We start from the raw sequence: 115,343 nt of genomic DNA, 5'->3' as shown, positions 1-115,343 counted from the left end.
CGCAGTAAAGTGCCGTTTTTCATGTAGTTGTAGGCATCACTGAAGGCCTGCTTCACTACAAAACCGCGCGGATTAATATCGAGCGGCGCAGTCAGGTTTTTCAGTGCCGGGAACAGGTCGTCGTTAACAAACTCCATCAACGCATCGCCGGTGATCCCTTCATTATTGGCCGCCCAGGTGCGCCACAGATAACGCTGCGGGATCGGCAGACGGTAATCATCCTGCTCGAGTTCCAGCTCTTCTTCCTGTGTATCGAAAATCTTCAGGAACAGCAGCCATGAAAGCTGGCCAAGACGTTGAGCATCACCATCGACACCCGCGTCTTTACGCATGATGTCCTGCAGGGATTTAATGACGGAGCTAATAGACATAGTGGTTTCCATACTTCAAAAAATGATGCCACCGGAAGCCTTAGCTCCCGGTGGCAGAAAAGTGTCGTGCAATCAGGCGGAGCGTGGCGATGGCTGGTAGATTTCGTTTTCCAGTTCGTTCACGGCGTTCTCATAGGATTTTTTATCGCCAAAGCTGTTTTTGATGATTTCTAACGGGCGGCCAAGGGTATCGAAAGGTTTCAGTTTTAGCACCTGAATATCTTCAATTTCGTGCACACCCTGATCGGCATATTTGTCCAGCAGCGTATTCAAAACGTTCTGTGCGGGGGCGGAATATTTGGTGAAGTAATTACGCTTACGCACGTTGTCCGCGCGTTCACGACGCGTCAGCGGCGGCTGACCGTAAACGACGTGACAGAGCAGATCAAACGGGTCGAGATCTTTACCCACTTCTTCCGCCAGCACTTCCCACAAAATACCCAGTTCCTTCAGTTCATCAATGATCACCTGTTTGCGGGTGGCAGACTGCCACTTACGGGTAAAATCATCAAGCGATGCGTAGTCTTTGTCTTTCAGCAACGTTTTGCGGGTGTAATCCTGGAAGGATTCAGTGACCAGTTTGCCATCCGCATCGTAATACTGAACGCGTTTTGCCAGCACTTTCACCGGCACGCCATTCACGTAGAATTTACGGATTGGACGCTCTTCATCTTCTTCAAAAGGCGCGAAATCCGGATCGGGCGTAACGTTATATTCTCCCGGTGTTTCATGAACCGCTAAGGTATCAGGATCCGGTATTTCATCCGTAGATTCATCTTCCAGCATTTCATCAAACTCAGAATCCGGATCGGAGATGTCCTCCGGCGTGGTGCGGATAACTTTTTCCGGCACGCCATCAAAACGTTCATCGGCAAACAGTTCGGTGGCTTTTTTAAAGTCGAGAATGGTGAACCACAGTTTGCCGAATTTCTCGTTGATACGCGTACCGCGCCCGATGATCTGTTTAAACTTGGTGATCGACTGAATATTTTGGTCCAGTACCACCAGCTTGCAGGTCTGGGCATCGACTCCAGTACTCATTAGCTCGGAGGTGGTGGCGATAACCGGATACGGCTTTTTCGGATTGATGAAGTTATCCAGTTGTGCCTTGCCGATGGCATCATCACCCGTAATTTTCATTACATACTTTTCGTTTTCCAACACCCGCTCAGCGTTGAGGATCACCAGCGCGTGGCGCATCCTGTCCGCGTGGTCGATGTCGTTACAAAAAACGATAGTTTTATCCATCGGGTTAGTGCGTTTTAAGTAGTCGGTGATAGTTTGCGCCACCAGCATTGTGCGTTCTTCAATGACCAGGTTACGGTCAAAATCCTTGATGTTATAAATACGATCCTCAATGGCTTGACCATATTTATCCAGTTGACCTTTAATGGGCCGCCAGCCCTGTACGTCCACATTGATATCCACACGGACCACTTTGTAGGGCGCCAGAAAACCATCTTCGATCCCTTCTTTTAGAGAATAGGTATAAACCGGTTCGCCGAAATAATCGGTGTTGGAGACTTCATCTGTTTCTTTCGGGGTTGCCGTCAGGCCGATCTGCGTGGCGCTGCTGAAGTAATCAAGAATTTCGCGCCATGCGCTGTCTTCCGACGCGCTGCCCCGGTGGCATTCGTCAATCACGATCAGGTCGAAGAAGTCGGGCGCCACTTGTTTATAGGCCTTTTGGTATTCCTCCGGTCCGGTAATGGCCTGATAAAGTGCGAGCTGAATTTCGAAAGCGGGGTCAATGGTTCGTCCGGTGACTTTTGCCATCGCACTGCCGAAAGGCTGGAAGTCGTTATTCTTGGACTGATCAACGAGGATGTTTCGGTCTGCGAGAAACAAAATGCGCTTCTTATTTTTGGCTTTCCATAAGCGCCAGATGATTTGAAACGCAGTGTAAGTTTTACCGGTACCGGTCGCCATCACCAGCAGTACCCGCTTTTGTCCGGCTGAAACGGCGGCAATCGTTTTGTTAATTGCCTGAAGCTGATAATAGCGTGGCGATTTTCCCGTGCTGTCATCGTAATAATCCTGACTGACGACGGGTAATTGCTCAGTAGTGAAACCTTTCCACACGCAATACTTTTGCCACAGCTGCTCTGGCGTCGGGAAATCCTTCAGTGAGATTTCAGATTCAATGTGGGCTGCGTTCGTTTTGTCATGAAAGATATATCCATCACCGTTTGAGGCAAAAACAAACGGAACATCAAGCAGACGGGCGTAATCAAGCCCTTGTTGCATACCTTTACCGATCTCATGTTTGTTGGCTTTAGCTTCGATGACTGCCAGCGGTAATCCGGGTTTGAGATAAAGCACAATATCTGCTGATTTCACTGAAAGGCGCGCCGCCAGTTTGCCGCGCACGACGACTTTACCATCGCGGAGTTTAACTTCCTGACGGATTTGCGTCATGACATCCCAGCCCGCCTCTTTCACAGAAGGGAGGATGAATTTGGTAATGATATCAGTTTCAGTCAGGTTGCTTTTATTCACGCCAGCCATAGCAAAGCACTCAACAGAGAAGGGGGGAAGCAGGGATTTTTGCATACATTGATGCGTTAAGTCATGACCTAAAACGGTATTTTGAATCCCGGTACTTACGGGTACTTAGTTAGGGCGAGCTAAGAGCTCAGTAAGGGACTTTTATTGACCTGATCGTGATGTTGCTTTGATTCTGGCTTTTGACGCTTGTACTGCCCGCATATCGCGTTATTATTTTGTGCATTCCCTCTCAGATTTCAGCTTTTGCGATTAAGACTATTGTTATTCCACGCCTTCGTATCGCATCGGCTTAAGTAAAACACAGCATAAAAACGAAACAGTGCAAAACGGTTGACCAATTTGGGTTAAATGTCCTCGCGTTTTTGCCGATAAGTCATCAATAACTTTGGGTAAGGGCTTTACATGGAACGGCTAAATTCATTATTGGTCATGTTGACGTCAGTGCAACCTGCCTACGTACCGGTCACGGTTTTTTGCTTTGTCATGGTGGCATTGTTCTTTTTCTTCGTGTTCTACCTTATTCCTGCTTTCAACATTGTCCGCCAGCTGAAAAGTAAGGCAAAAGTGATCGCCAGATGGACGGAGGAATCACCCGCTAACAAATTGAAAAATCTGGGTGAATTACTTGTTTATAAAACCATGAAACATTCATGGAGCGAATTTAAGGAATCCCTCCATTCCCAAAAAAGAGAAATCGACGGAGAATATAAACTTCAGGAAGTCCGTGCTACGGCGCCTGCAGCCGCTTATTTTACCGATCAGCAACAAGTCGACATTCCTCTTAATACCGAATTCTTTAAACATCTTCCGGGTATTTTGACCGGTATCGGGATTATCGGAACCTTCTACGGTTTGATGATTGGCCTTAATCATTTTGATCCCAGCAGTCCGGAACAGGTGAGTGAAAGCGTTAATGCATTATTGAAAGATGTGCTGTACGCATTCCTGGGATCTGCATTCGCGATATTCGCTTCCATCGTCGTCACCTGGTTTGAAAAATTTTCTATCGCAAAATGCTATAAACATCTGGAAAGATTCAATTCTGCGATTGATAGCCTGTTTGAAAGTGGAGTCGGTGAAGAATATTTAGCCGAGCTGGTTAAATCGAGCAATGAAAGCGCCACTCAGGCACGTCAGCTAAAAGACGGTCTGGTGACAGACCTGCGTACTATGCTCCATGAATTGGTCGAAAAACAATCGAGCGAAAATGAAAAACTGGCGCAAACCCTTTCTTCGACTTATCGCGAGACGGGGCAGCAATTTGCTGAACAAGTCAGTGGCGCCATTGAAACCAGTCTTAAATCCCCCCTCGATAAAATTGCCGGTGCAGTACAAACGGCCAGTGGCGATCAAAGTGGCCAGGTTCACACCATGCTTGAGGATGTGCTGACCGCTTTTATGTCAAAGCTAGATACGACCTTTGGCAAGCAGTTTGAAAATATGCACGACATGATGGGGAAATCCGTCGGTGCTATTGAGTCAATGCAGTCTGGATTCTCAACGCTATTACAAGACATGCGCAGTGCCAGCGAAGAAACCAAGCAAGGCAGCGCAGATTTGATGGCGGATTTGCTCAGAGAGATGAAAGCTGGGCAACTGTCGATGCAGTCCGGAATGAGCGATATGCTTGCCAGCTTGCAATCTTCTGTCGCAAAAATCGGTGCTGAAGGTGAGGGTGCCGGTGAACGCATGGCCCGGCAGTTTGAAAGAATGTTTGCTGACAGCGAAGCGCGTGAAAAAGCGATGGCTGATCAGATGAAGGAATTTATCGCATCTATTCAACAGACCTCCCAGCAAGGCCAGAATGAAACTATGCAAAAAATGGCCTCTTCAGTGGAGGCGTTAGGGGAGCAATTAGGCTCTCTGTTTACACAACTTGAGCAGGGCCAGCAGCAACTCAGCAGTCATCAGCAGGAGACACAAACTTCCCTGCATCAGGAGACTCAGCAAATTGTTTCTGGTTTTGAAGAACAGGTCAAAACCTTGCTGGGTGCACTGAACGATCAGCAGGAAGCAACAGAAAACACGCTGCGCAAACTGGCTGAGCAAACCACAACCCATCTTCAGGATATGAATACCGGTGCAGACAAAATGCGCGTTGCCGCTGAACGCTTTGAAATTGCTGGCGATAAGGTCAAAGAAGCTAACCACCTGACCGCTGAAGTGCTTGATAAAGCGCAAGGGGCAGGGAATGAGCTGGGACTGGCAAGCCGTGAACTCAGTACAGTGGTTGCCGACTATCGAAATAACCGTGATGCAGTGGCGAAATCTATCACCTTGCTGGAAGGCATTGTGGCGAACGCTCAGGCTGAACTGGCAACACGCACTCAGTTCCTGAAAGACCTGAAGCAGCATAGCGAAGGGCTTGAGAAGTACAACAAGGAAGCTAAAGAGTTTCTGGAAAAAGGGGGGCAGGTGCTTGCGAACGGTTTTAATCAGTTCTCTGACAGTATGCGAACCAATCTCGATAAAACATTGGGTGCTTTGGATTCTAATCTCGATACCGCTGTTAAACGCCTGGGCAGCGGGATTGAAGAGCTAAGCGAAAGCATTGAAAGTCTCGAAGAAGTTCTGTCGAAAACGCCAGCATGAGGAGCGCCTGAATCATGTTTGGTCAATCATTTCGTGTAAAAAATCGTCGGTCTGATGAAGCGGAGAAACCCTTCTGGATTTCCTATGCTGACCTGATGACGGCGATGATGGTGCTTTTTTTGGTGGTTATGGTTGCCTCGCTGAGCTCTGTCACTCAGCGAATTCAGCGTGTCGAACAGGGAGAGAAATTGCGCGGGCAGGATATTACCCGCCTGTGCGAGCGTCTGGAGTTACACGCTAAAAATCTGAATAAAACCATCGTAGTAGACTGCCGCGATAACCGCATCAGTTTTGGCGAAGCAGGTCGTTTTGATCATAACCGATTCTTCCTTAATGCAGACGGGCAGAAGGCCTTGCAGGATGTTGTTCCCCTGGTGCTTGACGCGGCGAACAGTGACGAGGGCAAGAAGTGGTTTAAACAAATCGTTATAGAAGGTTTCACTGATACTGACGGTTCATATTTGTATAACCTTCATCTTTCATTACAGCGTTCTGAATGGGTGATGTGCAGCCTGTTAGACAGCCGAAGCCGGCTTCAGCAGCAGATCACACCGGTGGAACAAGAACAGATCCGTAAGCTATTTTTAGCCGGTGGCGTCTCATTTAACAATGCGAAAGAAAGTAAAGAAGCCAGCCGCCGTGTCGAGCTTCGGATGCAGTTTTTTGGCCTGAAAGATGAACATGAAAAACCTGCTGTTGATGTTGAGGGCGTCGCTGTGCCTAATGCAGAGAAATGCCAACTGGAGATGCCAATATGACGTCCATCCTCAGCCTGTTATCCGCAGGTATTTCATCGACATTGCAGCGTCATAGTGGTATCGATGCGCCGCAGTTCACTGAGTTTCCTAAGCTGAAAGCGGCAGAACAGCTTTTAGCCAGAACTATGGAAAAAAGTGAGAAGACGCTGGTGCCTCCTCTCGAAAAAAGACTGCAGGCTATTCGGGCGCTACGCCAACTCAAGGTGCTAAGTTTGCATGACTGGCGACTGATTTTTGCTGGCTTATCGGATAAAGATCCTGATGCCACCTATCCTGTGTTGCTTGACGATGATTCGTTATATAGCCGTGTAGAACAAGAAATACAAAAACGTATCGATAAAAGAACGCTGAAGCGTCGTGAGTGGAAGTTTTTATGCAGCAGTTATTTTGGATATCACGAAAAGAAACCCGAGGAAAATAACAACTGGTGTTCTTTACGGGAGCATTTGCGTATTGGTTATGGACTTCTGAAAAGTAAAGTCATTCGCGAGAAAAGCTGGATGCGGGTAATAGATCAGTATCGCGATTTATTTACATCTTCAGCGGGCGAACTGCTGGCAGAAAAAATGAGTTCAGGGGAGATTGTTGATTTCTCCGCACTTGAGACGATTGCTCAGATCCCTGATAACAGTTGGCTCTGGTACCGTGCCTTTGTGGTGCTTTTAAGGCATGTGAAGGATCTTGAAGAAGATGAGTTTAAACGGCGTATCCCTCATCTTTTGAGACTGGCGCAGGAACGTGATCGTTACCGGGATATCATTATCCGGGCCTGCCTGACCCAATATTATCGTTCCTCGTTTAGAGAGGTTTCTCACCCTCAGTTAAAACAGATGGCTCTCGATAACTGGGGGAGTCCGCAATTACGCAGTAAAGAAAACGTATGGCTGACACATTTAAAAGACCCGGATTCTTGTGAAAAAATTTGCGGCATGGTGCGAAGCTGGCTGGCAAAAGAAGATTTGACGCACTTTTTCCAGTTACTTAAAGGAAATGGGGATGTTGATCAGGCTCGTCTTTTTTATTGGTTAAGGTTTGCCAATCAGATGGGTTTTACCCGAATTGTTATGGGGCCTGATGCCTGGGATAATAACGCTGCTGATTTCATGTCTTTCAAAGAAAAAAATAAAGGGCGGTTGAGTCACTTAATCGGTGGCAGAAGCTTGGATAACGCCATGATCATGCAAATTGGCGAGTATTTCTTTGTAGAGTTCTCCGGTACAGGGAATGCGATGTTCGTCTACCGTGTTTCTGATAATGAATTCAAGCCTGAAAGCGAATATTTGCATATTACAAATATGCTCAAGAAAAAACGTGGAATTGTAGCCAGGATGCCCCATTCTTCCCCGGTGCATCGTCTTGACCTGCGTTATATCCAGGGATGGATGGCTAAATTTGACGAAAAGCTGAATGAATTAGGGATTTTTTATCAGTCGGATGTCATTACGCCTGTGCCCAAAGAAAAACCGATTCCAGATTCAAACACGACAAATCCTTCCCGTGAAGAATCCATCCGGAGGGTAACCGATTCTATTCCGTGCACCGTTACCGACAAACGAAACCTGGGCGGTGCTCTGCACGTTCGTTTAACCCATCGTGACCCCGAAGCTATCACAAAACTATTACGCCTTGGCTTCGCAGAGAAACATGGCGACCCACTTTTGTTCTGGAGTAAATAATGCTTAAGCGTCTGCTCAGTAAATTTAAGGGTAATCATTCATCCGCTGAACAGCTGATAAGTCATCAATATAGAACAGAAGAAGCCGGGTTATCGTTCTCTTTCGCGCTGGCTGATGATGATGCGATGTGGCCTCTGGTCGCTTATATGGAGCAGCTCTCTGAGGAAGAGTTTGTTTCTACACTCTCCGACCGTTGGTTGCTCACATGGGATGAGCTATACCGTCTTGCTGAAGACACTGAACATCAGACCAGTCTGCCCTTATTAGGTATTCCGGACGTTATTTCATTGCGGGTGAATCTCGGTGGTAATGGCAGTCTGAGTGATGAAAATTTCGGCTTATACATTAAAGAATGGAAAGAAATTCCATCAGGCCGCGCCATTGAATTTGAGCGCACAGGCGCAGTGATTGAAACCGCGCAGGGGCATTTCCTGCTGAGTAAAAATAACTGGCAGTTGTTATCCGCCCTACAGCAATTTCGAAAAGAACAGGAAACGTCCTGCACCGAAATAACACATCAGTTGGGCTGGGCTAAAATCAGAAGACTGGCAAAAAAAGCTTCCGCAGAATTAGATGATTACTTAACGAAAACCATTGTTGTAAAACCTGAGTCGCTCAAACTTAAACTTCGCAAAGTGATGATTCAGGATATGCCTGTTATAGAAATAGAACCTTCTTTCGAGGATCAGCCGAGGCAGTGGTTGAATAACTTCGACAGCAGTCGTCTGGTTCAGGATCAGTATCGTATTCCCGGCGAAGATGGTTCACTGAGCCATGTCATTATTTCCCCGGAGGTCAAAGAAGTTTTGTCTTCTGTTCATGCGATAACGGGCAGGCGTGTTGCGGGTGATGATGCCATGTCTTTTATCCGCAATCCCTATACGTTTATCGGGGAGGATGCTGCAGGTGTTGTTTCTCCGGAGCAACATGAAGAAGCATTACAAAACGCGCATATTTTTTTCCATCGCTTTCATCTTGAACCGCAATTCAATACTGAAAATACGAAAATAGCTTCAGTTTTGCTGACGCTTAAAGCCTTGGCTGCTGTCCCCCAGCCCCCTGTTACTTTTGAATTCGTCAAACCTTACGAACTGGATAAATTTGTTGAGGAACTTGCGATTAAGCTTGCTTCTGGTTTACCTGCAGGTATCTGGCAAGGCTATGAACTTGAACTGAGTCAGTTTACGTTGGGGCAACTTCAGGAATATCAGACACTGCTCGCCCGCTGGGAGCAGGAGTCTACAGGTGCAGAATTTGAAGATGTTTTGGACTTAAAAAAATATGGGGATCGGGTCATTGGGATTGGTGAATTTGAGAAAGTGACCTCCCCATTTTTAGTGAAAAGCGACAGTGAAAATTGGTTACCCGGTGAACTGGAACAGGGTTTACTTTCTGAGGATTTCTTTGAAGGGTGGGATCAAAAAAGTCTGGATCAACTGATGGCACTCGATGAAAGGATTGAGCTTGCTGAACAACAGCAAGAATCCTCTGTTTCAATGCCCTGGAATCAACAAACCTTGCCTTTAGACGATGCTAAATCCTTCCTCAAAGATTGGCAGAAAAAAATTGAAGCCTCCTCTCAGGATGAGAGAGCAAACCCTTCCGGGCCGGATAAAAGGGCTGTTTTACAGGTTGAACAGAACATCGAAAATGTTGCATACATAAAACAGAAGCGTGATGCGCTTTTAAATGCAAGAGGCGCGGAACCTGTTTTACCTGGTTTGCTGAAAGAACATATTCAACTGCGCGATCATCAACGTCAGGGCGTCGCCTGGTTACAGCAACTTTTTCTGAAATCCACTGATCAGGTTTCCGGATGCTTGCTGGCGGATGATATGGGGCTCGGTAAAACACTACAAATCCTCACTTTCCTGATGTGGTATATCGAGCAAAATCCTGAAGGATTACCAACGATGATCGTTGCTCCTGTATCACTGTTAGATAACTGGGAGCGGGAACTTGATAACTTCTTTTATACCGCAGGGGTAAAGGTTCTTAAACTCTATGGGGATGCAGTCAAAGCGGTGAAATTCCACAAGGATGAAATTCCGGCGGAATTAAGAGCACAGGGGATTAAAAATCTGTTGCGACCAGGGTGGGTGGACAATGCGAAAATTGTTTTGACCACCTACGAGACATTACGCGATCAGGAGTTTTCTCTTGGCCGGCAGAAGTGGGCAATCATGGTCTGTGATGAAGCGCAAAAAATAAAGAATCCGGCGGCGTTAATTACTCATGCAGCTAATGCGGTTCAGGCGCAATTTAAAGTCGCGTGTACGGGTACGCCGGTTGAGAATACGTTGGTCGATCTCTGGAGTCTTTTCGATTTTGCACAGCCTGGATTGCTGGGGGCGCTTAATGATTTTGGCCGTGAATTCCTGAGGCCAATTGAAGGCGGGGAACAGTGTAATAACAAAGCCTTAGAATTATTGCGTCAATTGATCGAGGCTCAAACTCTCAGGCGAACTAAAGAAGAAGTGGCAAAAGATTTGCCGAAGAAACTGGAAGATTCCTCATGCAAGCAACTGATTATGGTGCCATTGCAGCGGGATCTCTATATTTCTTCCATTGCATCCTATCAGAACAAACAGAAGCTGCAGGATGAACTTGAGCAGGCTGGCATGGGTATGCTTGGTTTATTACACCGGCTTAAATTAATTTGCGCCCATCCCTACAGTGTCAAACCTGATAGCCGATTCCGAGAGAATTCGCCAAAGATGGCATGGATGATGAAAAAACTTACGGATATTCAGGCTGCCGGTGACGACAAGGTGATTATTTTTACTGAGCTTCGGGACATACAGCGTGAATTACAATATGCAGTTTCACAGCGATTTGGTTTCAAACCTTATGTGATCAACGGAGATACCAGTACAAAAAGCTCCAGCGCAAATAGTCGGCAAAAACTTATTGATCATTTCCAGGAACAACCTGGCTTCGGCGTGATTATATTATCGACAGTTGCAGTGGGTTTTGGTGTTAATGTACAAAAAGCAAATCATGTCATTCATTTTACTCGCTGCTGGAATCCAGCTAAAGAAGATCAGGCCACAGATCGTGCCTATCGTATTGGGCAGACAAAAGATGTGTATGTTTATTATCCAACCGTTCGTGATGCGACCATGCCCACATTTGAAGAAACTCTCGACACATTACTGCAAAAACGTCGGGCATTAGCAAGAGACATGTTAAGTGCGAAAGGCGACCTTCATACTGATGACTTTAATCAGATTTTAAACACTCAATGAAGAAGGGCGGAGATTTATTTTAATCGACGCAGACTTGATACAAAAGCAGAGAATTTATGCACACTAAAATGTGGATGACTCGCGGTGATAGCGGGAAGCTTTATGATGATTTTCGTGAGCGTGGTGTGGCAGCAATTGGCTGGTCATTACTGGCACCTTATGTAAAATCTGGCATGACACGTGCTCAGCTTACTGAGCGTTATCTGGAAATGGAACCGCAAACGAAATCCGGAACAGTACGTTCTGGTGTTTCTCAGGTATGGCGTTTTATCAATGAAGTTAAACAAGGAGATTGGGTAATCACCTATTCTCCTGCCAATCGAACTTATCTGGTTGGTAAAGTCGTTTCTGATTTTGAATTTCATCCTGAATGGATGGAAGAGGGGATGGGTATTGCCCGGAGAGTTAAATGGAATACTGAAGAAGTATTTCGGGATACGCTGAGTATAGCCAGCAAAAATACATTAGGATCTACGTTAACTGTTTTCCAGCTACCCGAGACTGTGGTGGCTGAATTGCTAAAAGATAAGTCTGTAATCACCCGCCCACTCTCTGTTACTGACGATGTAAAAGATGTTGATGAAGACCCATTGTTAGGTATGGAAGCGTTAGCATTTGAACGTATCAAAGATAAGATTAATTCTCTGGACTGGGATGAAATGCAGAACCTTGTTGCCGGCGTACTGCGCAGTATGGGATATAAAACACAAGTTTCTCCAGCCGGAGCAGATCGTGGTAAAGATATAATAGCTTCGCCGGATGGTTTTGGTTTTGAGAACCCACGAATTGTTGTAGAGGTTAAACATCGTAAGGCGCAGATGGGAAGTCAGGAACTCCGAAGTTTTATTGGCGGACGTCATAAAGATGATCGCGGTTTGTATGTCAGCACGGGTGGTTTCACGAAAGAAGCACGGTATGAAGCAGATCGTTCCACAATTCCTCTCACGCTATGGTCTCTGGATGATTTAGTACGTGCACTGATTTCGAATTATGATCAGGTTGATATTGAAACGAAACTGTTGGTGCCACTGAAACGAACGTATTTACCGGCCTGATATTATCATGCGGTAGTCATTCTGATTACCGCCTCAATACTTACAAGCATAGCCGCCATCTTCTCCCCAGTGATCCCGATCACAGAAAGTCCGGTGCAGCACGATTGTGTATATATGTGCCTTTCCTGCTCTCACCCCACAGGGCACTTGTGCTTATCGTAATGGCTGAATGATTTTTTTCTGATGTCCGTTGCTGTATTCCCCCTTTCCGGAGAAAAAAATGTCGTCATCTGATGTGGTTAAACTGACTGAAAGTTCGCTCAAAAACACCAAAGTGATGAACCTGTTTGTGTCTTTTGCGGCGGCGATGGCGGGGCTGTTATTCGGTCTCGATATTGGTGTGATTTCTGGTGCGCTTCCCTTTATTACCGAACATTTTGTGCTGAGCAGCCGCCAGCAGGAATGGGTTGTCAGCATCATGATGCTCGGCGCAGCGTTCGGTGCGCTGGCCAATGGCTGGCTCTCTTTCCGGCTGGGACGCAAATACAGCCTGATGGCGGCAGCGCTGTTGTTTATTCTCGGTTCTCTCGGCTCCGCCTTCGCTTCCAGCATTGAAATCCTGATGGTGTCGCGCCTGATCCTCGGTTTTGCTGTCGGTATTGCGTCCTACACCGCACCGCTGTATCTGTCTGAAATGGCGTCAGAAACCATTCGCGGCAAGATGATTGCCATGTATCAGCTGATGGTGACGATCGGCATTTTGCTGGCTTTCCTTTCTGATACCGCATTCAGCAGCAGCGGTGACTGGCGCGCAATGCTGGGCGTGCTGGCGATTCCGGCGTTTGTGCTGATGATTGCGGTGTGTTTTTTACCAAACAGCCCGCGCTGGCTGGCCGCCAAAGGGCAGCATATTGAGGCCGAGCGTGTGCTGAGAATGCTGCGCGATACCTCGGAAAAGGCCCGCCAGGAACTGAATGAAATCCGTGAAAGCCTGAAACTGAAACAGGGCGGATGGGAATTATTTAAAGCCAACAGTAATGTGCGCCGGGCTGTCGGCTTAGGCATGTTGTTGCAGGCGATGCAGCAGTTTACCGGCATGAATATCATCATGTATTACGCGCCGAAGATTTTTAATCTGGCGGGATTTACCAGTACACGCCAGCAGATGATCGCCACGATTATTGTCGGTCTGACGTTTGTGCTCGCCACGTTTATTGCCATCGGCATGGTTGATAAAGCGGGACGCAAACCGGCACTGAAAATTGGCTTTAGCGTGATTGCGCTCGGCACGCTGGTGCTGGGATATTGTCTTCAGCAATTCAATCAGGGCACGGCCGGTGCCGCGCTTTCCTGGCTGTCGGTCGGTATGACCATGATGTGTATTGCCGGTTACGCCATGAGTGCGGCGCCGGTGGTATGGATCCTGTGCTCTGAAATTCAGCCGCTGAAAAGCCGTGATTTTGGTATCACCTGTTCGACCACCACCAACTGGATTTCGAACATGATTATCGGCGCTACTTTCCTGACGCTGATGGACAATATCGGTGCAGCAGGGACATTCTGGCTGTACACCGCGCTGAACGTGATGTTCGTGGTGATCACTTTCATCCTGATACCGGAAACGAAAAACGTCACGCTGGAGCAAATAGAAAGAAACCTTATGTCCGGAAAAAAACTGCGCGATATCGGGCAGTAAACTCGCCGGTGATTCATTGTGGATGTGAACAATATCAGGGAACAGTTGATGCGCGACTTACTCAAAATGACCAGCGGGCTGGATTACCATATTAATGATAACGAATTACGTGAAATTCGTTATCAGACCCGCGATAAAGTGGATGGATTTAATGCGCTGAGCGCCCGTCAGACGGCGGAGAAAGACGCCCTGATCAGGGAAATATTTGGGGAAGTGGGCAGCAATGTCCATTTTGAAAAAGGCATGCGCATTGATTACGGCATAAATACCCGAATCGGCAATAATGTTTTCATCAATTTTAATTTTGTGTTACTTGATTGCGCGCCGGTCACAATAGGGAATAACGTTTTTATCGGCCCTGATGTGCAAATTTATACCGCACAGCATCCGCTGGATATTGATTTACGTCGTGAACATATTGGCAGCGCCCGGCCAGTCACTATTGGCAACGATGTCTGGATTGGCGGCGGATGCGTGATTTTGCCCGGCGTGACCCTTGGCGATGGTTGCACGATTGGCGCCGGAAGCGTGGTCACGCGACCGGTGCCAGCGGGCGTGGTTGCCTGTGGAAACCCCTGCAAGGTGGTGCGGAAACTGACGTAATGTTTACCTGACCGTCTCTCCGACATAAAAAAGCCCGCTCTGAGGCGGGCTGCAAATGCAAAAAATACAATATTTCTTAAAGTGCGAACAGAATGAGACAAAATTTAAATAAAATCAATTAATTATCTTCCTGAAATAAGTGTCCGTTTTTTAGAGATGATTGTGATCAAATCGTGATCTTTATTGTTATTTTTATATCGCTGTCCTGTCGCGCGTGCTGACTTATGAATTTATCTCATAGCTCCTTTCATATTTTGCCCTCTGGTCGTCATAAACGAACGGCGCTATTGTTTATGACATGACGAACTTTCCAGCAGCAGTCCCTCAGGCGGAGAATGAAATGACTGATAAAATGAAAATTACCAAAAGTGGTTCTGTTCCTTCACAAAACGGCCCGGAAAATTACTTCACCGGCAAGGTGCGTATCGACTCGCCGTTCAGCGGCACTGCCTCTGCCCGTGTCGGTGGCGCGATCGTGACCTTTGAACCGGGTGCGCGTACCGCCTGGCACACACATCCGCTGGGTCAGACGTTGATCATCACACAAGGCCGTGGCTGGTTGCAGGAGGAGGGCGGCGAAATTCGCGAAATGAATGTGGGCGATATCGTGTGGATCCCGGAAGGGGTGAAACACTGGCACGGCGCGACCCCGGAGAATGCCATGACGCACATCGCGATTGCCGAGTCCCTGAACGGCAGTCCGGTTGAGTGGATGGAAAAGGTGACGGACGCGCAGTACAGTAAGTAATCATCTGTCCCGGTGGAATTTATATAACCTTTGCTCAAAAGGGCGGCGTAAAAGCCGCCTTTTTTGTGGCAATATATTGTGACTGCATAAAATCGATACAGTTATTTCTGTATTTCCGAATTTTTATCCTAAATTCTCTGGTTAACCATTAACCTGTCTTATTTAACGCTAAAAACCCCCGTTGTTCGGCGCATTAAAATTATCGCTTTCAGTAGCTCTGAGATAAGTAACTCGACTAATATAAATAGAAATCAACTCAAGAGCCGTTTCCCGTATGCCATATTATTCTCCAGGTGAAAGTCTCGTCCGTGAGCGCTCAGAGCGCTTCTTACGGCGAATGTACTTAATGCGGATACTTGGCACTTTTCTCTGCTTTTTTCCTGTGTTTTCTGTCCTTCTTGAACGCAATGCTTCCTGGATCGCCATCAGCCTGCTGGCGCTGAATGCCTTTGTCTGGCCGCATGTCGCTATGCTGATTTCACAACGCTCAAATCACCCTAATCAGGCGGAATTCCGGAATCTGGCATTTGATGCCATCGCGGGGGGAGCCTGGGTTGCGCTGATGGGCGTTTGTCCGCTGCCGTCGGCCATTATTACGGCTATTCTCATCGCTGACCGTTTTTCTGCCGGTGGCTGGCAGTTGCTGCGCCGCGCTGCGCTGTTTTATTGCGCAGGTTTTATTGTCTGCTGGCTGTTGTCGGGAATGACGTTTTATTTCACCGTCACTGACCGGACGTTGTGGCTGACGTTGCCGCTTTCCACGATTTATATTATTGCTTTCAGTGCAGCGAATTATTCCATTTCCAGAAAGCTGCGGGATAAACAACACGAGCTGGAAAAAGCCGCCCTGATGGATCCTTTTCTCGGTTTGCCTAACAGGCGGTTACTCGACCGGCGTCTGATGCTGGAGTTTGAACGCGCAAAACATGATTTATCCTGCCTGATGGTGCTGGGCGTTGATGACCTGAAAATGGTGAATGATTTGTTCGGGCGTGAAGCGGGGGATTATGTGTTGCGCTCGGTGTCAGCGATTTTACGGCAGGAAACCGGGCAAAATGATTTCCCGGCTATTCTGGGGGGCGATGAATTTGTGGTGATCCTGCCGGGGGTTTCTGAAGAAGAAGCGTATGCCGTGGGTTACCGGTTATTACTGAAAACCTCAGAAATCCGCTTATCGCAGGATTCCGGTTTCCAGTGTTCGCTGAGTATCGGCGTGGCGACATCCCGCAATCATGAAGATTATAACCAGTGGCTGGCGGCTGCCGAACGGGCATTGGTGAATGTGAAACAAAATGGCAAAAACAGTATTGGCAGCGTGAGCAGGACAGATACTTCTGCTCAGCTACACTGAATAACGTTAACGTTTTCCGGGATGAGTAATGAAAAATATCACCATAATGTGGGTCGCTGCGGCCGTCGCCGCAGGTTTGCTGGCAGGCTGTTCATCTATCGATAAACCGGTTGGCGATGCTACCTATCGCCCGGCCAATTTTGACCCGTCGTTTACGCAGGGCGAAGCAAGTTATACGACATCCGTGTTTTCAATCCTTGAGCGGCAGCGTCGCGCGGATACCTACAAAAAGATCTTCGATTTTTGTAGCGGCAAATTCCAGACGCTGGGTGAAAGCAACGACGGCGAGAAGGTACACATAAGATTTGCCTGTCTGCCTAAAAATATTGCGCAGACGCAAAGTCCGTACTCAATACAGCAGAAGTCGCCTTCGCTGTACTAAAATTGACTATTGGCAATGTTATCCGGAGATTTTATGAGCAAGGAAAGACCTGATTTTATCCGACACTGGACCGAGCTGGAAGGTCCAGACGACGGCAATTATCCCGGCGATGATGAACTGATGTCGATTGGCGCACCGCTCGGCAGAGCGCTTGGCCTGACGAAAATTGGTATTCATCACGAACGTTTATTACCGGGGCGTCGTACCTGTTACGCCCATGCGGAAAGTGCGGAAGATGAATTTGTGTACGTGCTGGAAGGGTATCCTGACGCGTGGATTAACGGCCATCTGCATCCGCTGAAACCGGGCGATGCCGTGGCCTTTCCGCACGGCACCGGTATCTGTCACACCTTCATTAATAACAGCGATGAGGAAGTGCGGCTGCTGGTGGTGGGGGAGGCAAATAAGCCGGAAAACCGGATTTATTACCCTCTGAATCAGGAATACGAAGCGACGCGCAAAGACCGCTGGGTGGATGTACCTGAGCAACAATTTGGTGATCACGACGGCATTTCGGACCAGCGACGTGAACAAAAGAAAAAGCCGGTCAGTTGAATGCCGGCTTTTCTATGGCTGACGTGCGTGTAAACCCATTTATTGAATGGAAAGCGACTGCCAGCGTTGCTGACAATACGGCATCATTCGGTGAATTTTCAGGCTCTGTGCCTGATGACGGTTCAGTGAATAGCCCTCCGGCGTAATCTCTAAGGTATCGCCGGTTTGCAGCTTAAAATCATTGTCTACGGACAAAATCAGCTTCAGGTTTTTAAAAGCCTGGATACAGATATATTTCAGTCCGGTCTGCGGGATATTCAGGATGTCGATGATCTTCCATTCCATACATTCACTCCTTTTCTGTGGCTGCCTGATTTTCGTTTCCCTTTTCTACCTCAAATCCCTGTCATTTTTTGTCATGACAAAGTAATGATTTCTTTATAGGCGTTCCTGTTATTTCATTGCTTGAAGTGACTCACAAAAAAGGATTGCCGAAACCATGCAGATCGCAGAATGGATTATTTAAGGACAATCCTGCATTTTTCAGAAGGTTATTCAGAACGTAAAAGGAAACTAAAAGACTTGAAATCACCGCCATAAAACGGGTATTTCTGGATGCTTTCTACTTTTCTTTTATTTTTCAGGGGCAGGATGAGATGAATTATTGGGTAAAGGGTTTTCTGGGCACCTTATTCGCGTTGAGCACATTTTCTGTACTGGCAGAAAACTGTATCGAAACCCGCGGGGCAATTGACATGGGATCCGGTACAACCAAAATTCAGGTGGCGCAGGTTGATATTTGCCGACATCTGCCGGGAAAAGTGCTGTATGAAGACCAAAAACCGCTGGGCTTTAATGAGGATTTGGGCAAATCCGGCAACAACCAGATCAGCGAGGCCATGCAACAACAGGGCGTGACGGCGCTGAAACAGATGGTCGATAAAGCCCGCAGCTTTCATCCGCAGCGCATTACCGGCGTTGCCACCGCAGTGTTTCGTTCAGCGGCTAACGGTCAGCAGGTTATTGACCGTTTCAACCAGCAGACACAAATCCAGCTTCGTGTGATTTCTCAGGAACAGGAGGCGGAGCTGGGTTTCCTGTCGGCGAAGGCGGCGCTGCATGACAACACCATCAACAATCAGGATCTGCTGGTCTGGGATATCGGCGGCGGCTCGATGCAAATGACCGCCATCCGCGAACAAAACGGTCAGCCAGTGACGGATATATATCAGGGCAAACTGGCATCGGTAACCCTGAAAGAATTCATTATCAGCGTGCTTAAAAATCAGGAACTGGATAAAGCCGCCTCGCCGAACCCGATTGGATCGCTGCGCAATACGGTGCTGCGTTACGTGAATTTCTACGCGAGGACCCACGTCAGTCCTCAAATCAAACAGGATGCGCAAACCCGCCGGGTGATTGGTATCGGCGGCGTTCATGGTTTTTCGCTGAAAGACCAGATCCATCCGGCGAACAATACTTACAGTCTGGCTGATGTAGAACGCGTGTCGAAAAATCAGGTATGGAAAGGGGACAGTGAACTTACCGGTGAATACCGCGCGACCGATGTCAGCAATTTACTGCTGGTGGAGGGCTTTATGCAGGCGCTGAATATCTCACAGGTGACGATTGTCAAAGCCAGCCTGATCCAGGGCATCCTGGTGCAATAAATTCCTGAAGCGATAAGCGACACTTTTTATCTTGAGAGTAAAAGTTATCGCTGAGAGTAAACGCGTTGATGTAAAAGCATTCAAAATGGCTGTATTGACTGAAGGAGCAGAATGACATGACAACTGACTCAGGCACTCCCCCGCAGGATGATTTCATCTGGCTCGAAGGTTTACGCAACGAAAAAGCCCTTGAATGGGCGCGTGAGCAAAATGCCATCACGCTGGCAGCGTTTACGCAGGGGCACGATTTCGAGCCGCTGCGGGAGAAAGTGCTGGAAGGCCTGAATTCGCCGGATCAAATCCCCGGCGTGTGGAAATGTGGCAACGACTGGTACAACTTCTGGCAGGACGCGAAGAACCCGAAAGGCATTTTACGCAAGACCACGCTTGATGAATTCCGTAAAGCCGAACCGCAATGGCACACCGTACTGGATATCGATGCGCTGGGTAAAGCCGAAGGGAAGGAGTGGGTGTTTCACGGTTTCTGGAATTTAAAACCGGATTTCGGGCGTGCGTTGTTAGTGCTGTCGCCAGACGGCGGTGATGCCTCTGAAGTGCGTGAGTTTGATTTAATCACTCAGGATTTTGTGCCGGACGGTTTTTATTTGCCGGTCGCGAAAAGCCGCATCAGCTGGATTGACCGCGACCATTTGTTTGTCGCCACTGATTTTGGTGAAGGCTCAATGACCGGTTCCGGTTATCCGCGCATCGTCAAAATCTGGCAGCGTGGTACACCGCTGTGCGAAGCGGTCACGGTGTTCAGCGCAGAAAAGACAGACATGATGGCGGCGGGTTATAGCGATGCCACCAAAGGGTTTGAGCGCAATTATGTGGTGCGTGTCACCGACTTCTATCACCGTGAAGTGTTCCTGCTTGATGACGACAAAAACTTAATCAAAATCGATCTGCCGGCGGATGCCAAATTCAGTAGCTGGCGCGAGTGGATCCTGATCCAGCCTTCTAGTGAATGGCAGGTGAACGGCGAAAGCTGGCCGTCCGGTTCGTTGCTGACCATGAATTTTGACGCTTTTATGGCAGGCGATCGCACGCTGAAACCCCTGTTTATGCCGGGTGCGCATTCTTCTCTCAGCGGCGTGACGGCAACCCGTGACCAGCTTAACGGCTATTCCTACACCCGTGATCATATCATCCTCAGTATCACGCGTGATGTCGTCAACCGGCTTGAAGTGCTGACGCCAAAAGACGGCGACTGGCAGCGTGAGCCGTTCGGTAAAGTGCCGGGGCTGAGCAAAATCAATGCGTGGGGCGTGGATGATGAGACCAATGAATATTTCATGAGTGTCAGCGGTTTCCTGCAACCGGCCAGTTTGTCGCTCGGAAATCTGGATAGTGGCGCGGACGTGGAAGCCGAACTGCTGAAACAAGATCCGTCGCATTTTGATGCCACCCGTTATCAGGTCAGCCAGCATTTCGCGGTGTCCGACGACGGTACCCGCGTGCCGTATTTTGTCATCTCGCGCAAAGATGTGGCGTATGACGGCAGGAACCCGACGCTGCTTTATGGCTACGGTGGTTTCGAAGTCTCCCTTGAGCCGTATTATCTCGGGATCAGCGGTGTGTCGTGGCTGGATCGCGGCGGCGTGTTTGTGGTGGCAAATATCCGTGGCGGTGGCGAATACGGGCCGGAATGGCATAAAGCGGCGCTGAAAGAAAAACGTCTGCGCGCTTACGAAGATTTCGCGTCCGTGGCGAAGGCGCTGATTGCCAGCAAGATCACCTCACCGGCCCATCTGGCGGCGCAAGGTGGCAGCAACGGCGGTTTACTGGTCGGCAATATGCTGACACGCTACCCGGAATTATTCGGGGCCATCGTGTGTGAAGTGGCGCTGCTGGATATGTACCGGTACACGCAAATCTCGGCTGGCGCTTCGTGGATTGCTGAATACGGCGACCCGCAGAAACCGGAAGAATGGGCGTTTATCCGCGAATTTTCGCCGTATCACAATATCGATCCGGCAAAAAAATATCCGCCGGTATTGTTCTCAACGGCGACCAGCGATGACCGCGTCGGGCCTGACCATGCACGTAAAATGGCCGCGAAAATGCAGGCGCTGGGTATCCCGCAGGTCTATTTTTACGAGAATACTGACGGCGGCCACAGCGCCGCGGCTGACAAAAAACAGTCCGCGTTTAAACGGGTGATGGTGAGCGAATTTCTGCTGCACTTTATTGGCCGTGACAAAGCCAGCGGCTGATATTGCCCGCGAGAGTCTGATGAAAAACGGGATGCCTCTGTGGTATCCCGTTAATATTTCGACATGTTTTAACTCCCTCTGTCCGCTTTAAAAACGTTGCCCCCTTCACCTTTCCTTGTTTATTATTTCGGCTTGTGTTGATAACAATTATCAAAATCATTTTTCATTCATTCTCATTTTCGGGTAATCGCATGTTAAAGAATACTGCTCGCGTGCTGTCTGTTGCCGGTCTGATGGCGGCCTCCTTTGCCAGTTTTGCTACCACGTATCCGCTGACGGTCACGGACATAGCCGGTCAGAAAGTCACCATCGATAAAGCGCCGCAACGGGTCATTTTGCAGGACGGGCGCGATCTTCTGGCGCTGGCGGTGCTGGATAAAGCCAATCCTTTTCAGCATGTGGTGGCCTGGAATAACCTGCTGAAGAAAACTGACAGCGGCACCTGGGAGATGCTGAAAAGCAAATGGCCTGAATCGGCGAAAATCCTCGATATGGGATTCAGCGACAAAGGGCAGGTGGATCTGGAAACGGTGATCGCTAAAAAACCAGATCTGATGATTGCGCAGATGCGGGCGAAAGATTCACTGGCGCAGGCCGGGGTGCTGGATAAACTCGCCGCGTTGCACATCCCTGTACTGTTTGTCGATTACGAACTGGATCCGGCAAAAAACACCGCGCCAAGTATTGATCTGCTCGGCAAAGTGATGAATCAGGAGGATAACGCCCGCGCCTACACCACGTTCTATAACCAGCATTTCCAGGCTATTCAGAAAGCCGCAGAGGCGATTAAAACCAGGCCGAATGTGTTTATCGAGCCAATTGCCGGTCGCGACGACTCCTGCTGTTTCACACACGGTAATGCGGGATGGGGAAAACTGATCCAGGCGGTAGATGCCAATAACATCGGTTCCAGCCTTCTGCCGGGCGCATCCGGCACCGTTTCTCTGGAACAGGTGATCAGCATGAAGCCGGACGTTTACATCATGACCGGTTCGGCACGTCCGAAAAGTGGCTCTGTGACGCATATTCTGCCGTTTGGCTACGGTGCGGATGAAGCGGATGTGGATAAAGAAGCCAAAGTGTTGCTTTCACGCACCGGCGTGGCGCAAATCCCTGCGGTGAATGCGGGCCACGTTTACGGTATTTATCACCAGTTCTACAACCATCCGTATAACATTGTCGGGATGGAATATCTGGCGAAGTTTATTTATCCGCAACAGTTTAAAGATCTGGACCCGGCGAAGACTTACCACGACATCGTACGTAACTATACCAACCTGCCGGATCAGGATTTCATCCTTGGCTGGACACCGAAAAAGTAAGTGCTGATATTTCCCCCGCCTGTGGCCCCGCAGGCGGTTTTTCAATCCCTCTGCGCGCTTTCTGCACTAACTTTACCTCCGTCACATTTGTTGACACTCCGTTAATTTATACAAAAAACTAACTGTATTACTGTATCTGAATAACGCCGACCGGCGTCGCTCCTGACGCAGTACGACATATCAACAAGGTGAATTTATGCAATCTGAAGAACAGCGTTTAATTGACGGGCTTTTTAGTCGCTTACAACAGGCTGAGTCCAACACGGCACCGCGTGATGCGGAAGCTGAACGTGTGATTCAGGCCCATATTCGTCAGCAGCCATCTGCCCCGTATTACATGGCGCAGGCAATGATTATTCAGGAAGCGGCGCTGACCAAACTGAATGCGCAGGTACAAGAATTGCAACAGCAGGTTCAGCAGTTGCAACAACAGGCGCAGACGGCCAAACCGCAAAGCACCGGTTTTCTGGCTGGCTTGTTTGGCGGTGGCACGTCTCAGCCTGAACCGCAACGCCAGGCGTCGCAGGGCAGCCAGCCCATTCCCGGTACACAAGGCTGGGGAAGTCAGCCTCAGCAACAGCAATATGCCCAACAGCCGCAACAGCAGGCACCGGCACAAGCTGCACCCCAGCAGCCGGGTTTTCTGGGCAGTGCATTGCGCACGGCGGCGGGCGTCGCGGGTGGGGTGGTGCTGGCGGATATGCTGACCGGCATGTTCCATCACAGCCAGCCGCAGGAAATCGTCAATATCATCGAAGAACCGCCAGTGCAGGATCTCAATCCTGCCGACAGCAGCTTCCTCGATAACAGTCAGGGTTTCGACAGCAATCAGCCGTCATGGGAAGATGCGTCGCTGCGTAATGACAATTCGGATTTGGGGTTTGGAAATGATGACTTCAACACTGATGATTTCAACAATGATGATGACTCATTCTTCTAACCGGTTGATGTCATAAGGCTATTAAGGGGCTTTTTGGCAGCAGAAAAAAGCAGCAGAAGGTGAAGAGTGAGAGGTTTATCGCTTATTGCCATCAGAATTCTGGACAAAAGCCAAATCTGTTGCTGTACTGTGTTTGACACACATTTTGTGTCCAACATTCACGTAAAGGTAAGTTTGATGTCTAAGATTAAAGGTAGCGTTAAGTGGTTCAATGAATCTAAAGGTTTTGGTTTCATTACCCCTGAAGATGGCAGCAAAGATGTTTTCGTTCATTTCTCTGCTATTTCCAGCAACGGTTTCAAAACCCTTGCTGAAGGCCAACGCGTAGAGTTCGAAATCACCAATGGTGCCAAAGGCCCGTCGGCTGCTAACGTTATCGCTATCTGACTTTAGCCGATTTATTGAAAAACCCGCCGAAGCGGGTTTTTTTTTGCCTGTCGTTCGCCAGAACCTTATGCCGGTTTACGCACCAGCGTCACGAACATCAGGATAGCAATCGCGTAGCAGCCGAGAATGGTCAGCCCCATCGACAACGCCGGATGGCTGCCGAAACCCGTTACCGGTACGGCAACTGCCCCGAGCGCAAACATACACACGCCCAGCAGGGCAGACGCGCTGCCTGCATTTTTCCCCTGACTTTGCATCGCCAGCGAGCCTGCATTCGGGCTGATAATCCCGATCACCATCACCGAGAAGAACAGCGGCACCAGTAACATCACGAGTGGCGCATTCAGGCTGGCGGCAATCACCAGCGCCACCGAGGCCACTGCGGCGATGCACAAACCGGCCTTGACCAGCGCCATTTCGCCGAAGCGGCGGCTCAGACGGGTAGACACCTGTGCGGAAATCACCAGGCCGATGCCGTTAATCGCAAAGCACAGGCTGAACATCTGCGGGCTGAGATGGTAAATCTGTTGCAGCACAAAAGGTGACGCGCCGATATACGCGAACATCCCGGCCATAATAAAGCCCTGTGTCAGGCACAGCCCCATAAACGGACGATGTTTCAGCAGGCTGAATACCGAGCCCAGCATGCTGAAAATACCGCCCCCTGAACGGCGTTCGGGCGTTAAGGTTTCATGCAGTTTTAGCGAGGAGAAGCTGAACAGTAAGATGGCAATAAACGCCAGTACGCCGAATATTCCCCGCCAGTTAACCCAGTGCAGCATTGCGCCGCCCAGTACCGGGGCGATGATCGGTGCCAGCCCGTTCACCAGCATCAGCAACGCAAAAAACCGTGTCAGTTCGTGCCCGTTATACAAATCCCTTGCCACCGCGCGTGACAATACCGCGCCACCGGCACCGGCGATCCCTTGCAACAGACGAGCGACAATCAGCTGACTGATGTCCTGTGCCACCGCACACCAGACCGAGGCAGCCAGCAATAACGCCAGTGACCATAACAGCGGGCGCATACGGCCATAGCGGTCGCTTAGCGGGCCGAACAGTAACTGGCCGAAACCGAGGCCGAGTAAACCGGCGGTCAGGCTTAACTGCGCGCTGGCGTTGGACGTATTCAGGTCGCCAGCCATCTCCGGCAATGCCGGTAAATATAAATCCGTACATAACGGCCCGAGTGCGGCAAGCGAGCCGAGAACAAGGGCGTAACCGAGGCGTTTTTCGTGCAGGTGAGCGCTCATGGTAAAAGTTTATTCCAGTTTGCTGGTGGTTAAATCCGTTTCGAAGAGGCTCCGGAAGTAGCGATGGTATAAGGCTTCCAGAATCTCAGCGTCGGCGTGAACAGTCGTCAGGCGACGAAAAGCCGTGCCTTCGCAAATGACCGCTAATGATTCGACTTTTGCGGTCATTTCAGCATCGGAAAATTGCGGGAAGGTGGCACTGAGGAGCGTTTTTGCTTCGTTAAAAAGCTGTTTTTCGGAGTCACGCCAGATTTTTTCCACGATCGGATTGCGGGTCGCTTCTGCGGCGACTTCCAGCATCAGCGCGTGGTCAATTTCGGCCTGCTCTTTTTGTTCGATGCACTGATCTTCTTTATACGGCGCGCTTAAATTGCCAATCCGACGGTGCGCCAGGTTATGAGCCACCTGCTGCAAATTATGCGCGTTGCCGGTCATCAGCCTGATTTTTTTCATCACTATTCGCCGCACGATATCTTCGATGATCGCATCTTTATTGGCGAAGTAGCGGTATATCTGCCCCACACTGAGCTGTGAAGTTTTAGCGATTTCAGCCATACCGGCACCGTGGAAACCATGCTTGCGAAAACACAGGCGGGCGGCGGCAATAATCTGGTCGCGTCGGGCGCTGATGCGCGCATCTTTAGTGCATTGTTGTGGGTGAAGCATGAGATACCCGATAATGTGACTGATGTAGGTTGCGAACGATCATTCTCAAGTATAGGCAATAAGGAGGAACAGGTAAATATTTGTATTATGAATGAAATAAAAAGTGGCGTTTCGTTTCAGCGCAATTAAGCGTGACGCACAAAGGCAAACGGCGCAATCCAAAGGAATGCGCCGTTTACGGGAAAGGGGGGCTGCGGGTCAGGCGGGGCTGTTAAGCAAAGTATGCCTGTAAAAAAGCCACAACTGTCAGAACACAGAGGGCAACAACCAGGAACTCAGAAGACGTTTTTGGAACAGAAAACATGTCATACCTCAAAGATAAACCAGAGTGAACTGACGCTATTATCTGCAGATAAGATGAAGGAAACATTAAGATACGGCGGGAGGAGGTGAACCCGCGTCACAGATTTATCACAGCGATGCCTTTTGTCATTAAAAAGGCATCGCCGGAGGATAGGATCAGTGTGCGCTGAACCAGCTGACCAGCATAAACGCCAGTAATGTCATGGCCAGTGAGCCGGTCAGATTCAGCGCCATGTTCAGCAGGGCGGCGCCAAAGCGACCATCCTGTAGCATGTAAACCACCTCCAGAGAGAAGGTGGAGAAGGTTGTCAGGCCACCGCAGAAGCCGGTGGTGATCAGCAGCTTCCATACCGGGTCGATATGGGTCAGGCGGGTGAAAATCGCGATGCCCAGACCAATGATAAAGGCGCCGACCAGATTCACGGTCAGGGTGCCGGCGGGCAGTAGCGGACTCATTCCGTTCATTTTGAGACTGACATACCAGCGCACAACGCTGCCAATACCACCGCCAATAAAGACTGCAAGTAAGGTGCTAAACATAGTGATACCTTAAAAAATAGATGAAATTCAGAAAGGCCCGGGCATGACGCTACGAACCTCTCGCGAGATTGCGCAGACATCATCAGCCGGTAAAGGCGGTTTGGGAGGAATGTCATCTCCACAGTGCAAAGTAATGCAGGCGCTCAGTTTACATTGTGTGATGGCGCTTGTGTAGACGCGTTTCGGAAACAGTTTGTGAAAAGGAAAAGGCGATGTTAATCAGAGAAGGTACCGTGCAGGATGCGCCAGTTCTGGCGCAATTGCTGGGGGATTTGGATTATCCCAACAGGTCTGAAGCGATAGCAGAACGTGTGGCAAAAATGGCCGTGAACCCGGACAGCCGCCTGTTAGTGGCCGAAACAGAAGGTCAGGCTGTCGGGTTTATTTCGTTGCATTTCATTCCGCAAATTGCGCTGGCTGGCGAATTTTGCCGTATCAGTTATTTGTGCGTCAGCGATCACGCGCGTGGCAGCGGTATTGGCCAGAAATTGCTGGATGAGGCCGAACGTCTGGCAGCGGACCGGGGGTGTGACCGGATGGAAGTTCACAGCCATACCCGCCGTGTACGCGCCCACACTTTTTATGCGCGTGCGCAGTACGAGGAATCGCCAAAGTATCTGCTGAAAAAACTCTGAATGATCAGACATCCAGCGCCAGCACGATAGCGTCGGCGATCAGATCAACCTGCTCCGGTTTCATCTGACTGGTGCTGATACGGATAAATTGCCCCGGCCCGATGCGGCTGCGCTCGCCGGGCAGAACCGCGATACCGCGCGCGGCCATCGTTACCAGCGCAAACTGTTCCGATGGCACCGGGATCCACATCGCCAGTCCGTCGCGGTCGGGGATATTCACGCCGCGAATGCGCAACGCATCGGACATGGCTTTGCGTCGCTCCGCATACACTTTTTTAGCCTGCGTAATCCCTTCCTGCGTTTTCGGATCGTTAATCAGCCACGCCAGCGCTTCCTGCAAAATACGGCTCGACCAGCCGGCACCAAAGTTACGGAATGATTTGATTTGTTTGATTAAATCCACCGATCCCGAAATCACCGCCAGCCGCAAATCCGGGCCGTACGCTTTGGAATAAGAACGGACATGCACCGTGCGGTCCGGCAGTTTGCTGCCCATACTCAGCGGCGCGTAACGTGACAACTGTCCGATCCCGTCATCTTCAATAATCAGTGTGTTACTTTGGCTGAGAATGTTGGCCAGCGCAGCATAACGTTCTGCGTTAATCGCATGGCCACAATGCGAATGGGTACGTGGCTGAAAAATAAAGGCTGAAGGATTTTTCAGCAGTGCCTGACTGAGTGATTCCGGCGTGGGGCCGAATTCGTCGCACTTCACCGGAATGACCTGCGCACCGAGATTGTCCAGCATATCCAGCAGGCGTGTGGCAGTCGGGTCTTCAATTGCCACCACCGAACCCTGCATCAGCAGGGTTTGCAGCGTCAGGTTCATGCCGTCAAATCCACCATCCGCCGCCATAAAAGCGGGGGCGTCATAAGGCCAGTCCTGGCGTGCGGCCTCAAGCAGCGACGGCGCGATAGCCTCACGCTGATAACTGTTCAGATTGTCTGCGCCAACACCGCGCTGCATGGCTTCGTGCAAGTCAGGCAACAGTGCCGGATCCGGCGATGACAGCGCCAGATCCGCAATAATATGCTCACCAAAATTGCCGATTTTCTCGAAGCGTGCAGGTCGTGGAGACAGCATATCGCCGCACACCCAGACGCCGTTTCGCCCCCGCCCGGCGATCACTTTCTGACGTCGCAACTGACCCCAGGCGGCTGAAACCGTGGCCGGACTGACGCCCAGCGCCTGCGCGAGTTCACGCACGGCGGGAAGATGCGTACCAATCTCGATCACACCGGATCGGATCATCGCTGCGGTTTCAATCGCAATGCCCCGCATGGAACGATCCTGTAATTGCGTCGCTAACCATTCTGCATCCAGCGTTTTTTCGAGAGAGTTTTCTGTCATTTTTTTGCCTTTTGTTCAGTAACAAAGATTCTATTGTACATATTAATTTATGCCATTAGTATCAAACTTAGCCAACACAGGCGATAAAATAATCATCTTGCCGTGAAGATGATGGCCTTAGTAAAAGAATTTGGTGTGTTTTCGGGCAGGTTTGTAAACGCACAGTTGTTTTTCTGCATATCAACCATGCTGACACTTAAGGGGAAAGATGTGACGATTACCATCAGGCTGGCGGTTCGTGACTGGGATTATTTTACGCCGCTGGCATTAGGCGATCTTAAACCGGAAGGGTTTAATCTCGAGATAGACCGCGTGGGCACTTTGGTTGATAACCTGGGGACCAGCGATAAATACGATGCGGGTGAAGTGTCTTTCAGCCGTTATGCACAAGGGCGTGCGCGGGGCGAATCTGATTTACTGGCGATACCGCATTTTCTGATGCGCGGCTTCCGTCAGCGCTGCATCATCACCCGTGAAGACAGCCCGCTGACCGAACTTTATCAACTGGCCGGTAAACGTATTGGCCTGACCGGCTGGCAGGATTCCGGCAATACCTGGACCCGCACGTTGCTGGCACTTGAAGGTGTGGGCATTGAAGATGCGAACTGGTATGTCGGCCGCCTGACCGAAGCGCACCCGATTGTTGACCGTCTGGCCGGCTTTGGCCGCGAAGGGCGCATCGAAGCCGTGCCGGAAGAACGTCCTATGATGGAGTTGTTACAGGAAGGCTGGCTGGATGCGGTATTTACACCGTTTATGCCTGAGGGATTCTTCAAACCTGATTCCGGTTTCCGTCAGTTCCAGCCGGATTTTCGTGCCGCCGAACTGGCCTATTTCAACCGCGTCGGGTACATCCCCGGTATTCACCTGCTGGCAATCAAACCTGCGCTGGCCGAAGAGCATCCGTGGTTACCGCAGGCGCTGAGCGAAATCATCGATCGCTCTTATGAAGTCTGGATGGATAAGCGCGCGAAATATGCCGATACCACGCCATGGTTGCTGGATGATTTACGTCGCACTGTGGTCGATTTACCTGCGGACTGGAATGCAAACGGTTACGCCGCCAATGAAAAGATGATCGACGATTTTGCGCAGGAATTACATGCCCAGGGGCTGACTGCCAGGCGCCTGACGCCGGGAGATTTGTTCCCGAACTTTGCTAAGTAACACTTAACCGATCGCTTTCACAAGTAAGCGACGGGGGGAGTCAAAAATGAAAGTTGCATTAGGTCAGTTTGCGGTTTCCCGTGAATGGGAAGCCAACGTCGAAACCTGTCTTTCGCTGATGGCGAAATCTGTCGAAGCGGGCGTGGATTTGCTGGTGCTGCCGGAAGGCATTCTGGCGCGTGACATTACCGATCCGGATTTGGTTTTAAAAGCAGCACAACCTCTGGATGGCCCGTTTGTCAGTCAGTTGCTGGCGGCCAGTCGTGGCAATCAGATGACCACCATGATGAGCGTGCATACGCCTGCACCGGATGGCCGTGCATATAACGTGCTGATTTCAATCCGTAATGGCGAGATTATTTCTGAATATCAAAAGTTGCATCTTTATGATGCGTTCTCCTCTCAGGAATCAAAAAATGTCACGGCGGGTGACGAAGTACCGCCGCTGGTGAATGTCGCCGGGTTTAACGTCGGCCTGATGACCTGTTATGACGTGCGTTTCCCGGAACTGGCGCGGCGTCTGGTGCTCGACGGTGCCGATGTACTGGTGCTGCCTGCCGCGTGGGTGAAAGGCCCGCTGAAAGAAATGCATTGGGAAGTGCTGGTCACGGCACGCGCACTGGAAAACACCACCTATATGGTGGCCGTGGGTGAATGTGGCGAGCGCAATATCGGCAACAGTATGGTGGTTGATCCGCTGGGTGTGGCTATCGCCCGCGCCGCCGAGGCCCCGGCACTGGTGTTTGCCGAGCTGGATAAAGATCGTCTGGCGCATGCCAGAAAAGTGTTACCGGTGCTGGCAAACCGTCGTTTTGGTTTACCGCAACTGCGTAACGACTGAGTCTGTGCGCGGCCGGTCCTCAACGGCTGCCTCAGCGCTCATGCAGTACCGCGCCCTCACCAGGGGATGCGTTTGTTTTTTCTATAGATAAACAGCCATAAAAAGAAAAACCCGGAAAGTTGCCACGGAAGGTAATCACTATAAAACCACAACATTCATAAACTCACAGACCGACTTTTTACACAGAGGAAACAAGAGAATGATGGCAAAACAACTTCGTCAGATTGCTGTACTGACCGCTGCATTACTTTCCGTATCTTCCATAAATGCCTTTGCTGCTGAAAACGTGACAATCCCGACTCAGACGATGGATCCGGCGATCCACGCAAAATTACCTGCGGATATTCAGAAGTCAGGTGTGATGACCTCTGTGAATAACGGCTCTTTCCCTCCGTATGAAATCGTGACCAGCGCCAACGGTCTGGATGGCGCGAGTGCGGATCTGGCGCATGCGCTGGCACAAGTCATGGGGGTAAAAATAGAGCATGCTTCCGTGAGCGGCTTATCCGGCATCCTCAGCGGCATGGCCGCAGGACGCTACCAGATGGGCATCGGCCCGATCGGCGATTATCCTGATCGTCAGGCGAAAAATGATTTCATCGATTTCGTCAAAGAATATGTCGTCTTCGGGGTGCGCAAAGGTAACCCGGAAAATATCAATTCCCTTGATGATACCTGCGGTAAACGCATTGCCGTGATGGCGGGGGGATCGGCTGAACAGGTTATCCGTAAGCAGTCTGATGTGTGTGTCAAAGACGGCAAACCGGCCGTGACTGTACAGTCATTTGCCGATCAGCCTACGTCGATTCTGGCGGTTCGTTCTAACCGTTCCGACGCGTTCTTCTCTTCTCAGGCACCGCTGACCTATTTTGTGGAAAAAGCCAACGGTCAGCTTGAACTGACCGGCACCGGCAAATCCAACGGCTTTGGCGATATCTTCCAGGGGACGGTCGTCGCCAAAGACTCACCGGTTCGTGACGCGATCCTCGCCGGTTATCAGAAACTGTTCGACAACGGCACGTACGCCATCATCATGAAAAAATGGGGTCTGGAAGGCAATATGATTTCAGCACCGGGCATTAACCTGGCAAAGGCGCAGTCTAAATGACGGATAAATCGTATAGTTCAACGCCGGCAGTCAAGGACGACTATACGCAGGATCCGCGACGTAACGTTGAGTTTTCCCACGCACCGCGTAACTACGGCCGCTGGATTGCCTGGATAGTGGTGTTGCTGATTGCCGCTGATGTGGTTTGGGCCGTTTCGCACAACCCGAACTTCGAATGGCATGTGGTGGCGCAGTGGTTCACGGAAGGGGCGGTGATCAAAGGTCTGGGCGTCACGCTCGGCCTTACCGTGGTGTCGATGCTGCTCGGTGTGTTCATCGGGCTGATGCTGGCGATTGCCCGTTTGTCTGACAGCCTGTTGCTGAGAAGATTAGCAGGGCTGTATATCTGGTTCTTCCGCGGTACGCCGCTGCTGGTACAGTTATTGTTCTGGTACAACATGTCGACGCTGTTCCCGCGCGTGGTACTCGGCGTCCCGTTTGGCCCGGAGTACATGAGCTGGAATACCAATGATCTGATCACGCCGCTGACTGCTGCCATTGCCGGTCTGGCGCTGAATGAAGCGGCATATATGGCAGAAATCATTCGGGCAGGCTTGCTGTCAGTCGATAACGGTCAGGCGGAAACCGCGCAGGCATTTGGCATGAGTCGTGGCCGTGCGCTGCGCCGGATCATCATTCCGCAGGCCATGCGTTCGATTATTCCGCCGACCGGTAACCAGCTGATCAGCATGATTAAAGCGACGTCGCTGGTCAGCGTTATCGCGATGGGCGATTTGCTGTATTCCGTGCAAACGGTCTACAACCGGACCTTTGAAGTGGTGCCTATGCTGATGGTGGCGGTGATCTGGTATCTGTTTATCACGTCATTGCTCAATCTCGGACAGTCTGCGATTGAACGCTATTATTCCCGCGGTACACGCCGGACGTTGCCAAATGCCAAACGGCGTCAGAGCAATGCGGAAGAAAAAACCGCGCCGATCATCAATTCACCGGGCATGGCCCAAAAGGAGGACTTATGAGTCAATTGCCCGCTGACGTACAGTCATCCGGACAAGCATCACTGGTGGTCGCCCGTAATGTGCATAAAAGTTATGGTGATAACGAAGTGCTGAAGGGGATTGATCTGGATGTGAAACCCAGCGAAGTGGTGGTGATCCTCGGGCCGTCGGGTTCAGGTAAATCGACATTCTTGCGCTGTATAAATCATCTGGAAGATATTGATCGCGGTTCCATTATGGTCGGTGGCGAGCAAATCGGTTATGAACTGCGCGGAGACCGTCTGCATAAACTGCCCGAACGGGCGATTGCGCGGCAACGCCGGGATATCGGCATGGTATTCCAGCAATTCAATCTTTATCCGCACATGACCGTATTGCAAAACATCATTGAAGCGCCGGTTGGTGTGCATAAAGAAAGCCGTCATGAAGCGGAGAAATATGCGCGTGAATTGCTGCAAAAAGTCGGCCTGAGTGATAAAGCGAATGCCTACCCGCGTCATCTTTCCGGTGGTCAGCAACAGCGCGTTGCTATCGCCCGTGCGCTGGCGGTGAAACCTAAACTGATGTTGTTCGATGAGCCAACGTCCGCACTCGACCCTGAACTGGTGGGTGAAGTGCTGGCTACCATGCGGGATCTGGCAAAGCAGGGGCTGACGATGATTGTGGTGACGCATGAAATCGGTTTTGCAAAAGAGGCTGCAGATCGCGTGGTGTTTATGGATCGCGGCGTTGTCGTTGAGCAGGGGGCAGCGGATGATGTTCTGGTCAATCCGAAACATCAGCGGACACAGGCTTTCCTGAGCCGCTTTATCTGATCCGAAATCAAGTTTGCAGGTGGTTTGCTGTAAATAAAGACAGAAGTCCTTTATGGGCGTGCTGTTCACGCTCATAATAACTCACTCTGGTCACAATGCGCACAGTTGCGGATCCGTTCTGTTACATTTTCGGGTTGTATTAACGTCGCGAATGGCCGTTAATAACGGCAAATTGTCACTGCTGTTTTCCAGCACTCAGTGTAAAGAAGGTATGTATGGAAGGTTTAAGTATTACTAAATTGTTGGTGGTCGGCGTGCTGATCGTTCTGTTGTTCGGTACCAGCAAACTGCGTTCTCTGGGCGGTGACCTGGGCGCGGCACTGCGTGGCTTTAAGAAAGCCATGAACGATGATCCGGCTCCCGCTTCTGCTGAAAAAACCGCAGAAGAAAAGCCAGCTCAACGTGTTGAGCACAAAGACTGAGTTTTCAGAACGCCAGTCTCCGGCCTCTTAGCAAACGAAAAAGGTTGTTCTTGCGAACAACCTTTTTGTCTTTCTGAAGCGAAAAAGTAACGAGATATTACTTAACTTCTAACCCTTTGGCTTGCAGGTCGGCGTGATAAGAAGAACGCACGAACGGACCGCAGGCTGCATGGGTGAAGCCCATTTCCATCGCTGCTTCTTTCATCTGATCAAACTCTTCAGGGCTCACATAACGCTGCACCGGAAGATGGTGACGGCTTGGCTGTAAGTACTGGCCGAGTGTCAGCATCGTTACGCCATGACGACGCAGATCGCGCATCACTTCGATAATTTCTTCGTTTGTTTCGCCCAGACCCACCATCAGACCTGATTTGGTTGGAATTTCCGGGTGCGCTTCTTTAAAACGTTGCAGCAGCGTCAGGGACCACTCGTAGTTAGCACCCGGACGAACCTGGCGGTAAACACGCGGCACGTTTTCCAGATTGTGGTTAAACACGTCCGGCGGGCTGGCGTTAAGAATTTCCAGCGCACGATCCATACGTCCACGGAAATCTGGTACCAGCGTTTCGATTTTGATGGTCGGGTTTTTTGCACGGATAGCCGTAATACAATCCGCAAAATGCTGAGCACCGCCGTCGCGCAAGTCATCCCGGTCAACCGAGGTGATCACGACATAACGCAGACCCATATCAGAAATAGTCTGTGCCAGTTTTTCCGGCTCGTTGATATCAGGTGCGGTTGGACGACCATGTGCCACATCGCAGAACGGGCAGCGACGGGTACAAATGGCACCGAGGATCATGAACGTTGCGGTACCGTGGTTGAAGCACTCGGAAAGGTTAGGGCAGGCCGCCTCTTCACAAACGGAATGCAGGCCATTCTTGCGCAGTGCTGATTTAATGCCCTGAATTTTTGTTGAGTCGGCAGGCAGTTTGATTTTCATCCATGCCGGCTTACGTAACATTTCCTGCCGGTCACTGACCACGGTTTTCACCGGAATTAACGCCATCTTATCTGCATCGCGGTATTTGACGCCGCGTTCCATCTGAATCGGTTTACTCATAATCTTGCAGCTTCCAGGTTTGTCACTCGTTATCCGAGTTTTTTCAGGACATTCAATGAACTGGCTGATTCATCAAAAAAAGTAGAAATAATGCGGAAATTATATCATTGAAGCATCCCTTCGTTCAGCCCTTCGTCATGACCGGAAGTGCTAAATGCTGCAATTTTTTAACCTTAAACAGGAAGGGTTATCAAAAAAGGAGTCATTAATTGAATGTAATATTTTGAAAATACTGATTATTTTAGCGGTTCGCTGAGGGGGCTGATGGGGTGTTAATGGTGTGTAAATATTTTCTCGCGCTCCCGATAAATGACAAAAACACGAGGTACGCGAGAAAAGATCAATACAGCCGTATCAGCTCTGCCCAAAAATCACGGCGGAGAAGGGGCGTAATGTTCTATCTGCCAGGGCAGATAATCAACCTGCTGATAATCAAGGCGATGGTTGAAGGATTTCACCAGAACCGGCATCACCTGATCGACCGTCAGCCCCGGTTTTTCGAGGCTAACCTGCGTCATTTCAAGGCCAGCATAACCACAGGGGTTGATGCGGTGGAAAGGCTCCAGATCCATATCAATATTTAATGCCAGGCCGTGTAACGAACAGCCTTTGCGGATGCGTAACCCTAGCGAACAAATCTTTTTGCCATCGACATACACGCCCGGCGCGTCCGCACGCGGATAAGCGTCGATAGAGAAGTGTGCCAGCGTATCCACCACCGTTTGCTCAATTGCCGTCACCAGTTGACGGACACCGAGTTTTTTTCGTTTTAAATCCACCATCACGTACATTACCTGCTGACCGGGACCGTGATACGTCACCTGACCGCCGCGATCGCTCTGGATAACCGGAATATCACCGGGCATCAGAACATGTTCAGCTTTGCCTGCCTGACCCTGCGTAAAGACACGGTGATGCTGAACCAGCCAGATTTCATCAAGCGAGTCGGCATTTCGGTGCTCAGTAAAATGGTGCATGGCCAGAGAAACCGGTTCATAGGGCTGAAGACCAAGCTGGCGCAGTACGATACGTTCTTGCGGATTTTGTGATTGCACGGCAGTTATCGTCATTGAAGAGGGGGAAAACGCGCGACAGTGTGACTCCCGCGCGGATCGGTCAGAAAGGGCTTACAGCACCATGCGGACAATTTCGATATTGCCCAGTTCATCGTACAGGGTTTCGACCTGGTCGATGTGAGTCGCAGTGATCGTAATCGAAACGGAGTGGTAATTCCCTTTACTGCTCGGTTTTACCTGAGGATTGTAATCGCCAGGCGCATGGCGTTGCACGACTTCCACAACCTGGTCTACCAGCTCGGGTTGTGCCAGGCCCATTACTTTGTAGGTAAAGGGACAAGGGAATTCGAGCAGTTCGTTCAGTTTGGTTTTCATGTGCACTCCAGCGTGTTGTACAGCGTATTAAGTGTTGTCTCTGAAAGTATAACTCCCGCCGTAGCGGGAGCTATAATCTATACCGGTTATATGGGGATTGTTGCAAACTTTTTCAAGCGGGCAACTTAGCCAAACCAGTGGTGGAACATCAGTTTGATGTAATCCACGATGCGACCGAAGAAGCCGCCTTCTTTCACTTCGTTCATGACCACCAGAGGGCGCTCATCAATGGTTTTGCCATCAAGCTGGAAATTGATCGACCCAACCACCTGATTTTTCTGCAAGGGCGCATGCAGTTCCGGTGTGTTCAGCACGTAGCTGGCTTTCAGATCTTTCATACGACCACGTGGGATCGTCAGGTAAGCATCTTTCTCAACGCCCAGTGCGACGCGGTCGGTATCACCGAACCAGACAGGTTCTGACGCGAACTCTTTACCGGCTTTCAGCGGAGAAACGGTTTCGAAGAAACGGAAGCCCCAGGTCAGCAATTTTTTACTTTCAACTTCACGGCCTTTATACGTATGACCGCCCATCACTGCGGAGATCAGACGCATCTGGCCTTCTGTCGCAGAAGCTACCAGGTTATAGCCCGCTGAATCAGTATGACCGGTTTTAATGCCGTCAACATTCAAGCTGTTATCCCACAACAAACCGTTACGGTTCATCTGGCGGATATTGTTGAAGGTGAATTCTTTCTCTTTGTAGGTGGCATATTCTTCCGGTACATCACGGATCAGCGCCTGACCAATCAGCGCCATATCGCGGGCTGAGCTGTACTGGCCAGCGGCATCAAGACCATGAACGGTGCCGAAATGGGTATTTTTCAGACCCAGAGAGTTCACGTAATTGTTCATGATGGCAACGAAAGCATCCTGACTTCCGGCCACATGGTCAGCCATTGCCACACAGGCGTCGTTACCGGATTGCAGAATGATCCCGCGGTTGAGCTCAGAAACCGGTACACGGTCGCCGGGTTTGAGGAACATCAGGGAAGAGCCCTTGAACACCGGATTGCCGGTTGCCCAGGCGTCCGGACCCACGGTAACGATGTCGGTCGGAGAGATTTTGCCGGCTTTGATGGACTGACCGATAACATAACTGGTCATCATTTTAGTCAGGCTGGCTGGGTCGCGGCGCGCATCGGCATTCATTTCTGCCAGAACTTTGCCGGAGTTGTAGTCGATCAGGATATAGGCTTCAGCATCAATCTGCGGAACGCCAGGGATCATTGTTTTTAAATTAACATCGTCGGCATAGGCGGACGCTGCACTCAGAGTGATTACGGTGCCAAATGCGAGGCTTTTGACTAAACGTGAAGTATTTACAAGTTTCATGATCGGGACAACAACATCCGTGGGAGTAAGTGATAAACGTGCGCCACTATAGCAGAAGAGTCATAAGTCAGACATCTTCGATTACCGGCGCTTACTGACTTTTACTTATAAGACAGGGGACTTATAAGAACGGGGCCGATGCCCCGTATTTTGAGATTACATGCCAGCAGTGACGAAAGACTGCTGCTGAGCTTCGCTGGCCAGTCGCTGTTTCAGCTGTTCGGCCTGCTGGCGGGTGGTGAACGGACCAAGCTGCACGCGATAGGTGCTGCCATTGGCCTGTACTTTACCGGGTACAGAGAAGCGCTGGCTGAGGCTTTTTTGCCACAGTTGCGCGTTCTGAGGATTACTCAGTGCGCCAACCTGTACCATAAATCCCGAGGAAGGAATGGCAGTGGTATGCGCAGGCGCTGCGGAGGCCGCAGCTGCTGCTACCGGTGCGGCACTGGCGACAGCAACCGGTGCTGTTACCGGTTCGCTGCCTTCTAACACACCCTGACGCAGAGGTGTTGGCGCGCTCAGAAACCCGCCGCCGCTGCTGTTACCGGACATCGTGGTCGCTGCTGGCGCAGAGGCTACGGCGCCGTTGTTATCTTCGTCATTCGTTAATGGCGCAGCATTAGGATTACTCAGGGTGCTGTTACTGATCGGGCGTACATCTGACGTATTCGGCGGCTCTGCTGTCAGCGTAGGCGTCCCCATATTGCTGGCGCCTAAACTTGGACGAGACGGTAATGCATAAGATTGTTTGGCGACGGTCGTACCAATAGTCCCCGGGCCGGAAAGCGTGCCGTCAGGCGCAACGTTGATAAAATCAATGCGTACTTTGGTGCTGTTGGTCAGGTTCAGACGGTCTGCCGCAGCCTGAGACAAATCGATAATTTTGCCCGGCACATAAGGGCCACGATCGTTAACACGCACGACCAGCATGCGTCCTGTCGCCATGTTGGTGACGCGGACATAGCTTGGGATCGGCAATGTCGGATGCGCAGCGGTCATGGCTGTCGGGTCGAATTCTTCACCGAGCGCGGTAGTGTTGCCTCCATTCTCCTGACTGTACCAGGCCGCTTGTCCTACCTGCGAAAAGTTGGACGGGTCTTTGATGATCTTATAGGTTTTACCGTTAACGGTATAATCCTGCATCGTGCCCTGATTATAAGGTTCGTAACGCGGATCAGCCCCGCCGATTTCTACCACAGGGCCATTGTAGGCTTGCTGCGGTGCCGGTTGTTGTTGCTGTGTATCTTCAGTGGCACAACCACTTAACAGCAAACCGATAATGACAGCTCCAAGCCACTCCTTACGCATTGCTCACCTCTATAAGTTTTTCGACAACATTTTTCGATGAGTATGTATCGACATAACGATACCAAACCCTGCCATTAGCACGATGAGTGCTGACCCGCCATAGCTGACCAGAGGCAAAGGTACCCCAACTACCGGGACAATACCACTGACCATGCCGATGTTAACAAACACATAAACGAACAGAATCAGCATCAGTCCGCCGGACATCACGCGGCCAAAAGTAGTCTGTGCATGGGCGGCGATCACCAGACCGCGCATGATCAGGCATAAGTACAGCCCAAGCAGCACCAGAACACCAATCAACCCCAGTTCTTCGGCGAGTACAGCGAAGATAAAGTCGGTATGTCGCTCGGGCAGGAATTCCAGCTGAGACTGCGTGCCATGCAACCAGCCTTTGCCGGAAAAACCGCCAGAGCCGATGGCAATTTTAGACTGAATAATATGATAGCCCGCACCCAGCGGATCGCTTTCAGGATCAAGCAACATCATGACGCGGTCGCGCTGATAGTCGTGCATCAGGAAGAACCACAGGATCGGGATAAATGCGGCAACCAGCAGGGCGGCGACGGCAATCAGTTTCCAGCTCATGCCCGAAAGGAACAGCACGAATAAACCGGATGCGGCAATCAGAATCGAGGTGCCCAGATCGGGCTGTGCCGCGACCAGCAGGGTAGGGATGAAGATTAATGCCAGGGCAATCGCGGTATTTTTAAGTGAAGGCGGGCAAACGTCGCGATTGATAAAGCGCGCGACCATCAGAGGCACGGCGATTTTCGCCAGTTCTGACGGCTGGAATTTAATGATCCCCAGATCCAGCCAGCGCTGTGCACCTTTACTGATACTGCCGAAGGCATCCACCAGCACCAGCAGGAAAACGCAGAAGATGTAGAGATAAGGTGCCCAGCTTTCGTAAACGCGCGGCGGGATTTGTGCCATGACCAGCATAATCACCAGACCCATCAGGATCTGGCCGATTTTACGTTCCATCATGCCCATGTCCTGACCACTGGCGCTCCACATCACGAACGCACTGTAGGTCAGCAGCGCGAGCACGATCAGCAACATCGTCAGGTCGATATGCATTTTCGACCACAATGATCTTTTTTGTTGGTTCTCAGTCATTGACGGTTAATCACCTTCGGTTCCCGGTGGCGCTGGCGCGTCAGCCGGTAATTGTGTCGTGTTGTCGCCCAGTAAAATGTGGTCGAGTATCTGGCGTGAAATTGTCCCCACTGCCGGACCCGCACCGCCATTCTCCAGAACCACGGCAACGGCCACGGTCGGTTTGTCATAGGGTGCAAAAGAGGTCATCAGCTTGTGGTCACGCAGATGCTCAGCGATTTTATGCGCATTATAGATTTCATTGGCTTTCAAACCGTAAACTTGTGCTGTCCCGGATTTTGCGGCGGCTTTATAAGGCGCGTCAGCAAAGTACTTGCGGGCCGTACCGTTCGGACGGTTTGCTACGCCATACATACCGTCTTTGGCAATTTCCCAATAGCCGGAATGAATATCGCCAATCTGGGTCGTTTCCTGTTGTTTGTACGGCACCTGCTGGCCATCAACTTTGGTGCTCAGCAACAAATGTGGCGTTTTGACATTGCCGTCATTAATCAGCGTGGTCATGGCTTTCATGATTTGGATTGGAGTTGCGGTCCAGTAGCCCTGACCGATACCCACCGGAATGGTGTCGCCCTGATACCAGGGTTTTTTGAAGCGTTTAAATTTCCAGTCGCGGTTTGGCATATTCCCGCTACGTTCTTCTGATAAATCGATACCGCTGTACTGGCCGTAACCAAATTTGCCCATCCACTCGGAAAGACGGTCAATCCCCATATCATAAGCAACCTGATAGAAGAAGGTATCAGCCGATTCCTCAAGGGCTTTCGTCACATTCAGGCGACCATGCCCCCAGTGTTTCCAGTCGCGGTAACGCTTGTCTGAACCCGGTAACTGCCACCAGCCTGGATCAAACAGGGAGGTGTTTTTATTGATAACACCCGTTGTCAGCGCAGAAACTGAAATATACGGTTTCACAGTAGACGCTGGCGGATAAACCCCCTGCGTTGTCCGGTTGATCAGCGGCTTATTGGGGTCGTTAAGCAGCGTGTTGTAATCTTTACTTGAGATGCCATCCACAAACAGGTTCGGGTCATAACTCGGGTTAGACACCAGTGCACGGATGGCGCCATCGCGCGGATCGGTAACCACCACAGCGGCGCGGCTGCCGGTCAGCAAGACTTCAATATATTGCTGTAATGGCAAGTCGATCGTCAGGTAAATATCTTTGCCCGCCTGCGGCGGTTCTTCGTGTAGCTGGCGGATAACGCGGCCACGGTTGTTCACTTCAACTTCTTCATAGCCGGTTTTACCGTGAAGCGTGTCTTCGTAATAGCGCTCAATGCCGAGCTTACCAATGTCGTGCGTGGCGGCATAGTTGGCCAGAATGCCATCTTTATCGAGGCGTTCAACGTCACGGTCATTGATTTTCGATACATAGCCGATAACGTGCGTCAGCGCTGAACCATACGGATAGTAGCGACGCTGATAGCCTTTGACTTCAACGCCGGGGAAGTGGAACTGGTTGACGGAGAAACGCGCAACCTGAACTTCAGTCAGGGCCGTTTTGACGGCAATAGACGTAAAGCGTCGCGAACGCTGGCGCTCTTTTTTGAAGTTATCGATATCTTCCTGCGTGAGGTCAACTATCGGTTTGAGGCCTTCAAGCGTGGCCTGCAAATCGTCCACTTTTTCCGGCACCAGTTCAAGCTGATAGATCGTGCGGTTCAGCGCCAGCGGCGTACCGTTGCGGTCATAGATAATGCCGCGGCTGGGCGCGATCGGCACCAGCTTGATACGGTTATCGTTAGAACGGGTTTGGTAATCCTGAAAACGGACAATTTGCAGATTATAAAGATTAAAAGCTAAAACGCCGCTAAGTAGCAGAATGCCGATAAACGCCACCAGTGCACGGCGCACAAAGAGGGCTGATTCAGCCGTATAGTCGCGAAAAGGGTTACGATCTATTTTCATCCCACTACTTAATTCATGTTGCTGACATTCACCACCCGTTATTCGCGGTGATATGGATGATTAGTGGTAATACTCCAGGCGCGATAAAGACTTTCCGCCACCAGAACCCGCACCAGCGGGTGAGGAAGCGTCAACGGAGAGAGCGACCAGCTCTGTTCCGCTGCTGCTTTACAGGCCGGTGCCAGCCCTTCCGGACCGCCGATCAACAGGCTGACATTGCGTCCGTCCTGCTTCCAGCGTTCCAGTTGTTGCGCCAGTTGCGGGGTTTCCCATGGTGTCCCTGGAATATCCAGCGTCACGATGCGATTCCCTTTACCGACAGCGGCCAGCATCTGCTCGCCTTCTTTTTCAAGAATGCGCTTGATGTCTGCGTTCTTCCCACGTTTCCCGGCCGGAACCTCTGTCAGTTCAAACGGCATATCTTTAGGGAAACGGTGCAGATAATCGTTAAAACCGGTTTGCACCCAGTCAGGCATTTTGGTGCCGACGGCGACAAGTTGCAGCTTCACGCATCAGCCCCAGAGTTTCTCAAGCTCATACAACTGACGGCTTTCTTCCTGCATAACGTGCACGATCACTTCGCCCAGATCGACAACCACCCAGTCAGCTTCATTAATGCCTTTCACACCCATGGCATCAAGGCCAACGGCTTTAATTTCTTCAACCAGATGCCCGGCGATGGACATGACATGGCGGCTTGACGTGCCGGTACAGATAATCATGCAGTCAGTAATACTGGATTTACCTTTAACATCAATGGCGATGATGTCTTGTGCTTTCAGGTCATCGACTTTATCGACAACAAAATCTTGGAGCGCTTTACCTTGCAAAGGTTCCCCCTGGGGATGTTTGAAACAATTGACCTCACGAGATGTCCGCCGGTGTGGCACCGAAGCAATGATCAATCTCATGAAGGATAAACATAGCGGTTGTCTGGAAAACAGCTTAAAACGTTTAACAATCAATACATTGTATTGGTTGATTACGCAGCGTTATCGAGAGCCGAAATTAAGCGGCGCAGTATAGCACGCGTTAGCTACTCGCGGTACAAGCCCTGTGATTCTATATAACGCTCAACGGCGGAAGGCAGTAAATCTGAGCAATCAAGACCCGCATGACGGCGTTCACGGATTTCAGTCGCTGAAATATCCAGCAATGGGGTATTGGCCTGATAAATGAATCCGGCCGGTTTTTGCTTAAGCGCATTGGCATCATTCACCCGATGGGCGTCATACCATTTCTGCAGTTCCGGTGTATCAAGTTGTTCCTGATAACCCGGACGCGCCATTACCACGATATGACAGAAATCCAGTAACGATTCCCAGCGGTGCCACTTATGCAGCGTCAGTAACGAATCCTGGCCAATGATAAACGCCAGCGGGCATTTGTCGCCATGTTCTTTACGTAACGTTGCAAGTGTCTCAATCGTGTAGGAGGGCGTATCAACAGCCAGCTCGCGGGGGTCGACTGAAAACAGCGCGTTATCCGCCACAGCCAGCTTCGCCATATGCAGACGTTGCTGCGGCGTGGCTTCGGGTTGTGGCCGGTGGGGAGGAACGTTGTTGGGCAGCAGGATCACCTGATCAAACCCGGCCTGCGCTGCCAGCGCTGCAACGGGTTTCAGATGACCATAATGGATCGGGTCAAACGTACCGCCAAAAAAAGCCAGCAGCTTTTCAGCGGTTGCAGAAGAATGTGCGGCGCGGCGCGGCATAACGGTGTCCTGCTTCAATACGAACCCAACTCCGTCAATCCGGTGGGTAAGGATTTCCCACAGAGTAGCATAGACAGGCTTTCAAGCTCGGCCCAGACTGACTGACCGTAATCCTGTTTTAGTGTGATTTCCATCTGGGTCAGTAAGCGAACGGCCTGAGACAGCTGGGCAAGAGACAGGCGTTGCAGTGCCTGAGTCACCAGCGCCCGGCGGTTTTGCCAGACTTTTTGTTGATCAAACAGGGTCCTGATCGGCGTCGTGTCCATTTTCCGTTTCAGATTGAGCAGCATCAGCAGCTCACGCTGTACGGTTCGCAGTAAAATAACCGGCTCGCTGTCTTCCTGTTGCAACTGACGCAAAATATGCCAGGCTCGCTTACTTTTCCCGGCCAGTAACGCATCCAGCCAGTGATAAGGTGTGAAATGTGCCGCATCGTTGACGGCCTCTTCGACGCGCGGTAGCGTGAGTTTGCCATCCGGATAGAGCAGGGAAAGACGCTCCAGCGACTGCGCCAGCGCCAGCAAATTTCCTTCATAGCAGTAGCACAAAAGCTGATTAGCCGGTTCATCGAGTTCAAGTGAAAGTTCTTTGGCGCGACGGGTCACCCAGCGGGGAAGTTGTGCCTGTTCGGGCGTCTGACAACTGACGAAAACACCTTTGTCACTTAACGCTTTAAACCAGGCGCTGTTTTCCTGCGCTTTAGTCAGTTTTGTACCGCGCAACAGCAGCAGAATATCGTCGTGGAGCAGGGTGGTCAGTTTGAGTAATTGTTCTGCCATCGGCGCCGTCGGGCCATTTTCGGGCAGAATAAGCATCAGGGTCTGCCGGCTGGCAAACAGGCTCAGGGCCTGACAGATGCTGAAGATGGACTCCCATTCGGTATGGGCGTCAAGAATGTAGGTGTAGTGCTCCTGGAAGTCAGCCTGCTGGGCAGCGTGACGTATGCTGTCCTGGCTTTCCTGCAAAAGCAAAGGGTCGTTTCCACATAACACATAACAAGCGCGCAGCCCCTCACGGAGCTGCGCGGCAAGTTGTTCCGGATAAACTCGGATCATTGTGCGGAAGGGGTGGCCGGTGCCGTGGAAGATGCCGCAGAGGCATCAGACGACGTCGTGGCTGATGAACCGGTAGAAATGACTTCTACCTGACGCCCGCCGACATCCTCTGCTTTCTGCAATTCTGAAGCATGGACGGTCAGCAACTTACGGATCAGTTGCTGCGCAGCCTGCTGGCGCATTTCCTCGATAATGATGTCCTGTTCGTTATCTTTGGCCAGCGCCGTTAACGGGTTGTCAAAGAAGGAACGGAACACTTTTACATGGATAGGATACAAATCCTTGCCAGGCATCAGAACCGTCGCATTAATGTTCATTTCCATCTGATATTCCGCAGTCTTACCGTCCTGGAAGATTGATGCGGTAGTCTGACCCACTGACTCAGCCCCAATGCGCAGCGACGGGATATCCTTACGCTGTTCTTTGGTCGGATCATCAACAATGGTCACATTACTTAGACGCAACTGGGTCCTGATATTACGAGTCAACGGACCATATGGATCCCCACTGTCCAAAACGATTGTTTTCAGTTCGTCAGGAACATTGGTTTTCCCACGTAAATGGAATCCACAACCTGCTGTAACCAGCACTGCTGCGGTGAGCAGCAATGTCATTATGGGATGTCGCACAGATCCTCCTTGACTCAACCTACAACCAGGTTAAGCAGTTTGCCCGGGACGTAGATTACTTTGCGAACCGTAACCCCATCCAGATATTTTGCGACCAAATGTTCTTCTGCCGCACGATCGCGCACTTGTTGCTCGGTAGCATCAGCGGCTACGGTGATTTTAGCACGCACTTTACCGTTCACCTGTACAACGACCAGCTTGGAATCTTCAACCATTGCCTGCTCATCAGCTTGTGGCCATGGCGCGGTATCCACGTCGCCTTCTCCTTGCAGCGACTGCCAGAGGCTGAAGCAGACGTGCGGAGTGAATGGATAAAGCATACGGACAACCGCCAGCAAGGATTCCTGCAGCAGCGCACGGTCCTGTTCGCTATCCTGAGGTGCACGACCCAGCTTGTTCATCAGTTCCATGATTGCCGCGATAGCGGTGTTGAAGGTCTGACGACGGCCGATATCATCGGTCACTTTGGCGATGGTTTTATGCAAGTCACGACGCAGATCTTTCTGTGCTTCATTGAGAGAAGCCACATCCAGAGCGGCAACACGACCTTTTTCTGTGTGCTCGAAGGCCAGTTTCCAGACACGTTTCAGGAAGCGGTTTGCCCCTTCAACGCCGGACTCTTGCCATTCCAGCGTCATTTCTGCCGGAGAAGCGAACATCATAAACAGACGCACGGTATCTGCACCGTATTTATCGACCATCACCTGCGGGTCGATGCCGTTGTTTTTAGACTTGGACATCTTGCTCATGCCCGCGTAAACCAGTTCGTGGCCTTGCGGGTCAGTGGCTTTGGTGATGCGACCTTTTTCATCACGTTCAACAATGGCATCCGCCGGGGAAACCCAGATACGTTCGCCGCTGTTACCGGTGTAGTAGAACGCGTCAGCCAGAACCATACCCTGACACAACAGGCGCTTGGCCGGTTCGTCAGAATCCACCAAACCTGCATCACGCATCAGTTTGTGGAAGAAGCGGAAATACATCAGGTGCATGATGGCGTGTTCAATACCACCGACATACTGATCGACTGGCAACCAGTAGTTGGCGGCCGCAGGATCCAGCATACCTTCGTCGTATTGCGGGCAGGTATAACGCGCGTAATACCAGGAAGATTCCATGAAGGTGTCAAAGGTGTCGGTTTCACGCAGACCCGGCATACCGTTGACGGTAGTTTTCGCCCACTCAGGATCCGCTTTAATCGGGCTGGTGATACCGTCCATGACCACATCTTCCGGCAAAACAACCGGCAGTTGATCTTCAGGCGCAGGAATAACGGTGCCGTCTTCCAACGTGATCATCGGAATTGGTGCGCCCCAGTAACGTTGACGGGAAACCCCCCAGTCGCGCAGGCGATAGTTCACTTTGCGCTGACCTACGCCTTTAATGACAAGGTCATCTGCTATAGCGTTCCAAGCTTCCTGATATCTTAAGCCGTCATACTTACCAGAATTATAAGATATTCCATCTTTTTCCAAATATGGTTCACTACGCTCATTATATAAGTCATTTTCTAAACTCATGAGCTCCGATGGATCACTAACGGCTAATGGTATTGGATCTACATGACTTGTTGTGCCTTTAAATATGGCTTCTTCATATGCTTCTTCAACAAGTGACTTAATCACGCGCTTAATAGGGAGGTCATATTTGGTGGCGAACTCCCAGTCACGCTGGTCGTGAGCTGGAACGGCCATTACCGCGCCGGTGCCGTACTCCATCAGAACGAAGTTAGCGACCCAGACTGGCAGCTTTTCACCGGACAGCGGGTGAATGGCAAACAGACCGGTTGCCATGCCTTTCTTTTCCATCGTCGCCATTTCTGCTTCGGCAACTTTGGTGTTACGGCATTCGTCGATGAAATCGTTCAGCGCAGGATTATTCTGTGCGCCCAACTGTGCCAGAGGATGACCGGCAGCCACAGCGACGTAGGTCGCGCCCATAAACGTATCAGGACGGGTGGTGTACACCGTGACTTTTTCATCGCTGTCAGCCACATCAAAGGTGATTTCCACGCCTTCGGAACGGCCAATCCAGTTGCGCTGCATGGTTTTCACCTGCTCTGGCCAGCTTTCCAGCGTGTCCAGATCGTTAAGCAGCTGATCGGCGTAATCGGTGATTTTGATAAACCACTGAGGAATTTCTTTGCGTTCTACTTTGGTATCGCAACGCCAGCAGCAGCCGTCGATAACCTGTTCATTCGCCAGAACGGTCAGGTCATGCGGACACCAGTTCACTGCGGAGGTCTTCTTATAAACCAGACCTTTTTCGTACAGCTTGGTGAAGAACCATTGTTCCCAGCGATAATAATCAGGCTTACAGGTCGCGATTTCACGATCCCAGTCATAGCCGAAGCCCAGCAATTTAAGCTGGTTCTTCATGTATTCGATGTTTTCGTAAGTCCACGGCGCAGGTGCGGTGTTGTTTTTAACCGCTGCTCCTTCCGCTGGCAGGCCAAACGCATCCCAGCCAATCGGCTGCAGAACGTTTTTACCGAGCATGCGCTGGTAACGGGAAATCACGTCACCGATGGTGTAGTTGCGCACGTGTCCCATGTGGAGACGGCCTGATGGATAAGGCAACATGGAGAGGCAGTAATATTTCTCCTTGCCAGGCTGTTCGGTAACTTTGAAGGTTTGCTTCTCTTGCCAGTGAAGCTGAACGTGTGACTCGATGTCTTCTGGACGGTATTGCTCTTGCATGGCGGCCGGTGGTCCTGTGAGTGAAAACAGCTACGCCTGTAGCTCAAAAAGTTTTAATCAAAAGATCCGCATAGCATAGCTGATAAGCGGTTGGAGCAACAACACCCAGCGAAGGCTAAAGGGAATTTCTGTCCGCTTCTGGCGCAATATTCATAATCTGCGAGTCAGCGCGAGATAATCTGCGCAACGGATCAGGGATTTACGACTAAAATAAAGGCAGTGCGTTCCCGCCGTGAAAATGGTTATGACAGTTCAAGGAGAGGAAATATGAGCAATATTACGCAATCTTACCGTCAGTTGGTGACATCACTGACCGAGCGGCTAAAACACGGTGAACGTGATATCAGCGCGCTGGTACAGGATGCCCGCGTCAGACTGCAGGAAGAGGGCAAGCTGACGGAAATCCAGATTGAACAGTTAACGTCGGCGGTACGCCGCGATTTGCACGAATTTGCCCGCAACTATGAAGAAAACCAGCAAGCCGTGGCAGAAGAAGATGACGGCACGGACAGTGTGTTCATGCGGGTCATTAAAGAAAGCTTGTGGAAAGAGCTGGCCGATATGACCGATAAAACCCAGCTGGAATGGAAAGAGGTTTTTAAAGATGTCAGCCATCACGGGATTTATCACAGCGGAGAAGTCGTCGGTCTGGGCAATCTGGTGTGTGAAAACTGTCATTTTCACTTAGCGGTGTATACGCCGGAAATTCTGAGTAAATGCCCGAAATGTGGTAACACTGAGTTTACGCGTCGTCCGTTTGAACCTTAAGCGTCAGACACCTGCCCCAGAGAGTCGGGGCAGGTGTGCTTTCTTTTTTTCAGTGCCGGTCAGTGCAGGATCTTCGCCAGGAAATCCCGGGCGCGATCGGATTCCGGATTATTGAAGAAATCGTCTTTATTGCGATCTTCTACAATCTTGCCTTCATCCATGAAAATCACGCGGTTGGCCACTTTACGGGCGAAGCCCATTTCGTGTGTCACCACCATCATTGTCATACCTTCGTTTGCCAGCTCAACCATAACGTCGAGCACTTCGTTGATCATTTCCGGATCAAGAGCGGACGTCGGTTCGTCAAACAACATCGCGATCGGATCCATACACAATGCACGGGCAATCGCCACACGCTGTTGCTGACCACCGGAAAGCTGGCCGGGGAATTTATTGGCGTGCGCGGACAAACCGACACGATCCAGTAATTTCAGGCCCTTGTCTTTCGCTGCCGCTTTATCACGTTTTAAAACTTTGACTTGCGCCAGTGTCAGGTTATCGATGATGGAAAGGTGCGGGAACAGTTCGAAATGCTGGAAAACCATGCCCACTTTTGCACGCAGTTGCGCCAGATTGGTCTTCTTGTCATTGACCGGCGTCCCGTTGACCAGGATCTCACCTTTCTGAACTGGTTCGAGTCCGTTAACGGTTTTGATCAGCGTCGATTTCCCTGAGCCTGAAGGCCCGCAAACCACCACAACTTCACCTTTTTTAACTTCGGTGCTGCAATCGGTAAGCACCTGAAAGTGCCCGTACCATTTAGAAACATTCTTCAGTGAAATCATGAAACGGTCCTTTTCTTCAAATAACGCACCAGCAAGGAAGCACAAAGGCTGATAACAAAGTAAATAAGTCCTGCAAACAGCACCATCTCAACCAGCGTACCGTCACGGTCACCAATATTAGATGCGCTGCGGAAGAAGTCTGCGAGGCCCAGAACATACACCAGCGAAGTATCCTGGAACAAAACGATCGCCTGCGTCAGCAGTAACGGCACCATCGCGCGGAAAGCCTGCGGCAGGATAACCAGCTTCATGGATTGCCATTGCGTCATACCCAGCGCCAGCGCTGCAGAAGACTGACCGCGTGCGATGCTGATAATCCCTGCGCGGATAATCTCCGAGTAATACGCCGCTTCAAATAACGCAAACGCGACCATCGCAGAAATCAGGCGGATATCGGTTTTAGGTGACAGTCCGAGCACTTTTTGCAGAAAGCCCGGCACAATCAGATAGAACCACAACAGCACCATGACCAGCGGAACCGCGCGGAAAAGGTTGACGTAAGCCGAGGCAAACCAGCTGATCGGCTTGAACGTTGACAGGCGCATGACCGCCAGCAGGGTGCCCCACAAAATACCGACTACAATCGCCAGCGACGTTATCTTCAGCGTAATGACCATGCCTTGCCACAGATAGGGCAGGCCGGGACCAATAGAACTCCAGTCGAATTCATGCATGCTTATTTCCCTCCCATGTTGCCCGGCAGGCGGACTTTACGTTCTACGAAATGCATCAGCAGCATGATGACGGCATTGATAAGGACATAAGCAACGGTGATTGCAGTGAATGATTCATACGCATGCGCGGAGTAATCCAGCAGCTTACCGGCTTGTGCGGCCATATCAACCAGACCAATGGTCGAGGCAATGGCGGAGTTTTTCACCAGGTTAACCATCTCAGAGGTCATTGGCGGCACGATCACGCGGTAAGCATTGGGCAACAGCACATAGCGGTAAGTTTGCGGCAGCGTAAGGCCCATCGCCAGTCCGGCATTGCGTTGTCCGCTTGGCAGGGACTGGATGGCTGCACGCACCTGTTCGCATACACGGGCGGCGGTGAACAACCCGAGGCAAATTACCGAGGAAGTGAAGAACTGTACGTCAGGCGCCAGTTCGGATTTAAACCACATGCCGATATTTTCAGGCAGCAGTTCAGGGACCACCAGATACCAAATGAAGAATTGCACGATTAATGGCACGTTACGGAATAATTCGACGTAACAGGTACCAATACCCGAAAGGATGCGGTTGGGGACGGTACGCAAAATACCGAATAGAGAACCGATGAGGAAGGCGATTATCCATGCGCAAATTGACAGTGCGACAGTGACCTGAAATCCATTCCAAATCCAGCCCAGATAAGTGGTGTTACCGAAGGGGGCTTGTTGCAGAAAAATGCCCCAGTTCCAATCTATTGACATAAAAACTCCGTAAAGCGGGTAAAGGCTTACCCATCTGAGTGATGACGCAATTCGCCTAAAGTGAATGGGAAAGAATGCGGGGTGGGGAACGACCACCCCGCATCTGTATCATCACAGGTTGGTGGTCCAACCTTGTATTTTAGTCACTTTTCACTCTTCTCTTGGTTATACCCGTCCATTTGGTATGACTTACAGCGCCTTATCGTTTGGCGCTTTGAACAGAGCTTTCATGTCATCGGACAGCTCAAAGTTCATATTCAGGTTTTTCGGAGGAATTGGTTTTTTGAACCAGGTTTCAAACCATTTGCCTGCTTCACCGGAGGTTTGTGCCTGCACGATGGTGTCATCAACCAGTTTTTTAAACTCAGCATCGTCTTTACGCATCATGCAGCCATAAGCTTCTTTGGATTGCGGCGTACCGACAATTTCCCAGTTGTCTGGTTTCTTGGCTTTCGCACGTTCACCGGCCAGCAAGGCGTCATCCATCATGAAGGCCACTGCGCGGCCAGTTTCCAGCGTACGGAAGGAGTCACCGTGGTCTTTGGCACTGATGATGCGCAGATCCAGTTTTTTCTCTTCGTTCAGCTTGTTCAGCAGAACTTCGGAAGTCGTACCGGAGGTTACAACAACAGTTTTGCCTTTAAGGTCAGTGAAATCTTTAATCTCTGAACCTTTTTTCACCAGCAGACGTGTACCGATCACAAAGATGGTGTCAGAGAAGGCTGCTTGTTGCTGACGTTCCAGGTTGTTGGTGGTTGAACCACATTCGAAATCGTAGGTGCCGTTTTGCAGCAGCGGGATACGGTTCTGCGAAGTGATTGGCATCATTTTGACCTGCAGGTCAGGCAGGTTCAGTTTTTTCTTCACTGCGTCAACGATAGCGTCAGAATAGTCCTGTGAATAACCCACAACTTTTTGTTCGTTGTTGTAGTAAGAGAATGGCACTGAGGATTCACGGTGACCCACCACGATAACGCCATTGTCTTTAATTTTTTTCAGGGTGCCGGTCAGTTCTTCTGCGTGAGCAAAGCTGCTCACGGTAACGCTTGCCAACAGTACTGATAACGCCAATTTGCGCAATTGCATGTCCAACTCCTTGCTGTCATTAGGGATCCAAACTCAGGGATCAGAAAGTACTAATGCCTCGTCATATGAAGCTAGAAAATAGCTGAATGTGAATATTATGAAACCACATTGTTTCTTTTTTGAGACGAGACACGCACCAAATCAAAGCAATCAAACGGCTATGCACCCGGAAAGTGCATGAGGAGCAGCCTGTTTGTACCAAAATGATGCATCCCGTCATAAAAAGTAACTAATCAGATATCTTTCAATCAGATGTAGCAAGAGTCGTGCCAAATGGCCTGATTTAACTTCATAAGCGGGCAAATCGGCAGCGCTTAATGCCGCAGTCGAAACAATCGGCAGCAGGTAAAAGGGGAGGGGTATTGAGATTAAAAAGGGGTGCTACAAAAAAGAACAGACACCCGGAGGTGCCTGTTTTAGAAACAAAACGCTTGTACTCAGGATTTACGGCGACCCAACCACAGCGCAACTGCCGCCATGACTGCCGTAGCAAACCACACCGGCCACCAGCCAGCCCGGGCATAAGGTGTCATACCCGTTGTCGGTGTGACCTTCACGTTCAGCACCTGACGGGTAAACTGCGGAATTTCGTGGGTCACATCGCCCTGAGCATCAACGACGGCGGTAATGCCATTATTGGTGCTGCGCAGCAACGGACGGCCCAGTTCCAGCGAACGCATTCGCGCCATCTGGAAGTGTTGCCATGGGCCAATCGAATGACCAAACCAGGCATCGTTTGAAATCGTCAGCAGGAAATTAGTATCCGGTTGCAGATTGTCGCGCACCTGTTCGCCGAAGACGACTTCGTAACAAATCGCCGTGGTCAGATTCAGGCCACTGACAAACAACGGTTTCTGCACGTAATCACCACTGGTCAGCCCGGACATCGGCAAATCGAAGAAAGGTGCCAGCGGGCGAAGAATGGCTTCCAGCGGTACGAACTCTCCAAAAGGCACCAGATGATGTTTGTTGAAGCGGTTTTCGTCAGGATAGTGATAGGGCTTTTCACCGCCGAGCACGATGGCGCTGTTATACACTTTCATGCCTTCTTCATTGCGACGGGCATCGATAATGCCGGTGATTAACTGGGTGCCGTGTGAGCGGTAGATATTATCCACCATGCTCAGGAAGCCCTGCTGATCGGATTCAATGTCTGAAATTGCTGATTCCGGCCAGATGATCATGCTGGATTTACCCACGTACGGGCGGCTGAGATCCAGATAGGTCTGCAGCGCACTTTCCAGTGCTTTCGGATCCCATTTCATGGACTGTGGAATGTTGCCCTGAACCAGTGCCACATCGACCGTTTTATCTGGCTGTTCCTGATACCAGTGGATATAACGCAGCGGCCACGGCAGTAACAGCATGGCAACAGCGATAATTCCCGGTGTGACGCGACGCTGATGTACTGCGTACACAATCAGTCCGCTCAGCGAGGTGAGTAAAATCGTGATGCCGTCGACGCCGGTAATCGGCGCGAGGCCTTTCAGCGGACCGTCGATCTGGCTGTAGCCGAACTGTAACCACGGGAAACCGGTCAGCACCCAGCCGCGCAGGAATTCAGTAACTTGCCACAAGGCGGGCGCGCCAAGTGCCAGTTTCCACCAGGTGGTTTTCGGCCACAGTTTGCTGAACAAGCCGGCAAACAACATCGTGTACAGCGATAAATACGCTGCCAGCAAGACCACCAGGAAAAGGTTGATCGCTTCCGGCATGCCGCCAAACGTGGCGATGCTGACATAAACCCAGTTTACGCCGCTGCCAAAAAGACCCATTCCCCAGAAAAAGCCGATGAGCGCGGCCTGAGCCGGACGACGATCGAGCGTTAATGCCAGCAGACCGCACAGCGAAATGATCGCCGCAGGCCAGAAGTCATAAGGGGAAAATGACAGCGTGCCACAGGCACCGAAAAAGAGCGCCAGCAGGGCGCGAACCCGCTGGCGTTGATATAAAGAGGCAATTGCCATGAAGTAATTATTCTTCCAGTATCGGTTGCGGCGCGTCGTCCGGTATTTTTACATGAACCTGAATGATACGACGGCTGTCAGCCATCGCAACCTTGAACAGGTAACCGTCAATTTCAATGCTTTCACCACGCGCCGGTAAATGGCCGAATGACTGCATGACCAGACCACCAATCGTATCGACTTCGTCGTCACTGTAATGGGTCCGGAACACTTCATTAAAATCTTCGATCGGTGCCAGTGCGCGGACGGTGTAGGTATGGCGGCTGAGCTGACGGATATCCAGATCTTCTGCTTCATCGTACTCATCATCGATTTCGCCGACGATCAGTTCGAGAATATCTTCTATGGTTACCAGACCTGAAACGCCGCCGAATTCATCAACGACAATCGCCATGTGGTAACGCTGTGAGCGGAATTCCTTCAGCATGCGGTCTACGCGTTTGCTTTCAGGGACAACGACCGCGGTTCTCAGCACTTTATCTATGCTGAATGGCTCAGACTCTGTGCGCATAAACGGCAGCAGGTCTTTGGCCATCAGGATGCCTTCAATGTGATCCTTATCTTCGCTGATCACCGGGAAGCGTGAGTGTGCAGATTCAATAATGACATCGAGGCACTCTTCCAGCGGCTGGTTGCGTTTTAGCGTGATCATTTGTGAACGTGGGATCATGATGTCCCGGACGCGCTGCTCGGCGATATCCATCACGCCTTCCAGCATGTCACGGGTATCGGGGTCGATCAGATCGTTTTGTTCTGAATCACGGATCAGCTCAACCAAATCGCCACGGTTTTTTGGTTCACCGTGAAAAAGCTGGCTAAGGATAAGGGAAAAGAAGCCCTTCTTGGGACTGGGGCTGTCACTATTTTGTGAATGGTCATCGCTCATGGCGTTTGGTTTTTTTTACTCGTAGTTAGTGAAAATTATGCGAAACGCCTGCGGATAAACACGTTATCAGGCAGGCATTACGCGAGTTTACTGTGAAGCTTAGTTATCTTCTTTCTCTGAAATATACGGATCCGGATACCCCAGACCCTGCATGATTTCAGTTTCAATCGATTCCATTTCTTCGGCTTCTTCGTCAACGATATGGTCATAGCCCAGCAAATGCAAACTGCCGTGAATGACCATATGCGCCCAGTGAGCCAGAAGTTCTTTGTCCTGCTCTTTTGCTTCTTTCTCCACAACCTGGCGACAAATAATCAGGTCGCCAAGAAGCGGCATCTCCATACCAGGAGGTGCTTCGAACGGAAAGGATAACACGTTGGTCGGTTTATCCATCCCACGATAAGTCATATTAAGTTCATGACTTTCAGGGATATCGACCAGACGGATTGTGACTTCTGATTCTTCCTGAAACTGAGGAAGAACCGCTTCAAGCCAGGTCTGGAAATCATTTTCTGACGGTAAACCTGCTGCATCTTCGCAGGCAATTTGTAAATCGAGGATTACCGTGTTCATTGACTGGCCTGTTGTGTTGAGCTGTTCTGATGTTCATGTTTACGCTCTGCGGCAATCGCATCGCGGCGTTTTTGATCTTCTTCTTCCCAGGCTTCGTACGCGACAACAATGCGCGCAACGACCGGATGACGTACCACGTCTTCACTGTGGAAGAAGTTAAAGCTGAGTTCTTCGACTGACGACAGCACTTCAATCGCATGACGAAGCCCTGATTTCTGATGACGCGGCAAGTCGATTTGCGTCACGTCACCGGTGATCACCGCTTTGGAGTTAAAGCCAATACGGGTCAGGAACATCTTCATTTGTTCGATAGACGTGTTCTGGCTTTCATCAAGGATAATAAAAGCGTCGTTCAATGTACGTCCACGCATGTAAGCCAGCGGGGCGACTTCAATAACGTTGCGCTCAATCAGTTTTTCAACTTTCTCAAAACCGAGCATTTCGAACAATGCGTCATACAGCGGGCGCAGATATGGGTCAACTTTCTGACTGAGATCCCCCGGCAGGAAGCCCAGTTTTTCACCGGCTTCAACGGCAGGGCGGGTCAGAAGAATGCGGCGCACTTCCTGACGCTCCAGCGCATCCACCGCAGCAGCCACGGCCAGATATGTTTTACCGGTACCTGCAGGACCGATCCCGAAGGTGATGTCGTGGTCGAGAATGTTGGCGATATACTGCGCCTGATTGGGCGTGCGCGGCTTCACCATGCCACGCTTGGTTTTGATGATGACCGCTTTGCCGAAGTCGGGCACACTTTCTGCTGTTTGTTCCAGTACCCGGCTTTCTTTGATCGCCAGATGAATTTTTTCAGGATCGATATCCTGGATCTCACCGCGCAGCGGCGCAGTGTCAACGTATAAATCACGCAGGATGTCGGCGGCTGCCGCAACCGGCAGGCTCTTTCCGACCAATTTAAACGCGTTATCACGACGGTTGATTTCAACGCCCAACCGGCGCTCCAGTTGTTTGATATTGTCATCAAACGGCCCGCACAGGCTCAGCAAACGCTGGTTGTCTTCGGGCTCCAGTAAAATCTCTTGTGTTACAACGTTCAAACGAATCCTCTGGGTCACTTCGGACCAGTTGTCATTTCACCCGGCTGAGTCACTGCTTTCAGCCGCCAACCATACCTGACTTAATAATACATGCCCTTGGCAAAATATGCTGCGCCGTGGCAGCAGTTGCAGGCACCGTCATCCGGATATGCGGCCTTTGCTGGAAAATTAAACCCTTATGATGAGGTTATTACCGAAAATCTCAAAAGAAACAGGACGCCGGAGCGCCCTGTTGATTTCAGGCTGTGCATTATTCTGGTGGTTCAGGGTTGATATAGTCCAACGCCCAATTCATTTTCTTTGCGGGTGCGTTCGATAACTGATTGTGGTGATTCATGCAGGCGAAGCGCCATCTGTTCTTCCGTACGGACAACCACACCGCGCAGTGAGTTGGCATACACGTCGACAATTTCGACATCAACGAACTTACCAATCATGTCCGGTGTGCCTTCGAAGTTGACCACGCGGTTGCATTCGGTACGGCCGGTCAGCTCCATAATGTCCTTGCGGGACGTGCCTTCCACCAGAATACGCTGAACAGTACCCAGCGTGGCGCGGCTAAAGCGCATGACTTGCTGTGTGATTCTGTCCTGTAACAGCGCCAGACGCTGTTTCTTCTCATCCATGCTCACATCATCAACCATATCTGCCGCCGGTGTGCCCGGACGCGGAGAATAGATGAAGCTGAAGCTGACGTCGTAATTCACCTGCGCAATCAAATCCATCGTGCGTTCAAAATCTTCGTTCGTTTCGCCAGGGAAACCGATGATAAAATCTGAACTGAAATGAATATCAGGACGCGCGGCGCGTAACTTGCGGATAGTCGATTTATATTCCAGCACTGTATGAGGACGCTTCATCATCGTCAGAATGCGATCGGAACCACTTTGGATCGGCAGATGCAGGAAGCTCACCACTTCAGGCGTATCTTTATAGACTTCTATAATATCATCAGTAAATTCGACCGGATGACTGGTGGTGAAACGAATACGGTCGATACCGTCAATCGCTGCCACCAGACGCAGCAGCTCAGCGAAGGTGCACACGCCACCCTCAAACGCATCGCCACGATACGCATTAACGTTCTGGCCCAGCAGGTTAACTTCACGCACGCCTTGCGCGGCCAGTTGTGCCACTTCAAACAATACGTCATCGCACGGGCGGCTGACTTCTTCACCGCGCGTATAAGGCACTACACAGAAGCTGCAATATTTGTTGCAGCCTTCCATGATGGAAACGAAAGCGGTCGGGCCGTCTGCGCGCGGTTCCGGCAGCCGGTCAAATTTTTCGATTTCAGGAAAGCTGATATCCACGACCGGGCTTTTGGTGCCGCGTACGTGGTTCACCATTTCCGGTAAACGATGCAAGGTTTGCGGACCGAAGACGATGTCGACACAAGGCGCACGTTTACGCAGCATTTCGCCTTCCTGTGATGCGACGCAGCCACCCACCCCAATGATAATATTCGGGTTTTTCTTTTTCAGTAATTTCCAGTGTCCGAGCAGGCTGAACACTTTCTCCTGCGCTTTTTCCCTTATTGAGCAGGTATTCAGCAGCAGAATGTCTGCTTCTTCAGCGTTATCCGTCAGCTGGTAACCATGGGTGCTGTCGAGAAGGTCAGCCATTTTGGATGAATCATATTCATTCATCTGGCAGCCCCAGGTTTTTATGTGCAGTTTTTTAGTCATCAGCGTGTCAGTACTCAATACGGGAAACGTTAGATCGGCAGTGCCGCAGTGCATAGCATAGTTCAGGGGCGCTATTGTAAACCCTCACTCCAGTGCTGACCAGTGCAGGAAAGCAGCTTAGGCCCTGATGCCAACACAAAAATCCGGTACACTTCGCATAATGAACTGAACAGAAAGCCGGAATAATAATGAATAATTCTGAGAAGACATTTGATGCAGTCATTGTGGGTGGCGGCATGGTGGGCGCTGCCACAGCCCTGGGGCTGGCGCAGCAGGGATTGCAGGTTGCTCTGATAGAGAATGAAGAACCTGCCGGGTTTGATCCGTCAGCGCCGGCTGATTTGCGTATCTCCGCGATCGGTTGTGCGTCTGTGCGCTTTTTACAGAAACTGGGGGCGTGGGGGGCGGTTGAGAAAATGCGCTCAGTCCCATACCGCCGCCTGGAAACCTGGGAAGTTGACGGTTCTGAAGTGAAATTTGATGCGCAGTCTCTCGGATTGCCGGAACTGGGCTTCATGGTCGAAAACCGGGTACTTCAGCTGGCGCTGTGGCAACAGTTTGATGCCCTCACCAGCCTGACCCGTTTTTGCCCGGCAAAATTGCGTCACCTTTTGCAGCACGATGATAAAACCTGGTCTTTGCAACTGACTACGGGTGAATTACTGCGCACGCCACTTGTGGTCGCTGCCGATGGTGCGAATTCGCTGGTGCGGCAGTTAGCGGGGATTGGTGTGGATGGCTGGGAATACCGCCAGCACTGTATGCTGATTCATGTCGAAACCGCAACGCCGAATCAGGACGTGACATGGCAGCAATTTTTCCCTTCCGGCCCGCGGGCGTTCCTGCCGCTGTTTGATAATCAGGCCTCGCTGGTCTGGTATGACAGCCCGCAGCGTATCCGTTATCTGAAAACGCTGAATATGCAGCAACTTACGACAGAAGTGATGCAGGCTTTCCCGGCACGGCTGGGCACAGTGAAAGCAATATCCGCAGGTGCATTCCCACTGGTTCGCCGTCACGCTCAGCGTTATGTCTTACCGGGGCTGGCGCTGGTGGGTGACGCAGCGCACACCATCAATCCTCTGGCAGGGCAGGGCGTCAATCTGGGATACCGTGATGTGGAAGCATTGTTATCGGTGCTGGAAAAGGCGCGTGACCATGATGAAGCGTGGAGCAGCGAGAAAGTCTTACTGCGCTATCAGCGTCAGCGTCGTCTGGATAATCTGCTGATGCAAAGCGGGATGGATTTATTCTATACCGCCTTCAGTAACGATCTGGCACCGGTGAAAGCGTTGCGTAATCTGGCGCTGATGACCGCACAACGTACGGGCGCACTGAAAACCAAAGCACTTAAATACGCATTGGGGATTTAATGACGTCAAGGCTGGTGGGAAAACATCTCCACCAGACCTCTATTTTTAGATAAATATTTAAAATACAGAAAAGCAAAAGGCCTGCTAAAAAGCAGGCCTTTCTAATGTGGCTGGGGTGCCAGGATTCGAACCTGGGTATGCTGGTATCAGAAACCAGAGCCTTACCGCTTGGCGACACCCCAATTTTGTTTCTCACTACCTTTTGAGTAGTGTACTGCAAGTAAAATGGTGGCTACGACGGGATTTGAACCTGTGACCCCATCATTATGAGTGATGTGCTCTAACCAGCTGAGCTACGTAGCCAAATTCTACTGACTTACTTCAAAACTTCAAGCACTAATTTAACTAACTTAATAATAAATTTCAAGTGCTTACCAATTATACAGAAAGAAGTATGGCTGGGGTACCTGGATTCGAACCAGGGTATGCTGGTATCAAAAACCAGTGCCTTACCGCTTGGCGATACCCCAACAGTACAACTTCTTCAAATTGGATTTTCCTCACAACCACATCAGTACAACAATGTGAAAGGTAAGAAAATGGCTGGGGTACCAGGATTCGAACCTGGGAATGCTGGTATCAAAAACCAGTGCCTTACCGCTTGGCGATACCCCAACTGTGCTGCCGATGTCTGGAAATGGTGCGGGAGGCGAGACTTGAACTCGCACACCTTGCGGCGCTAGAACCTAAATCTAGTGCGTCTACCAATTTCGCCACTCCCGCAAAAAGATGGTGGCTACGACGGGATTCGAACCTGTGACCCCATCATTATGAGTGATGTGCTCTAACCAACTGAGCTACGTAGCCATCTTTTTTCGCGCTACCTTCATCGGCGTTGCGGGGCGCATTATGCGTATATGACCGTTTTGCGTCAACACCTTTTTTGGAGAAAAAGGCCTGACGGCGTCCATTTGTCTGGCTTATAACCACTCTGGTGATTAATTGGACAAAAGACATTATTTTTACTGACTTTACCCATTAAAAAACGGGCCTGAAGAGGCCCGTTTGCTACAAGGATATTTACCGGTAAATCGGTTATTTATAAGCGGACTGATGCACGCCAACGGCACGGCCAGAAGGATCGTCCATGTTTTTGAACGCTTCGTCCCATTCAATAGCTTTCGCTGAAGAACAGGCCACTGACGGCCCGCCAGGCACACATTCAGCCGCGCTTGGCACCGGGAATAACTCTTCAAAAATCGTACGGTACAGGTAGCCTTCTTTCGAGGTCGGCGTGTTGTACGGGAAACGGAAATGTGCAGTTTCAAGCTGTTGATCGGTGATCTGCTGAGAGGCCACTTCTTTTAAGGTATCGATCCAGCTGTAACCTACGCCATCAGAGAACTGTTCTTTCTGGCGCCAGGCCACGCTGTGTGGCAAATAAGACTCGAAACATTCACGCAGGATATGTTTCTCCATCTTGCCGTTGCCGCACATCTTGTCTTTCGGGTTGATACGCATCGCGACGTCGAGGAATTTTTTGTCCAGGAACGGGACGCGGGCTTCAACACCCCAGGCTGACATGGCTTTGTTGGCACGCGCACAGTCATACATATGCAGGGCCAGCAATTTACGCACGGTTTCTTCATGGAATTCTTTAGCGTTTGGTGCTTTATGGAAATACAGGTAGCCGCCCAACACTTCGTCTGCGCCTTCGCCAGACAACACCATTTTGATGCCCATCGCTTTGATTTTACGCGACATCAGATACATCGGCGTTGATGCGCGGATAGTCGTGACGTCATACGTTTCAATGTGATAGATAACATCGCGGATAGCATCCAGACCTTCCTGCACGGTGAAGTGAATTTCGTGGTGCACGGTGCCTAAATGGTTGGCGACTTCCTGAGCAGCGCGCAGGTCCGGTGAACCTTGCAGACCGACGGCAAAGGAGTGCAGTTGCGGCCACCAGGCTTCGCTCTGATCTTTATCTTCGATACGGCGGCCGGCAAATTTCTTGGTGATGGCGGAAATCACGGAGGAATCCAGACCACCAGACAGCAGCACGCCGTAAGGCACGTCAGACATCAGGTGACTTTTTACCGCTTCTTCCAGTGCATCTTTCAGCGCCGCAGCGTCAGTGACGTTGTCTTTGACGTTTTCGAAGTCAAACCAGTCACGCTGGTAGTATTCGCGAATTTCACCGTCCTGGCTCCACAGATAGCTGCCTGCCGGGAATTCTTTGATGGTGCGACAAACCGGCACCAGCGCTTTCATTTCTGAAGCGACGTACATGTTGCCGTGTTCGTCGTAGCCCATGTACAGCGGGATAATGCCCAGATGGTCGCGGCCAATCAGGTACGCGTCTTTTTCTGTGTCATACAGAATAAAGGCGAACATACCTTGCAGTTCATCGAGGAAGGCAGGGCCTTTTTCCTGATACAGCGCCAGAATGACTTCACAGTCAGATGCGGTCTGGAATTCATACTTGTCGCCCAGTTCTGCGCGCAATGCCTGATGGTTGTAAATTTCGCCGTTCACAGCCAGAACGTGGGTGTGTGCTGCGTTGTACAAAGGTTGTGCGCCGTTGTTCACGTCGACAATGGACAGACGCTCATGCGACAGAATGGCTTTATCGCTGGCAAACACACCGGACCAGTCGGGTCCGCGGTGACGCATCAGGCGCGACAGTTCCAGCGCTTTTTTGCGCAGCTCGACAGCGTCAGTTTTGATATCGAGCACACCGAAAATTGAACACATATGACTTTCTCCCTAACGACCTTTCTCTGGCTGTTATTTTTATGATTACGAATGAGGATCAACGTTGCCGTTCTTTCAGTTTTAGCCCGGCGTTGTTGCGTTGCTGACTATGAAAATGCGTCAAAACCCCTATGTTGTGCAAGTGGTTTAACGCTCTTCTGATAAATAGTTGGTTGATGGTGGGTGATCTTTGATGAATCATCAGTTTTATGGCGATTTTATTAGCGGATTATTAATTTAATCGCCAAAAATTGAGGAGGATTCAAAAAAAGAGAAAAGTGGATAAAAATCAGACGGCAAGACAAAAAAAAGAGCCTGAATAAAGATCCAGACTCGTTTTCAGGCAGTGGCCGGAAACGCTTAAATCACGTCGATATCGGCAACTGAAGGGTAAATCCAGGTCGGACGGAAAGGCATTCCCTCAATATCGTTGAGCGTTGAAACGCCAGTCAGCACCAGAACGGTTTCCAGACCTGCCTGGAAGCCCGCCAGAATGTCAGTACGCAGATTATCCCCCACAATGACGGTATCTTCGGAATGCGCCTGCATTTTATTTAACGCCGAACGGATAATCCACGGACTCGGTTTGCCGACATAAAATGGCTGGCGTCCGGTAATTTTTTCGATCGGTGCACACAATGCGCCGCAGGCAGGAACAAAACCGTGTCCGTGGTTATCAGGATTTGTCGCGATAAAGCGCGCGCCGTTTGCCACGAAATAGGCGGCTTTATGGATCATGTCCCAGTTATAAGAACGGGTTTCGCCGACAATCACGAAATCAGGATTGATATCGGTAATGGTAAAACCGGCTTTATAGAGTTCATGAATCAGCGCACCTTCGCCGACGACATAGGCTTTTTTGCCTTCCTGACGTTTGAGGAAATCGGCTGTGGCCATCGCAGAGGTGAAAAATGCACTTTCAGGCACGTCGAGACCGGCAGCGCCGAAGCGGTTTGCCAGATCCTGTGCTGTCTGGGAAGGGTAGTTAGTGAGAATAACCAGAGGCATTCCCTGTTCCTGAATCCGCGCCAGAAAACGATCGGCGCCAGGTACTGCGGTATTGTCGTGCAACAGCACGCCATCAATGTCACAAATTACGTTCTTTATCGTCATAATTTCCAAACCCACATTTTCAGTCCCATTCCTGGCAGCCAGATACTATAGCACGTCTTAATTTTCCATCAGACGCTGTAACAGAACGCCATTCAGCATCGCCCGTTTAACCAGGGCAAACGCACCAATCGCTGACTGATGATTCAGGGCAGAGGTCACTACCGGTAAATTACGGCGGAAATCTTTCAGAACCTGCGCATTAATGCAGTTCTGAATTGCCGGAAGCAGAACCTTATCGGCTTCGGTGATTTCGCCGGCAATCACGACTTTTTGCGGGTTGAACAGATTTATCGCGATCGACACCCCTTTACCCAGCTGGCGGCCAACGTGTTCGATGACTTCGGTTGCCAGCGGATCGTGGCGGTTGGCCGCTTTGCAGATCGCCGAAATTGAACAGTCATTCAGACTCAGCTTGCTGGCGTAGCCTTGCGTCAGTAAATGGCGCACCCGATTTTCGATGGCAGCGTTAGCCGCAACGGTTTCCAGACAGCCGAAATTACCGCAGTGGCAGCGTTCGCCCAGCGGGTCGATCTGAATATGGCCGATTTCACCGACGTTGCCGTTACTGCCGAGAAAAATCTGGCCGTTAACGATGATTCCGGCACCGGTACCACGGTGTAAACGAACCAAAATGGAGTCCTGACAGTCGCGGGTTGCACCGAAGTAGTGTTCGGCAAGCGCCAGACTGCGGATATCGTGGCCGACAAAACTGGTGACTTTAAACCGGGCTTCCAGCGCATCGACTAATTTCCACGCGCCCACGCTGATATGCGGCATATAGCGCACGATGCCTTTATTCGGATCGACCAGCCCCGGAAGGATGACGGAAATGGCAATCAGTTCGCGGATTTTGCGCTGATTTAGTTCAATGAATTGCTGTATAGCCTCGAACAGCGCGTTCTCCAGGGTTTCCTGAGTGCGTTCGGGCAGGGCGTAATGTTGTTCGGCCAGCGATTTTGCGCTGAGATCATAAAGCGTTATCGTCGCATCATGGCGACCAAGACGTACTGCGATGGTATGGAAAGGGCGGGTTTCGGTGATGATAGAAATAGCGCGGCGCCCTCCGGTGGAAGCCTGCTGATCAACTTCTTTAATCAGCCCGCGCTCAAGCAATTGTCGGGTAATTTTGGTCACACTGGCGGGCGCTAACTGACTCATGTCAGCAATCTGAATGCGCGAGATGGGACCTTGTTGGTCAATCAGGCGGTAAACCGCCGCGCCGTTTAACTGCTTAACCAGATCAACGTTGCCGATTTGTGCCTGCTGTCCGCCAGTTGTCATCAATGCTGTTATCCGCTCAATTAAACTTCGTCACCATTAACGATAGTTTTTGTGATTTTAAAATCATGAGTGAACGCGGTGAGGTTGGCGACTTTACCTGCTTCGATGCTGCCCAGTTGGTCTTCAACACCAATGGCGCGTGCCGGATAAAGCGTTGCCATACGCAGCGTTTCGTCCAGCGCGATGCCAACATGTTCGACGCTATTTTGTACCGCTTCGATCATCGTCAGCGCAGAGCCGCTCAGTGTTCCGTTTTCGTCCACACAGAGTCCGTCACGGTAGTATATTGTTTTACCGGCAAAAATGAACTCATCAATATTCGCGCCAGCCGGAGCCGTTGCGTCAGTGACCAGCACCAGCTTCTCGCCTTTGAGCTTTTTCGCATTGCGAATATTCGCCCAGTCAACGTGAAGACCATCAGCAATCACGCCGGTATAGACTTCTGGCGTATCGAAGATTGCACCAATAAGACCAGGCTGACGGCCCGTGATGGCTGGCATTGCATTATAAAGGTGCGTAGCAAAGCTGATACCTGCGGCAAAACCGGCACGGGCTTCAGCATAGGTGGAATTTGAATGGCCTGCGGAAATCACTATTCCTGCATCACGCATCTGGCGGATATATTTTGCATCAACCTGTTCGGGTGCGAGCGTCAGTTGGGTGATCACGTCCGCGTTTGCACACAGAAAATCAATCATCGCGCTGTCTGGCAGGCGGATAAAGGCCGGGTTGTGCGTGCCTTTTTTCAGCGGGCTGAGGTAGGGTCCTTCAAGGTGCAGACCCAGTGCCTGGTTAGGATACTTTTCCAGATAGGTACGCATCACGCTGATACCGTGTTTCATGTAGTCGTCGCTACAGGTAATCAGCGTCGGTAAGAAACTGGTACAGCCGGATTTTTCATTGGCTTTCTGCATGATTTCTAACGTTTCTACTGAAATGGCTTCCAGTGAATCGTTGAATTGCACGCCGCCACAACCATTAAGTTGCAGATCGATAAATCCGGGGGCAAGAATGGCGCCATCCAGACTGCGGGTTTCCACATTCGCCGGCAATTCACTTACCGGGCAGACACGTTCAATTTTGCCATCGGCAATGACCACCGCGTGGTTATCCAGAACGTCATGACCGGTATAGACCCGGCCGTTCACTAAAGCGTACATCATGCCCCCTAGTACGTTTGCCCTTCTCCAGTCACGCTGCTGCTGCGTTGGCGGCCTCACTCACTCCGGTCACTTACTTCAGTAAGCTCCCGGAGATTCGCTCGTTGCCGCCTTGCCGCAACCCGACTGGCTTTGGGCATAATTTTGGATCAGAGATTTTTCATATTTTCCGCTTCTAACTCGCGGAAATATTTAACAGTTTTGACTTTCAGTTCCATGGTGGACGGTTCGTCACACACCATAACGGCTTTCGCGTGCAATTGCAGGCAGCTGATGGTCCACATATGGTTGATATTACCTTCAACTGCCGCTTCCAGCGCCTGCGCTTTCGCATGGCCGGTCACCAGAATCATCACTTCTTCTGCGTCCAGCAACGTGCCCACGCCAACGGTCAGGGCGTATTTTGGCACCTGAGAGACATCGTTGTCGAAGAAACGTGAGTTCGCGATACGGGTTTCATGGGTCAGGGTTTTGATACGCGTACGGGAAGCCAGAGAAGAGGCTGGTTCGTTGAATGCGATATGACCGTCATTACCCACGCCGCCCATAAACAGGTGAATTTTGCCGTAAGACTTAATTTTCGCTTCGTACTGGCGGCATTCTTCGTTGACGTCTGGTGCATTACCATTCAGCAGATTGATGTTTTCGCGTGGAATATCAACGTGGTCAAAGAAGTTTTTGTACATAAACGTATGGTAGCTCTCAGGGTGTTCCTGCGGCAGACCGACATATTCGTCCATGTTGAAGGTCACTACGTTCTTAAAGCTAACCTGGCCTGCTTTATGCATGGCGATTAAATGTTTGTAAGCTTCGAGCGGCGTACCACCGGTTGGTAAGCCCAGAACAAAAGGGCGGTCAGCAGTGGGTTTAAATGCGTTGATGCGTTCAACAATATGACGTGCAGCCCATTTGCCAACTTCAGTGGGGGTGTTTAATGGAATAAGTCTCATCAGATACCTCTTAGTTTCAGAATATTGAATATAATGTGTCTGTCCTCCGCAGAAGTGCTAGCGCGGGACAATAAGTCAGAAAGCAGTTTTGGGTTCAGGGCGGTCTTGTTAAGCGTAAACCACCGCAACGGTTTATGACTGGCACAATACCGTCTGGATTTTTTTAATGATAAAATAAGTTTGGTGTATTGACCAGTGAAATGGCATGTTATGACCTCTTTTTGGTGACAAATCTCACAAAAAGAGAGGTTTTAATTTGCGATACGAAATAATATTTTTACACTCGCAATTGCAGTTGGTTAAATCGGAACGGTAAATGTAAAAGGTAGTAAACATACTAATTAAACTACTTTGGTGATTCGCTTACGGGCGAGTAGGGGGAATGTTGAATATACTGAGTTATTTACAAAAGATTGGCCGGGCATTAATGGTGCCCGTTGCTACGTTGCCAGCCGCCGCAATCCTCATGGGCGTCGGTTACTGGATCGACCCTGTGGGTTGGGGGGGAGACAATGCGCTGGCGGCATTTTTCATTAAATCTGGCTCCGCCATTATTGAAAACATGTCCGTACTGTTTGCGATCGGTGTGGCGTATGGCATGTCCAAAGACAAAGACGGTGCAGCTGCACTGACGGGTTTTGTCGGTTTCCTGGTGCTGACCACGCTGTGTTCGCCTGCAGCCGTGTCCATGATTCAGAAGATCCCGTTAGACCAGGTGCCGGCGGCATTTGGTAAAATCAATAACCAGTTTGTCGGTATCTTAGTCGGTATCATTTCTGCTGAGTTGTACAACCGTTTCAGCCACGTCGAGTTGCCGAAAGCGCTGTCATTCTTCAGTGGTCGTCGTCTGGTTCCGATCCTGACTTCTTTCCTGATGATCATCGTTGCCTTCATCCTGATGTATGTATGGCCTCTGATTTTCAACGGTCTGGTGACCTTCGGTGAGCATATCCAGCAACTGGGTTCTGCCGGTGCCGGTATCTATGCCTTCTTCAACCGTTTACTGATCCCGGTCGGTCTGCATCATGCACTGAACTCCGTGTTCTGGTTTGATGTTGCAGGTATTAACGATATCCCTAACTTCCTCGGTGGTCAGGAATCTATCCAGTCAGGTAAAGCGGTGGTGGGTATCACCGGTCGTTATCAGGCAGGTTTCTTCCCGATCATGATGTTTGGTCTTCCGGGCGCGGCACTGGCGATTTACCACTGCGCACGTCCTGAAAACAAAGCAAAAGTTGCTGGTATCATGCTGGCTGCTGCTTTCGCTTCCTTCTTTACCGGTATCACCGAACCGCTGGAATTCTCCTTCATGTTCGTTGCGCCGGTGTTGTATGTGATTCACGCCGTACTGACCGGGATTTCGGTCTTCATCGCAGCAAGCATGCACTGGATTGCCGGTTTCGGCTTCAGCGCAGGTTTGGTGGATATGGTGCTGTCTTCCCGTAACCCGCTGGCGACTCACTGGTACATGCTGATCCCTCAGGGTCTGGTGTTCTTCGTGATTTACTATGTGGTGTTCCGTTTCACCATCCAGAAATTCAACCTGCTGACCCCGGGACGTGAACTGGCAGTGGCCGGTGACGAAGCGGACGGTTACGACGTTGATGTGGAATCTGCTGGCAACAAAGGTGACGAAACCGTTGCTCTGGCACGTCGTTATATCAGTGCCATCGGCGGTTCAGAAAACCTGACCGGCATTGATGCCTGTATCACCCGTCTGCGCCTGAACGTGAAAGACTCCGCACTGGTCAACGACGGACTGGCGAAACGTCTGGGCGCTTCAGGAGTTATCCGTCTGAATAAACAAAGCGTGCAGGTGATTGTCGGTACCCGTGCCGAAATCATTGCCGGTGCGATGCGTACCGCACTGAATGCAGGCCCGATTGCTGCGGCTACCGTGACTCCGGCTGCGCCACTGTCTGAAATCAAACCTCAGGCAGTGCCAAACAGCGTGAAAACGGTAGTGGAAACCTTAGTGTCTCCGGTTACCGGTGACATTGTGGCGCTGGATCAGGTGCCTGATGAAGCCTTTGCCAGCAAAGCGGTGGGTGATGGTGTTGCCATCCGTCCTACCGATAAAATCGTTGTGTCGCCGGCTGCGGGCACGGTGGTGAAAATCTTCAATACCAATCATGCGTTCTGCCTGGAAACGATTTCCGGTGCTGAAATCGTGGTGCATATGGGGATTGATACTGTTGCACTGAACGGCCAGGGCTTTACCCGCCTGGTTGAAGAAGGGGCAACAGTCACTGCCGGTCAGCCTGTACTGGAACTGGATCTGGATTATCTGAATGCCAATGCGCGCTCAATGATCAGCCCGGTAGTCGTCAGCAATATTGATGATTATACCGGTGTGACGTCACTGGCCAGCGGTTCAGTGGTTGCCGGTCAAACGAAACTGTTCGATATCCAGGGCAAATAACCCTGCGGATGATGTAACAGGTCGACGTAGTGACAGCGGGAAGAGAGCGATCTCTTCCCGTTTTTTATTGTCTGAGGACAGAGGCACCAGAGATAACCACGATTTAATGCAACTAACGGTTGTTTCCCGGCGTGGCTTGTTGGAACATAAGCGGTTATCCGTAGAGTCAATGTTGCGTAGAGGAATTGCACAATGAGTGAGGCTGAAGCCCGCCCAACAAATTTTATCCGTCAGATTATTGATGAAGATCTGGCGACCGGGAAGCACAATACCGTTCACACCCGTTTCCCACCTGAGCCTAATGGTTATCTGCACATCGGTCATGCGAAATCTATCTGCCTGAATTTCGGCATCGCGCAAGACTATCAGGGCCAGTGTAATCTGCGTTTTGACGATACCAACCCGGCAAAAGAAGACATCGAATTCGTTGAGTCAATCAAACGCGACGTTCAGTGGTTAGGTTTCGACTGGAGCGGCGATATTCATTACTCCTCGGACTATTTTGATCAACTGCATGCTTATGCGCTTGAACTGATCAACAAAGGTCTGGCGTATGTTGATGAACTGTCTCCTGACCAGATCCGTGAATATCGCGGCTCCCTGACGTCGCCGGGTAAAAACAGCCCGTACCGCGATCGCACCGTGGAAGAGAACATTGCGTTATTTGAAAAAATGCGTAACGGTGAGTTCGCCGAAGGCGCTGCGTGTCTGCGTGCAAAAATCGATATGGCCTCGCCATTCTTTGTCATGCGTGATCCGGTTCTGTACCGTATTAAATTCGCAGAACATCACCAGACCGGTAAAAAATGGTGCATCTATCCGATGTACGATTTCACCCACTGCATTTCCGATGCGCTGGAAGGGATCACCCATTCGCTGTGTACGCTGGAATTCCAGGATAACCGTCGTCTGTACGACTGGGTTCTGGATAATATTTCTATTCCATGTCACCCGCGTCAGTACGAATTCTCCCGTCTGAATCTCGAATACTCCATCATGTCCAAGCGCAAGCTGAACCTGCTGGTGACCGAGAAGATTGTTGAAGGCTGGGATGACCCGCGCATGCCGACCGTTTCAGGTCTGCGTCGCCGGGGCTATACCGCGGCGTCTATCCGTGAATTCTGCCGTCGTATCGGCGTTACCAAGCAGGATAACAACGTTGAAATGATGGCGCTGGAATCTTGCATCCGTGACGATCTCAACGAGAACGCACCGCGCGCCATGGCGGTTATCAATCCGGTTAAAGTGATCATTGAAAACTTTACCGGTGATGATGTGCAGATGGTGAAGATGCCGAATCATCCGGGCAAACCGGAAATGGGCACCCGCGAAGTGCCGTTTACCCGTGAGATTTACATCGATCAGGCTGATTTCCGCGAAGAAGCCAACAAGCAGTACAAACGTCTGGTGTTGGGCAAAGAAGTGCGCCTGCGTAATGCGTATGTGATCAAAGCAGAACGTATCGAGAAAGACGAGGAAGGAAATATCACCACTATCTTCTGTTCTTACGATATCGACACGCTGAGCAAAGATCCTGCCGATGGCCGCAAGGTGAAAGGCGTGATCCACTGGGTGTCCGCGTCTGAAGGCAAACCGGCTGAGTTCCGCCTGTATGACCGTCTGTTCAGCGTCGCAAACCCGGGCCAGGCGGAAGACTTCCTGACCACCATCAACCCGGATTCCCTGGTGATTTCCCACGGTTTCGTGGAGCCATCACTGGTGGCTGCACAGGCTGAAATCAGCCTGCAGTTTGAGCGTGAAGGTTACTTCTGTGCCGACAACCGCTACTCAAGTGCTGAACATCTGGTGTTTAACCGTACCGTTGGCCTGCGTGATACCTGGGAAAGCAAACCCGTCGCGTAAGTCCTCAGTATGAGGTAACAAAAACGCAGTTCAGGCTGCGTTTTTTTTCGCCTGTTATTCTTGTCAGAGATGCCTTTTGTTTTTCGTCGCGAATTAATGTATTTCCTATGCTTACTTTTAAAACGTTGTGCCACAGCCGTTCATATTGCTGAAACGTTTAAACTGTAAGATGATTTTGTTTAATCGTATGTTTTAATTATATATTATTATAGTCCATTGCTTTAATCCTTTCCTGCATACCTCTGTAATGCTTTTTCATCTTTATGTGCACTTTGTCATATTTCGATAATTAATGATTAATTACTCATTGATAATTCGCGTCGCGAAAAATACTCTTGATGTTGATTTAACCGGTTACGCCTCTGGCGACCGCTTTTTATACCCGTTTGGGTTTTGCTCGTTTTTTTAGTCAACATGAGGAATCTCTATGCACAAGCGCCGTAACAGGGGCAGGGGATCGGCTTACCTGAAACCTGCCATGTATTCTCTCGCCGGCACCTTACTGGGTGGCGGAATGATGTTTTCACAAGAGACCAAAGCAGCCGGTTTTATTGATGATTCCACACTGACCGGCGGTGTGTACTACTGGCAGCGTGAACGTGACCGCAAGGACATGGATCCGGCGAGTGACCACTACAAAGACTATACAACCAACCTTTCGCATTCTACCGCTAACCTGAACCTCGATTTTTCTTCCGGCTATGCCTGGGACATGTTTGGTATTGATATCGCAGCCTTTACGGCGATTGAAATGGCTGAGAGCAGCGAGAGCGGCCATCCCAACGAAATCGCCTTTTCCAACAGCAACCGCGCCTACGACGAAGATTACTCCGGGGATAAAAGTGGGGTCAGTCTTTATAAGGCAGCCGGTAAATTCAAATACGGCGGATTCTGGGGGCACGCAGGGTATATTCAGCCTACCGGACAGACGCTGATCGCACCGCACTGGAGCTTTATGCCGGGTACGTATCGCGGTGCGGAAGCCGGTTATAAACACGATTTCGGTGACCCGGGTGAACTGAGTTTCTCCTATATGTGGGCTGATGAATATAAATCGCCGTGGCATCTGGAAATGGATGATTTCCGCCAGAATGACAAGAAAACCGGCGTTTCTTATATTCATTCGCTCGGTGCGAAATATGATTTTAAAAATGACTTCGTACTGGAAGGCGCATTTGGCCAGGCTGAAAGTTATGTCGATCAGTACTTTGCTAAGGCCTCGTACAAAATGGATCTGCTGGGCAATCCGCTGACCACCAGCTATCAGTTCTATGGTGCAGAAGACCGCATCAGTGACAAGAATGATCCGAACAGTCTGTATGACGGTCTGGCATGGTTGCAGGCACTGACCTTTGGCTATACCACCGGGCAGTTTAACTGGCGTCTGGAAGGGACGATGGTGAAAGCGGAAGGGAATCAGGGCTACTTCCTGCAGCGCATGACCCCGACTTATTCTTCCTCAAACGGCCGTCTTGATGTGTGGTGGGACAACCGCTCGGACTTCAACGCCAACGGTGAAAAAGCAGTATATGCAGGCGTATTGTATGATCTGGCGAAATGGGATTTACCGGGCTTCGCGGTCGGTGGTTCGTACGTCTATGCCTGGGATGCCAAACCGAGCACCAACGCCGCTTATGACCAGAGCCAGCGTCTGAAAGAAAGCGCATGGAGCCTGGATGCGCTGTACACCATTCAGGAAGGGCGCGCCAAAGGGACGTTGTTCAAACTGCATTACACCCAGTACGACAACCATTCGGATATTCCGAGCTGGGGCGGCGGTTACGGCAACATTTTCCAGGATGAAAAAGACGTGAAATTCATCGTTATCGCTCCATTTACTATTTTCTGAGGTCGCTATGTCGATGAATAAAGTACTGATGATCATGGTTTCGGCTGTTTTGCTGGCCGGTTGTGCACCCACCGCCGATCAGGCACAAATATCCCAAACGCGGGAAGATTACCGTGCCTGTATCAATACGTCAGAAGGCAATCCGGACAAACTGGCATCCTGCGAGGTGTTACTGAATAAACTGAAACAGGAAAAAGCCCACCAGCAATTTGCGGAACAAGAAACGGTACGTGTGTTGGATTACCAGCGATGTCTGACGGCGCGTAAAACTGGCGACGGTCAGGCATATGCTGCTGATTGCGGGAAAATCTGGCAGGAAATAAAAACGAACAATTCACCTAAGTCGTGAATCTCAGCAGCGAAACATACCCCGGCTTGCCGGGGTTTTTTATGCCTGCTATCCGGGCTCAATCTGCGTCGATATCAGACATAAAAAAACCGCTTTTCAGCGGTTAATTTAGTCAAAGCCTGTGCAGATTACTGCGCAGGTTTATCGTTGTGCAAAGAGTCATCTTCGCGGCAATCGCCTGCTTCACAGTGACCGTACAAATACAGGCTGTGGTTGGTGAGCTTGATACCGTGTTTCTTAGCAATCTCACGCTGACGACCTTCAATATATTCGTCACGGAATTCGATCACACGACCGCAATCCAGACAGATCAGGTGGTCATGGTGATGTTGCTGGGTCAGTTCGAATACGGACTTGCCGCCTTCGAAGTTATGACGGGTGACAATACCGGCGTCGTCAAACTGGTTCAGAACGCGGTAAACCGTCGCCAGGCCAATTTCTTCACCCATATCAATCAGTTGCTTGTAAAGATCTTCCGCACTAACGTGATGACCTTCCGGCGCTTGCAGCACTTCCAGGATTTTGAGGCGCGGAAGCGTGACTTTTAAGCCGGCTTTCTTCAGTGCGGTGTTGTTGTCAGTCATGCGGATTCAGTCCTGTTACTATGTGCTAATCAAGTTGAGGCATGCAGCCTGTGGCATCGGCGGCACAAAATTATTCGTTTAGTCTCTTCGTTTAACGCAATGTGCCAATTCTCGTCAACGACAGCCTGTTAATAAAGATCACAAATTGCCGGTCACATTTGGAATGCAACGACTTGATCAATAGAAAAAACAGAGGAACTCAGTGTACCTTGATACGACCGAAAGTTACAATTTTGTAGCAGTTAAATTGTTAATTTCAGTAATAGTTTGGCCCTTCAATTGTAGAATAAATCCTCAGGGCCAACAGGGTTTTTAGCCAATAATTTCAGAAAGGCTAAGTTCTTCTGTGATCTGTTTCACCCAGGCATCAACACGTTCGCTGGTCAGTTCGGGCTGACGATCTTCGTCAATTGCCAGTCCTATGAAGTGCTTATCATCCGCCAGGCCTTTAGATGCTTCAAAGTGGTAACCTTCGGTAGGCCAATGTCCGACAATCACTGCGCCGCGTGGCTCAATGATATCGCGCACGGTGCCCAGCGCATCGCAGAAATATTCGGCGTAGTCTTCCTGGTCACCGCAACCAAACAGTGCCACCAGCTTACCTTCGAAATCTATCTCTTCCAGCGTTGGGAAAAAGTCGTCCCAGTCACACTGCGCTTCACCGTAATACCAGGTTGGAATGCCGATAAGCAAAATATCGAATTTTTCCAGATCCTCTTTGCTGCTCTTCGCAATGTCATGCACCTCTGCAACATCTTTACCCAATTGCTTCTGGATCATTTTTGCGATGTTTTCGGTGTTACCTGTATCGGATCCAAAGAAGATACCTACAACGGCCATAAGATTACCTAACCTCTTGTTCTCAATGAAGTGCTCTGCAACGCAGGCAATAATAATGCAGATGATAGCAAACTCGTGCGGCGGAGAATATGCTTCTGCTCGCCTTCTTAACTGGGAAATAAGTTTATCGGGCAATATTTTTATGTGTTATCGCCTTTGTGTGCTTTCACCTGCGGCGAATTAACCTCAGGGTTAATGAGGTCAAAAGCAAGTTTGAGAAATAAGTTGTCACAATACTAAATTTCGAGAACATTCCGCCGATAGATGATTCGGGAGCAATCTCAACATAATAAAGAAATCGATGCCCGGAGAGGTGTTCAAACATGTCCTGGGGCACTTGCCTGCTGGTTACCTGTCTTGATTCTCCGCATCCCCGTCAATCCTCAGGCCAGAAACAGACATGTTTCGAGAGAGGCATATCGTGCAGTTTTTAAAAAATATCACCATCAGGGCCGCTTTATTAACCATTCTTGGCATCTTTTGCGTCATGTGGGCAGGTGTTTCCCTTTACACCGTCACCTCACTGGACACACTGACCCAAAATACCAAAAATAGTACCGAGCTGGTCAACAATATGGCGCTGATCAATAAAGGAAATGATCAGTATTTTCGTACCGTGACGCGCCTGAGCCGCGCCGTGGCACAGCTTCAGGCCGATCCGTCAAAAGGTCCGGAAATTTTTGATACCGCCAAACAATCACTCAGCGGGCTGACGCAGGCTCTGGCCAGTTTTAAAGCGGCACCGCATCCGGGGCTGGAAGATTCCTCCGTGCAGGAATTAATCACCAGTTGGGAAAATCTGATCACGCAGGGCGTCACGCCATTGTTCGACGCAGCCCGCAGCAAAAATACGGAGTCCTATAACCAGCTAGCCAATTCCACCGTGCCTGCACTGAGCCGCAGCTTTGGCTCATCAATGGAAAAAGTCAGCGGTCAGATCGCTGTCGATTTTGATGCGGCACAACGGCAATCCACCCATCTGACGTCATTTAGCAAAGTGATTCTGCTGACGGCATTTGGTATCGGGCTGGTGATTTTATTGCTGACTGACCGTTATCTGGTGATGGCGCTGGTGAAGCCGCTGGATAAAATCCGCGGTCACTTCGCGGTGATCGCCAGCGGCGATCTGACGTTTTATCTGGAAGAATTCGGTAAAAACTGCGCCGGTAAGCTGATTCCGTTGCTGAACGAGATGCAGTTGAGCCTGGTCAATACCGTTCAGACCATCCGCAACTGCACCAATCACATCTATCAGGGCGCGTCAGAAATTTCAGCCGGGAACAACGATTTGTCTTCCCGTACGGAAGAACAGGCGTCGGCGCTGGAAGAAACCGCTGCCAGCATGGAAGAACTGACGGCTACCGTTAAACACAATGCCGATAACGCGCATCACGCCAGCCAGCTGGTGATGGAGGCTTCCACCACCGCGCAGAAGGGCGGCAACATCGTGGCAGACGTGGTCAGCACCATGAAAGATATCTCCGGCAGCTCGAAGAAAATTGCTGAAATCACTTCTGTGATTAACAGCATCGCTTTCCAGACCAACATTCTGGCGCTGAATGCTGCCGTCGAAGCGGCACGTGCGGGCGAGCAGGGGCGCGGTTTTGCAGTGGTTGCCAGCGAAGTGCGCAATCTTGCACAACGCAGTGCGCAGGCGGCGAAAGAAATCGAGCAGCTCATCAGCGAATCGGTTTCCCGCGTCGACAGCGGTTCGAAATTGGTTGAAAACGCCGGTCAGACGATGAATGAAGTGGTGCGCTCAATTACGCATGTCACTGACATCATGGCGGAAATCGCCTCTGCATCCGATGAGCAAAGCAAAGGAATCAGTCAGGTGGCGGTTGCCGTCACAGAAATGGACAGCGTCACACAGCAGAACGCCGCGCTGGTAGAACAGGCGTCGCAGGCTGCAGTATCACTGGAAGAGCAGGCTTCATTGCTGAACAATGCCGTTGCTACGTTCAAACTTAAAGATAGCGTGACGAGCGTCGGTTCACGTCCGGGGAAGTCAATTTCCGCACCGTTATTGCGTCCGGATACCAGCATGCTTTCGGCGAAAAGTGCTGAAAACTGGGAAACGTTCTGAGCAGGAAGACGTGAATTAATATGGAATAAGTAAGAAAAAACAAACGGGTAGCCTGAGAGGGTTACCCGCTTTTCAATCAGCCTTCATGACCGTTAAGATGCGACAGCAGCATCTCTTCAATCAATTCGCTACGACTGATATTGCGTTCTTCTGCCAGCTTATTGAGCATATCAACAGCATCGGCATTCATTTTCAGCTCCACACGACGCAGGCCGCTCGCTTTATCGCGGCGTAACTGGTTGCGCTTATTGATCCTGAGCTGTTCATCACGGGATAGCGGATTTGTTTTTGGACGCCCCGGACGACGGTCATCTGCGAACAGATCAATCGTCGTGCGATCCAGTTGTTCTTTTGCCATAGGTAGCGGTACAACCAGGGAAGTTTTTACATCGGAAAACCGCAAGCCGGTTCCTGACGAGCGTTTCACACATTTCGGGCTAAGAAACCCTGACCCAATTCACCTCCCGCGACTCACTGTGAGTAAACGGGGCGGCAAAATTATAGCGCGCAATCATACACTGGCGCACCAGGGGTTCACAACGCCTGATTACCCTGATTTCATGATAACTTCTTAAGTTGTGCAGACTTTTTGCACAATTTATCCCCAGGATGTTAAACCTCAGGCCGCATCGATGAAACGGTGCACCGCGCGCAGTACTGCATCGGGTTTTTCCGCGTGCACCCAATGACCGGCTCCCGCCACCACATGCGCTTTGGCCTGCGGAAATTGTCGGGCAATCGCGTCGCGATATTCATCCTGCACATACGGCGATAGCCCGCCACGGATAAACAGCGCCGGGTGATCCCACGGAGGCACGTCTTCCCAGCCGGTAATAGTTTCGTATTCACTGAGCAGCACCGGCACGTTAAAGCGCCATTCTCCCTGCTGGAATGATTTGAGCAGGAACTGGATCACGCCGTCTTCCTTTATATACGTGCGCATGCATTCGGTAGCGGAGGTACGGTCGCGGAGTCCTGCCTCGGTCACGGCATTAATCGCCGCAAAAATCTCATCATGGCGACGCACGTGATAATCCACCGGCGCGACATCAATGGCGATCAACTTTTCGATACGGTCGGGGATCAGTGCCGTCAACGCCATCGCCGCTTTCCCACCCATTGAATGGCCGATCACAATGACTTTTTGGAAACCAACAGCATCCAGCGTTTCCACTAAATCCTGCGCCATGGCGGCGTAAGACATTTCATCAGAACGTCCTGACTGGCCGTGATTACGCAAATCCACCTGTAACACGTTATGCTGTTGTCTCAGGTCCCGGGCCAGAATGCCCAGATTATCAAGGGTGCCGAACAATCCGTGGATGAGCAAAACCGGCAGTGCAGTGCTGTCAGCGACTTCAGATTCTTGCAGGCGATAATGTAATTTCATAGAGAAGTTCATACAGATAAACAATCTCATTAGGTTATCATGACTTGCGGATAATTTTTTAAAACAGAAAGTTTCTGCCAGATGCCTGAGCGGGATTTGACTACCAGGAGCAGAACGGGCCGGAGCCTGCATGCAGCAAAATCGGGAAGTTGTCTGGATTTTACTTCGCGGCGCAATTCCTCTGTTTGTTACTGCGTAGAAATTTGTATAATCCTTTCGAATGAATTAAGTAGAAAAACAGTACTGGATAAAGATGAAAACTATTGAGGTTGACGAAGAACTCTACCGCTACATTGCCAGCCACACGCAAGCAATCGGTGAAAGTGCGTCTGATATTTTACGCCGTATGTTGAAGTTTACTGCCGGTCAGACCGCTCCTGCCGTACCAGTGACCACTTCTGTTATCGCCGGAACTGTCGCGCAGGAAAAACCTGCCGCCGCCGCCGCACCGACGTCGCGTGATAAAGTCCGCGCCGTTCGTGAACTGTTGCTGTCCGACGAATACGCAGAACAGACTAAAGCGGTTAACCGTTTTATGCTGATCCTCTCGACCTTGTATACCCTGAACCCTAAAGAATTTGCGACGGCGACCGACTCTCTGACCGGGCGCACGCGGACTTACTTTGCCGGTGACCAGCAAACCTTGCTGCAAAACGGCATTCATACCAAGCCTAAACACGTTCCCGGAACGCCGTATTGGGTTATTACGAATACCAACACAGGTCGCAAACGCAGCATGATTGAACACATCATGCAGCTCATGCAGTTCCCGACGGAACTGACTGACAAAGTTTGCGGCACCCTTTAATTTCAGCGTAAGGGAGAAGCGCCAGTGGCTAATCACCCCCGTGCAGGGCAACCTGCTCAGCAAAGCGATTTGATCAATGTGGCGCAGTTAACGTCACAGTACTACGTTCTGCAACCGGATCCGGCAAACACGGCGCATGCTGTGAAATTCGGCACGTCCGGCCATCGCGGTAGCGCGTTGCGTCACAGCTTTAATGAAGCGCATATTCTGGCGATTGCTCAGGCGATTGCCGAAGTGCGTAAAGAGCAGGGCACCACCGGGCCATGCTACGTGGGTAAAGACACGCACGCGTTGTCTGAACCGGCGTTTATTTCCGTGCTGGAAGTGCTGACCGCCAATGGCGTTGATGTCATTGTTCAGGAAAACAACGGGTTTACGCCGACACCGGCTGTGTCTCACGCCATTCTGACGCATAACCGTAACGGCGGCGCGCTGGCGGATGGCATCGTCATCACGCCTTCGCACAACCCACCGGAAGATGGCGGCATCAAATATAACCCGACCAACGGCGGTCCGGCGGATACCAACCTGACCTCCGTGATTGAGAAACGTGCTAACGCATTGCTGGCCGCGAAACTGACAGGTGTGAAACGTCAGTCTCTGGATCTGGCGTGGAAAAGTGGTCATCTGGCAGCGAAAGATTTGGTTCAGCCGTTTATCGAAGGGCTGACCGACATCGTTGATATGGCTGCGATTCAGAAAGCGGGTCTGAAACTGGGTGTGGATCCCCTCGGTGGTTCCGGTATCGAATACTGGAAACGCATCGCGGAGCATTACAAACTGGATCTGACGCTGGTGAACGATGAAGTCGATCAGACTTTCCGTTTCATGCATCTCGACCACGACGGCGTGATCCGTATGGACTGCTCGTCCGAATCCGCAATGGCGGGTCTGCTGGCGCTGCGTGATAAATTCGATCTGGCCTTTGCTAATGATCCTGACTATGACCGTCACGGTATCGTGACGCCTGCGGGTCTGATGAACCCGAACCATTATCTGGCGGTGGCGATTCAGTATCTGTTCCAGCACCGTCCGCAGTGGGGCAAAGACGTTGCCGTCGGTAAAACGCTGGTCTCAAGTGCGATGATCGACCGCGTGGTGGAAGATTTGGGCCGTAAACTGGTGGAAGTGCCGGTTGGTTTCAAATGGTTCGTTGATGGTTTGTTTGACGGCAGCTTCGGTTTTGGTGGCGAAGAAAGTGCAGGGGCTTCTTTCCTGCGTTTCGACGGCACGCCGTGGTCTACCGACAAAGACGGCATCATCATGTGCCTGCTGGCGGCGGAAATTACTGCCGTTACCGGTAAGAACCCGCAGGAACATTACAATGAGCTGGCTGCCCGCTTTGGCGCACCAAGCTACAACCGTATTCAGGCACCTGCGACTCATGCGCAGAAAGCCGCGTTGTCTAAACTTTCTCCTGAACAGGTGAAAGCCGACACGCTGGCCGGTGACCCGATCACCGCCCGTCTGACCAACGCACCGGGCAACGGCGCGTCCATCGGCGGCCTGAAAGTGATGACCAAAAACGGCTGGTTCGCGGCCCGTCCGTCCGGTACAGAAGAAGCTTACAAGATTTATTGTGAAAGCTTCCTCGGTGCTGAACACCGTGAGCAAATCGAGAAAGAAGCGGTAGAAATCGTCAGCAAAGTGCTTGCCGACGCTAAATAAGCCGTTCTCTGCTTCTCATCAAAGGCGCTGATTATTCAGCGCTTTTTTTTTGTCCATTTTTTGCCGGAAGTTCAGACATCAAAAAGAGTTATCTAAATGCATTTTTCGGCTTGCCAGTTTCTGAAAACCGATCTAGTTTAGATATATCGAAATGATTCGATATATCTAAATGGGACATAAATTATGTTTAGCAAAATGTTTGAAGGCCGCCATCGCGGTCACGGTAGCCGGGAAGAAGGGCATCGCGGCCATTGCCGTCATGAATCAGAACGCAGTGATCACAGTGAGCGTCACATGTTACGCCGTGATGGTCGTCATCGTGGGGAAGACAGGGGTGAGGAAGGGCGTGAACATCGCGGGCGTGGCGATGGTCGTCGGGGTGGTCGTGGCGAGCGCGGTGTACATCGTCTGTTCGAACACGGTGATTTACGCCGCGTCCTGCTGGCGCTGGTGGCGAAAAAACCGAGCCATGGTTATGAGTTGATCAAAGCGATTGAAGAGGCATCGTCAGGTCTTTACGTACCAAGCCCTGGCGTGATTTATCCGACGCTGACGCTGCTGGAAGAGCAGGATTTCCTCGAGCCTGTCGCCACCGGTAATGGCCGGAAAAGTTATCAGATCACCGAAGCCGGTAAAGTGGAACTGGCGCAACATCAGGCGGTGGTTGATGTGATTTTTGCCCGTCTGGCTGGCGCGCAGCGTCCGCGTGAAAACAACCTGGCAGAGGGCATTCATGAGTCGATGCACCGCCTGAGGCATGCACTGCGCGGTAACATGATGCGTGCGGATTTAACGCCGGAACAGGTGGTGCGGGTGAGTGCGATTTTGCAGCAGGCTGCAGAAAGTCTGGAAGCCGAATTTGCCGAAACCAAACCGCAGACTGACGAACCTAAGGCATAAAGCGATAGCCCACGCCGGTTTCGGTCAGTAAATGACGTGGCCGGGTGGCGTCGGCTTCCAGTTTCTGGCGCAAATGCCCCATGTAGATGCGCAGATAATGGCTGTGTTCGACGTAATTCGGGCCCCACACGTGGCTCAGTAACTGACGCTGAGTAATGACTTTGCCGCTGTTCGCCAGCAGTTCGGCCAGCAGACGAAACTCAATCGGCGTCAGATGACAATCATCACCGTTACGCTGTACGCGCCGGTTGATCAAATCTACCGTCACATCAGAAAACGTCACCAGCGGGCTTTCCTGCGCGCTGCCCGTATGGCGGCGCAGGGCCACACGAACCCGCGCCAGCAGTTCACCCACGCCAAACGGCTTGGTGAGAAAATCATCGGCACCGGCATCCAGCGCGGCAATTTTGTCTTCCTCACGGGTGCGTGCCGACAGCACAATAATCGGGATGGCGCTCCAGTGGCGCAAATCACGAATATAGGTCAGGCCGTCACCGTCTGGTAAACCGAGGTCGAGAATAACCAGATCCGGTTTACGCGTGCCGGCCTCAATCAGCCCGCGTTGCAGCGTTTCACTTTCAAACACCCGCAGGCCTTCCGCCTCCAGTGCCGTACGCACAAAGCGGCGGATCTCTTTTTCGTCTTCAACAATTAAAATATTTATCGGGGATGCGCTCACGATACCTCGTCGATGTCTGATTCCATGTCACTTTCCATCTCCGGCGATGCCTCGAGCGGCAGCCTGAAACGAAAACGCGCACCGCCGTTCGGGCCATTTTCCGCCCAGATCCGTCCGTCGTGCACCTCAATAATGGCACGACAAATCGCTAATCCCAACCCCACACCCGGAATGGCGGATTCTTTATTACCGCGGGCGAATTTTTCGAAAATGGTGTGCTCGGCGCCAGCCGGAATACCAGGGCCGTTATCCCAGACTTCCATCTCCAGCCATTCATCCAGCGGCGTGGCTTTAATGCCAATTGTCGCACCGGTTCCGGCATATTTATGGGCATTTTCCAGCAAATTGATCAGCACCCGTTCAATCAGGCTGGCATCGCAGTTAACCAACACCATTTCCTTCGGCAAATCAATTTCGATGTTGTCGTGCGCCAGTACGGGTTCGAGCATCCGCAATGCGCTGCCGGTGATTTCTTCCACTGACTGCCACTCTTTGCGCAAATTAAATCCGCCGGACTGAATGCGCGCCATATCCAGCAGATTATTCACCAGCCGCGTGGTGCTCAGCACCTGCTGGCGGATCTGGCTGGCCTGCGGTGCGTGCTTCGAGCCCTCCGACGCCAGATCCAGCGTAAGGATTTCCGCCTGCCCGAAAAGCACCGTCAGTGGGGTACGTAAATCGTGGGAAAGCGCTGAAAGCAGCGAGTTGCGCAATTGTTCGCGTTCGGTTTCCAGCCGTGCCGTTTCCGCGCGGGCAGCCAGATGCAGACGTTCAAGCGCATTGGCAATCAGCACGGTAAAGGTCTGCAACAGACGCTGCTGTTCAGGCACTAACAACTGACGGATATTCGGCGGTTCGACCGCCAGCAGGCCGCGTGATTCGCCGGATGCAATCAGCGGCAGAAGCTGGTACGGCACGCCAGGCAGGGTATCCGTGCCCGCACCGGCTGGCAGTTTTTTGTCGAAACTCCAGCGGGCGATAGCGTCATCCACCACAATCGAGGTGATTTCACCCGCAGGCTGCGCCAGTTCACCGTTCTCCTGCGGCAGCAAAATGGCGGTTTTGGCATTCAGACTGGAAGAAATAAAGTGGCGGCTGGTCTGCGCGATGGCTTCCGGCGTCAGCGACTGGCTCAGCCCTTTGGACATTTCATACAGATGCTGCGCACGCTTTTCACGGTGACGGGCGATACGCGCCTGATAACGCACCCCTGCTGTCAGGTTCCCGATCAGTATGCCGACAGTCAGCATCACGCCGAAAGTCACCAGATATTGCGCGTCAGTCACCGCCAGCGAGCCACGGGGTTGCACGAAAAACAGATCAAAGCTGATGACGTTAATCACCGCCGCCAGCACTGACGGCCAGCGGCCATAAAACAGCGCGACAATCACCACGCCGAGCAGATACACCATCACCAGATTGGCCTGATCGAACGTCGGCACCAGCCATTGCGACATCACGGTGATCACCGCGCACAGCGCCACGGCCAGCGCACAGCCCCACAACTGGCGACTGAAGCGATCAGCAAACGTGCGCGAGTCCTGCTCTTTGCGCAGGGGCGTGACCGGTGCATCTTCCAGCCCGACGACGATTAAATCGAGGTCGGGCGCGATTTCCGCCAGCTTATCAGCAAAACTGGCGCTGAATTTCCAGCGCTTTTCACGGCGTCTGCCGGTCATGATTTTGCCCAAACGATGTTCGCGGGCGTAACGCAAAATCGCCTGTTCCTCCTGCGGATCGGAGAGCGTGGCAGTTTCTGCCCCCAGTTCCTGCGCCAGTTTCAGGGAACGCAAAATGGCGCGACGCTGACCTTCAGGTAAACGGTGCAGACGCGGGGTTTCGACATACACCGCGTGCCAGACGCAACCGAGGCGCGCTGCCAGGCGCGAGGCGACGCGGACTAATTTCTCATTGCCGCCACCGTGACCGATACACAGCAACAGCGCATCGCGGGTATGCCAGACACGACTGATGCCCTGATCATCGCGGTATTCGCGCATCTGGTCGTCTACCCGGTCGGCGGTACGACGCAGGGACAGCTCGCGCAGGGCAATCAGATTGCCTTTGCGGAAGAAGTGTTCGATGGCGCGTTCGGCCTGACCGGGAATATAAACTTTGCCTTCTTTCAGGCGCTGACGCAGGGAATCGGGGGGTAAATCCACCAGCACGACTTCGCTGGCGCCATCAAACAGACGGTCGGGAACCGTTTCACGAATAATGATGCCGGTGACGCCGCTGACCACATCGTTCAGGCTTTCCAGATGCTGAACGTTCACGGTGGTAAATACGTCGATACCGGCATCGAGTAACTCTTCGACATCCTGCCAGCGTTTCGGATGGCGCGAACCGGCAGCATTACTGTGCGCCAGTTCGTCCATCAGGATCAGGGCAGGGCGGCGGGCCAGCGCAGCATCGAGGTCAAACTCCTGCACCTGACGTCCGCGGTGTTGAATGCGTTTCGGCGGTAACAGAGAAAGCCCCGGCAACAGCGCCTGTGTTTCCTGCCTGCCGTGGGTTTCCACCACGCCAACCAGCACGTCGAGGCCGGTGGCGCGCAGGCGCTGCGCCTCCTGCAACATGGCAAAAGTTTTACCGACGCCCGCGCAGGCACCGAAAAAGACTTTCAGTTGCCCGCGTGGCTTCTCGTTGGCGAGCGCCAGCAGGCTGTCGGGATCGGGGCGATCTTCTGTCATATCATCCTGTGAGGTTGGTTAATTGGTTTTCAGTTCATCCAGCGCCTGATTCAGGCCGAGCACATTAACGACGTCGGGGCCAAGGTAACCAATCAGCGGTGATGATGTATTATCATCAATCAATTTATTCACTTGCGCCAGTGGCAGCCCGCGTGCGGCAGCAATGCGCGGAGCCTGCCATTGTGCCGCTTCCACTGAAATCTGCGGATCCAGTCCGCTGCCGCTGCTGGTCACCAGATCCACCGGCACCGTTGCCGGGCTTTGCGGATTGGCTTTGCGCAGCGCTGCCACGCGGTCTTTCACTGCCTGATCCAGCGCCGGGTTACTGGCCGCCAGATTACTCCCTGCCGACGCCATCGGGTTATACGGCGAATCGGAGGTGACGGACGGACGGCCCCAGAAGTAATCATTGCGGGTAAAATTCTGCCCGATCAGTTCTGAGCCAATCACTTTATTGCCGCTGTCTTTAATCAGCGAACCCATCGCCTGCGGGCGAAATACCAGCTCTGAAACGCCGGTGGTCAGCAGTGGATAAACGACGCCGGTTGCCAGCGTCAGCAGAACTGTCATCACCAGAGCCGGACGCACATAGGACATTCTTGTAACGGACATAATGGTCTTCCTTAAAAATCAGCTCAGATGTAAAACGGTCAGGATCACGTCTATCAGCTTGATACCCACAAACGGCACCAGCAGCCCGCCCGCACCATAAATCCACAGGTTACGGCGCAACAGGGCGGCGGCACTCATGGCTTTATAGCTCACCCCTTTCAGCGCCAGCGGGATCAGGAACACAATCACCAGGGCGTTGAAAATGACCGCCGACATAATGGCCGAAGACGGCGACGTCAGGTGCATCACGTTCAGCGCATTGAGTTGCGGATAGGTTGCCGCGAACGCCGCCGGGATAATGGCGAAATACTTCGCCACGTCGTTGGCAATACTGAAGGTGGTCAGCGAGCCGCGTGTCATCAGCATTTGTTTACCGATATGCACCACTTCAATCAGCTTGGTCGGGTTGGAGTCGAGATCGACCATGTTCCCGGCTTCCTTCGCTGCCTGCGTCCCGGAGTTCATCGCCACCGCGACATCGGCCTGTGCCAGCGCCGGCGCATCGTTGGTACCGTCGCCGGTCATCGCCACCAGACGACCTTCTGACTGATACTGACGAATCAATGCCAGTTTGGCTTCCGGTGTGGCTTCCGCCAGAAAATCATCCACGCCCGCTTCGGCGGCAATCGCGGCGGCGGTCAGGCGGTTATCCCCGGTGATCATCACCGTTTTAATGCCCATTTTGCGCAGCTCGGCAAAGCGTTCCTTGATACCGCCTTTGACAATATCTTTCAGCTCTACCACGCCCAGCACTTTCGCGCCTTCAGCGACCACCAGCGGCGTGCCGCCTTTACGCGCCACGGTTTCCACCAGCCCCTCGACGGCTTTCGGGAAGGTACCGCCGTTGGATTCCACATGGCGACGGATAGCGTCAACCGCCCCTTTACGGATGCTGCGGTCACCGACGTTGACGCCGCTCATGCGGGTTTGCGCGGAGAAGGGCACGAAGGTTGCATTCAGCGAATGAATATCGCGTTCACGCAGGTTAAAGCGCTGCTTCGCCAGCACCACAATACTGCGGCCTTCCGGCGTTTCATCAGCCAGAGAGGATAACTGCGCGGCATCGGCCAGTTCCTGTTCCGTCACCTGCGGCGCGGGCAGGAACTGCGATGCCTGGCGGTTACCGAGCGTGATGGTGCCGGTTTTATCCAGCAGCAGCACATCCACGTCACCGGCGGCTTCCACCGCACGGCCGCTGGTGGCGATGACGTTCGCTTCCAGCATGCGGCTCATACCCGCCACGCCAATCGCCGACAGCAAACCGCCGATGGTGGTCGGGATCAGACACACCAGCAGGGCGACTAGCACGGTGACAGTCACCGGAATACCAGCGTGACTGGCGTCAACACTGAACAGCGAGAACGGATACAGCGTGGCGGTAGCCAGCACGAACACCAGCGTCAGCGCCACCAGCAAAATCGTCAGCGCCACTTCGTTTGGCGTTTTGCGGCGTTTCGCACCTTCGACCATCGCAATCATACGGTCGAGGAAGGTATCGCCTGGGTTCGCCGAACATTCGACCACCAGCCAGTCTGACAAGACGCGCGTCCCGCCGGTGACCGAGGAGAAGTCGCCGCCGGATTCGCGGATCACCGGCGCAGATTCACCGGTAATGGCGCTTTCATCCACCGACGCACCGCCGATCAGCACTTCACCGTCGCATGGCACGGTATCGCCTGCTTCGATCAGCACGTAATCGCCTTTGCGCAGGGTATCGGCGGCGACTTTAATCACCGGCGATTCAGGGCGTGGTTCGTAGATTTTTTTCGCCCAACTGGTTTTCTGCACGCCTTTCAGGCTCTGCGCCTGCGCCTTGCTGCGGCCTTCCGCCAGTGCTTCGGCGAAGTTGGCGAACAGCACGGTAAACCACAGCCACAGCGACACGCTGCCGGTAAAAGCCGCGCTGCCGTCGGTCCGGTGCAGCAGAATTGCCAGCCAGATCAGTGTGGTCAGAATGCTGCCCAGATACACCACGAACATCACCGGATTGCGCCACTGAACACGGGGATCCAGTTTTTTCACCGAATCCAGCAGGGCAGTGCGGATCAGACGGGGTTCAAATAACGCACGTTGTTTACGACTCATCTTTTTAGTCTCTATATTCATCAGTTCAACGAGTTACGCAGCATTACTGTGCTGACCAGACCTGCAAATGTTCTGCCACCGGTCCCAGCGCCAGCGCCGGAATAAAGGTCAGTGCACCGACTAACAACACGGTACCGACCAGCAGACCGATGAACAGCGGGCCGGACGTCGGCAACGTGCCGTTGCCTGCCTGCTGGCGTTTTTTCATCACCAGAGAACCGGCAATCGCCAGCACCGGAATGATGACGCCGAAGCGGCCGAAGAACATACAGGCTGCCAGCAACAGGTTGTAGAACGGCGTATTGACGCTCAGCCCGGCAAACGCACTGCCGTTGTTATTGGCGGCGGAAGACACCGCATACAGCACTTCACTGAATCCGTGCGCGCCGGGGTTTAAAATGCCTGCGCGACCGGCGTCGGTGACCAGCGCCAGTGCCGTGCCGAGCAGCACCAGCGTCGGTGTCACCAGGATTGCCAGCGCGGTCATCTTCATATCGTAAACGTCTATTTTCTTACCGAGATATTCCGGTGTACGGCCAATCATCAGCCCGGCGATAAACACCGTCAGCAGTACAAACAGCAGCATGCCGTACAGACCGGAACCCACGCCGCCGAACACCACTTCGCCAATCTGCATCAGCCACATCGGCACCATACCGCCGAGTGCCGTAAAGGAATCGTGCATGGCGTTGACCGCACCGCACGAGGCCGCCGTAGTGACGACGGCGTACAGGCTGGAGGCCAGAATGCCGAAGCGGCTTTCCTTACCTTCCATATTAAAATTGCTGCTGGCACCAAGTGCTATGAAGTGCGGATTGCCTTTAAGCTCGGCGTACATCACTACCACGACCGACACCACGAAAATCACCGACATCGCCCAGACCAGCGCGTGCCCCTGACGGTTATCGCCGACCACGCGGCCAAAAGCGAAGCACAAGGCACAAGGGATAATGAAGATCGCCAGCATCTGCACCATGTTGGTCAGTGCGGTCGGGTTCTCAAACGGATGGGCAGAGTTAGCACCAAAGAAGCCACCGCCGTTGGTGCCGAGCATTTTGATCGCTTCCTGCGAAGCCACCGGCCCCATAGGTAAGGTCTGTTGCAGGCCTTCCAGTGTGGTGATGTGCTGGTACGCTTCGAAGTTTTGCAGTACACCCTGACTGACGAAAAACAGTGCCAGCAGGAAAGCCACCGGCAGCAGCAGATACAGTGTGATGCGCCATAAATCCGTCCAGGCATTGCCGATGGTGTGTGCTGAAGGGCGTGCAAAGGCGCGGATCAGGGCAAACGCCACGGCGATACCGGTCGCAGCGGAGAGGAAGTTTTGCACAGTCAGCCCGACCATCTGGCTGAGATAGCTCAACGTGCTTTCGCCGCTGTAAGCCTGCCAGTTGGTGTTGGTCACGAAACTCACTGCGGTGTTAAAGGCCAGATCCCATGACAATCCGCCGAAATGCTGCGGGTTCATCGGCAATACGCCTTGCGCCATCAGCAGCGCCATCAGCACGATAATGCCCAGAATGTTAAATACCATGATCGCCAGTGCATACTGCCACCAGTTCATTTCAGCATTGCTGCTGCCAGACGTGCGTAAAACACCGTTTTCTATGCGCTGAATAAATGCGCCGGGCTGTCCTTCAATCAGTTGAGCAATAAAGTTACCCAGTGGTTTTGCCAGCAGCAAAAGCACCAGCATAAAACTGGCAATCAGTAAGAATCCGGTTGCAGCCATTTAAAAATCCTCCGCATTCAGCAGGGCATAAACCAGATAGCCGAGCAGCAGAAGAACCAGTAATGCGCCGCAGATTACGCCAACACTCACAATCCACCTCCACAGGTGTGTTTTTATGTTGTGGCGAGAATAAGGAAAGGCGGGAAAAGATCCTGAAAAGAAAGCGTTCCTGCGTGTAAAAAAAGTATAAAAATTCCTTCGTCCTTAAAGCCACAGCGGCGTTACTTGCGCTCACTAACCCGAATCACTGACCTGAGTCCGCTCATCGGGATGCTTTCGCCTGCTGCCTTGCTGTTACTCCAATGACTTAGGAATTGGTGGTTAACCTGGGTTACGTATTTATTTAACCATTTTGTAACTCAATTACAGCAACAGGCCAAAATTGGCGAAAATTTACACTTTAAAGTGGTCAGATGAGTAGTAAAATTTCATCAATTGCAGTATATTTTTCACAACTTACAGTTTCCGAAAACTTTCCAAATTGCACAGGAGCAACGCGATGAATGATTACACGCCATACACAATGACCCGCATACTGGCCCGCCGCGCTTTTGTTATCGCTGCCGGTGTTCTGGCCCTGCCGGTCATGCTGTTCCGCGCTGACCGCGCCCGTTTTTACAGCTATTTACACCGTGTCTGGATGAAAACCAGCGATAAGCCGGTATGGCTGAGTCATGCCGAGATGGCGACCCAAGACTTTTACTGATTTAGCTCTCTCCCCTGCGAAGGGGAGGAGCCAGAAACCCCGTTCCCCGCGGGGTTTTTTATTGCCTGTCGATAAACTTGTACAATATTATTTTTATGTATAACTTGTGCTAAAGTTATACATAAGGGTGATGAATCAATGCCACCTCTTACTTTCCTTTCTGGGACACAAGGCGCCGACAATGACGAAAACAATTCCGATTGGTATCAGTGCATGCCTGCTGGGTGAAAATGTCCGCTTTGATGGCGGGCATAAACGTCTGGCGTTTGCCGTAGAGCAACTGGCGCCTTATGTGCGGTTCGAGCCGATCTGCCCGGAAATGGCGATAGGCTTACCGACGCCGCGTCCGGCGCTGCGTCTGGTGAAAATGGATGACAGTATCGTGATGCGTTTCAGCAATGACGAGTGCATCGACGTCACCGAAAAGATGCAGAGTTACGCCGAAAAACGCGTGGCGCCGCTGACCGGCCTTTGCGGTTATATCGTCTGTGCAAAATCCCCGAGCTGCGGGATGGAGCGGGTGCGGGTGTACAGCGCTAACGGTAAAGATGCCAAAAAAGCCGGTATCGGGATGTATACCGCCGAGCTGATGAAACAGCATCCGTGGTTGCCGGTGGAAGAAGATGGCCGGTTAAACGATCCGGTGCTGCGGGAGAATTTTGTTGAGCGCGTTTTTGCGCTGTTTGAACTGAACCAGCTTCGCGAAAGTGGCCTGACGCGCGGCAAACTGATGGCATTTCACAGCCGTTATAAACTCATTTTGCTGGCCCATTCTCAGCCGGAATATCGTGAGCTGGGGCGCTTTGTGGCTGCGATGGCAGAGTGGGATTCCCTTGAGGACTACTTCACTGAATACCGGTTACGGCTGATGAACCTGTTGCTCCACAAAGCCACGCGCCGCAATCACACCAACGTGCTGATGCATGTGCAGGGGTATTTCCGCAAACAGCTGAGTTCGCCGCAGCGTCAGGAACTTGCGGGCCTGATCGACCGCTATCGCCAGGGCATGCAGCCGTTGCTGGCGCCGATCACCTTGCTCAAACATTACATGTCGGAATACCCGGATGCCTATCTGGCTGACCAGCGTTATTTCGAGCCTTATCCGGAAGCTTTAAAACTTCGATACGGACATTAATACGGATATAAAAGGGAAAATATGACCACGCATTTAGTCTGGTTCCGTAATGACCTGCGGATAACCGACAATCGCGCGTTGCATGCCGCCTGTGAAGACCCGCAGGCGCGTGTTATTGCCGTATTTGTTGCCACGCCCGAACAGTGGAAACAACATGAAATGGCACCGCGGCAGGCGATGTTTATTTATCAACATCTTCAGGCGTTACAGCATGCGCTGGCTGAGCGTGGCATCGGTCTGCATTACCACCAGTGTGATGATTTTGCCGACAGCGTGGCGTGGCTGAAAGATTTCTGCAAAACCGAAAAAGTGGATGCGCTGTTTTACAATAAACAGTATGAGTTCAACGAGCGTCAGCGTGATGCGGCGCTGGAGAACGCGGTCAGTGAATCGGTCATCTGCCACGCTTTTGACGACAGTCTGCTGCTGCCGCCGGGTTCGGTAATGACCGGCAATAATGAAATGTACAAGGTTTATACGCCTTTTCGCCGCGCGTTTTTATCCCGCCTGACCGAATCTGACAGCCGTTCGCTGCCTGCGCCACAGGCGCGAGAAAATGCTGAAAAAGTGGTGACACACCGGCTGATGCCGTTCGATTATCCGCTGGCGGATATCGGCGATCATTTTGCGATTGGCGAGGAAGCCGCGCGTAACCGGCTGCGAAGTTTTTGTCGTGAACAGGTGCAGGATTACCTCGAACAACGTGATTTACCGGCGGCCGACGGCACCAGTTCGCTTTCGCCGTATCTGGCCATTGGCGTGCTTTCGCCGCGCCAGTGTCTGAACCGTCTGCGCGCCGAATGCCCGGACGTGCTGGAGAAAACCGACGGCGGCGCGTTCGGCTGGCTGAATGAGCTGGTGTGGCGCGAGTTTTACCGCCATCTGATCGTCGCCTGGCCGAAACTTTGCAAACATCAGCCGTTCGTTGCATGGACTGACAACGTGCGCTGGCGTCATGCGCCCGATGATTTGCAGGCGTGGAAAGACGGGAAAACCGGTTATCCGATTGTAGATGCGGCTATGCGTCAGCTGAATGCGACTGGCTGGATGCATAACCGTCTGCGTATGATTGTCGCCAGTTTTCTGGTGAAGGATTTACTGATCAACTGGCGTGAAGGCGAACGCTATTTCATGTCGCAACTTCTGGATGGTGATCTGGCCGCCAACAACGGCGGCTGGCAGTGGGGTGCTTCGACGGGTACTGACGCCGCGCCGTATTTTCGTATTTTCAATCCGACGACACAGGGCGAACGTTTTGATAAAGCCGGACGCTTTATCAAAGCCTGGGTGCCTGAACTCGCGGATGTGCCGGAAAGAGACATTCATCAACCGCATCGCTGGGCGGAAAAACATCATCGCGTGCTAGACTACCCGCTGCCGGTTATTGATCACGCGCAGGCGAGAAAAGACACGCTCGCGGCGTTTGAGGCGGCAAAAAACCGGTCAGACTGACTTTACTCTCTCACCACGACAAGGAGCGATGTGATGAAAAAATACCTGCTGGCGATGATGCTGGCATGCTGGGCGGGCCAGGCCAATGCGGGATTTGATGTTGTGGCGCTCGGCGTGAACGGCGGCGTCGAAGAAGGTAACCTCACCTCCTATCTGATCCGAAGTGACGATCAAAAACTCTATCTCGGACTGGATGCCGGTTCTGTTTTACCGGGCATCCGCAAGGCGCTGGAGAAAGGCAGTTTTCCGCAGGTCACCGCCGAAAATGCCGCACCGCTGACCCCGCAGGGCGCGGTTTTCCGTAACCTGATTGGCGGATACTTTATCAGTCACGGTCATCTCGACCATCTTGCAGGGTTGATTATCAGCTCGCCGGAAGACAGCAAAAAACCGATTTACGGCATGGCCGATACCATTGGCACGCTGCGTCAGCATTATTTCAATGGTCGCGTCTGGCCGAACTTTACCGACTCCGGCAGTGGTTTACGTATCGGCACCTATCGCCTCAACCAGCAGCGTCCGGCACAGAGATTTTCTCTCGGGCTGACCGGTCTGGACGGCATTATTTATCCTCTGAGTCACGGCGGTACGCCATCCAGCATGATCCTGGTCAGCCGCAATAATCAGTCTTTTGCCTTCTTCGGCGACACCGGCCCGGATGAAGTCGAGAAATCAAAAAATCTCGATACCGTGTGGCGCGTGCTGGGCGATGAAGTGAAAGCACAACGGCTGAAAGGGCTGATTATCGAAACGTCGTATCCCGATGGCGTACCCGACAGCAAACTGTTTGGGCATCTGACGCCGCACTGGCTGCTGAAAGAGCTGGGAACGCTGCAACAATACGCCGGTGGCGAAGGTTCGCTGAAAGGCCTGACGGTGATTATCAGCCACGTTAAACCCAGCCTGAAAGCCGGGGCAGATCCTGAACAGGCGATCATGGCGCAGCTGGAAAAAGGGAATAATCTGGGCGTGAATTTTGTCAGGATGGCGCAGGGTGATAAATTAGAGATCAAGTAGACCATCCATTAATAACGAGAAACGCCATGAATAATCTCCAGCTTGAAAAGCTGATTAATCAGAAACTGGATATCAGCAATTACAAAGATTACGCACCGAACGGATTGCAGGTTGAAGGGCGTCGTGAAGTGCAGCGCGTGGTGACCGGCGTGACGGCGTCGCAGGATCTGCTGGATGCCGCGATTGCTGTCGAAGCTGATGCGGTTCTGGTGCATCACGGTTATTTCTGGAAAGACGAACCGGCTGAAATCCGCGGCATGAAGCGTAACCGTCTTAAGACGTTGCTGGCAACGGATACCAATATGTACGCCTACCATCTGCCGCTGGACGGCCATCCGGAGCTGGGGAATAACGCGCAACTGGCGAAACTGTTCGGTATCGACGTGCAGGGGGAAATTGCCCTGCTGTTGCCGTGGGGCGAGCTGGAAAAACCACTGACCGGTGAAGCATTCCGCCAGCGCATTGAAGTGACGCTGGATCGCAACGTGCTGCACAGTTCACAGAATGCACCTGCCGAAATCCGTCGCGTGGCATGGTGTTCCGGTGGCGGTCAGGGCTACATTCAGAAAGCCGCAGAATTTGGCGTCGATGCCTTTATCAGCGGCGAAGTGTCTGAACAAACCATTCATATTGCCCGTGAAATGGGCCTGCATTTCTTTGCCGCAGGCCATCACGCCACCGAACGTTATGGCGTGAAAGCGCTGGGCGAATGGCTGGCAGCGGAACACGGGTTAGACGTCATGTTCATCGACATCGACAATCCTGCCTAATTTTTCTTTTCGACCGTCTCTTCAGAAACGTTGTCTTCCAGCAGGGTGAACGCCCGCTGTAATCCGGTATCCACTTCGGGGTCTGCGCCCTGCGGTGGATACTTGCTTTCTTCTTCCTCTGCGGCTTCGCTTTCCTCAACCTGCGGTTCCACCACGTTTTCCGGTGCGGGCATGGTTTCCTGAATCATCTGTTCGTCAAACGCCGGGTTTAGCGCAGGCGAGAGCGGGGAACTGCTCAGGCTGTCCGGCATGGCGATGTGCGGAACCGGTGCATCGACCGCCATCTGTGTTTCTTCTTCCTTTTTCGACGTCCGGCTCAGTGCCACAATCCCGGCACCGCACAGGGCAAAAAACGCATACAGGATATTGCCACCCAGCGGTTCGATCAGCGCGCCTACTGCCAGCGGGCCGATACAGGCGCCGACGCCAAAAGCCATCAGCAGACAGGCTGAAAGCGAGACGCGACGCTCCGGTTCGATCATGTCATTGGCGAGTGCGACGATCAGCGGGTACAACGTGAACTGCATCAGGCTGACGACAAAACCAATGGCGAGCAACAGCGGGAATGAGATGTGGCTGAACAACGCCAGCGGCAGGGCGGTAACGGCCAGCAGGATGGCGTTTATGCGCATCAGCATGTTGCGGTTATAGCGGTCGGAAAGCCAGCTGAGCGGGAACTGTGCCAGCAGCCCGGCGAAAATCGCCAGCGCCATAAACAGACCGGTTTGTTGTGTGCTCAGCGATTGCTGGCTGGTGTAAATCGGCGCCAGCCCGTAGAACGAACCGACGACCATGCCAATCAGCAACGTGATAGCCAGCACTTTGGGGATAGCACCAATAAAGAATTTCAGTTCCATCGGCGCTGGCGACATATGGCCGACGTTGGTGCGTGTAGTCAGCGCAATCGGCACCAGGCACAGGGCAAAACACAAGGCAATAACGATAAGCGTACTGACGCCTAAATCGCTGTTGAGCATCAGTACGACCTGACCAAGCGCCATCCCGAGATAAGACGCCACCATATAAAAGCCGAATACCACGCCGCGCTGACTGGCTTCGGCCTGATCGTTGAGCCAGCTTTCCAGCACCATATATTGCACCATCATGCATAAGCCGATGATCAGGCGCAGCACCACCCAGACCGGGATGATGTCAGTCAGGCCATGGCCCAGCACGGCGGCGGTGATAATGCCGGAGCAGGAAACGTAGGCACGAATATGGCCGACGCGGGCGATCAGGATATGGCCGACTTTGCCGCCGATCACCAGCCCGATGTAGTTGGCTGCGATGATCGCCCCGATCATCGCGCCGCTGACATGAATCGCGGAAAGACGCAGGGAAATGTAAGTCGTCAGCAGGCCGGAACCCAGTAACATCAGTAATGTCGTGGTGTAGAGCGGAAAAAAGAGTGCTAATGGTTTTCTCACAGGCCATCCCTATTGTGTAACGAAGGCGTTATCCAAACGCTAAAAAACAGCAACGTTTCTGAGAGTAGCAGTTGCAGGCGGCGGGCGAAACCTCCGTCACCTGCGCAAAGAGGCAGATGAGTTGACATCAGCACTCTGTTTCACGCATAACTGATAACAAATCTCACGCTATTGATTCGATGAATAACCCAATGATCCACAACCCTTCTTTAAGGAGTGCCTGAGTGCAACGAGCACGATGTTACCTGCTGGGCGAACGCGCGGTAGTGCTGGAACTTGAACCCCCGGTATCACTGGTAAGCCAGCAACGGATCTGGGGGCTGACGCAACGTTTACAGGATCGCGCCGCGTATCCGGGCGTGCGTGAAGTCATTCCCGGCATGAATAATCTGACGGTATTACTCTCCGAGGCGCAAAGTTCGGCGCTGGATGCCATTGAGCGTCTGCAAAACTGGTGGGAAGAAAGCGAAGCCATCGAGCCTGAATCGCGGCTGATCGAAATTCCGGTGATTTACGGGAAGGCGCAGGGGCCGGATTTGGACAACGTGGCGCGTCATACCGGCATGACGCCGCGGCAGGTCGTCGAATGTCATGCAGGTGCTGATTACATCGTCTATTTTCTCGGTTTCCAGCCAGGTTTCCCTTATCTGGGCGGCATGCCTGCGACACTTGCCACGCCACGTCACGGCGAACCGCGCCTGTCAGTGCCTGCGGGTTCGGTTGGCATTGGCGGCAGTCAGACAGGTATTTATCCTCTTGAGACACCGGGGGGCTGGCAACTGATCGGCCAGTCGCTCATCGCGATGTTTGATCCGCTGCGGGAACAGCCGACATTATTGCTGCCGGGCGACAGCGTGCGTTTTGTGCCACAGAAGGAGGGCGTATGCTGAAGGTTTTACGCGCCGGGATGTTGTCCACGGTGCAGGATTTAGGCCGCAATGGTTACCGCCAGCAGGGCGTCAGTCAGTCCGGCGCGCTGGATGCCCCGGCGCTGCGGTCTGCCAATCTGCTGGTTGGCAATGACGAAAATGCGGCTGCGCTGGAAATTACCCTCGGTCAGTTCAGTGCCGGGTTTCACCGCGAAGGCTGGATCGCGCTGACCGGCGCCGGTTGTCACGCACAACTTGATGGTAAAGAGGTGTGGACCGGCTGGTGTTACGAAGTGAAACCGGGGCAGGTGCTGACTCTGAAAATGCCCACCCGCGGCATGCGCAGCTATCTGGCAGTTTCCGGCGGCATCGATGTGCCGGAAGTTATGGGATCACGCAGTACCGATCTGAAAGCCAAATTCGGCGGTTTCCACGGGCGTCCGTTGCAGGATGGCGATATGTTGCCCATCGGTGATTCGTTCCGGCAACCGCAAAAAACCGGTGGCATTAAACAACTGCTGTTTGGCAACCGCATTCGTGCATTGCCGGGGCCGGAGTATCAGGAATTCAGCGAGAAGTCGCGCGATGAATTCTGGCGCGCCGCCTGGCAGCTCAGCCCGCAAAGTAACCGTATGGGATACCGTCTGCACGGGCATACCCTGAAACGCGAAACTGACCGTGAAATGCTGTCGCACGGCTTATTGCCGGGCGTGGTGCAGGTGCCACATGGTGGCCAGCCGATTGTTCTGATGGCCGATGCTCAGACCACTGGCGGCTATCCGCGTATTGCCTGTGTTATTGAGGCGGATTTGTATAATCTGGCGCAAATCCGCCTGGGCGAACCGATTCATTTCGTCAAATGCACACCGGAAGACGCGCAGAAGGCCTTACGTGAGCAATCACTCTTTATCGAACAGATTAAACGGGGGCTGCATGGTTGTTGATCTTAACGCCGATTTAGGCGAAGGCTGTGGGAATGACGAGGCGCTGTTGCAGCTCGTCAGTTCAGCCAATATCGCCTGCGGATTTCATGCCGGTGACGCGCAGACCATGCAGCAATCCGTGCGCCGGGCGCTGAAATACGGTGTGGCGATTGGCGCGCACCCGAGTTTCCCTGATCGGGAAAATTTTGGCCGCACCGCCATGCAACTCCCTGCCGAAACCGTGTATGCGCAGGTGGTGTATCAACTGGGTGCGCTGGCTGCCATCACCCGTGCGGAAGGCGGACACATGGTGCATGTAAAGCCGCACGGCATGTTGTACAACCAGGCAGCAACCGACGCCGTGCTGGCGGATGCCATCGCCCGAGCGGTACATGCGGTGGATCCGGCATTGCGTCTGGTCGGGCTGGCGGGCAGCGAATTAATTCGTGCTGGCGAACGCCTTGGCCTGCAAACCCGTCAGGAAGTGTTCGCTGACCGGCGTTATCAGAACAACGGATCACTGGTGCCGCGCACTCAGCCGGATGCGATGATCGAAAGCGACGAACTGGCGTTGGATCAGACATTGTCGATGATACAGCAACAAAAAGTGCTCAGCCGCGAAGGTGTCTGGGTGCCCGTTAATGCGGAGACTGTCTGTCTGCATGGTGATGGTGAGCACGCGCTGACGTTTGCCCGCCGGTTGAGGCACGCGTTTGCTGAACAGGATATTCAGATCAGCGCAGGCTGATTTTTGCAGAATCTGAGGAGTACCTCTATGCGTAAAGTTTTAGTCACCGGTTTTGAGCCTTTTGGCGGCGAGCGCGTTAATCCATCATGGGAAGTAGTAAAGCAACTGGGTGACCTGGAATTGTCGGGCGCGCAGATTGTGGTTCGTCAGTTGCCGTGCGTGTTCGGCAAAGCCATTGATGCGCTGAATGCGGCGATCGATGAAGTGCTGCCGGAAATGGTGATCTGCGTCGGACAGGCCGGTGGCCGCAATGATTTCAGCATCGAACGCGTGGCGATCAACGTCGATGACGCGCGTATTGCCGATAACGACGGCAATCAGCCGGTGGATGAGGTGATTGTCAGCGACGGCCCGGCGGCGTATTTTTCTACTCTGCCGCTCAAGACAATTGTCAACGGATTACGCGAGTCGGGGATCCCTGCATCGGTGTCGCAAACCGCCGGTACCTATGTCTGTAACCACGTGATGTACGGCCTGATGCATCGTCTGGCGCAGCCTGCCTGTAAGGTGGTGAAGGGCGGTTTTATCCATATTCCTTACCTGCCTGAACAGGCCGCGCATCATCCGGGGGCGCCAAGTATGTCAGTACATACTGTTCTGAACGCCCTTGAGCTGACGATCGCCATCGCGCTGCACACGGAACAAGATTTGAAAATTGCCGGGGGTGCGACTCACTGATGCCTGAAGGTCCTGAAATTCGCCGTGCGGCCGATGTGCTGGCTACGGCGGTAGTGAATAAGCCTCTGACGGATGTCTGGTTTGCGTTTCCTGCGCTGAAACCTTATCAGTCAGCGCTGCGTGGAACCAGAATCACGTCGATTGAAACGCGGGGGAAAGCCCTGCTGACGCACTTTTCCAACGGACTGACGTTGTACAGCCACAATCAGCTTTACGGCGTCTGGCGGGTGGTCAATGCCGGTGAAGTGGAGAAAGAAACCAAACGCTCGCTGCGGGTAAAGCTGGAAACCACCGAAGCGGCGATTTTGCTCTACAGCGCGTCCGAAATCAGTATTTACGATACGGCGGAAATCGAAAAGCATCCGTTCCTGCAACGTATCGGCCCCGACGTGCTGGATGAGACGTTGACGGTCGCACAGGTACGTGAACGGTTACTTTCACCTAAATTCTGCAACCGGCAGTTAGGCGGAATGTTGCTGGATCAGGCTTTTCTGGCCGGGTTGGGGAATTATCTGCGGGCGGAAATTCTCTGGCTGGCGAAACTGCTGCCGGATCATAAACCGAAAGAGCTGAATGACACGGAACGGGATGCGCTGGCCGATGCCTGTTTGTCTGTTGCGCGGTTGTCGTACGCCACGCGAGGTACGATGGATGAAAATGTGCATCACGGCGCGCTGTTCCGTTTTAAGGTATTTGGCCGCACAGGCCAGCCATGTGAACGTTGCGGCGATCCGATCATGAAAACCAGTGTGTCATCGCGACCATTCTTCTGGTGTCCGGTGTGTCAGGTCTGAAAGATAAAAAGAAAAGGGCACCGGAGTGCCCTTGCTCAGTGTTTTCAGAATCAGAAATTCACTTTGATACCCAGATTACCGCTGTAACCTTCCAGATCTGAATCGAATCCTTTCTGGTAGCGGACGTCTGTATAAATCGTGGTATTTTCACTGAGTTTGCCCGCCAGCCCTGCGCCAGTCTGCCACCAGTTGTCGCTGAATTCCGCTTTAAGCCGTTGAGTCGCGAATTGTACTTCGGGTTCATCGCCAATAGTCGTGACGGCATCCAGCGTCAGATAAGGCGTCCAGGTTGGATTATCCATGAACAACCGCACACCGCCGCGTGCCTGCGCATTACTGGTTGATACGCCGGAGACATTGCTGATGCCATCGTTGAAATCTTCCAGATTCAGATACTGATAAATCACCTGCGCCTGAGGTTCAATTTTCAGATTTTCATGCAGTGTAAAGGGTTTGCCTGCTTCTACTGATAACGCGACGCCATAACCGTCCTGATCGGCATCATGCGTGCTGTCATAGCTGTTTTTATACCAACTGCCCATACCCACCGCGTCAATGTAGCCGCCATCCTGCGCTTTTAGCGTGTAGTAACCGCCGAGGCTATAGATGTCGCTGTCTACACTGCCAGCTTGTATGGAATATATCGGGTTATTGCTGCGAAGGCTGTCTTCCGCGTCGGTATTCTGACGTCCGAGTGTCACGAGAATACCGGCACTGCGTTCGGTGTTTTCTTCGTTTTTATCCCATATCAGATCCATACCCAACTGCGCATACCAGGTATCGGTATCATAGCTGTAACGGCCTGCGTCATTCTCGGTGTGAGTACCGACAATCCGACCCCATGCGCCGTCTTTATGCAGCACATCACCGCCGGTACGCTGGTGATAAGTGCCAATCGCATCAAAGCCATACTGCATATTCAGCGCCGGTGCCGCGATATATCCCGGCACTTCCTCACGCCACGGCTGGATGTCGTCGGATGGCGTCGGAGTTGGGTTCACATCAGGATTGGCGTCAGGCGCAGGGGCAGGGATCGGCGTTGAACAATCATAATTAGCGCAGGTGCTCAGATACCAGTTTTCACCCTCACCGGTGGTGATATCACCTTTACGCAGCCCGTAGTTGAACGCACCCGCTGAGACAGAATTCCCCAGCGTGAAGGCATTGGTTCCCTGTGTATTGGTTCCATCCACGGTAACCACTTCAATCCCGTTGCCCTGTGTATAGTTACCGTTGCCGCCTGTGCTGGTGACAAACAAGGTATTTTGACCGGTAATGTCGCCCGTTACGTGGATCTTGTCTGTCGGCGAGTTGCTGTCATCCAGATAGGTATTGATACGGTATGTGCCGTCGCCGGTCATATTGCTGTTCACGGTAAGTTCAGAGTATTCATTACCGTTATGTGTGAAGAACGTGGTGCCACCGGAGTTCATCTGCGAAATCGTGGAATCACCGGTCAGCGTCCACCGGCTGGAATCGTCGATATTAATGCTGTTGGTACTGGCGGTGATGCCTTGCCATTCAGAGCCGCTGTTAAGATAGACATCCACAACACTGCCGGTATCGGCAATGATATCGCCTTCCATATAAGAATTACTGGCAGATAAATTCACCTGACTTTGCGCGGTAACGCCCGTATCAGTATCTGTGAAACTTCCGGCTCTCAGCAGAATGCCGTTTCCGCTTTGCACGGTTGACCCGTTGTTCACGTTAATCCGGGTATTGGCACCTGCAGCCAGTATTCCCTCACTGGTGGCGCTGCTGACAAGGCTGTTATCCAGCGTCACGATAGCCTGATGATCTGCATCAAAACCCTGCGTATAGATGCCATTTGCGAATGCACCGGAGGCCGATAACTCGCTGTTGCTGATGGTCATCTGGCTGTTGGCGTAGGAACGGACAGCGGAAGCCCCTTCGCCGGTAGAAATCCCCGTAACCGCATTGGCATCAAGGGTAGAATCATTCATCGCAACCAGCAGATTACTTCCCGTACCGGTTGTGGTGATCTCAGCGGTATCAAGTGCCATAGCCCCGGAGCCTGTGGCTAAAGCAGCGGCTGAACGGGTACCTTCGGTCTTGAGCACTATATTTTTGGCCGTTAGCGTTGCGCCCTGACTGGCAAAAAAACCGATGTTATTATTGCCTGTCGTGGTGTAGGTCCCGCCTGTCAACGTCACATCGCTATAGGCGTTGCTATTCACCATGATATCGTCAGTGCCGGTCATTTCGACGTTGCCGTTTATTATGTCAACGGTAGTTCTTTTGGCATCGCTGGAACCTGACGCATAAATGACATTTTGGGAACCTGCAGAGTTTTGTTTAACCGTGAGATTTTCAATGCTCAATGAGGCGTCAGAAACGGTGAGCGCATGTTTTGCGTTAGTTAATTCTATGTTTACATTACTCAGGTTCACCGATGCACCCGACTGGATATTAATTCCCTGTGCCTGAGCGGCATCACTGGTGATACGTATATCATTACCTGTTAATGTTGAACCGACATCTGAGACATAAATAACACTGCTGTCATCTTTACCCGTACGGATGTCGGTATTATCAATTTCGGCTGATGCGCCAGTAATAATGTTAAATGTTTTGCTGGAATCTGTTGTGCTGACATCAGCATAATTAAGGATTAACTTACCTCCGCTAATAATATTGAATGCATAAGCTTCGCTGCCGGTCGTGGAAACCACGGATTGAACGGGCACTGGCGAAGGTATTCCGGGAATAGTGATTTCACCATCAACAATAACTTCTGTACCCGCGCCGGTGATGGTGTAAGCGTGATCGCCCGTACCCGTCGTAGCGAAACTCAAGGCATCAGCAGGGGTTATGCCCGTTGAAAATGTGGTTGTTGCAAGTGCAATAGATGACGGTAATAAAAGACTAAAGATGGCGCTCGATAATAATGTTTTTTTAAATGAATGCGGGTGTTCCCGATATTCTTCCATGTCAAAGTGTCCTTTGTTTTAATAATGGCGTGTTTATCTTACATGTTTCATTAATACGCTTTTTTAATTAGCGGATTGCAATGAATCATATTGTTGATGACTATGAGTTTATTGTCAGATGAATTTCGGGGGATGGTATATCACGGAAGGATAAGCGTCAAATATTGGTACTGATATATTGAATGGTTAATTTATGCTTAATATATAATTAAGGTCTCTTTGGGTTGAATAAATAAAAAGGCCAATGAATTATTCATCGGCCTTGTATATTAGGACAGGAGGGAATTATTTTTTCAGCTGAGAATGGAAATCGCGTTTGTCATAGCCGGTATAAAGCTGGCGAGGACGGGCAATTTTGATACCTTCCTGATGCATTTCGCTCCAGTGAGCAATCCAGCCAACAGTACGCGCCATCGCGAAGATCACGGTGAACATGGAAGAGGGAATACCCATGGCTTTCAGGATGATGCCGGAGTAGAAATCGACGTTCGGGTACAGTTTCTTCTCGATGAAGTACGGGTCGTTCAGCGCGATATGTTCAAGCTCCATCGCTACTTCCAGCAGGTTGTCTTTCAGATCCAACTCTTTCAGCACTTCATGACAGGTTTCACGCATCACGGTTGCGCGCGGGTCGTAGTTTTTGTAAACACGGTGACCAAAGCCCATCAGGCGGAAAGAATCATTCTTGTCTTTTGCACGTTTCACAAATTCAGGGATGTGATCAACGCTGCTGATTTCTTCCAGCATTTTCAGTGCAGCTTCGTTCGCGCCGCCGTGAGCCGGTCCCCACAAGGACGCGATACCGGCAGCAATACAGGCGAACGGGTTAGCGCCAGAAGAACCGGCGGTACGCACGGTGGACGTGGAGGCGTTTTGCTCATGGTCAGCGTGCAGGATCAGAATACGATCCATCGCGCGTTCCAGAATCGGATTCACTTTGTATTCTTCACATGGGGTGGCGAACATCATGTGCAGGAAGTTACCGGCATAAGACAGGTCGTTGCGCGGATATACAAACGGCTGGCCGATAGAATATTTGTAACACATGGCAGCGACGGTCGGCATTTTAGACAGCAGACGGTAAGCAGCGATTTCACGGTGACGTTCGTTTTCTACGTCGATGGAGTCGTGATAAAACGCGGCCAGCGCGCCGGTGACGCCACACAGGACCGCCATCGGGTGAGAGTCGCGACGGAAGCCGTGGAACAGACGGGTGATTTGCTCATGCACCATGGTGTGACGGGTGACATTGGTTTTGAATTCATCGTACTGTTTCTGAGTCGGCACTTCGCCGTTCAGCAGCAAATAGCTCACTTCAAGGAAAGTGGACTCCTGTGCCAGCTGGTCAATCGGGAAACCACGGTGCAGCAGAACGCCTTCGTCACCGTCGATATAGGTGATTTTGGACTCGCAGGATGCAGTAGAGGTGAAACCGGGGTCATAAGTGAAAAGACCTTTAGAACCGAGGGTGCGGATATCCACTTCATCCTGGCCCAGTGTGCCGGACAGCACGTTTAGTTCAATCGGGTCGTGACCTTGTAGGGTAAGTGTCGCTTTCTTATCAGCCATTTACAGTCTCCTTAGCGCCTTATTTTTAAAAATCAGTAACAACAGAAATGCCTGGAAGCGACGCCTTGTAAGGTCATTATTATTGTCAGCCTTAGCTCTGCGATCGAATGGGAAGGGAACGTAGAGCTGAGTCGAAGTGCAGTCTCAGACTGCTCTGTGACAAACAAGCGGCGTTTCATCGTTGTTAACGATTCGGTAAATCATTACTGTTCTGTCGCTCAGTACCTGTGAAGAGTATGAGGATTTACACAATCACCACTTTTGCATAACTTGAGCCGTCAGGGAAGACCCTGCATTGCGATTGTGTGATCCACTGATTCTTCAGAAACTTTCACCATTTTGGTGCGTGAAGGCGAAGCCGGTATGTGCGCAGAATCACAGTCCTATAGGGATAGTTCATTTGTAATGGAAATGTTGATCAAATGTCAAACTGGATAATTTATTTCGTGTCTTTTGTGAAAAATGGGAGCTAACTCACTGTTTCGGAGAAATGTGAATAAAGCATTTGTAGGGCAATTGTAATAGGAATGTGATCAACCTATACTCCTACAAGGTCTCCGGGCAATCCGAAGTAGGAGCACCCAGCACTCTCTTTTTTGTCTCAGATTTTATGAAAATGGACTTAAAGGAAAACACATTTCTGCGCCGTTTAAGCACATCGGATGTCGTTGTTTGAGCGCGTGAAATGTTGGGCTTTTAGCTCAGCTTTCCAACGTTATTGGTTCTGTGGGGAGGCGGTAAGTCAACGCATCCACAACGACAAGAACGAAGGAAAGGGTGCTGTCTGACATACTGCTCCGGACCGGAGGAAAAATAATAAGAGCTGTGTGGGCAAAACCGTGAAAAAACAAAGACCTGTCAATCTGGATCTGCAAACGATCCGGTTTCCTGTTACTGCGATAGCGTCCATCTTACACCGAGTCTCTGGCGTAATTACCTTCGTCGCCGTCGGTATCCTCCTCTGGCTGTTAGGCCTGTCTCTCTCTTCTCCTGAAGGGTTTGCGCATGCTGCCGCCATCATGAATAGCTTCTTCGTCAAATTCATCTTTTGGGGAATACTCACTGCGCTGGCCTATCACGTTTGCGGTGGCGTACGCCATTTGCTGATGGATTTTGGCTATATCGAAGAGAGTTTGGCTGCCGGTACCCGTTCTGCCCAGGTGGCAATCGGGCTGACCGTCGTGCTGTCAATTCTGGCTGGAGTTCTCGTATGGTAAGCAACGTTTCTGCGTTAGGGCGTAATGGTGTGCACGACTGGCTGTTACTGCGTGCTTCCGCAATTATCCTCACCCTGTATATCCTCTATATTCTGGGCTTCGTGGTTCTGGCTCAGGAACTGACATTTGATGTCTGGCATGGCTTCTTCTCTTCCTCCATCACCAAAGTATTCACACTGCTGGCGCTGCTCTCAATTCTGATACACGCGTGGATCGGCATGTGGCAGGTGTTAACGGACTATGTGAAACCGCTGGCTGTCCGGCTGATGCTGCAACTGGCTATCGTCGTGGTGTTAGTGGTTTACCTACTTTACGGAACAATTGTTGTTTGGGGAGCGTAGTAAATGAATCTGCCAGTCAGAGAGTTTGATGCTGTCGTCATCGGTGCAGGTGGCGCCGGTATGCGTGCCGCGTTACAGATTTCACAAATGGGGCTGTCTTGCGCCCTGATTTCAAAAGTCTTCCCGACCCGCTCCCATACGGTGTCCGCGCAGGGCGGTATCACCGTCGCGCTGGGTAACACCCATGAGGATGACTGGGAATGGCACATGTACGACACCGTAAAAGGTTCCGACTATATCGGTGACCAGGACGCCATTGAATATATGTGTAAAACCGGGCCGGAAGCGATTCTGGAACTCGAACACATGGGGCTGCCTTTCTCCCGTCTTGAAGACGGCCGCATTTATCAGCGTCCGTTTGGCGGCCAGTCGAAAAACTTCGGTGGCGAGCAGGCGGCACGTACTGCGGCCGCCGCTGACCGTACCGGTCACGCCTTGCTGCACACGCTGTATCAGCAAAACCTGAAAAAAGGCACCACGATTTTCTCTGAATGGTATTCACTGGATTTAGTGAAAAACCAGGACGGCGCGATCGTCGGCTGTACCGCAATCTGCATTGAAACCGGCGAAGTGGTGTATTTCAAAGCCAAAGCCACCGTACTGGCGACCGGCGGCGCAGGCCGTATTTACCAGTCCACCACCAACGCCCACATTAATACCGGCGACGGTGTTGGCATGGCGTTACGTGCAGGTGTTCCGGTGCAGGACATGGAAATGTGGCAGTTCCACCCGACCGGTATCGCCGGCGCAGGCGTTCTGGTGACAGAAGGCTGCCGTGGTGAAGGCGGTTATCTGCTCAATAAAGACGGCGAACGTTTCATGGAACGTTATGCGCCGAATGCCAAAGACCTGGCAGGTCGTGACGTGGTGGCGCGTTCCATCATGATCGAAATCCGTGAAGGCCGTGGCTGCGAAGGTCCGTGGGGCCCGCACGCTAAACTGAAACTCGATCATCTGGGTAAAGACGTTCTGGAATCCCGCCTGCCGGGCATCCTTGAACTGTCGCGTACCTTCGCACACGTCGATCCGGTGAAAGAACCGATCCCTGTTATCCCAACCTGTCACTACATGATGGGCGGCATTCCGACCAAAGTGACCGGTCAGGCGCTGCGTGTTAACGCACAGGGTCAGGATGAAGTGATCCCTGGTCTGTTCGCGGTGGGTGAAATTGCCTGTGTATCGGTACACGGCGCTAACCGTCTCGGTGGTAACTCACTGCTGGATCTGGTGGTGTTTGGCCGTGCGGCGGGTATGCATCTGCAGGAATCTATCACCGAACAGGGCGAAAGCCGTGATGCTTCTCAGGACGACATTGATGTATCTCTGGAGCGTCTGAACCGCTGGAACAACACCCGTTCAGGTGAAGATCCGGTGGCTATCCGTAAAGACCTGCAATCGTGCATGCAGAACAACTTCTCGGTATTCCGTGAAGGTGATGCGATGGCGAAAGGTCTGGAAGAACTGAAAGTGATCCGCGAGCGTCTGAAATCTGCCCGTCTGGATGATACGTCCTCAGAGTTCAATACCCAGCGCGTTGAGTGTCTGGAACTGGATAATCTGATGGAAACTGCGTTCTCCACCGCTGTCTCTGCAAACTACCGCACTGAAAGCCGTGGTGCTCACAGCCGTTTCGACTTCCCTGAGCGTGATGATGCGAACTGGTTGTGCCACACGTTGTATCAGCCAGAAACAGAAAGCATGACCCGCCGTGAGGTGAACATGCAGCCTAAGCTTCGCGCGGCGTTCCCGCCGAAAGCGCGTACTTACTAGGGCGGAGCGGAGACAGATTATGAAAATTGAATTTTCGATTTATCGCTACAACCCGGACGTTGATGACGTGCCGTACATGAAAGATTACGTGCTGGAAGCTAAAGAAGGGCGCGATATGATGTTGCTCGACGCGCTGATTTTGCTGAAAGAACAGGATCCGACGCTGGCTTTCCGCCGCTCATGCCGTGAAGGTGTTTGCGGGTCAGATGGCGTCAACATGAACGGCAAAAACGGCCTGGCGTGTATCACACCCGTCTCGACATTGCGTAACGGCAGCAAGAAAATTGTAATCCGTCCGTTGCCGGGGTTACCGGTTGTCCGTGACCTTGTAGTAGACATGGGACAATTCTATAAGCAGTATGAGAAGATTAAGCCTTACTTGTTGAATGATGGGAAAAATCCTCCGGCGCGTGAACATTTGCAAATGCCGGATGACCGCGAAAAGCTGGACGGATTGTACGAATGTATTCTCTGCGCCTGCTGTTCAACGTCCTGTCCGTCTTTCTGGTGGAATCCCGACAAGTTTGTCGGTCCGGCAGGCCTTCTGGCCGCTTACCGTTTCCTGATCGACAGCCGCGATACCGAGACACAATCGCGCCTTGACGATCTGAATGATGCTTTCAGTGTATTCCGCTGCCACAGCATCATGAACTGTGTGAGTGTATGTCCAAAGGGGCTGAACCCGACCAAGGCTATCGGCCATATTAAATCGATGCTGCTACAACGCGGTGCCTGATTGATAAGCCACGCACAGCGGGAACTCAGGTTCCCGCTGTTATTTAGTTACCACCGGTTTTTCGCTTTCTTTAGTTACAAATGTGGTAACTGAGGTGGGGATAGCAAATAATTAATTTTTTAATAACAAAGTAGCAACAAGTGCAACAAAGTTGCGCCTGACTGGAGTAAGATAGCCGGGTCAAAAACCGGGAGATAAAAATCCCCCGAAAGGCAGCAGAAATAAGCAGGGTAACTTCAAAAATCAGTCACGCGCATGGCGGATTTCTGAAGGTTCCTTGAAGAGCCAACCGCTCAACCAACGAACTGTTTTAGTATGGAAAACCGTTTTACCGCGGTGTATCACGGTCATTATTATTAACCACGGCGAAAACTAAAGCTTCAAAGCTTAAGGGATCACGATGCAGAACGGCGCAATGAAGGCCTGGCTGGATTCCTCCTATCTGGCGGGTGCAAACCAGTCTTACATAGAGCAACTCTATGAAGACTACTTAACCGATCCTGGTTCCGTTGACGATAGCTGGCGTTCGATTTTTAAACAGCTACCAACAGTGGGTGTGAAACCAGAGCAACTCCATTCTCAAACTCGGGACTACTTCCGCCGCCTGGCGAAAGACGCGTCACGTTATAACTCCTCCATCAGCGATCCGGAAACGGATGCCAAGCAAGTCAAGGTGCTGCAGTTAATCAACGCCTTCCGCTTCCGTGGTCATCAGAACGCAAACCTTGATCCCCTCGGCCTGTGGAAGCTGGATGCCGTGCCTGATCTGGACCCGGCGTTCCACCATCTGACTGAAGCTGATTTCCAGGAAACCTTCAACGTCGGTTCATTTGCCATTGGCAAGGAAACCATGCAGCTCGGCGAGCTGTATAAAGCCCTGAAGCAAACCTATTGCGGTTCCATTGGTGCGGAATACATGCACATTACCAACACTGAAGAGAAACGCTGGATCCAACAGCGAATCGAATCCGTGGCAGGTCGTGCGAGTTTCACCAATGATGAGAAGAAAACGTTTCTTAAAGAGCTGACCGCTGCAGAAGGTCTGGAGCGTTATCTGGGGGCGAAATTCCCGGGTGCAAAACGCTTCTCACTCGAAGGTGGCGATGCGCTGGTTCCGATGCTGAAAGAAATGATCCGTCATGCCGGCAAAAACGGAACCCGCGAAGTCGTGCTGGGTATGGCGCACCGCGGTCGTCTGAACGTACTGATCAACGTGCTGGGCAAAAAACCTCAGGACCTGTTCGACGAATTCTCCGGTAAGCATAAAGAACACCTGGGCACCGGTGATGTGAAATACCACATGGGTTATTCGTCTGATGTGGAAACCGAAGGCGGTATGGTTCACCTGGCGCTGGCGTTTAACCCGTCGCACCTGGAAATCGTCAGCCCGGTCGTCATCGGTTCTGTTCGTGCCCGTCGTGATCGTCTGGACGAAGCGCGCAGCAACATGGTTCTGCCAATCACCATTCACGGTGACGCGGCCATTACCGGTCAGGGTGTGGTTCAGGAAACCCTGAACATGTCGCTGGCACGCGGTTATGAAGTGGGCGGTACCGTGCGTATCGTCATCAATAACCAGGTGGGCTTCACCACCTCGAATCCGAAAGATGCGCGTTCTACCGATTACTGTACCGATATCGCGAAAATGGTGCAGGCACCGATTTTCCACGTCAATGCCGATGACCCTGAAGCGGTGGCTTTCGTGACCCGCCTGGCATTGGATTTCCGTAACACCTTTAAACGTGACGTCATGATCGACCTGGTTTGCTACCGTCGCCACGGCCATAACGAGGCCGACGAACCTAGCGCAACCCAGCCGCTGATGTACAACAAGATCAAGAAACACCCGACGCCACGCAAGATTTACGCTGATGTCCTGACTGAGCAAAACGTAGCCAGCCTCGAAGATGCCACGGAAATGGTCAACCTGTACCGCGATGCGCTGGATGCCGGTGAATGCGTGGTGGAAGAGTGGCGTCAGAATGACATGCACACTTTCACCTGGTCACCGTATCTGAATCATGAATGGGATGAGGCTTATCCGAACAAGGTCGAGCTGAAACGCCTGCAGGAACTGGCGCGTCGTGTCAGCCATGTGCCTGATGCGATCGAAATGCAATCCCGCGTTGCCAAGATTTACGGCGACCGTAACGAGATGGCCGAAGGCAATAAGAAGTTCGACTGGGGTGGCGCGGAAAATCTGGCCTACGCTACGCTGGTAGATGAAGGTATTCCGATTCGTCTTTCCGGTGAAGATACCGGCCGCGGCACCTTCTTCCATCGCCATGCGGTGATCCATAACCAGAAAAACGGTTCGGTGTACGTGCCGCTGGCCAATATTCATAACAGCCAGGGCGAATTCAATGTCTGGGATTCCGTGCTTTCCGAAGAAGCGGTGCTGGCCTTTGAATACGGTTACGCGACCGCTGAACCGCGCACCCTGACCATCTGGGAAGCGCAGTTCGGTGACTTCGCCAACGGTGCACAGGTGGTTATCGACCAGTTCATCAGTTCCGGCGAACAGAAATGGGGCCGCATGTGTGGTCTGGTGATGCTGCTGCCGCACGGCTACGAAGGGCAGGGGCCGGAGCACTCCTCCGCGCGTCTGGAACGTTATCTGCAACTTTGCGCTGAGCAAAATATGCAGGTATGTATCCCGTCTACCCCGGCGCAGGTTTACCACATGATCCGCCGTCAGGCACTGCGCGGTATGCGCCGTCCGCTGATCGTGATGTCACCGAAGTCTCTGTTGCGTCATCCTCTGGCGGTTTCTACGCTTGAGGAGTTGGCTGACGGCAGCTTCCTGCCAGCGATTGGTGAAGTCGACGAACTGGATCCGAAACAGGTTAAGCGCGTGGTGATGTGCTCCGGTAAGGTTTATTACGACCTGCTGGAACAACGTCGCAAAAACGAGCAAACCGATGTGGCGATTGTCCGCATCGAACAGCTTTACCCGTTCCCGCACAAGGCAATTCAGGAAGTGCTTGAGAAATTCTCACACGTTCATGATTTCGTCTGGTGTCAGGAAGAGCCACTGAACCAGGGCGCGTGGTATTGCAGCCAGCACAATTTCCGTGAAGTGATTCCTTTCGGGGCTTCTTTACGTTACGCAGGACGCCCGGCCTCTGCCTCTCCGGCAGTGGGCTACATGTCCGTTCACCAGAAGCAACAGCAAGATCTGGTTAACGATGCGCTGAACGTTAAATAACCGCGTCGGTGTCAGTTAACTATATGGAACATAAGAAGGATTGATAATGAGTAGCGTAGATATTCTGGTCCCTGACCTTCCTGAATCCGTTGCGGATGCGACGGTTGCCACCTGGCACAAAAAGCCGGGCGACAGTGTTGAGCGTGACGATGTACTGGTAGAAATTGAAACCGACAAAGTGGTTCTGGAAGTCCCGGCGAGTGAAGCCGGTATCCTGGACAGCATTATCGAAGACGAAGGTGCGACGGTCATTTCCCGTCAGATCCTGGCGCGTATTCGTCCGGGTAACAGCAGCGGTAAGCCAAGCACTGAGAAAAGCTCCGATAAAGAAGCGACTCCTGCGGCACGCCACACAGCAGCACTGGAAGAAGAGAACAACGACGCACTCAGCCCGGCTATCCGCCGCCTGATTGCTGAACATTCTCTGGATGCCAGCGCGATTAAAGGCAGCGGTGTTGGTGGTCGTCTGACCCGTGAAGATATCGAACAGCATCTGGCGAAAGCCAAAGACGCGAAACCGGCAGCCGCGCCAGCCGCCGCTCCGGCAGCGACCAGCGCCGCTCCGGCTCTGGGTTCACGTAGCGAAAAACGTGTGCCTATGACCCGTCTGCGTAAGCGTGTTGCTGAGCGTCTGCTTGAAGCGAAGAACAGCACTGCGATGCTGACGACCTTCAACGAAATCAACATGAAGCCAATCATGGATCTGCGTAAGCAGTACGGTGATGGTTTCGAAAAACGTCACGGCGTGCGTCTGGGCTTCATGTCTTTCTATCTGAAAGCCGTGGTTGAAGCACTGAAACGCTACCCGGAAGTGAATGCCTCTATTGACGGCGAGGATGTGGTTTACCACAACTATTTCGATGTCAGCATCGCGGTATCCACGCCACGCGGCCTGGTGACCCCGGTTCTGCGTGATGTCGATACGCTGGGCATGGCGGATATCGAGAAGCAAATCAAAGAGCTGGCGATCAAAGGTCGTGACGGCAAACTGAAAGTGGAAGAACTGACCGGCGGTAACTTTACTGTGACCAACGGCGGCGTCTTCGGCTCCCTGATGTCCACGCCAATCATCAACCCACCACAGAGTGCGATCCTCGGCATGCATGCCATTAAAGATCGTCCTATGGCGGTCAATGGTCAGGTAGTGATTTTGCCAATGATGTATCTGGCGCTGTCCTACGATCACCGTCTGGTTGATGGCCGTGAATCGGTCGGCTTCCTGGTGACCATTAAAGAGATGCTGGAAGATCCGGCTCGTCTGCTGCTGGACGTCTAGTCCCGGCACTGCGAAAGATTAGAGATCGAAAAATCTGCGGCACAGTTCGCTGTGCCCTGATAAGCCTTCCTACTAAGAATGGATAGAACATCATGAATTTACACGAGTATCAGGCGAAACAGCTGTTCCTGCGCTACGGCCTGCCAGCACCGACGGGCTTCGCCTGTTCCACCCCGCGTGAAGCGGAAGAGGCTGCATCGAAAATCGGTGCCGGTCCGTGGGTGGTGAAATGTCAGGTTCATGCCGGTGGCCGCGGTAAAGCGGGCGGCGTGAAAGTGGTCAAAAGCAAAGAAGAGATCCGCGCTTTTGCTGAGCACTGGCTGGGTAAACGTCTGGTCACTTACCAGACAGACGCCAGCGGTCAGCCGGTTAACCAGATCCTGGTTGAAGCGGCAACGGATATCGATCAGGAACTGTACCTCGGTGCGGTAGTGGATCGCAGCTCCCGTCGCGTGGTGTTCATGGCGTCTACAGAAGGCGGCGTGGAAATTGAGAAAGTGGCAGAAGAGACGCCACACCTGATCCATAAAGTGGCACTGGATCCGCTGGCAGGTCCGCAGCCTTATCAGGGGCGCGAACTGGCTTTCAAACTGGGCCTGACCGGTAAGCAGGTTCAGCAGTTCACCAAGATCTTCATGGGTCTGGCGAACATCTTCCTTGAGCGCGATCTGGCGCTGATCGAAATCAACCCGCTGGTGGTGACTACCGCTGGCGACCTGATCTGCCTCGACGGCAAACTGGGTGCAGACGGCAACGCCTTGTTCCGTCAGCCAGAATTGCGTGAAATGCGCGATTACAGCCAGGAAGATGCCCGTGAATCTCAGGCGGCGCAGTGGGAACTGAACTACGTTGCACTCGACGGCAACATCGGTTGCATGGTGAACGGTGCCGGTCTGGCAATGGGTACCATGGATATCGTGAAACTGCACGGTGGCGAACCGGCTAACTTCCTGGATGTTGGCGGTGGCGCAACCAAAGAACGCGTGACCGAAGCCTTCAAAATCATCCTGTCCGATGAAAAAGTCAAAGCTGTCTTCGTTAACATCTTCGGCGGTATCGTTCGTTGCGACCTGATCGCCGACGGTATCATCGGCGCGGTGGAAGAAGTGGGCGTCAGCGTACCGGTTGTGGTGCGTCTTGAAGGTAACAATGCCGAGCTGGGTGCCAAAAAACTGGCAGACAGCGGTTTGAACATCATTGCAGCGACCAGCCTGACGAATGCGGCTCAACAAGTTGTCGCGGCAGTGGAGGGGAAATAATGTCGATTTTAATCAACAAGAACACCAAAGTTATCTGCCAGGGTTTCACCGGTAGCCAGGGGACTTTCCACTCCGAACAAGCCATCGCTTACGGCACCAAAATGGTTGGCGGCGTTACGCCAGGCAAAGGCGGCACCGAGCATCTGGGCTTGCCAGTGTTCAATACCGTGCGTGAAGCGGTAGAAACTACCGGCGCAACGGCGTCTGTGATTTATGTGCCGGCACCGTTCTGTAAAGACTCTATTCTGGAAGCGCTGGATGCAGGTATTAAACTGATCATCTGTATCACTGAAGGCATTCCGACGCTGGATATGCTGGTGGTTAAAGTGAAACTGGATCAGAGCGATGCAGTGATGATCGGGCCAAACTGTCCGGGTGTTATCACGCCGGGCGAATGCAAAATCGGCATCATGCCGGGCCACATTCATCTGCCAGGCAAAGTGGGCATCGTTTCCCGTTCCGGTACGCTGACGTATGAAGCCGTTAAACAGACAACTGATTACGGTTACGGCCAGTCTACCTGCGTCGGTATCGGCGGTGACCCGATACCGGGCTCTAACTTCATCGATATCCTGAAGCTGTTCCAGGAAGATCCACAGACTGAAGTGATCGTGATGATCGGTGAAATCGGTGGTAACGCGGAAGAAGAAGCTGCCGCGTACATCAAAGCACACGTGACCAAACCGGTTGTGGGCTATATCGCGGGTGTGACTGCGCCTAAAGGCAAACGTATGGGCCATGCAGGCGCCATCATTGCCGGTGGTAAAGGCACTGCTGATGAGAAATTTGCAGCGCTGGAAGCGGCAGGCGTGAAAACCGTTCGCAGCCTGGCCGATATCGGCGAAGCCGTGAAATCATTGCTTCCGCAATAAGTATTACCCCACCCGC

Annotated in this window: 98 protein-coding genes, 6 tRNA genes and 1 riboswitch (1 of these 105 cut by a window edge); of the genes, 51 read left to right on the top strand and 53 right to left on the bottom strand. The window is 51.7% G+C overall.

Annotation, left to right across the window (positions count from 1 at the left end; translation table 11 throughout):
- Together GW591_RS11070 and hsdR are read right to left on the bottom strand one after the other, a co-directional pair.
- Positions 1-371, bottom strand: the start of a protein-coding gene (locus tag GW591_RS11070) for an N-6 DNA methylase (protein ID WP_166860584.1). It extends 1,099 nt beyond the left edge of the window; the window shows 371 of its 1,470 coding nt (coding positions 1-371); its start codon is at positions 369-371; the stop codon falls past the left edge of the window.
- Positions 372-443: 72 nt separating this feature from the next.
- The gene (hsdR, locus tag GW591_RS11065; protein WP_166860711.1) at positions 444-2,879 is read right to left on the bottom strand and encodes an EcoAI/FtnUII family type I restriction enzme subunit R; all 2,436 of its coding nucleotides are present in this window, start codon (positions 2,877-2,879) and stop codon (positions 444-446) included.
- A 402-nt stretch (positions 2,880-3,281) separates the two neighbouring features.
- On the opposite strand from hsdR, the gene zorA1 reads away from it, so the two are divergent.
- The 11 genes from zorA1 to GW591_RS11010 all read left to right on the top strand — a co-directional run bounded on the left by zorA1 (position 3,282) and on the right by GW591_RS11010 (position 17,483).
- Entirely contained in the window at positions 3,282-5,471 is a 2,190-nt protein-coding gene (gene zorA1, locus GW591_RS11060) for a type I Zorya anti-phage system protein ZorA1 (RefSeq protein WP_166860582.1), read from the top strand.
- A gap of 14 nt (positions 5,472-5,485) precedes the next feature.
- Complete coding sequence (zorB1, locus tag GW591_RS11055; RefSeq protein ID WP_166860579.1) at positions 5,486-6,229, top strand: type I Zorya anti-phage system protein ZorB1; 744 nt, start codon at positions 5,486-5,488, stop codon at positions 6,227-6,229.
- Positions 6,226-7,905 carry a type I Zorya anti-phage system protein ZorC gene (gene zorC / locus GW591_RS11050; RefSeq protein WP_166860577.1) on the top strand — a complete coding sequence of 560 codons (1,680 nt, stop codon included), beginning with the start codon at positions 6,226-6,228 and terminating at the stop codon, positions 7,903-7,905. The genes zorB1 and zorC overlap by 4 nt, the downstream gene beginning before the upstream one ends.
- On the top strand, positions 7,905-11,153 hold the full coding sequence (gene zorD, locus GW591_RS11045) for a type I Zorya anti-phage system protein ZorD (RefSeq protein WP_166860575.1): 3,249 nt from the start codon (positions 7,905-7,907) through the stop codon (positions 11,151-11,153). Before zorC ends, zorD begins: the two co-directional genes overlap by 1 nt.
- A gap of 56 nt (positions 11,154-11,209) precedes the next feature.
- Entirely contained in the window at positions 11,210-12,208 is a 999-nt protein-coding gene (locus tag GW591_RS11040; RefSeq protein WP_166860573.1) for a restriction endonuclease, read from the top strand.
- A 193-nt stretch (positions 12,209-12,401) separates the two neighbouring features.
- Positions 12,402-13,844 (top strand): sugar porter family MFS transporter, encoded by a 1,443-nt coding sequence (locus tag GW591_RS11035; protein ID WP_255347879.1) that lies wholly within the window; start codon positions 12,402-12,404, stop codon positions 13,842-13,844.
- 48 nt (positions 13,845-13,892) lie between these two features.
- Positions 13,893-14,447: a sugar O-acetyltransferase gene (locus GW591_RS11030; RefSeq protein WP_037037002.1), complete on the top strand. Its 555-nt coding sequence runs from the start codon at positions 13,893-13,895 to the stop codon at positions 14,445-14,447.
- 352 nt (positions 14,448-14,799) lie between these two features.
- Positions 14,800-15,195, top strand: a complete 396-nt coding sequence (locus GW591_RS11025) for a (R)-mandelonitrile lyase (protein WP_015690278.1) — start codon at positions 14,800-14,802, stop codon at positions 15,193-15,195.
- A gap of 274 nt (positions 15,196-15,469) precedes the next feature.
- Positions 15,470-16,546, top strand: coding sequence for a diguanylate cyclase (locus GW591_RS11020; protein WP_037037005.1), 1,077 nt, complete (start codon positions 15,470-15,472; stop codon positions 16,544-16,546).
- Between the two features lie 28 nt (positions 16,547-16,574).
- A complete protein-coding gene (locus GW591_RS11015) occupies positions 16,575-16,928 on the top strand; it encodes a hypothetical protein (RefSeq protein ID WP_037037007.1) in 354 nt (117 codons plus the stop codon).
- 33 nt (positions 16,929-16,961) lie between these two features.
- Entirely contained in the window at positions 16,962-17,483 is a 522-nt protein-coding gene (locus GW591_RS11010; RefSeq protein ID WP_013576520.1) for a cupin domain-containing protein, read from the top strand.
- Positions 17,484-17,522: 39 nt separating this feature from the next.
- Here GW591_RS11010 and GW591_RS11005 read toward each other — a convergent pair whose 3' ends face one another.
- On the bottom strand, positions 17,523-17,768 hold the full coding sequence (locus tag GW591_RS11005; RefSeq protein ID WP_013576519.1) for a hypothetical protein: 246 nt from the start codon (positions 17,766-17,768) through the stop codon (positions 17,523-17,525).
- Positions 17,769-18,079: 311 nt separating this feature from the next.
- Between GW591_RS11005 and GW591_RS11000 the strand changes: the two genes are divergently transcribed.
- The 5 genes from GW591_RS11000 to cspE all read left to right on the top strand — a co-directional run bounded on the left by GW591_RS11000 (position 18,080) and on the right by cspE (position 23,958).
- Positions 18,080-19,093 (top strand): Ppx/GppA phosphatase family protein, encoded by a 1,014-nt coding sequence (locus tag GW591_RS11000; protein ID WP_013576518.1) that lies wholly within the window; start codon positions 18,080-18,082, stop codon positions 19,091-19,093.
- Between the two features lie 116 nt (positions 19,094-19,209).
- Complete coding sequence (locus tag GW591_RS10995; RefSeq protein WP_166860571.1) at positions 19,210-21,309, top strand: prolyl oligopeptidase family serine peptidase; 2,100 nt, start codon at positions 19,210-19,212, stop codon at positions 21,307-21,309.
- 191 nt (positions 21,310-21,500) lie between these two features.
- A complete protein-coding gene (locus GW591_RS10990) occupies positions 21,501-22,631 on the top strand; it encodes an ABC transporter substrate-binding protein (protein ID WP_037037011.1) in 1,131 nt (376 codons plus the stop codon).
- Between the two features lie 196 nt (positions 22,632-22,827).
- Entirely contained in the window at positions 22,828-23,571 is a 744-nt protein-coding gene (locus tag GW591_RS10985; protein ID WP_013576515.1) for a DUF2076 domain-containing protein, read from the top strand.
- Positions 23,572-23,748: 177 nt separating this feature from the next.
- Positions 23,749-23,958 carry a transcription antiterminator/RNA stability regulator CspE gene (cspE, locus tag GW591_RS10980; protein WP_009636912.1) on the top strand — a complete coding sequence of 70 codons (210 nt, stop codon included), beginning with the start codon at positions 23,749-23,751 and terminating at the stop codon, positions 23,956-23,958.
- Positions 23,959-24,023: 65 nt separating this feature from the next.
- Here the strand turns inward: cspE and GW591_RS10975 are convergent, their stop codons facing one another.
- The 3 genes from GW591_RS10975 to crcB all read right to left on the bottom strand — a co-directional run bounded on the left by GW591_RS10975 (position 24,024) and on the right by crcB (position 26,720).
- The gene (locus GW591_RS10975) at positions 24,024-25,211 is read right to left on the bottom strand and encodes a multidrug effflux MFS transporter (RefSeq protein ID WP_166860569.1); all 1,188 of its coding nucleotides are present in this window, start codon (positions 25,209-25,211) and stop codon (positions 24,024-24,026) included.
- Between the two features lie 9 nt (positions 25,212-25,220).
- A complete protein-coding gene (locus GW591_RS10970) occupies positions 25,221-25,877 on the bottom strand; it encodes a TetR family transcriptional regulator (protein ID WP_013576513.1) in 657 nt (218 codons plus the stop codon).
- A 459-nt stretch (positions 25,878-26,336) separates the two neighbouring features.
- Positions 26,337-26,720 (bottom strand): fluoride efflux transporter CrcB, encoded by a 384-nt coding sequence (gene crcB, locus GW591_RS10965; protein ID WP_121019794.1) that lies wholly within the window; start codon positions 26,718-26,720, stop codon positions 26,337-26,339.
- Between the two features lie 66 nt (positions 26,721-26,786).
- A riboswitch (Fluoride riboswitch) is annotated at positions 26,787-26,849 on the bottom strand.
- Between the two features lie 83 nt (positions 26,850-26,932).
- Here crcB and GW591_RS10960 point away from each other — a divergent pair.
- On the top strand, positions 26,933-27,355 hold the full coding sequence (locus GW591_RS10960; RefSeq protein ID WP_037037019.1) for a GNAT family N-acetyltransferase: 423 nt from the start codon (positions 26,933-26,935) through the stop codon (positions 27,353-27,355).
- A gap of 4 nt (positions 27,356-27,359) precedes the next feature.
- Here the strand turns inward: GW591_RS10960 and GW591_RS10955 are convergent, their stop codons facing one another.
- Positions 27,360-28,706 carry an aminotransferase class I/II-fold pyridoxal phosphate-dependent enzyme gene (locus GW591_RS10955; protein ID WP_013576510.1) on the bottom strand — a complete coding sequence of 449 codons (1,347 nt, stop codon included), beginning with the start codon at positions 28,704-28,706 and terminating at the stop codon, positions 27,360-27,362.
- A gap of 210 nt (positions 28,707-28,916) precedes the next feature.
- On the opposite strand from GW591_RS10955, the gene GW591_RS10950 reads away from it, so the two are divergent.
- From GW591_RS10950 to tatE, 6 genes are all read left to right on the top strand, one after another.
- The gene (locus GW591_RS10950) at positions 28,917-29,873 is read left to right on the top strand and encodes a substrate-binding domain-containing protein (RefSeq protein ID WP_131638134.1); all 957 of its coding nucleotides are present in this window, start codon (positions 28,917-28,919) and stop codon (positions 29,871-29,873) included.
- Between the two features lie 46 nt (positions 29,874-29,919).
- Positions 29,920-30,714, top strand: a complete 795-nt coding sequence (locus GW591_RS10945; RefSeq protein ID WP_015690273.1) for a deaminated glutathione amidase — start codon at positions 29,920-29,922, stop codon at positions 30,712-30,714.
- 199 nt (positions 30,715-30,913) lie between these two features.
- Entirely contained in the window at positions 30,914-31,822 is a 909-nt protein-coding gene (locus GW591_RS10940; RefSeq protein WP_013576507.1) for an ABC transporter substrate-binding protein, read from the top strand.
- On the top strand, positions 31,819-32,802 hold the full coding sequence (locus tag GW591_RS10935; RefSeq protein WP_166860567.1) for an amino acid ABC transporter permease: 984 nt from the start codon (positions 31,819-31,821) through the stop codon (positions 32,800-32,802). Before GW591_RS10940 ends, GW591_RS10935 begins: the two co-directional genes overlap by 4 nt.
- The gene (locus GW591_RS10930; protein ID WP_013576505.1) at positions 32,799-33,596 is read left to right on the top strand and encodes an amino acid ABC transporter ATP-binding protein; all 798 of its coding nucleotides are present in this window, start codon (positions 32,799-32,801) and stop codon (positions 33,594-33,596) included. Before GW591_RS10935 ends, GW591_RS10930 begins: the two co-directional genes overlap by 4 nt.
- A 215-nt stretch (positions 33,597-33,811) precedes the next feature.
- Positions 33,812-34,018 carry a twin-arginine translocase subunit TatE gene (gene tatE, locus GW591_RS10925; protein WP_013576504.1) on the top strand — a complete coding sequence of 69 codons (207 nt, stop codon included), beginning with the start codon at positions 33,812-33,814 and terminating at the stop codon, positions 34,016-34,018.
- 97 nt (positions 34,019-34,115) lie between these two features.
- Here tatE and lipA read toward each other — a convergent pair whose 3' ends face one another.
- From lipA to leuS, 13 genes are all read right to left on the bottom strand, one after another.
- Positions 34,116-35,081, bottom strand: coding sequence for a lipoyl synthase (gene lipA / locus GW591_RS10920; protein ID WP_119261859.1), 966 nt, complete (start codon positions 35,079-35,081; stop codon positions 34,116-34,118).
- A 371-nt stretch (positions 35,082-35,452) separates the two neighbouring features.
- Complete coding sequence (lipB, locus tag GW591_RS10915) at positions 35,453-36,151, bottom strand: lipoyl(octanoyl) transferase LipB (RefSeq protein ID WP_013576501.1); 699 nt, start codon at positions 36,149-36,151, stop codon at positions 35,453-35,455.
- Positions 36,152-36,208: 57 nt separating this feature from the next.
- Positions 36,209-36,472: a DUF493 family protein YbeD gene (ybeD, locus tag GW591_RS10910; protein WP_013576500.1), complete on the bottom strand. Its 264-nt coding sequence runs from the start codon at positions 36,470-36,472 to the stop codon at positions 36,209-36,211.
- A 125-nt stretch (positions 36,473-36,597) separates the two neighbouring features.
- A complete protein-coding gene (dacA, locus tag GW591_RS10905; protein WP_013576499.1) occupies positions 36,598-37,806 on the bottom strand; it encodes a D-alanyl-D-alanine carboxypeptidase DacA in 1,209 nt (402 codons plus the stop codon).
- A 156-nt stretch (positions 37,807-37,962) separates the two neighbouring features.
- A complete protein-coding gene (rlpA, locus tag GW591_RS10900; RefSeq protein ID WP_166860565.1) occupies positions 37,963-39,114 on the bottom strand; it encodes an endolytic peptidoglycan transglycosylase RlpA in 1,152 nt (383 codons plus the stop codon).
- Between the two features lie 9 nt (positions 39,115-39,123).
- The gene (mrdB, locus tag GW591_RS10895; protein WP_013576497.1) at positions 39,124-40,236 is read right to left on the bottom strand and encodes a peptidoglycan glycosyltransferase MrdB; all 1,113 of its coding nucleotides are present in this window, start codon (positions 40,234-40,236) and stop codon (positions 39,124-39,126) included.
- A gap of 6 nt (positions 40,237-40,242) precedes the next feature.
- The gene (mrdA, locus tag GW591_RS10890; protein ID WP_013576496.1) at positions 40,243-42,147 is read right to left on the bottom strand and encodes a peptidoglycan DD-transpeptidase MrdA; all 1,905 of its coding nucleotides are present in this window, start codon (positions 42,145-42,147) and stop codon (positions 40,243-40,245) included.
- Positions 42,148-42,185: 38 nt separating this feature from the next.
- The gene (gene rlmH, locus GW591_RS10885) at positions 42,186-42,656 is read right to left on the bottom strand and encodes a 23S rRNA (pseudouridine(1915)-N(3))-methyltransferase RlmH (RefSeq protein WP_013576495.1); all 471 of its coding nucleotides are present in this window, start codon (positions 42,654-42,656) and stop codon (positions 42,186-42,188) included.
- Between the two features lie 3 nt (positions 42,657-42,659).
- Entirely contained in the window at positions 42,660-42,977 is a 318-nt protein-coding gene (rsfS, locus tag GW591_RS10880; RefSeq protein WP_015698163.1) for a ribosome silencing factor, read from the bottom strand.
- A gap of 206 nt (positions 42,978-43,183) precedes the next feature.
- Positions 43,184-43,861: a nicotinate-nucleotide adenylyltransferase gene (gene nadD, locus GW591_RS10875; RefSeq protein WP_013576493.1), complete on the bottom strand. Its 678-nt coding sequence runs from the start codon at positions 43,859-43,861 to the stop codon at positions 43,184-43,186.
- A gap of 14 nt (positions 43,862-43,875) precedes the next feature.
- Positions 43,876-44,916, bottom strand: a complete 1,041-nt coding sequence (holA, locus tag GW591_RS10870) for a DNA polymerase III subunit delta (protein WP_013576492.1) — start codon at positions 44,914-44,916, stop codon at positions 43,876-43,878.
- Positions 44,913-45,545 carry an LPS assembly lipoprotein LptE gene (lptE, locus tag GW591_RS10865; RefSeq protein ID WP_037037035.1) on the bottom strand — a complete coding sequence of 211 codons (633 nt, stop codon included), beginning with the start codon at positions 45,543-45,545 and terminating at the stop codon, positions 44,913-44,915. The genes holA and lptE overlap by 4 nt, the downstream gene beginning before the upstream one ends.
- Positions 45,546-45,559: 14 nt before the next feature.
- Positions 45,560-48,244, bottom strand: a complete 2,685-nt coding sequence (gene leuS / locus GW591_RS10860) for a leucine--tRNA ligase (protein ID WP_112198171.1) — start codon at positions 48,242-48,244, stop codon at positions 45,560-45,562.
- Positions 48,245-48,511: 267 nt separating this feature from the next.
- On the opposite strand from leuS, the gene GW591_RS10855 reads away from it, so the two are divergent.
- Positions 48,512-49,012, top strand: a complete 501-nt coding sequence (locus tag GW591_RS10855) for a zinc ribbon-containing protein (protein WP_013576489.1) — start codon at positions 48,512-48,514, stop codon at positions 49,010-49,012.
- Between the two features lie 59 nt (positions 49,013-49,071).
- On the opposite strand, the gene GW591_RS10850 is transcribed toward GW591_RS10855, so the two are convergent.
- The 9 genes from GW591_RS10850 to miaB form a co-directional block, all read right to left on the bottom strand.
- Positions 49,072-49,797 carry an amino acid ABC transporter ATP-binding protein gene (locus GW591_RS10850; RefSeq protein WP_013576488.1) on the bottom strand — a complete coding sequence of 242 codons (726 nt, stop codon included), beginning with the start codon at positions 49,795-49,797 and terminating at the stop codon, positions 49,072-49,074.
- Positions 49,794-50,471, bottom strand: a complete 678-nt coding sequence (gene gltK / locus GW591_RS10845) for a glutamate/aspartate ABC transporter permease GltK (RefSeq protein WP_013576487.1) — start codon at positions 50,469-50,471, stop codon at positions 49,794-49,796. Before gltK ends, GW591_RS10850 begins: the two co-directional genes overlap by 4 nt.
- Positions 50,472-50,473: 2 nt before the next feature.
- Positions 50,474-51,214 (bottom strand): amino acid ABC transporter permease, encoded by a 741-nt coding sequence (locus tag GW591_RS10840; protein WP_013576486.1) that lies wholly within the window; start codon positions 51,212-51,214, stop codon positions 50,474-50,476.
- A 189-nt stretch (positions 51,215-51,403) separates the two neighbouring features.
- The gene (locus GW591_RS10835) at positions 51,404-52,300 is read right to left on the bottom strand and encodes an amino acid ABC transporter substrate-binding protein (RefSeq protein ID WP_013576485.1); all 897 of its coding nucleotides are present in this window, start codon (positions 52,298-52,300) and stop codon (positions 51,404-51,406) included.
- 437 nt (positions 52,301-52,737) lie between these two features.
- A complete protein-coding gene (lnt, locus tag GW591_RS10830) occupies positions 52,738-54,267 on the bottom strand; it encodes an apolipoprotein N-acyltransferase (RefSeq protein WP_013576484.1) in 1,530 nt (509 codons plus the stop codon).
- A gap of 7 nt (positions 54,268-54,274) precedes the next feature.
- Positions 54,275-55,153, bottom strand: a complete 879-nt coding sequence (corC, locus tag GW591_RS10825; RefSeq protein ID WP_013576483.1) for a CNNM family magnesium/cobalt transport protein CorC — start codon at positions 55,151-55,153, stop codon at positions 54,275-54,277.
- A gap of 99 nt (positions 55,154-55,252) precedes the next feature.
- The gene (gene ybeY, locus GW591_RS10820) at positions 55,253-55,726 is read right to left on the bottom strand and encodes an rRNA maturation RNase YbeY (protein WP_013576482.1); all 474 of its coding nucleotides are present in this window, start codon (positions 55,724-55,726) and stop codon (positions 55,253-55,255) included.
- Entirely contained in the window at positions 55,723-56,799 is a 1,077-nt protein-coding gene (locus tag GW591_RS10815; protein WP_112151683.1) for a PhoH family protein, read from the bottom strand. Before GW591_RS10815 ends, ybeY begins: the two co-directional genes overlap by 4 nt.
- A gap of 245 nt (positions 56,800-57,044) precedes the next feature.
- The gene (gene miaB, locus GW591_RS10810; protein WP_013576480.1) at positions 57,045-58,469 is read right to left on the bottom strand and encodes a tRNA (N6-isopentenyl adenosine(37)-C2)-methylthiotransferase MiaB; all 1,425 of its coding nucleotides are present in this window, start codon (positions 58,467-58,469) and stop codon (positions 57,045-57,047) included.
- A gap of 188 nt (positions 58,470-58,657) precedes the next feature.
- Here miaB and ubiF point away from each other — a divergent pair, with 188 nt between their 5' ends.
- Complete coding sequence (gene ubiF, locus GW591_RS10805) at positions 58,658-59,842, top strand: 3-demethoxyubiquinol 3-hydroxylase (protein ID WP_013576479.1); 1,185 nt, start codon at positions 58,658-58,660, stop codon at positions 59,840-59,842.
- A 107-nt stretch (positions 59,843-59,949) separates the two neighbouring features.
- On the opposite strand, the gene GW591_RS10800 is transcribed toward ubiF, so the two are convergent.
- From GW591_RS10800 to nagB, 11 genes are all read right to left on the bottom strand, one after another.
- Positions 59,950-60,024 (bottom strand) — tRNA-Gln (locus tag GW591_RS10800).
- A 44-nt stretch (positions 60,025-60,068) separates the two neighbouring features.
- Positions 60,069-60,145: transfer RNA gene (locus GW591_RS10795), tRNA-Met, on the bottom strand.
- 92 nt (positions 60,146-60,237) lie between these two features.
- Positions 60,238-60,312, bottom strand: a tRNA-Gln gene (locus GW591_RS10790).
- 70 nt (positions 60,313-60,382) lie between these two features.
- A tRNA-Gln gene (locus GW591_RS10785) sits at positions 60,383-60,457 on the bottom strand.
- Positions 60,458-60,480: 23 nt separating this feature from the next.
- Positions 60,481-60,565, bottom strand: a tRNA-Leu gene (locus GW591_RS10780).
- A 7-nt stretch (positions 60,566-60,572) separates the two neighbouring features.
- Positions 60,573-60,649, bottom strand: a tRNA-Met gene (locus GW591_RS10775).
- A 228-nt stretch (positions 60,650-60,877) separates the two neighbouring features.
- On the bottom strand, positions 60,878-62,542 hold the full coding sequence (asnB, locus tag GW591_RS10770; protein ID WP_013576478.1) for an asparagine synthase B: 1,665 nt from the start codon (positions 62,540-62,542) through the stop codon (positions 60,878-60,880).
- A gap of 360 nt (positions 62,543-62,902) precedes the next feature.
- Positions 62,903-63,655: an HAD-IIA family hydrolase gene (locus GW591_RS10765; protein ID WP_015690266.1), complete on the bottom strand. Its 753-nt coding sequence runs from the start codon at positions 63,653-63,655 to the stop codon at positions 62,903-62,905.
- Positions 63,656-63,712: 57 nt separating this feature from the next.
- The gene (nagC, locus tag GW591_RS10760; protein WP_013576476.1) at positions 63,713-64,936 is read right to left on the bottom strand and encodes a DNA-binding transcriptional regulator NagC; all 1,224 of its coding nucleotides are present in this window, start codon (positions 64,934-64,936) and stop codon (positions 63,713-63,715) included.
- A gap of 20 nt (positions 64,937-64,956) precedes the next feature.
- Positions 64,957-66,096, bottom strand: coding sequence for an N-acetylglucosamine-6-phosphate deacetylase (gene nagA / locus GW591_RS10755; RefSeq protein WP_013576475.1), 1,140 nt, complete (start codon positions 66,094-66,096; stop codon positions 64,957-64,959).
- Positions 66,097-66,245: 149 nt separating this feature from the next.
- Positions 66,246-67,046, bottom strand: coding sequence for a glucosamine-6-phosphate deaminase (gene nagB, locus GW591_RS10750; RefSeq protein ID WP_013576474.1), 801 nt, complete (start codon positions 67,044-67,046; stop codon positions 66,246-66,248).
- Positions 67,047-67,431: 385 nt separating this feature from the next.
- Between nagB and nagE the strand changes: the two genes are divergently transcribed.
- The 4 genes from nagE (at position 67,432) to chiQ (ending at position 73,529) form a co-directional block, all read left to right on the top strand.
- A complete protein-coding gene (gene nagE / locus GW591_RS10745) occupies positions 67,432-69,468 on the top strand; it encodes an N-acetylglucosamine-specific PTS transporter subunit IIBC (protein ID WP_112198176.1) in 2,037 nt (678 codons plus the stop codon).
- Between the two features lie 192 nt (positions 69,469-69,660).
- Positions 69,661-71,331: a glutamine--tRNA ligase gene (glnS, locus tag GW591_RS10740; RefSeq protein WP_015690263.1), complete on the top strand. Its 1,671-nt coding sequence runs from the start codon at positions 69,661-69,663 to the stop codon at positions 71,329-71,331.
- A 478-nt stretch (positions 71,332-71,809) separates the two neighbouring features.
- On the top strand, positions 71,810-73,180 hold the full coding sequence (gene chiP, locus GW591_RS10735; protein WP_223509244.1) for a chitoporin ChiP: 1,371 nt from the start codon (positions 71,810-71,812) through the stop codon (positions 73,178-73,180).
- A gap of 13 nt (positions 73,181-73,193) precedes the next feature.
- The gene (gene chiQ / locus GW591_RS10730) at positions 73,194-73,529 is read left to right on the top strand and encodes a ChiQ/YbfN family lipoprotein (protein WP_166860709.1); all 336 of its coding nucleotides are present in this window, start codon (positions 73,194-73,196) and stop codon (positions 73,527-73,529) included.
- Between the two features lie 128 nt (positions 73,530-73,657).
- Here chiQ and fur read toward each other — a convergent pair whose 3' ends face one another.
- Entirely contained in the window at positions 73,658-74,113 is a 456-nt protein-coding gene (gene fur, locus GW591_RS10725) for a ferric iron uptake transcriptional regulator (RefSeq protein WP_013576469.1), read from the bottom strand.
- Between the two features lie 312 nt (positions 74,114-74,425).
- Positions 74,426-74,953, bottom strand: coding sequence for a flavodoxin FldA (gene fldA / locus GW591_RS10720; protein WP_013576468.1), 528 nt, complete (start codon positions 74,951-74,953; stop codon positions 74,426-74,428).
- 421 nt (positions 74,954-75,374) lie between these two features.
- Between fldA and GW591_RS10715 the strand changes: the two genes are divergently transcribed.
- Positions 75,375-77,039, top strand: a complete 1,665-nt coding sequence (locus GW591_RS10715) for a methyl-accepting chemotaxis protein (protein WP_015690260.1) — start codon at positions 75,375-75,377, stop codon at positions 77,037-77,039.
- A gap of 76 nt (positions 77,040-77,115) precedes the next feature.
- Here the strand turns inward: GW591_RS10715 and ybfE are convergent, their stop codons facing one another.
- Positions 77,116-77,397, bottom strand: coding sequence for a LexA regulated protein (gene ybfE / locus GW591_RS10710; protein WP_015690259.1), 282 nt, complete (start codon positions 77,395-77,397; stop codon positions 77,116-77,118).
- 261 nt (positions 77,398-77,658) lie between these two features.
- Positions 77,659-78,441: an esterase gene (ybfF, locus tag GW591_RS10705; RefSeq protein WP_126125305.1), complete on the bottom strand. Its 783-nt coding sequence runs from the start codon at positions 78,439-78,441 to the stop codon at positions 77,659-77,661.
- Positions 78,442-78,682: 241 nt separating this feature from the next.
- Between ybfF and seqA the strand changes: the two genes are divergently transcribed.
- From seqA to GW591_RS10690, 3 genes are all read left to right on the top strand, one after another.
- Positions 78,683-79,237, top strand: a complete 555-nt coding sequence (seqA, locus tag GW591_RS10700) for a replication initiation negative regulator SeqA (RefSeq protein ID WP_037037064.1) — start codon at positions 78,683-78,685, stop codon at positions 79,235-79,237.
- Between the two features lie 24 nt (positions 79,238-79,261).
- Positions 79,262-80,905, top strand: coding sequence for a phosphoglucomutase (alpha-D-glucose-1,6-bisphosphate-dependent) (gene pgm / locus GW591_RS10695; protein ID WP_119261854.1), 1,644 nt, complete (start codon positions 79,262-79,264; stop codon positions 80,903-80,905).
- A 183-nt stretch (positions 80,906-81,088) separates the two neighbouring features.
- Entirely contained in the window at positions 81,089-81,805 is a 717-nt protein-coding gene (locus GW591_RS10690; protein ID WP_013576462.1) for a PadR family transcriptional regulator, read from the top strand.
- Here GW591_RS10690 and kdpE read toward each other — a convergent pair.
- Genes kdpE through GW591_RS10660 form a run of 6 tightly spaced genes read right to left on the bottom strand, consistent with a single transcriptional unit; the run spans position 81,795 to position 89,696 of the window.
- On the bottom strand, positions 81,795-82,484 hold the full coding sequence (gene kdpE, locus GW591_RS10685) for a two-component system response regulator KdpE (protein WP_013576461.1): 690 nt from the start codon (positions 82,482-82,484) through the stop codon (positions 81,795-81,797). The genes GW591_RS10690 and kdpE overlap by 11 nt on opposite strands.
- A complete protein-coding gene (gene kdpD, locus GW591_RS10680) occupies positions 82,481-85,177 on the bottom strand; it encodes a two-component system sensor histidine kinase KdpD (protein WP_037037073.1) in 2,697 nt (898 codons plus the stop codon). Before kdpD ends, kdpE begins: the two co-directional genes overlap by 4 nt.
- An 18-nt stretch (positions 85,178-85,195) precedes the next feature.
- Positions 85,196-85,774: a potassium-transporting ATPase subunit KdpC gene (gene kdpC, locus GW591_RS10675; protein WP_183065367.1), complete on the bottom strand. Its 579-nt coding sequence runs from the start codon at positions 85,772-85,774 to the stop codon at positions 85,196-85,198.
- Between the two features lie 33 nt (positions 85,775-85,807).
- The gene (gene kdpB / locus GW591_RS10670) at positions 85,808-87,874 is read right to left on the bottom strand and encodes a potassium-transporting ATPase subunit KdpB (protein ID WP_013576458.1); all 2,067 of its coding nucleotides are present in this window, start codon (positions 87,872-87,874) and stop codon (positions 85,808-85,810) included.
- Positions 87,875-87,917: 43 nt separating this feature from the next.
- Positions 87,918-89,606, bottom strand: a complete 1,689-nt coding sequence (gene kdpA, locus GW591_RS10665; protein WP_013576457.1) for a potassium-transporting ATPase subunit KdpA — start codon at positions 89,604-89,606, stop codon at positions 87,918-87,920.
- Entirely contained in the window at positions 89,607-89,696 is a 90-nt protein-coding gene (locus GW591_RS10660; RefSeq protein ID WP_071823630.1) for a K(+)-transporting ATPase subunit F, read from the bottom strand.
- 409 nt (positions 89,697-90,105) lie between these two features.
- On the opposite strand from GW591_RS10660, the gene GW591_RS10655 reads away from it, so the two are divergent.
- From GW591_RS10655 to GW591_RS10635, 5 genes are all read left to right on the top strand, one after another.
- Positions 90,106-90,312, top strand: a complete 207-nt coding sequence (locus GW591_RS10655) for a YbfA family protein (RefSeq protein ID WP_013576456.1) — start codon at positions 90,106-90,108, stop codon at positions 90,310-90,312.
- A 181-nt stretch (positions 90,313-90,493) separates the two neighbouring features.
- Positions 90,494-91,447 carry a YbgA family protein gene (locus GW591_RS10650; RefSeq protein WP_166860561.1) on the top strand — a complete coding sequence of 318 codons (954 nt, stop codon included), beginning with the start codon at positions 90,494-90,496 and terminating at the stop codon, positions 91,445-91,447.
- A gap of 21 nt (positions 91,448-91,468) precedes the next feature.
- Positions 91,469-92,899, top strand: a complete 1,431-nt coding sequence (phrB, locus tag GW591_RS10645) for a deoxyribodipyrimidine photo-lyase (RefSeq protein ID WP_166860558.1) — start codon at positions 91,469-91,471, stop codon at positions 92,897-92,899.
- Between the two features lie 33 nt (positions 92,900-92,932).
- Entirely contained in the window at positions 92,933-93,916 is a 984-nt protein-coding gene (locus GW591_RS10640; protein ID WP_166860557.1) for an MBL fold metallo-hydrolase, read from the top strand.
- A gap of 26 nt (positions 93,917-93,942) precedes the next feature.
- Positions 93,943-94,686, top strand: a complete 744-nt coding sequence (locus GW591_RS10635) for a type 2 GTP cyclohydrolase I (RefSeq protein ID WP_013576452.1) — start codon at positions 93,943-93,945, stop codon at positions 94,684-94,686.
- Here the strand turns inward: GW591_RS10635 and GW591_RS10630 are convergent.
- Positions 94,683-96,113: an MFS transporter gene (locus GW591_RS10630; RefSeq protein ID WP_013576451.1), complete on the bottom strand. Its 1,431-nt coding sequence runs from the start codon at positions 96,111-96,113 to the stop codon at positions 94,683-94,685. The two genes, GW591_RS10635 and GW591_RS10630, sit on opposite strands and share 4 nt — an antisense overlap.
- Before the next feature lie 224 nt (positions 96,114-96,337).
- Between GW591_RS10630 and pxpB the strand changes: the two genes are divergently transcribed.
- Genes pxpB through nei form a run of 5 tightly spaced genes read left to right on the top strand, consistent with a single transcriptional unit; the run spans position 96,338 to position 100,125 of the window.
- Entirely contained in the window at positions 96,338-97,003 is a 666-nt protein-coding gene (pxpB, locus tag GW591_RS10625; protein ID WP_166860555.1) for a 5-oxoprolinase subunit PxpB, read from the top strand.
- On the top strand, positions 96,997-97,926 hold the full coding sequence (gene pxpC, locus GW591_RS10620; protein WP_112151670.1) for a 5-oxoprolinase subunit PxpC: 930 nt from the start codon (positions 96,997-96,999) through the stop codon (positions 97,924-97,926). The genes pxpB and pxpC overlap by 7 nt, the downstream gene beginning before the upstream one ends.
- The gene (gene pxpA / locus GW591_RS10615; protein ID WP_013576448.1) at positions 97,916-98,653 is read left to right on the top strand and encodes a 5-oxoprolinase subunit PxpA; all 738 of its coding nucleotides are present in this window, start codon (positions 97,916-97,918) and stop codon (positions 98,651-98,653) included. The genes pxpC and pxpA overlap by 11 nt, the downstream gene beginning before the upstream one ends.
- Positions 98,654-98,680: 27 nt before the next feature.
- The gene (gene pcp / locus GW591_RS10610; RefSeq protein WP_121019802.1) at positions 98,681-99,331 is read left to right on the top strand and encodes a pyroglutamyl-peptidase I; all 651 of its coding nucleotides are present in this window, start codon (positions 98,681-98,683) and stop codon (positions 99,329-99,331) included.
- Positions 99,331-100,125 (top strand): endonuclease VIII, encoded by a 795-nt coding sequence (nei, locus tag GW591_RS10605; protein WP_112151668.1) that lies wholly within the window; start codon positions 99,331-99,333, stop codon positions 100,123-100,125. Before pcp ends, nei begins: the two co-directional genes overlap by 1 nt.
- A gap of 50 nt (positions 100,126-100,175) precedes the next feature.
- Here nei and GW591_RS10600 read toward each other — a convergent pair whose 3' ends face one another.
- Entirely contained in the window at positions 100,176-102,944 is a 2,769-nt protein-coding gene (locus GW591_RS10600) for an autotransporter family protein (RefSeq protein WP_225444897.1), read from the bottom strand.
- 420 nt (positions 102,945-103,364) lie between these two features.
- Positions 103,365-104,648, bottom strand: a complete 1,284-nt coding sequence (locus GW591_RS10595) for a citrate synthase (protein WP_013576444.1) — start codon at positions 104,646-104,648, stop codon at positions 103,365-103,367.
- Positions 104,649-105,475: 827 nt separating this feature from the next.
- Here GW591_RS10595 and sdhC point away from each other — a divergent pair.
- The 8 genes from sdhC to sucD all read left to right on the top strand — a co-directional run bounded on the left by sdhC (position 105,476) and on the right by sucD (position 115,327).
- Positions 105,476-105,865, top strand: a complete 390-nt coding sequence (sdhC, locus tag GW591_RS10590; protein ID WP_013576443.1) for a succinate dehydrogenase cytochrome b556 subunit — start codon at positions 105,476-105,478, stop codon at positions 105,863-105,865.
- Positions 105,859-106,206, top strand: coding sequence for a succinate dehydrogenase membrane anchor subunit (sdhD, locus tag GW591_RS10585; protein ID WP_013576442.1), 348 nt, complete (start codon positions 105,859-105,861; stop codon positions 106,204-106,206). The genes sdhC and sdhD overlap by 7 nt, the downstream gene beginning before the upstream one ends.
- A 3-nt stretch (positions 106,207-106,209) precedes the next feature.
- Positions 106,210-107,976, top strand: coding sequence for a succinate dehydrogenase flavoprotein subunit (gene sdhA, locus GW591_RS10580; protein ID WP_013576441.1), 1,767 nt, complete (start codon positions 106,210-106,212; stop codon positions 107,974-107,976).
- A 19-nt stretch (positions 107,977-107,995) separates the two neighbouring features.
- Entirely contained in the window at positions 107,996-108,712 is a 717-nt protein-coding gene (locus tag GW591_RS10575) for a succinate dehydrogenase iron-sulfur subunit (RefSeq protein ID WP_013576440.1), read from the top strand.
- Positions 108,713-109,112: 400 nt separating this feature from the next.
- Positions 109,113-111,920, top strand: coding sequence for a 2-oxoglutarate dehydrogenase E1 component (sucA, locus tag GW591_RS10570; RefSeq protein ID WP_013576439.1), 2,808 nt, complete (start codon positions 109,113-109,115; stop codon positions 111,918-111,920).
- Positions 111,921-111,966: 46 nt separating this feature from the next.
- A complete protein-coding gene (gene odhB / locus GW591_RS10565) occupies positions 111,967-113,196 on the top strand; it encodes a 2-oxoglutarate dehydrogenase complex dihydrolipoyllysine-residue succinyltransferase (RefSeq protein ID WP_013576438.1) in 1,230 nt (409 codons plus the stop codon).
- A gap of 92 nt (positions 113,197-113,288) precedes the next feature.
- Positions 113,289-114,455 carry an ADP-forming succinate--CoA ligase subunit beta gene (gene sucC / locus GW591_RS10560; protein ID WP_013576437.1) on the top strand — a complete coding sequence of 389 codons (1,167 nt, stop codon included), beginning with the start codon at positions 113,289-113,291 and terminating at the stop codon, positions 114,453-114,455.
- The gene (gene sucD, locus GW591_RS10555) at positions 114,455-115,327 is read left to right on the top strand and encodes a succinate--CoA ligase subunit alpha (RefSeq protein WP_013576436.1); all 873 of its coding nucleotides are present in this window, start codon (positions 114,455-114,457) and stop codon (positions 115,325-115,327) included. Before sucC ends, sucD begins: the two co-directional genes overlap by 1 nt.
- Positions 115,328-115,343: the final 16 nt, after the last annotated feature.

The organism is Rahnella aceris, from assembly GCF_011684115.1.
Classification (GTDB): domain Bacteria; phylum Pseudomonadota; class Gammaproteobacteria; order Enterobacterales; family Enterobacteriaceae; genus Rahnella; species Rahnella aceris.
This window is presented reverse-complemented; position numbering and strand designations above follow the sequence as displayed.

What these genes read in the sequence shown, in the direction of transcription:
- asnB (WP_013576478.1), bottom strand. Translation starts at nt 62,542, where the DNA reads ATGTGTTCAATTTTCGGTGTGCTCGATATCAAAACTGACGCTGTCGAG.
- GW591_RS10945 (WP_015690273.1), top strand. Translation starts at nt 29,920, where the DNA reads ATGAAAGTTGCATTAGGTCAGTTTGCGGTTTCCCGTGAATGGGAAGCC.
- GW591_RS10690 (WP_013576462.1), top strand. Translation starts at nt 81,089, where the DNA reads ATGTTTAGCAAAATGTTTGAAGGCCGCCATCGCGGTCACGGTAGCCGG.
- miaB (WP_013576480.1), bottom strand. Translation starts at nt 58,469, where the DNA reads ATGACTAAAAAACTGCACATAAAAACCTGGGGCTGCCAGATGAATGAA.
- lipA (WP_119261859.1), bottom strand. Translation starts at nt 35,081, where the DNA reads ATGAGTAAACCGATTCAGATGGAACGCGGCGTCAAATACCGCGATGCA.
- dacA (WP_013576499.1), bottom strand. Translation starts at nt 37,806, where the DNA reads ATGAAACTTGTAAATACTTCACGTTTAGTCAAAAGCCTCGCATTTGGC.
- GW591_RS10635 (WP_013576452.1), top strand. Translation starts at nt 93,943, where the DNA reads ATGAATAATCTCCAGCTTGAAAAGCTGATTAATCAGAAACTGGATATC.
- GW591_RS10955 (WP_013576510.1), bottom strand. Translation starts at nt 28,706, where the DNA reads ATGACAGAAAACTCTCTCGAAAAAACGCTGGATGCAGAATGGTTAGCG.
- hsdR (WP_166860711.1), bottom strand. Translation starts at nt 2,879, where the DNA reads ATGGCTGGCGTGAATAAAAGCAACCTGACTGAAACTGATATCATTACC.
- sucA (WP_013576439.1), top strand. Translation starts at nt 109,113, where the DNA reads ATGCAGAACGGCGCAATGAAGGCCTGGCTGGATTCCTCCTATCTGGCG.
- GW591_RS10995 (WP_166860571.1), top strand. Translation starts at nt 19,210, where the DNA reads ATGACAACTGACTCAGGCACTCCCCCGCAGGATGATTTCATCTGGCTC.
- glnS (WP_015690263.1), top strand. Translation starts at nt 69,661, where the DNA reads ATGAGTGAGGCTGAAGCCCGCCCAACAAATTTTATCCGTCAGATTATT.
- pcp (WP_121019802.1), top strand. Translation starts at nt 98,681, where the DNA reads ATGCGTAAAGTTTTAGTCACCGGTTTTGAGCCTTTTGGCGGCGAGCGC.
- GW591_RS10640 (WP_166860557.1), top strand. Translation starts at nt 92,933, where the DNA reads ATGAAAAAATACCTGCTGGCGATGATGCTGGCATGCTGGGCGGGCCAG.
- GW591_RS10765 (WP_015690266.1), bottom strand. Translation starts at nt 63,655, where the DNA reads ATGACGATAAAGAACGTAATTTGTGACATTGATGGCGTGCTGTTGCAC.
- GW591_RS10595 (WP_013576444.1), bottom strand. Translation starts at nt 104,648, where the DNA reads ATGGCTGATAAGAAAGCGACACTTACCCTACAAGGTCACGACCCGATT.
- pxpA (WP_013576448.1), top strand. Translation starts at nt 97,916, where the DNA reads ATGGTTGTTGATCTTAACGCCGATTTAGGCGAAGGCTGTGGGAATGAC.
- kdpB (WP_013576458.1), bottom strand. Translation starts at nt 87,874, where the DNA reads ATGAGTCGTAAACAACGTGCGTTATTTGAACCCCGTCTGATCCGCACT.
- nei (WP_112151668.1), top strand. Translation starts at nt 99,331, where the DNA reads ATGCCTGAAGGTCCTGAAATTCGCCGTGCGGCCGATGTGCTGGCTACG.
- fur (WP_013576469.1), bottom strand. Translation starts at nt 74,113, where the DNA reads ATGACTGACAACAACACCGCACTGAAGAAAGCCGGCTTAAAAGTCACG.
- GW591_RS10940 (WP_013576507.1), top strand. Translation starts at nt 30,914, where the DNA reads ATGATGGCAAAACAACTTCGTCAGATTGCTGTACTGACCGCTGCATTA.
- GW591_RS10575 (WP_013576440.1), top strand. Translation starts at nt 107,996, where the DNA reads ATGAAAATTGAATTTTCGATTTATCGCTACAACCCGGACGTTGATGAC.
- lnt (WP_013576484.1), bottom strand. Translation starts at nt 54,267, where the DNA reads ATGGCAATTGCCTCTTTATATCAACGCCAGCGGGTTCGCGCCCTGCTG.
- odhB (WP_013576438.1), top strand. Translation starts at nt 111,967, where the DNA reads ATGAGTAGCGTAGATATTCTGGTCCCTGACCTTCCTGAATCCGTTGCG.
- GW591_RS11030 (WP_037037002.1), top strand. Translation starts at nt 13,893, where the DNA reads ATGCGCGACTTACTCAAAATGACCAGCGGGCTGGATTACCATATTAAT.
- nagC (WP_013576476.1), bottom strand. Translation starts at nt 64,936, where the DNA reads ATGACAACTGGCGGACAGCAGGCACAAATCGGCAACGTTGATCTGGTT.
- mrdB (WP_013576497.1), bottom strand. Translation starts at nt 40,236, where the DNA reads ATGACTGAGAACCAACAAAAAAGATCATTGTGGTCGAAAATGCATATC.
- GW591_RS11000 (WP_013576518.1), top strand. Translation starts at nt 18,080, where the DNA reads ATGAATTATTGGGTAAAGGGTTTTCTGGGCACCTTATTCGCGTTGAGC.
- GW591_RS10650 (WP_166860561.1), top strand. Translation starts at nt 90,494, where the DNA reads ATGACGAAAACAATTCCGATTGGTATCAGTGCATGCCTGCTGGGTGAA.
- zorD (WP_166860575.1), top strand. Translation starts at nt 7,905, where the DNA reads ATGCTTAAGCGTCTGCTCAGTAAATTTAAGGGTAATCATTCATCCGCT.
- GW591_RS10850 (WP_013576488.1), bottom strand. Translation starts at nt 49,797, where the DNA reads ATGATTTCACTGAAGAATGTTTCTAAATGGTACGGGCACTTTCAGGTG.
- nadD (WP_013576493.1), bottom strand. Translation starts at nt 43,861, where the DNA reads ATGCCGCGCCGCGCCGCACATTCTTCTGCAACCGCTGAAAAGCTGCTG.
- GW591_RS10970 (WP_013576513.1), bottom strand. Translation starts at nt 25,877, where the DNA reads ATGCTTCACCCACAACAATGCACTAAAGATGCGCGCATCAGCGCCCGA.
- nagB (WP_013576474.1), bottom strand. Translation starts at nt 67,046, where the DNA reads ATGAGACTTATTCCATTAAACACCCCCACTGAAGTTGGCAAATGGGCT.
- GW591_RS11020 (WP_037037005.1), top strand. Translation starts at nt 15,470, where the DNA reads ATGCCATATTATTCTCCAGGTGAAAGTCTCGTCCGTGAGCGCTCAGAG.
- kdpC (WP_183065367.1), bottom strand. Translation starts at nt 85,774, where the DNA reads ATGTCCTATGTGCGTCCGGCTCTGGTGATGACAGTTCTGCTGACGCTG.
- lipB (WP_013576501.1), bottom strand. Translation starts at nt 36,151, where the DNA reads ATGACGATAACTGCCGTGCAATCACAAAATCCGCAAGAACGTATCGTA.
- ybfE (WP_015690259.1), bottom strand. Translation starts at nt 77,397, where the DNA reads ATGGCAAAAGAACAACTGGATCGCACGACGATTGATCTGTTCGCAGAT.
- kdpA (WP_013576457.1), bottom strand. Translation starts at nt 89,606, where the DNA reads ATGGCTGCAACCGGATTCTTACTGATTGCCAGTTTTATGCTGGTGCTT.
- GW591_RS10855 (WP_013576489.1), top strand. Translation starts at nt 48,512, where the DNA reads ATGAGCAATATTACGCAATCTTACCGTCAGTTGGTGACATCACTGACC.
- fldA (WP_013576468.1), bottom strand. Translation starts at nt 74,953, where the DNA reads ATGGCCGTTGTAGGTATCTTCTTTGGATCCGATACAGGTAACACCGAA.
- GW591_RS11025 (WP_015690278.1), top strand. Translation starts at nt 14,800, where the DNA reads ATGAAAATTACCAAAAGTGGTTCTGTTCCTTCACAAAACGGCCCGGAA.
- ubiF (WP_013576479.1), top strand. Translation starts at nt 58,658, where the DNA reads ATGAATAATTCTGAGAAGACATTTGATGCAGTCATTGTGGGTGGCGGC.
- GW591_RS11005 (WP_013576519.1), bottom strand. Translation starts at nt 17,768, where the DNA reads ATGGAATGGAAGATCATCGACATCCTGAATATCCCGCAGACCGGACTG.
- ybeY (WP_013576482.1), bottom strand. Translation starts at nt 55,726, where the DNA reads ATGAACACGGTAATCCTCGATTTACAAATTGCCTGCGAAGATGCAGCA.
- sucD (WP_013576436.1), top strand. Translation starts at nt 114,455, where the DNA reads ATGTCGATTTTAATCAACAAGAACACCAAAGTTATCTGCCAGGGTTTC.
- GW591_RS10655 (WP_013576456.1), top strand. Translation starts at nt 90,106, where the DNA reads ATGAATGATTACACGCCATACACAATGACCCGCATACTGGCCCGCCGC.
- GW591_RS11010 (WP_013576520.1), top strand. Translation starts at nt 16,962, where the DNA reads ATGAGCAAGGAAAGACCTGATTTTATCCGACACTGGACCGAGCTGGAA.
- zorB1 (WP_166860579.1), top strand. Translation starts at nt 5,486, where the DNA reads ATGTTTGGTCAATCATTTCGTGTAAAAAATCGTCGGTCTGATGAAGCG.
- GW591_RS10985 (WP_013576515.1), top strand. Translation starts at nt 22,828, where the DNA reads ATGCAATCTGAAGAACAGCGTTTAATTGACGGGCTTTTTAGTCGCTTA.
- crcB (WP_121019794.1), bottom strand. Translation starts at nt 26,720, where the DNA reads ATGTTTAGCACCTTACTTGCAGTCTTTATTGGCGGTGGTATTGGCAGC.
- nagA (WP_013576475.1), bottom strand. Translation starts at nt 66,096, where the DNA reads ATGTACGCTTTAGTGAACGGCCGGGTCTATACCGGTCATGACGTTCTG.
- GW591_RS10975 (WP_166860569.1), bottom strand. Translation starts at nt 25,211, where the DNA reads ATGAGCGCTCACCTGCACGAAAAACGCCTCGGTTACGCCCTTGTTCTC.
- gltK (WP_013576487.1), bottom strand. Translation starts at nt 50,471, where the DNA reads ATGCATGAATTCGACTGGAGTTCTATTGGTCCCGGCCTGCCCTATCTG.
- GW591_RS10930 (WP_013576505.1), top strand. Translation starts at nt 32,799, where the DNA reads ATGAGTCAATTGCCCGCTGACGTACAGTCATCCGGACAAGCATCACTG.
- GW591_RS10960 (WP_037037019.1), top strand. Translation starts at nt 26,933, where the DNA reads ATGTTAATCAGAGAAGGTACCGTGCAGGATGCGCCAGTTCTGGCGCAA.
- chiQ (WP_166860709.1), top strand. Translation starts at nt 73,194, where the DNA reads ATGAATAAAGTACTGATGATCATGGTTTCGGCTGTTTTGCTGGCCGGT.
- corC (WP_013576483.1), bottom strand. Translation starts at nt 55,153, where the DNA reads ATGAGCGATGACCATTCACAAAATAGTGACAGCCCCAGTCCCAAGAAG.
- seqA (WP_037037064.1), top strand. Translation starts at nt 78,683, where the DNA reads ATGAAAACTATTGAGGTTGACGAAGAACTCTACCGCTACATTGCCAGC.
- ybeD (WP_013576500.1), bottom strand. Translation starts at nt 36,472, where the DNA reads ATGAAAACCAAACTGAACGAACTGCTCGAATTCCCTTGTCCCTTTACC.
- zorA1 (WP_166860582.1), top strand. Translation starts at nt 3,282, where the DNA reads ATGGAACGGCTAAATTCATTATTGGTCATGTTGACGTCAGTGCAACCT.
- ybfF (WP_126125305.1), bottom strand. Translation starts at nt 78,441, where the DNA reads ATGAACTTCTCTATGAAATTACATTATCGCCTGCAAGAATCTGAAGTC.
- leuS (WP_112198171.1), bottom strand. Translation starts at nt 48,244, where the DNA reads ATGCAAGAGCAATACCGTCCAGAAGACATCGAGTCACACGTTCAGCTT.
- sdhD (WP_013576442.1), top strand. Translation starts at nt 105,859, where the DNA reads ATGGTAAGCAACGTTTCTGCGTTAGGGCGTAATGGTGTGCACGACTGG.
- sdhA (WP_013576441.1), top strand. Translation starts at nt 106,210, where the DNA reads ATGAATCTGCCAGTCAGAGAGTTTGATGCTGTCGTCATCGGTGCAGGT.
- tatE (WP_013576504.1), top strand. Translation starts at nt 33,812, where the DNA reads ATGGAAGGTTTAAGTATTACTAAATTGTTGGTGGTCGGCGTGCTGATC.
- GW591_RS10990 (WP_037037011.1), top strand. Translation starts at nt 21,501, where the DNA reads ATGTTAAAGAATACTGCTCGCGTGCTGTCTGTTGCCGGTCTGATGGCG.
- GW591_RS10840 (WP_013576486.1), bottom strand. Translation starts at nt 51,214, where the DNA reads ATGTCAATAGATTGGAACTGGGGCATTTTTCTGCAACAAGCCCCCTTC.
- GW591_RS10935 (WP_166860567.1), top strand. Translation starts at nt 31,819, where the DNA reads ATGACGGATAAATCGTATAGTTCAACGCCGGCAGTCAAGGACGACTAT.
- sucC (WP_013576437.1), top strand. Translation starts at nt 113,289, where the DNA reads ATGAATTTACACGAGTATCAGGCGAAACAGCTGTTCCTGCGCTACGGC.
- zorC (WP_166860577.1), top strand. Translation starts at nt 6,226, where the DNA reads ATGACGTCCATCCTCAGCCTGTTATCCGCAGGTATTTCATCGACATTG.
- GW591_RS10835 (WP_013576485.1), bottom strand. Translation starts at nt 52,300, where the DNA reads ATGCAATTGCGCAAATTGGCGTTATCAGTACTGTTGGCAAGCGTTACC.
- holA (WP_013576492.1), bottom strand. Translation starts at nt 44,916, where the DNA reads ATGATCCGAGTTTATCCGGAACAACTTGCCGCGCAGCTCCGTGAGGGG.
- chiP (WP_223509244.1), top strand. Translation starts at nt 71,810, where the DNA reads ATGTATTCTCTCGCCGGCACCTTACTGGGTGGCGGAATGATGTTTTCA.
- rlpA (WP_166860565.1), bottom strand. Translation starts at nt 39,114, where the DNA reads ATGCGTAAGGAGTGGCTTGGAGCTGTCATTATCGGTTTGCTGTTAAGT.
- pxpC (WP_112151670.1), top strand. Translation starts at nt 96,997, where the DNA reads ATGCTGAAGGTTTTACGCGCCGGGATGTTGTCCACGGTGCAGGATTTA.
- mrdA (WP_013576496.1), bottom strand. Translation starts at nt 42,147, where the DNA reads ATGAAAATAGATCGTAACCCTTTTCGCGACTATACGGCTGAATCAGCC.
- kdpD (WP_037037073.1), bottom strand. Translation starts at nt 85,177, where the DNA reads ATGACAGAAGATCGCCCCGATCCCGACAGCCTGCTGGCGCTCGCCAAC.
- GW591_RS11040 (WP_166860573.1), top strand. Translation starts at nt 11,210, where the DNA reads ATGCACACTAAAATGTGGATGACTCGCGGTGATAGCGGGAAGCTTTAT.
- cspE (WP_009636912.1), top strand. Translation starts at nt 23,749, where the DNA reads ATGTCTAAGATTAAAGGTAGCGTTAAGTGGTTCAATGAATCTAAAGGT.
- GW591_RS11015 (WP_037037007.1), top strand. Translation starts at nt 16,575, where the DNA reads ATGAAAAATATCACCATAATGTGGGTCGCTGCGGCCGTCGCCGCAGGT.
- phrB (WP_166860558.1), top strand. Translation starts at nt 91,469, where the DNA reads ATGACCACGCATTTAGTCTGGTTCCGTAATGACCTGCGGATAACCGAC.